This is a genomic window from Sinomonas soli (assembly GCF_054782415.1).
Genome location: NZ_BAAGSN010000020.1, coordinates 111,169 through 221,976, shown reverse-complemented (window position 1 = coordinate 221,976; position 110,808 = coordinate 111,169). Strand labels below are relative to the sequence as shown.

105 protein-coding genes and 1 pseudogene (2 of these 106 cut by a window edge) are annotated in these 110,808 nt (G+C 71.8%); 40 read left to right on the top strand and 66 right to left on the bottom strand.

From position 1 onward, the window contains the following. Positions 1-164 carry the end of a phosphatase PAP2 family protein gene (locus ACYVKZ_RS19335; RefSeq protein WP_460993848.1) on the top strand. It extends 778 nt beyond the left edge of the window, so only the last 164 of its 942 coding nucleotides appear in the window; its start codon lies off the left edge, out of view; its stop codon occupies positions 162-164. Between the two features lie 44 nt (positions 165-208). Here ACYVKZ_RS19335 and ACYVKZ_RS19330 read toward each other — a convergent pair whose 3' ends face one another. The 6 genes from ACYVKZ_RS19330 to pdhA all read right to left on the bottom strand — a co-directional run bounded on the left by ACYVKZ_RS19330 (position 209) and on the right by pdhA (position 7,759). After that, positions 209-1,402 carry an MFS transporter gene (locus ACYVKZ_RS19330; RefSeq protein ID WP_460993846.1) on the bottom strand — a complete coding sequence of 398 codons (1,194 nt, stop codon included), beginning with the start codon at positions 1,400-1,402 and terminating at the stop codon, positions 209-211. Positions 1,403-1,456: 54 nt separating this feature from the next. Further along, positions 1,457-2,566, bottom strand: coding sequence for a MinD/ParA family ATP-binding protein (locus ACYVKZ_RS19325; protein WP_460993844.1), 1,110 nt, complete (start codon positions 2,564-2,566; stop codon positions 1,457-1,459). A gap of 514 nt (positions 2,567-3,080) precedes the next feature. Next, entirely contained in the window at positions 3,081-3,893 is an 813-nt protein-coding gene (locus ACYVKZ_RS19320; protein ID WP_460993842.1) for an MBL fold metallo-hydrolase, read from the bottom strand. A gap of 59 nt (positions 3,894-3,952) precedes the next feature. Beyond that, positions 3,953-5,473 carry a dihydrolipoamide acetyltransferase family protein gene (locus ACYVKZ_RS19315; protein ID WP_460993840.1) on the bottom strand — a complete coding sequence of 507 codons (1,521 nt, stop codon included), beginning with the start codon at positions 5,471-5,473 and terminating at the stop codon, positions 3,953-3,955. Between the two features lies 1 nt (position 5,474). After that, entirely contained in the window at positions 5,475-6,566 is a 1,092-nt protein-coding gene (locus ACYVKZ_RS19310; protein WP_460993838.1) for an alpha-ketoacid dehydrogenase subunit beta, read from the bottom strand. After that, positions 6,563-7,759, bottom strand: coding sequence for a pyruvate dehydrogenase (acetyl-transferring) E1 component subunit alpha (pdhA, locus tag ACYVKZ_RS19305; protein WP_460993836.1), 1,197 nt, complete (start codon positions 7,757-7,759; stop codon positions 6,563-6,565). Before pdhA ends, ACYVKZ_RS19310 begins: the two co-directional genes overlap by 4 nt. A 152-nt stretch (positions 7,760-7,911) precedes the next feature. On the opposite strand from pdhA, the gene ACYVKZ_RS19300 reads away from it, so the two are divergent. Next, positions 7,912-8,367 carry an Lrp/AsnC family transcriptional regulator gene (locus tag ACYVKZ_RS19300; RefSeq protein ID WP_307004834.1) on the top strand — a complete coding sequence of 152 codons (456 nt, stop codon included), beginning with the start codon at positions 7,912-7,914 and terminating at the stop codon, positions 8,365-8,367. A 126-nt stretch (positions 8,368-8,493) separates the two neighbouring features. Here ACYVKZ_RS19300 and ACYVKZ_RS19295 read toward each other — a convergent pair whose 3' ends face one another. Continuing rightward, positions 8,494-9,843: a glutamate decarboxylase gene (locus ACYVKZ_RS19295; protein WP_460993912.1), complete on the bottom strand. Its 1,350-nt coding sequence runs from the start codon at positions 9,841-9,843 to the stop codon at positions 8,494-8,496. Between the two features lie 264 nt (positions 9,844-10,107). Between ACYVKZ_RS19295 and ACYVKZ_RS19290 the strand changes: the two genes are divergently transcribed. Beyond that, the gene (locus ACYVKZ_RS19290) at positions 10,108-10,863 is read left to right on the top strand and encodes a hypothetical protein (RefSeq protein ID WP_460993834.1); all 756 of its coding nucleotides are present in this window, start codon (positions 10,108-10,110) and stop codon (positions 10,861-10,863) included. A gap of 82 nt (positions 10,864-10,945) precedes the next feature. Here the strand turns inward: ACYVKZ_RS19290 and ACYVKZ_RS19285 are convergent, their stop codons facing one another. From ACYVKZ_RS19285 to paaA, 6 genes are read right to left on the bottom strand one after another with little or no spacing between them, the layout of a single operon-like run. Then, complete coding sequence (locus tag ACYVKZ_RS19285) at positions 10,946-11,728, bottom strand: enoyl-CoA hydratase/isomerase family protein (RefSeq protein ID WP_460993832.1); 783 nt, start codon at positions 11,726-11,728, stop codon at positions 10,946-10,948. Between the two features lie 9 nt (positions 11,729-11,737). Next, positions 11,738-12,964, bottom strand: a complete 1,227-nt coding sequence (gene paaE / locus ACYVKZ_RS19280; RefSeq protein ID WP_460993830.1) for a 1,2-phenylacetyl-CoA epoxidase subunit PaaE — start codon at positions 12,962-12,964, stop codon at positions 11,738-11,740. Beyond that, positions 12,965-13,453, bottom strand: coding sequence for a 1,2-phenylacetyl-CoA epoxidase subunit PaaD (gene paaD, locus ACYVKZ_RS19275; RefSeq protein WP_460993828.1), 489 nt, complete (start codon positions 13,451-13,453; stop codon positions 12,965-12,967). A 35-nt stretch (positions 13,454-13,488) separates the two neighbouring features. Then, positions 13,489-14,322, bottom strand: a complete 834-nt coding sequence (gene paaC, locus ACYVKZ_RS19270) for a 1,2-phenylacetyl-CoA epoxidase subunit PaaC (RefSeq protein ID WP_460993910.1) — start codon at positions 14,320-14,322, stop codon at positions 13,489-13,491. Positions 14,323-14,369: 47 nt separating this feature from the next. After that, the gene (paaB, locus tag ACYVKZ_RS19265; protein WP_066499886.1) at positions 14,370-14,663 is read right to left on the bottom strand and encodes a 1,2-phenylacetyl-CoA epoxidase subunit PaaB; all 294 of its coding nucleotides are present in this window, start codon (positions 14,661-14,663) and stop codon (positions 14,370-14,372) included. Next, complete coding sequence (paaA, locus tag ACYVKZ_RS19260) at positions 14,664-15,686, bottom strand: 1,2-phenylacetyl-CoA epoxidase subunit PaaA (protein ID WP_460993825.1); 1,023 nt, start codon at positions 15,684-15,686, stop codon at positions 14,664-14,666. Between the two features lie 182 nt (positions 15,687-15,868). Here paaA and ACYVKZ_RS19255 point away from each other — a divergent pair, with 182 nt between their 5' ends. Further along, positions 15,869-16,951 (top strand): LCP family protein, encoded by a 1,083-nt coding sequence (locus ACYVKZ_RS19255; RefSeq protein WP_460993823.1) that lies wholly within the window; start codon positions 15,869-15,871, stop codon positions 16,949-16,951. Positions 16,952-16,971: 20 nt separating this feature from the next. Then, on the top strand, positions 16,972-17,577 hold the full coding sequence (locus tag ACYVKZ_RS19250; protein ID WP_460993822.1) for an arsenate reductase/protein-tyrosine-phosphatase family protein: 606 nt from the start codon (positions 16,972-16,974) through the stop codon (positions 17,575-17,577). A gap of 51 nt (positions 17,578-17,628) precedes the next feature. On the opposite strand, the gene ACYVKZ_RS19245 is transcribed toward ACYVKZ_RS19250, so the two are convergent. Further along, positions 17,629-19,383 carry a tyrosine-protein kinase domain-containing protein gene (locus tag ACYVKZ_RS19245; RefSeq protein ID WP_460993821.1) on the bottom strand — a complete coding sequence of 585 codons (1,755 nt, stop codon included), beginning with the start codon at positions 19,381-19,383 and terminating at the stop codon, positions 17,629-17,631. A gap of 151 nt (positions 19,384-19,534) precedes the next feature. Between ACYVKZ_RS19245 and ACYVKZ_RS19240 the strand changes: the two genes are divergently transcribed. Beyond that, positions 19,535-21,751 (top strand): S9 family peptidase, encoded by a 2,217-nt coding sequence (locus ACYVKZ_RS19240; protein ID WP_460993820.1) that lies wholly within the window; start codon positions 19,535-19,537, stop codon positions 21,749-21,751. Positions 21,752-21,839: 88 nt separating this feature from the next. Here the strand turns inward: ACYVKZ_RS19240 and ACYVKZ_RS19235 are convergent, their stop codons facing one another. From ACYVKZ_RS19235 to pta, 3 genes are all read right to left on the bottom strand, one after another. Then, positions 21,840-23,312 (bottom strand): amino acid permease, encoded by a 1,473-nt coding sequence (locus tag ACYVKZ_RS19235; RefSeq protein WP_460993819.1) that lies wholly within the window; start codon positions 23,310-23,312, stop codon positions 21,840-21,842. A 115-nt stretch (positions 23,313-23,427) separates the two neighbouring features. Beyond that, positions 23,428-24,594, bottom strand: a complete 1,167-nt coding sequence (locus ACYVKZ_RS19230; RefSeq protein ID WP_460993818.1) for an acetate/propionate family kinase — start codon at positions 24,592-24,594, stop codon at positions 23,428-23,430. A 35-nt stretch (positions 24,595-24,629) separates the two neighbouring features. Next, positions 24,630-26,732, bottom strand: a complete 2,103-nt coding sequence (gene pta / locus ACYVKZ_RS19225) for a phosphate acetyltransferase (protein ID WP_460993817.1) — start codon at positions 26,730-26,732, stop codon at positions 24,630-24,632. A gap of 171 nt (positions 26,733-26,903) precedes the next feature. Here pta and ACYVKZ_RS19220 point away from each other — a divergent pair, with 171 nt between their 5' ends. The 6 genes from ACYVKZ_RS19220 (at position 26,904) to ACYVKZ_RS19195 (ending at position 33,620) form a co-directional block, all read left to right on the top strand. Continuing rightward, a complete protein-coding gene (locus ACYVKZ_RS19220) occupies positions 26,904-27,365 on the top strand; it encodes a hotdog fold thioesterase (protein ID WP_460993815.1) in 462 nt (153 codons plus the stop codon). A 196-nt stretch (positions 27,366-27,561) separates the two neighbouring features. Further along, a complete protein-coding gene (paaK, locus tag ACYVKZ_RS19215) occupies positions 27,562-28,836 on the top strand; it encodes a phenylacetate--CoA ligase PaaK (protein ID WP_460993908.1) in 1,275 nt (424 codons plus the stop codon). 65 nt (positions 28,837-28,901) lie between these two features. Continuing rightward, positions 28,902-29,531 carry a TetR/AcrR family transcriptional regulator gene (locus ACYVKZ_RS19210; RefSeq protein ID WP_460993814.1) on the top strand — a complete coding sequence of 210 codons (630 nt, stop codon included), beginning with the start codon at positions 28,902-28,904 and terminating at the stop codon, positions 29,529-29,531. A 157-nt stretch (positions 29,532-29,688) separates the two neighbouring features. Then, entirely contained in the window at positions 29,689-31,392 is a 1,704-nt protein-coding gene (locus ACYVKZ_RS19205; RefSeq protein WP_460993813.1) for a phospholipase C, read from the top strand. A gap of 93 nt (positions 31,393-31,485) precedes the next feature. Continuing rightward, positions 31,486-32,310, top strand: coding sequence for a DUF427 domain-containing protein (locus ACYVKZ_RS19200; RefSeq protein WP_460993812.1), 825 nt, complete (start codon positions 31,486-31,488; stop codon positions 32,308-32,310). Positions 32,311-32,474: 164 nt separating this feature from the next. Then, entirely contained in the window at positions 32,475-33,620 is a 1,146-nt protein-coding gene (locus tag ACYVKZ_RS19195) for a PQQ-dependent sugar dehydrogenase (RefSeq protein ID WP_460993810.1), read from the top strand. A 196-nt stretch (positions 33,621-33,816) separates the two neighbouring features. Here ACYVKZ_RS19195 and ACYVKZ_RS19190 read toward each other — a convergent pair whose 3' ends face one another. From ACYVKZ_RS19190 to ACYVKZ_RS19180, 3 genes are read right to left on the bottom strand one after another with little or no spacing between them, the layout of a single operon-like run. Continuing rightward, on the bottom strand, positions 33,817-35,007 hold the full coding sequence (locus ACYVKZ_RS19190; protein WP_460993809.1) for a mannitol-1-phosphate 5-dehydrogenase: 1,191 nt from the start codon (positions 35,005-35,007) through the stop codon (positions 33,817-33,819). Continuing rightward, the gene (locus ACYVKZ_RS19185; protein ID WP_460993808.1) at positions 35,004-37,016 is read right to left on the bottom strand and encodes a PTS mannitol transporter subunit IICBA; all 2,013 of its coding nucleotides are present in this window, start codon (positions 37,014-37,016) and stop codon (positions 35,004-35,006) included. The genes ACYVKZ_RS19190 and ACYVKZ_RS19185 overlap by 4 nt, the downstream gene beginning before the upstream one ends. A gap of 51 nt (positions 37,017-37,067) precedes the next feature. Beyond that, positions 37,068-37,952: a TetR/AcrR family transcriptional regulator gene (locus tag ACYVKZ_RS19180; RefSeq protein WP_460993807.1), complete on the bottom strand. Its 885-nt coding sequence runs from the start codon at positions 37,950-37,952 to the stop codon at positions 37,068-37,070. Positions 37,953-38,071: 119 nt separating this feature from the next. Here ACYVKZ_RS19180 and ACYVKZ_RS19175 point away from each other — a divergent pair, with 119 nt between their 5' ends. After that, positions 38,072-39,160 carry a lactonase family protein gene (locus tag ACYVKZ_RS19175; RefSeq protein WP_460993806.1) on the top strand — a complete coding sequence of 363 codons (1,089 nt, stop codon included), beginning with the start codon at positions 38,072-38,074 and terminating at the stop codon, positions 39,158-39,160. Between the two features lie 9 nt (positions 39,161-39,169). Next, the gene (locus ACYVKZ_RS19170; protein ID WP_460993805.1) at positions 39,170-41,602 is read left to right on the top strand and encodes an HAD-IC family P-type ATPase; all 2,433 of its coding nucleotides are present in this window, start codon (positions 39,170-39,172) and stop codon (positions 41,600-41,602) included. A gap of 13 nt (positions 41,603-41,615) precedes the next feature. Here the strand turns inward: ACYVKZ_RS19170 and ACYVKZ_RS19165 are convergent, their stop codons facing one another. The 4 genes from ACYVKZ_RS19165 to paaZ all read right to left on the bottom strand — a co-directional run bounded on the left by ACYVKZ_RS19165 (position 41,616) and on the right by paaZ (position 46,632). After that, complete coding sequence (locus tag ACYVKZ_RS19165; protein ID WP_460993804.1) at positions 41,616-43,070, bottom strand: CoA transferase; 1,455 nt, start codon at positions 43,068-43,070, stop codon at positions 41,616-41,618. Beyond that, positions 43,067-43,936 (bottom strand): class II glutamine amidotransferase, encoded by an 870-nt coding sequence (locus ACYVKZ_RS19160; RefSeq protein WP_460993803.1) that lies wholly within the window; start codon positions 43,934-43,936, stop codon positions 43,067-43,069. The genes ACYVKZ_RS19165 and ACYVKZ_RS19160 overlap by 4 nt, the downstream gene beginning before the upstream one ends. Before the next feature lie 85 nt (positions 43,937-44,021). Next, complete coding sequence (locus tag ACYVKZ_RS19155; protein WP_307004879.1) at positions 44,022-44,426, bottom strand: VOC family protein; 405 nt, start codon at positions 44,424-44,426, stop codon at positions 44,022-44,024. Positions 44,427-44,505: 79 nt separating this feature from the next. Further along, positions 44,506-46,632, bottom strand: coding sequence for a phenylacetic acid degradation bifunctional protein PaaZ (paaZ, locus tag ACYVKZ_RS19150; RefSeq protein ID WP_460993802.1), 2,127 nt, complete (start codon positions 46,630-46,632; stop codon positions 44,506-44,508). Positions 46,633-46,914: 282 nt separating this feature from the next. Here paaZ and ACYVKZ_RS19145 point away from each other — a divergent pair, with 282 nt between their 5' ends. Next, entirely contained in the window at positions 46,915-47,676 is a 762-nt protein-coding gene (locus ACYVKZ_RS19145) for a GDSL-type esterase/lipase family protein (protein ID WP_460993801.1), read from the top strand. Positions 47,677-47,694: 18 nt separating this feature from the next. On the opposite strand, the gene ACYVKZ_RS19140 is transcribed toward ACYVKZ_RS19145, so the two are convergent. The 5 genes from ACYVKZ_RS19140 to ACYVKZ_RS19120 form a co-directional block, all read right to left on the bottom strand. Beyond that, positions 47,695-48,288, bottom strand: coding sequence for a GNAT family N-acetyltransferase (locus ACYVKZ_RS19140; protein WP_460993800.1), 594 nt, complete (start codon positions 48,286-48,288; stop codon positions 47,695-47,697). A 45-nt stretch (positions 48,289-48,333) separates the two neighbouring features. Next, positions 48,334-49,065, bottom strand: coding sequence for a tyrosine-protein phosphatase (locus ACYVKZ_RS19135; RefSeq protein WP_460993799.1), 732 nt, complete (start codon positions 49,063-49,065; stop codon positions 48,334-48,336). A 164-nt stretch (positions 49,066-49,229) separates the two neighbouring features. Continuing rightward, positions 49,230-50,099 carry a 3-hydroxyacyl-CoA dehydrogenase family protein gene (locus tag ACYVKZ_RS19130; protein ID WP_460993798.1) on the bottom strand — a complete coding sequence of 290 codons (870 nt, stop codon included), beginning with the start codon at positions 50,097-50,099 and terminating at the stop codon, positions 49,230-49,232. A 4-nt stretch (positions 50,100-50,103) separates the two neighbouring features. Beyond that, complete coding sequence (locus tag ACYVKZ_RS19125) at positions 50,104-50,985, bottom strand: enoyl-CoA hydratase/isomerase family protein (protein WP_460993797.1); 882 nt, start codon at positions 50,983-50,985, stop codon at positions 50,104-50,106. Then, positions 50,986-52,212: an acetyl-CoA C-acyltransferase gene (locus ACYVKZ_RS19120; RefSeq protein ID WP_460993796.1), complete on the bottom strand. Its 1,227-nt coding sequence runs from the start codon at positions 52,210-52,212 to the stop codon at positions 50,986-50,988. 212 nt (positions 52,213-52,424) lie between these two features. Between ACYVKZ_RS19120 and ACYVKZ_RS19115 the strand changes: the two genes are divergently transcribed. After that, positions 52,425-53,159: a lysostaphin resistance A-like protein gene (locus ACYVKZ_RS19115; protein ID WP_460993795.1), complete on the top strand. Its 735-nt coding sequence runs from the start codon at positions 52,425-52,427 to the stop codon at positions 53,157-53,159. 4 nt (positions 53,160-53,163) lie between these two features. Beyond that, entirely contained in the window at positions 53,164-53,853 is a 690-nt protein-coding gene (locus tag ACYVKZ_RS19110) for a YceI family protein (protein ID WP_460993794.1), read from the top strand. Here the strand turns inward: ACYVKZ_RS19110 and ACYVKZ_RS19105 are convergent. Together ACYVKZ_RS19105 and ACYVKZ_RS19100 are read right to left on the bottom strand one after the other, a co-directional pair. After that, complete coding sequence (locus ACYVKZ_RS19105) at positions 53,795-55,501, bottom strand: ABC-F family ATP-binding cassette domain-containing protein (protein ID WP_460993793.1); 1,707 nt, start codon at positions 55,499-55,501, stop codon at positions 53,795-53,797. The two genes, ACYVKZ_RS19110 and ACYVKZ_RS19105, sit on opposite strands and share 59 nt — an antisense overlap. Before the next feature lie 158 nt (positions 55,502-55,659). Beyond that, positions 55,660-57,114, bottom strand: coding sequence for a hypothetical protein (locus ACYVKZ_RS19100; protein WP_460993792.1), 1,455 nt, complete (start codon positions 57,112-57,114; stop codon positions 55,660-55,662). Between the two features lie 161 nt (positions 57,115-57,275). Between ACYVKZ_RS19100 and ACYVKZ_RS19095 the strand changes: the two genes are divergently transcribed. Next, a complete protein-coding gene (locus tag ACYVKZ_RS19095) occupies positions 57,276-57,713 on the top strand; it encodes a VOC family protein (protein WP_460993791.1) in 438 nt (145 codons plus the stop codon). Between the two features lie 79 nt (positions 57,714-57,792). On the opposite strand, the gene ACYVKZ_RS19090 is transcribed toward ACYVKZ_RS19095, so the two are convergent. The 6 genes and pseudogenes from ACYVKZ_RS19090 to ACYVKZ_RS19065 form a co-directional block, all read right to left on the bottom strand. Next, positions 57,793-58,746, bottom strand: a complete 954-nt coding sequence (locus ACYVKZ_RS19090; RefSeq protein ID WP_460993790.1) for an L-lactate dehydrogenase — start codon at positions 58,744-58,746, stop codon at positions 57,793-57,795. Positions 58,747-58,827: 81 nt separating this feature from the next. Beyond that, positions 58,828-59,961: pseudogene (locus ACYVKZ_RS19085) on the bottom strand (NAD(P)/FAD-dependent oxidoreductase); the annotation flags it as partial. A 16-nt stretch (positions 59,962-59,977) separates the two neighbouring features. Continuing rightward, positions 59,978-61,063 (bottom strand): Gfo/Idh/MocA family protein, encoded by a 1,086-nt coding sequence (locus ACYVKZ_RS19080; RefSeq protein ID WP_460993789.1) that lies wholly within the window; start codon positions 61,061-61,063, stop codon positions 59,978-59,980. Next, the gene (locus ACYVKZ_RS19075) at positions 61,063-61,893 is read right to left on the bottom strand and encodes an amino acid ABC transporter ATP-binding protein (RefSeq protein WP_460993788.1); all 831 of its coding nucleotides are present in this window, start codon (positions 61,891-61,893) and stop codon (positions 61,063-61,065) included. Before ACYVKZ_RS19075 ends, ACYVKZ_RS19080 begins: the two co-directional genes overlap by 1 nt. Continuing rightward, on the bottom strand, positions 61,890-62,678 hold the full coding sequence (locus ACYVKZ_RS19070) for an amino acid ABC transporter permease (RefSeq protein ID WP_460993787.1): 789 nt from the start codon (positions 62,676-62,678) through the stop codon (positions 61,890-61,892). The genes ACYVKZ_RS19075 and ACYVKZ_RS19070 overlap by 4 nt, the downstream gene beginning before the upstream one ends. 19 nt (positions 62,679-62,697) lie before the next feature. Continuing rightward, positions 62,698-63,525, bottom strand: a complete 828-nt coding sequence (locus ACYVKZ_RS19065; RefSeq protein ID WP_460993786.1) for an ABC transporter substrate-binding protein — start codon at positions 63,523-63,525, stop codon at positions 62,698-62,700. A 139-nt stretch (positions 63,526-63,664) separates the two neighbouring features. Between ACYVKZ_RS19065 and ACYVKZ_RS19060 the strand changes: the two genes are divergently transcribed. From ACYVKZ_RS19060 to ACYVKZ_RS19035, 6 genes are all read left to right on the top strand, one after another. After that, on the top strand, positions 63,665-64,744 hold the full coding sequence (locus ACYVKZ_RS19060) for a LacI family DNA-binding transcriptional regulator (RefSeq protein ID WP_460993785.1): 1,080 nt from the start codon (positions 63,665-63,667) through the stop codon (positions 64,742-64,744). 85 nt (positions 64,745-64,829) lie between these two features. Further along, positions 64,830-65,801 carry a 1,4-dihydroxy-2-naphthoyl-CoA synthase gene (locus tag ACYVKZ_RS19055; protein WP_460993784.1) on the top strand — a complete coding sequence of 324 codons (972 nt, stop codon included), beginning with the start codon at positions 64,830-64,832 and terminating at the stop codon, positions 65,799-65,801. A gap of 67 nt (positions 65,802-65,868) precedes the next feature. After that, on the top strand, positions 65,869-67,014 hold the full coding sequence (locus ACYVKZ_RS19050) for an AMP-binding protein (RefSeq protein WP_460993783.1): 1,146 nt from the start codon (positions 65,869-65,871) through the stop codon (positions 67,012-67,014). Positions 67,015-67,068: 54 nt separating this feature from the next. Then, the gene (locus ACYVKZ_RS19045) at positions 67,069-67,950 is read left to right on the top strand and encodes a 1,4-dihydroxy-2-naphthoate polyprenyltransferase (RefSeq protein ID WP_460993782.1); all 882 of its coding nucleotides are present in this window, start codon (positions 67,069-67,071) and stop codon (positions 67,948-67,950) included. 75 nt (positions 67,951-68,025) lie between these two features. Then, positions 68,026-68,271: a hypothetical protein gene (locus tag ACYVKZ_RS19040; protein WP_460993781.1), complete on the top strand. Its 246-nt coding sequence runs from the start codon at positions 68,026-68,028 to the stop codon at positions 68,269-68,271. Between the two features lie 106 nt (positions 68,272-68,377). Beyond that, complete coding sequence (locus ACYVKZ_RS19035; protein ID WP_460993780.1) at positions 68,378-69,730, top strand: HNH endonuclease signature motif containing protein; 1,353 nt, start codon at positions 68,378-68,380, stop codon at positions 69,728-69,730. A gap of 2 nt (positions 69,731-69,732) precedes the next feature. Here the strand turns inward: ACYVKZ_RS19035 and ACYVKZ_RS19030 are convergent, their stop codons facing one another. After that, positions 69,733-70,197 (bottom strand): DUF4229 domain-containing protein, encoded by a 465-nt coding sequence (locus ACYVKZ_RS19030; RefSeq protein ID WP_460993779.1) that lies wholly within the window; start codon positions 70,195-70,197, stop codon positions 69,733-69,735. A 25-nt stretch (positions 70,198-70,222) separates the two neighbouring features. On the opposite strand from ACYVKZ_RS19030, the gene ACYVKZ_RS19025 reads away from it, so the two are divergent. After that, on the top strand, positions 70,223-70,486 hold the full coding sequence (locus ACYVKZ_RS19025; protein ID WP_307004918.1) for a PLD nuclease N-terminal domain-containing protein: 264 nt from the start codon (positions 70,223-70,225) through the stop codon (positions 70,484-70,486). A 44-nt stretch (positions 70,487-70,530) separates the two neighbouring features. On the opposite strand, the gene ccsB is transcribed toward ACYVKZ_RS19025, so the two are convergent. From ccsB to ACYVKZ_RS19000, 5 genes are all read right to left on the bottom strand, one after another. Further along, a complete protein-coding gene (gene ccsB / locus ACYVKZ_RS19020) occupies positions 70,531-71,607 on the bottom strand; it encodes a c-type cytochrome biogenesis protein CcsB (RefSeq protein ID WP_460993777.1) in 1,077 nt (358 codons plus the stop codon). Further along, positions 71,607-73,436 (bottom strand): cytochrome c biogenesis protein ResB, encoded by a 1,830-nt coding sequence (gene resB, locus ACYVKZ_RS19015; protein WP_460993776.1) that lies wholly within the window; start codon positions 73,434-73,436, stop codon positions 71,607-71,609. The genes ccsB and resB overlap by 1 nt, the downstream gene beginning before the upstream one ends. After that, on the bottom strand, positions 73,436-74,185 hold the full coding sequence (locus tag ACYVKZ_RS19010; protein ID WP_307004924.1) for a cytochrome c biogenesis CcdA family protein: 750 nt from the start codon (positions 74,183-74,185) through the stop codon (positions 73,436-73,438). Before ACYVKZ_RS19010 ends, resB begins: the two co-directional genes overlap by 1 nt. Next, positions 74,185-74,763 (bottom strand): TlpA family protein disulfide reductase, encoded by a 579-nt coding sequence (locus ACYVKZ_RS19005; protein ID WP_460993906.1) that lies wholly within the window; start codon positions 74,761-74,763, stop codon positions 74,185-74,187. Before ACYVKZ_RS19005 ends, ACYVKZ_RS19010 begins: the two co-directional genes overlap by 1 nt. Before the next feature lie 87 nt (positions 74,764-74,850). Next, entirely contained in the window at positions 74,851-75,519 is a 669-nt protein-coding gene (locus ACYVKZ_RS19000; protein WP_460993775.1) for a histidine phosphatase family protein, read from the bottom strand. A gap of 222 nt (positions 75,520-75,741) precedes the next feature. On the opposite strand from ACYVKZ_RS19000, the gene ACYVKZ_RS18995 reads away from it, so the two are divergent. After that, positions 75,742-76,290 carry a YceI family protein gene (locus ACYVKZ_RS18995; protein ID WP_460993774.1) on the top strand — a complete coding sequence of 183 codons (549 nt, stop codon included), beginning with the start codon at positions 75,742-75,744 and terminating at the stop codon, positions 76,288-76,290. 39 nt (positions 76,291-76,329) lie between these two features. Here ACYVKZ_RS18995 and ACYVKZ_RS18990 read toward each other — a convergent pair whose 3' ends face one another. From ACYVKZ_RS18990 to ACYVKZ_RS18980, 3 genes are read right to left on the bottom strand one after another with little or no spacing between them, the layout of a single operon-like run. Then, the gene (locus ACYVKZ_RS18990) at positions 76,330-77,190 is read right to left on the bottom strand and encodes an SDR family NAD(P)-dependent oxidoreductase (protein ID WP_460993773.1); all 861 of its coding nucleotides are present in this window, start codon (positions 77,188-77,190) and stop codon (positions 76,330-76,332) included. 56 nt (positions 77,191-77,246) lie between these two features. Beyond that, positions 77,247-77,603, bottom strand: a complete 357-nt coding sequence (locus ACYVKZ_RS18985) for an SPW repeat protein (protein WP_460993772.1) — start codon at positions 77,601-77,603, stop codon at positions 77,247-77,249. Positions 77,604-77,635: 32 nt separating this feature from the next. Next, a complete protein-coding gene (locus tag ACYVKZ_RS18980; RefSeq protein WP_460993771.1) occupies positions 77,636-78,418 on the bottom strand; it encodes an SDR family oxidoreductase in 783 nt (260 codons plus the stop codon). Between the two features lie 207 nt (positions 78,419-78,625). Between ACYVKZ_RS18980 and ACYVKZ_RS18975 the strand changes: the two genes are divergently transcribed. From ACYVKZ_RS18975 to ACYVKZ_RS18960, 4 genes are all read left to right on the top strand, one after another. Then, positions 78,626-79,270 (top strand): NADPH-dependent F420 reductase, encoded by a 645-nt coding sequence (locus tag ACYVKZ_RS18975; protein WP_460993770.1) that lies wholly within the window; start codon positions 78,626-78,628, stop codon positions 79,268-79,270. A gap of 144 nt (positions 79,271-79,414) precedes the next feature. Beyond that, the gene (locus tag ACYVKZ_RS18970) at positions 79,415-79,591 is read left to right on the top strand and encodes a hypothetical protein (protein WP_460993769.1); all 177 of its coding nucleotides are present in this window, start codon (positions 79,415-79,417) and stop codon (positions 79,589-79,591) included. A 169-nt stretch (positions 79,592-79,760) separates the two neighbouring features. Further along, entirely contained in the window at positions 79,761-80,663 is a 903-nt protein-coding gene (locus tag ACYVKZ_RS18965; RefSeq protein ID WP_460993768.1) for a hypothetical protein, read from the top strand. A gap of 4 nt (positions 80,664-80,667) precedes the next feature. After that, positions 80,668-81,375, top strand: coding sequence for a hypothetical protein (locus ACYVKZ_RS18960; protein WP_460993767.1), 708 nt, complete (start codon positions 80,668-80,670; stop codon positions 81,373-81,375). Between the two features lie 46 nt (positions 81,376-81,421). On the opposite strand, the gene ACYVKZ_RS18955 is transcribed toward ACYVKZ_RS18960, so the two are convergent. Both ACYVKZ_RS18955 and ACYVKZ_RS18950 read right to left on the bottom strand, forming a co-directional pair. Continuing rightward, positions 81,422-82,174 (bottom strand): redox-sensing transcriptional repressor Rex, encoded by a 753-nt coding sequence (locus ACYVKZ_RS18955; protein WP_307004943.1) that lies wholly within the window; start codon positions 82,172-82,174, stop codon positions 81,422-81,424. A gap of 137 nt (positions 82,175-82,311) precedes the next feature. Then, positions 82,312-82,566 carry a glutaredoxin family protein gene (locus ACYVKZ_RS18950; protein WP_460993766.1) on the bottom strand — a complete coding sequence of 85 codons (255 nt, stop codon included), beginning with the start codon at positions 82,564-82,566 and terminating at the stop codon, positions 82,312-82,314. A gap of 54 nt (positions 82,567-82,620) precedes the next feature. On the opposite strand from ACYVKZ_RS18950, the gene ACYVKZ_RS18945 reads away from it, so the two are divergent. After that, the gene (locus tag ACYVKZ_RS18945) at positions 82,621-83,430 is read left to right on the top strand and encodes an HAD family hydrolase (protein ID WP_460993765.1); all 810 of its coding nucleotides are present in this window, start codon (positions 82,621-82,623) and stop codon (positions 83,428-83,430) included. A gap of 146 nt (positions 83,431-83,576) precedes the next feature. Here the strand turns inward: ACYVKZ_RS18945 and ACYVKZ_RS18940 are convergent, their stop codons facing one another. The 4 genes from ACYVKZ_RS18940 to gdhA all read right to left on the bottom strand — a co-directional run bounded on the left by ACYVKZ_RS18940 (position 83,577) and on the right by gdhA (position 86,776). Next, positions 83,577-83,675 (bottom strand): 30S ribosomal protein bS22, encoded by a 99-nt coding sequence (locus tag ACYVKZ_RS18940; RefSeq protein ID WP_003792170.1) that lies wholly within the window; start codon positions 83,673-83,675, stop codon positions 83,577-83,579. 119 nt (positions 83,676-83,794) lie between these two features. Further along, entirely contained in the window at positions 83,795-83,998 is a 204-nt protein-coding gene (locus tag ACYVKZ_RS18935) for a helix-turn-helix domain-containing protein (RefSeq protein ID WP_460993764.1), read from the bottom strand. A 10-nt stretch (positions 83,999-84,008) separates the two neighbouring features. Next, positions 84,009-85,154, bottom strand: coding sequence for a 3-deoxy-7-phosphoheptulonate synthase (locus ACYVKZ_RS18930; protein WP_460993763.1), 1,146 nt, complete (start codon positions 85,152-85,154; stop codon positions 84,009-84,011). A gap of 281 nt (positions 85,155-85,435) precedes the next feature. Continuing rightward, a complete protein-coding gene (gene gdhA / locus ACYVKZ_RS18925) occupies positions 85,436-86,776 on the bottom strand; it encodes an NADP-specific glutamate dehydrogenase (RefSeq protein WP_460993762.1) in 1,341 nt (446 codons plus the stop codon). A 229-nt stretch (positions 86,777-87,005) separates the two neighbouring features. Here gdhA and ACYVKZ_RS18920 point away from each other — a divergent pair, with 229 nt between their 5' ends. Continuing rightward, positions 87,006-87,728 carry an ANTAR domain-containing protein gene (locus ACYVKZ_RS18920; RefSeq protein ID WP_460993761.1) on the top strand — a complete coding sequence of 241 codons (723 nt, stop codon included), beginning with the start codon at positions 87,006-87,008 and terminating at the stop codon, positions 87,726-87,728. Positions 87,729-87,796: 68 nt separating this feature from the next. On the opposite strand, the gene ACYVKZ_RS18915 is transcribed toward ACYVKZ_RS18920, so the two are convergent. The 3 genes from ACYVKZ_RS18915 to ACYVKZ_RS18905 form a co-directional block, all read right to left on the bottom strand. Then, a complete protein-coding gene (locus ACYVKZ_RS18915) occupies positions 87,797-88,222 on the bottom strand; it encodes a hypothetical protein (protein WP_460993760.1) in 426 nt (141 codons plus the stop codon). Next, positions 88,219-88,482 carry a hypothetical protein gene (locus ACYVKZ_RS18910; RefSeq protein WP_460993759.1) on the bottom strand — a complete coding sequence of 88 codons (264 nt, stop codon included), beginning with the start codon at positions 88,480-88,482 and terminating at the stop codon, positions 88,219-88,221. Before ACYVKZ_RS18910 ends, ACYVKZ_RS18915 begins: the two co-directional genes overlap by 4 nt. A gap of 87 nt (positions 88,483-88,569) precedes the next feature. Further along, positions 88,570-89,277 (bottom strand): LuxR C-terminal-related transcriptional regulator, encoded by a 708-nt coding sequence (locus ACYVKZ_RS18905; protein ID WP_460993758.1) that lies wholly within the window; start codon positions 89,275-89,277, stop codon positions 88,570-88,572. A 358-nt stretch (positions 89,278-89,635) separates the two neighbouring features. Here ACYVKZ_RS18905 and ACYVKZ_RS18900 point away from each other — a divergent pair, with 358 nt between their 5' ends. The 3 genes from ACYVKZ_RS18900 (at position 89,636) to ACYVKZ_RS18890 (ending at position 91,808) form a co-directional block, all read left to right on the top strand. After that, complete coding sequence (locus ACYVKZ_RS18900; RefSeq protein ID WP_460993757.1) at positions 89,636-90,226, top strand: hypothetical protein; 591 nt, start codon at positions 89,636-89,638, stop codon at positions 90,224-90,226. 102 nt (positions 90,227-90,328) lie between these two features. Continuing rightward, positions 90,329-90,634 carry a hypothetical protein gene (locus ACYVKZ_RS18895; protein WP_460993756.1) on the top strand — a complete coding sequence of 102 codons (306 nt, stop codon included), beginning with the start codon at positions 90,329-90,331 and terminating at the stop codon, positions 90,632-90,634. Between the two features lie 118 nt (positions 90,635-90,752). Then, positions 90,753-91,808, top strand: a complete 1,056-nt coding sequence (locus tag ACYVKZ_RS18890; protein WP_460993755.1) for a zinc-dependent alcohol dehydrogenase family protein — start codon at positions 90,753-90,755, stop codon at positions 91,806-91,808. A 16-nt stretch (positions 91,809-91,824) separates the two neighbouring features. Here the strand turns inward: ACYVKZ_RS18890 and ACYVKZ_RS18885 are convergent, their stop codons facing one another. The 5 genes from ACYVKZ_RS18885 to ACYVKZ_RS18865 form a co-directional block, all read right to left on the bottom strand. Beyond that, positions 91,825-92,643 (bottom strand): hypothetical protein, encoded by an 819-nt coding sequence (locus tag ACYVKZ_RS18885; RefSeq protein ID WP_460993754.1) that lies wholly within the window; start codon positions 92,641-92,643, stop codon positions 91,825-91,827. A 139-nt stretch (positions 92,644-92,782) separates the two neighbouring features. Continuing rightward, complete coding sequence (locus ACYVKZ_RS18880; RefSeq protein WP_460993753.1) at positions 92,783-95,107, bottom strand: hydantoinase B/oxoprolinase family protein; 2,325 nt, start codon at positions 95,105-95,107, stop codon at positions 92,783-92,785. A gap of 24 nt (positions 95,108-95,131) precedes the next feature. After that, complete coding sequence (locus ACYVKZ_RS18875; RefSeq protein WP_460993752.1) at positions 95,132-97,258, bottom strand: hydantoinase/oxoprolinase family protein; 2,127 nt, start codon at positions 97,256-97,258, stop codon at positions 95,132-95,134. A 33-nt stretch (positions 97,259-97,291) separates the two neighbouring features. After that, on the bottom strand, positions 97,292-97,720 hold the full coding sequence (locus ACYVKZ_RS18870) for an acetone carboxylase subunit gamma (protein ID WP_460993751.1): 429 nt from the start codon (positions 97,718-97,720) through the stop codon (positions 97,292-97,294). A gap of 29 nt (positions 97,721-97,749) precedes the next feature. Next, entirely contained in the window at positions 97,750-99,666 is a 1,917-nt protein-coding gene (locus ACYVKZ_RS18865; protein ID WP_460993750.1) for a hydantoinase/oxoprolinase family protein, read from the bottom strand. Between the two features lie 238 nt (positions 99,667-99,904). On the opposite strand from ACYVKZ_RS18865, the gene ACYVKZ_RS18860 reads away from it, so the two are divergent. Continuing rightward, positions 99,905-101,749 carry a sigma-54-dependent Fis family transcriptional regulator gene (locus ACYVKZ_RS18860; RefSeq protein WP_460993749.1) on the top strand — a complete coding sequence of 615 codons (1,845 nt, stop codon included), beginning with the start codon at positions 99,905-99,907 and terminating at the stop codon, positions 101,747-101,749. A 200-nt stretch (positions 101,750-101,949) separates the two neighbouring features. On the opposite strand, the gene ACYVKZ_RS18855 is transcribed toward ACYVKZ_RS18860, so the two are convergent. The 3 genes from ACYVKZ_RS18855 to ACYVKZ_RS18845 are packed head-to-tail and all read right to left on the bottom strand — an operon-like array spanning position 101,950 to position 104,624. Next, positions 101,950-103,140: an acetyl-CoA acetyltransferase gene (locus ACYVKZ_RS18855; protein ID WP_460993748.1), complete on the bottom strand. Its 1,191-nt coding sequence runs from the start codon at positions 103,138-103,140 to the stop codon at positions 101,950-101,952. Next, on the bottom strand, positions 103,140-103,841 hold the full coding sequence (locus ACYVKZ_RS18850; protein WP_460993747.1) for a 3-oxoacid CoA-transferase subunit B: 702 nt from the start codon (positions 103,839-103,841) through the stop codon (positions 103,140-103,142). Before ACYVKZ_RS18850 ends, ACYVKZ_RS18855 begins: the two co-directional genes overlap by 1 nt. A 48-nt stretch (positions 103,842-103,889) precedes the next feature. Next, the gene (locus tag ACYVKZ_RS18845; RefSeq protein ID WP_307004969.1) at positions 103,890-104,624 is read right to left on the bottom strand and encodes a CoA transferase subunit A; all 735 of its coding nucleotides are present in this window, start codon (positions 104,622-104,624) and stop codon (positions 103,890-103,892) included. A gap of 181 nt (positions 104,625-104,805) precedes the next feature. On the opposite strand from ACYVKZ_RS18845, the gene ACYVKZ_RS18840 reads away from it, so the two are divergent. After that, positions 104,806-105,582: an IclR family transcriptional regulator gene (locus tag ACYVKZ_RS18840; protein ID WP_460993746.1), complete on the top strand. Its 777-nt coding sequence runs from the start codon at positions 104,806-104,808 to the stop codon at positions 105,580-105,582. 54 nt (positions 105,583-105,636) lie between these two features. Here the strand turns inward: ACYVKZ_RS18840 and ACYVKZ_RS18835 are convergent, their stop codons facing one another. Then, on the bottom strand, positions 105,637-106,374 hold the full coding sequence (locus ACYVKZ_RS18835) for a dienelactone hydrolase family protein (RefSeq protein WP_460993745.1): 738 nt from the start codon (positions 106,372-106,374) through the stop codon (positions 105,637-105,639). Positions 106,375-106,455: 81 nt separating this feature from the next. Between ACYVKZ_RS18835 and ACYVKZ_RS18830 the strand changes: the two genes are divergently transcribed. Next, entirely contained in the window at positions 106,456-107,436 is a 981-nt protein-coding gene (locus ACYVKZ_RS18830; protein ID WP_460993744.1) for a squalene cyclase, read from the top strand. A gap of 3 nt (positions 107,437-107,439) precedes the next feature. Here ACYVKZ_RS18830 and ACYVKZ_RS18825 read toward each other — a convergent pair whose 3' ends face one another. Both ACYVKZ_RS18825 and ACYVKZ_RS18820 read right to left on the bottom strand, forming a co-directional pair. Beyond that, positions 107,440-107,967 (bottom strand): ArsR/SmtB family transcription factor, encoded by a 528-nt coding sequence (locus tag ACYVKZ_RS18825; RefSeq protein WP_460993743.1) that lies wholly within the window; start codon positions 107,965-107,967, stop codon positions 107,440-107,442. Positions 107,968-108,003: 36 nt separating this feature from the next. Continuing rightward, positions 108,004-109,242: an acetoin utilization protein AcuC gene (locus ACYVKZ_RS18820; protein WP_460993742.1), complete on the bottom strand. Its 1,239-nt coding sequence runs from the start codon at positions 109,240-109,242 to the stop codon at positions 108,004-108,006. A 122-nt stretch (positions 109,243-109,364) separates the two neighbouring features. On the opposite strand from ACYVKZ_RS18820, the gene ACYVKZ_RS18815 reads away from it, so the two are divergent. After that, complete coding sequence (locus tag ACYVKZ_RS18815; RefSeq protein ID WP_460993741.1) at positions 109,365-110,777, top strand: TrkH family potassium uptake protein; 1,413 nt, start codon at positions 109,365-109,367, stop codon at positions 110,775-110,777. Next, positions 110,770-110,808 carry the beginning of a potassium channel family protein gene (locus ACYVKZ_RS18810; RefSeq protein ID WP_307004980.1) on the top strand. It continues 660 nt past the right edge of the window, so 39 of the gene's 699 nt are visible here — the first part of the coding sequence; the start codon lies at positions 110,770-110,772; its stop codon lies beyond the right edge, outside the window. Before ACYVKZ_RS18815 ends, ACYVKZ_RS18810 begins: the two co-directional genes overlap by 8 nt.

Here is a 110,808-nt window from a genome sequence, read left to right as displayed (position 1 = left end):
TGGTGGAGCTCGTGCGGATCGCCCCGGGGCTCGGGCGCGAGGCCAGCACCACCAACTACTTCTGGGCGGGCTGCGCCCTCATCGTCATCAGCGGCTACCTCGTGGCGAGCGCCGCCTCGTGGCTGCTCGCGACCTCCTCACGCGGCCGGCCATCCGGCCGGTGACCCGGGGCCGCTGACCGGCGGCCGCGAACCGGCGCCGACCGGCCCTAGCCGGCGCTGCGCTGGGCTCGCGGGACGCTCCAGGCGAGGACCCCCGCCGCGGCGAGGCCGAGCGCCCCTGCGGCGGCCACGCCGGTCCCCAGGCTCGCTGCGGCCGTCACCGCGGAGAGGATCACCGGGCCGAGGGTGCTGCCCGAGTCCGCCATGAGGCGCCACAGTCCGAGGAACTGGGCCCGGCCGTGCGCGGGCGAGAAGTCCGCCCCGAGGGTCATGATCATGCCCGAGCCGATCCCGTTGCCGAGGCCCATGAGGCAGGAGACCGCCAGGAAGGGCCAGAACGAGGTGCTGAGGGGCATCGCGACGAGCGCGGCGCCCATGATGAGCATGGACGGCAGCGCGACGGCGAGCCGCCCGCGCAGGTCCATGAGCCGGCCGCCCGGGTAGAACAGGAGCAGGTCCACCCCGCCGGCGATGCCGTAGACGAGCGACGCCGTCGGTGCGTCCATGCCCAGGTGCTCGGCCCACAGCGGGATCACGGCCTGGCGAGACTGCCGGACGGCGGAGACGAACAGCACACCCAGTCCCACGGTGGTCAGGACCTTCCAGTGGGCCGCGGCCACGCGTCCGAGGCGGGGCTGCACGGCGCGGCCCGGCCCGGCGGCGTCGTCCTCGAGGTCCGGCATGAACCAGGCCACGGTCGCCGCTCCCGCATACACGGCGGCCCCCACCCAGTACGCCCCGCGCAGTCCCCACACCTGCATGGCCGCCGCGCCGAGGAAGGGCCCAAGGAAGAGCCCCACGCGCAGGGTGCCGCCGAGGGTCGAGAGGGCGCGGGCCCGGAAGCCGGGCGGCACGGCCTCCGTGAGGTACTTCTGCCGCGCGAGGTTGGTCACGCTCGAGGCCATGCCGAGCGCGACGAGGGCGGGCATGAACTGCCACAGCTCGCGCGAGAGCGCGGCGACGACGAGGGCCACCGCCCCGGTGGCCTGGGCGCCGATGATGGCCCAGCGTTCGCCGAAGCGGATCGTCAGGAGGGACGCGGGAAGGTTGAAGACGAGCGAGCCGAGGCCGATCAGCGTGACGGTGAGCGCGGCGACGGCCACGGATCCGCCGAGGTCCCGGGCCGAGAGCGCCACGACCGGGAGCACCGCCCCCTCGCCGAGCGAGAAGAGCACGGAGGGGCCGAACGCCGGGACGGCGATGGACAGCAGGGAGAACTGATCGTTGCCTTCTCGAACCACTCCCCCACTCTAGGTCCCCCCGGAGCGCTTCCGGCGGTGTCCCGGGGCGCGGGGCTACCTCTGGTAGCCGGAGACGATCGCCGCCGCGATCTCGCGGTAGGCCTGCCGGGTCGCCGGGCGGAGCCGGTCGAGGGCCACGAGGTCGCCGTCGGCCATCGAGCGGTCGTGCGGGACGGTGACGAGGGCGCGGCACATGCCCGAGAGCGTGGCCTCGATCGCGGCCTTGTCCACGCGCGCGGAGACCCCGTCCTTGTCCGTGACCACCACGATCGCCCCCTGTGCGAGGCGGTCGTAGCCGTGCGCGGAGAGCCAGTGCAGGGTGTCCCGGGCCCGCTTGGCGCCGCTGACGGCGTAGCCGGCGACCACCACGATGTTGTCCGCGTCCTCGAGGATCCCGCGCATCGCGGGCCGGCTCACGCCCGTCCCGCAGTCGGTGAGCGTGACGGCGAAGTGCTTGGCCACGAGCGCCTGCACGCGCCGGTAGTCCTCGGCCGTGAGGGAGTCGGAGAGCTCGGGGTCCTGCTCGCCGGCCAGCAGGTGCAGGCTGCCGGCCTGGTGGAGGTAGCGCAGCAGGTCGGCGCGCGTCTGCACCGCGTCGAAGTCCCGCAGCAGGGCCGTGATGGAGCGCCGCCGCTCCGATTCGTAGGAGCCCTCCCCCAGGGCGCGCTCCACGAGGTCGCCGGCGTCCGGGTTGGCGTCGATCGCGCAGGGCGGCTCGGAGCGCAGCTCGGCGAGCGTGAGGCCCACGCCGACGGTCGTGGAGGTCTTGCCGATCCCGCCCTTGAGCGAGAGGAACGCGGTGTTCCAGGTCCCTTCGAGCCGGCGGCCGATCTGCTTCTCGAGCAGCTCCGCCTGACGGTCCTGCTCCGACGGCCCGAGGTTGAGCGCGCCGCCGCTGATCCGGTAGAGGAACCCGCGCAGGCCCCCTGTGGGCGGCATGGGCGCGGAGCGGATGAACCCCGCGGGGGCTTCCGCCGGCTCGGCCGGCGAGGCGGCCCGCGCGGGCGCCGGGGGCCTGCGCGGCGGGGCCTGGCGCGAGGCAGGCTGGTTCGCGGCGGGCTGGACGGCCGGAACGGCGGCGGTCGGGGCGTCTTCGGTCGCAGGGTTGCCCCGGTGGGTCGGCTGCTGGGGGGCGGTGTGCTGGTGGGCGCCGTGCGGGCGCATCGGCGGCGTACGCGGCCTGGGCGGGGAGGGGGCGGCCGAGGCGGGCTGCGCGGCCGCGGCGGTCTCCCCCGGCGGGGGCGCCGGTGCGACGGACGACGGCGTCTCCCGGGCTTCGGTTGTGTTGCGGACCTCTGCTGGGTCGCGGGCCGGCGGCGCGGGCGCCGCAACGTCCGGCACCGGAGGCCCGGCGGGCGCCGACGGTTCGGCCGGCGCTGGAGGCCGACCAGGCGCCGGAGGCTCGAGCACGGGAGGCTGGGGTCGGGCCGGCTCCACCGGAGGCTGGGGTGGGGCCGGCTGCACCGGCGCCGGTGACTCGACCGGCGTCGACGACCGCGCAGCGCGCCGGGCCTCCTCCGCCTCACGGAGCCGCCGCGCCTCGCGCCGGGTCAACGGCGCAGCCGAGGACGGGCTCCCGCCCTCGGGGTGGTTCTCGGTCATGCTGGCCCCTTGCCTCTGACGCGGTCTGGCGCTGGCTCGGTCCGGCGGCGCTGGCCCGGGCTCCCCCTCCGGCCGGTCAGCCCAGGCTTGCGGCCTTGAGGCGCCGGATGAACAGGCGGGACTGCTCGGGCCCGTACGGAAGGATCGGAACGGCCTTGGTGGCGTCGTCCGGGGTCTCCCGCGTGGCCTGCAGCGCCGAGCGCACCGCCGTGGCCATCGTATCCGCCATGGTGCGCACGAACGCGTCGCTGCACAGGCCACCGTGCCCGGGCACGAGGCTCGTGTACCGGTTCCGCAGGGCGGAAATGTGGCGCAGGGCGTCGGCCCACTCCTCCGGGAACGAGTCCCCGAACTCGGGGTAGGCGCCCTCCTCGACGAGGTCCCCCGAGAAGAGGGCGGACTGGGTGCCGACGAGCAGGTCCCCGTCCGTGTGCCCCCGGCCGAGGTAGAACAGCGTCACGGAGGCCCCGCCGAGGTCCACGAGCACGGGCTGGTCGCGCACGATCGCGGTCGGCACCACGATCTGGGTGTTCTCGCCCTCGCCCGCGGCCATCTCCGGTTCCGACTCGGCGACGGCGGCCCGGTGCGCCTCGCCGTTCTCCGCGATCTCGGCCACGGCGTTCTCGTGCGCGTAGAACTCCACCGCGCCGCCGGCCGCGAAGACGGCGTTGCCGAAGTAGTGGTCGTAGTGCGCGTGCGTGTTGACCACGACGAGCGGCAGGTCCGTCTTCTCTCGCACCTTGGCGAGGATCGCGGCACCCTGGCGCGGCCCCTGCCCCGTGTCGACGACGAGCGCCCGGTCCTCGCCCACGACCAGGCCGACGTTGAGCCGCAGTGGCTCGGTGGCGAGGACGTAGGTGTTCGCTCCGAGATCTCGCCAGTCAGCCATGGGGGTGATGCCGTCCTTCCGTAGGGCGTTCGAGGATGTGCTCGATTCTGCCATGGCCGCTACAGGTCTGCGAGGACGCCGCCGGGGTGCTCGACCGCGTCGGCCACGAAGCGCAGGAACCCGCCGGCCGTGCCCCCGTCGCAGACCCGGTGGTCGAAGGTGAGCGTCAGCTGGACGACCTTGCGGACCGCCAGCGCCCCGTCCACCGCCCACGGCCGGTCGATGATCCGGCCGACGCCGAGGATCGCGGCCTCGGGGTGGTTGATGATCGCCGCGCTGCCGTCCACGCCGAAGACGCCGTAGTTGTTCAGCGTGAACGTCCCCCCGGTGAGGTCGGCGCGGGAGGCCTTGCCGTCGCGGGCGAGGGCGGTGAGGCGCCGGAGCTCGCCGTCGAGCTGGCGGGCGCTCATCGTGTGGGCGCCGCGGATGGCGGGGACCACGAGCCCGCGATCGGTCTGGGCAGCGAAGCCGAGGTTGACCCCCTCGAACCGGACGATCTGCTGGCCGCCGTCGCCGGCGTCCTCGAGGCGGGTGTTCAGCTCGGGGTACTTGGCGAGGCCCGCGAGCACGAAGCGCGCGATGAACGCGAGCAGGCTCGGCGCGGCCTCCGGGTCCCGGCGCTTGAGGTCGGCCCGCAGGCGCACGAGCTCGGTCGCGTCCGCGTCGACCCAGACCGTGGCCTCGGGGATCTCGGTGCGGGAGCGGACCATCGCCTGGGCCACCGCCTTGCGAACCCCGGTGACGGGGGTCCGGGCGGCCACGCCCAGTCCCGTGCGCGCGTCCACCTCCCCCGCCGGGGTCGCCCCGTGGACGCCCGAGGTCACCCCGCCGGACGCCGAGGTCACCCCGCCGGACGCCGAGGTCACCCGGTCGGCACGCGAGGTCGCCCCGGCCGACTCGACGTCGCGGCGCACGATGAGCCCGTCGGGCCCCGTCCCGGAGACCATGGCGAGCGAGACGTTGAGGTCGCGGGCCAGCCTGCGCACGATCGGCGAGACGACGCGCACGGCCTGCTCCGGCGCCGTCGTGCGCGCAGGTGTGGCGGCGCCGGGAGCCGAAGCGGAAGCGGACGACGGCGGGGCCCCCTTGCGCCGCCGGGTGCGGCCGCCTGCCGTCCCGGCAGGGGTGCCGTAGCCGATGAGCACGTTCCCGGAACCCGAGGCCTGGCTCGCCTGGCTGGGCTGACTGGCCTGGCTGGGCTGGCGCGCGCCGGCGCGCTCCTCGGTCCGGTACTCCTCGCCTGCCGACGCCCCGACCTCACGAGCCGCCGGGGCGACCTCGCCCGCACCCGGGGCGACCTCGGCGATGGTGATGAGCGGAGTGCCGACGTCGATCGTCGACCCGGCCTCCCCGTGCAGCTGCGCGACGGTCCCGCCGAACGGCGTGGGGACCTCGACGATCGCCTTCGCCGTCTCGACCTCGGCCACGGGCTGGTCCACGGCGACGGTGTCCCCCACGGCCACGAGCCAGCGCACGAGCTCGGCCTCGGTCAGGCCCTCCCCGAGGTCCGGGAGCAGGAACGTCCTCTGGGCCGTCGCGTTCTGGGCCGTGCCGCCCTGGGCGGTCAGTGCGGTCGCCATGTCAGTCCTCCCACTGCAGGTCGTCGAGGGCGTCGAGGATGCGGTCGACGCTGGGCAGGTAGTAGTGCTCGAGCTTGGGCGGCGGGAACGGGATGTCGAACCCCGTCACGCGGCGCACCGGAGCGGCGAGGGAATGGAAGCAGCGCTCCTGGACCCGCGCCACGATCTCCGAGGCCACCGAGGCGAAGCTGGCAGCCTCCGCGACCACCACCGCACGGCCGGTCTTGCGGACCGAGGCGGCCACGGTCTCGTCGTCGAACGGCACCAGGGTGCGCACATCGACGACCTCGACGGACCGGCCCTCGGCGGCCGCGGCCTCCGCGGCCGCGAGCGCGGTCGGCACCGAGGGGCCGTAGGTGATGATCGTCGCGTCCGTGCCGGGCCGGGCCACCACAGCGGCGCCGTCCACGCTGAGCCGCCGCCCGCCGTCGTGCGTCTGCGAGCTGAGCCCGTCCGGGGAGCCGTCGAACTCGGCGCGCAGGGCGGCGAGGTCCACGAGGTCCTTGGACCAGTAGAGCTTCTTGGGCTCCATGAAGACCACGGGGTCGTCGCTCGCGATGGCCTCGCGGAGCATGCGGTACGCGTCCTGGACCGTGGCGGGGGTGAAGACCTTCAGGCCCGGGGTGTGCGCGTAGTACGCCTCCGAGGAGTCGCAGTGGTGCTCCACGCCGCCGATCCCGCCCGCGTACGGGATGCGGATCACGAGCGGGAGGCGGACCGCCCCGCGCGTGCGGTTGTGCATCTTGGCGATGTGGCTCGCGATCTGCTCGAACGCGGGGTAGGCGAACGCGTCGAACTGCATCTCGATCACGGGGCGCAGCCCGTTCATCGCCATGCCGAGGGACATGCCGGCGATGCCGGACTCCGCCAGGGGCGTGTCGAAGCAGCGCTGCTCGCCGAACTCCTTCTGGAGCCCGTCGGTGATGCGGAAGACGCCGCCGAGGGCTCCGACGTCCTCGCCGAACACGACGACGCTCGTATCGGCGCGCATGGCGTCCGCCATGGCGGTGGTCAGGGCCTTGGCGAACGTGAGGGCCTCTGGCGCGAAGGTGCCGGCGGCGCGGGCCGCGGCGGCTTCGGCGACCGTGCTCATGCTCGGCGCTCCTCTCCGGTGGTCTCGTCGGTGGACTGCTCGCGGGCCTGCTCCTCGGCGAGGAACGCGGCCTGCTCGCGCAGCTGCGGGGTGGGCTCGGTGAACACGAAGCGGAAGAGGTCCTGCGGGTCGGGCTGCGCCTCGGCGCCGAGGCCGTCGCGGAGCTGGCGGGCGGTCTCCTCGGCGTCGGCGGCGAAGGCGGCCTCCCTCTCCTCGCCGAGCACGCCCTCGGCGCGCAGGTACTCGCGCATCCGCTTGAGCGGGTCCTTCTCGGCCCAGGCCGCGACTTCGGCGTCCTCGCGGTAGCGCGTGGCGTCGTCGGCGTTGGTGTGGGCCTGCATGCGGTAGGTGTAGGCCTCGACGAGCAGCGGGCCCGAGCCTGCCCGGGCGAGGCGCACGGCGCGGTCGAGGACGGCGAGGAGGGCCACGGCGTCGTTCCCGTCCACCCGCTCGCCCGCCATCCCGTAGCCGACCGCCTTGTGCGCGATCGAGGGCGCCACGGTCTGGTGGGCGAGCGGCACCGAGATGGCGTACTGGTTGTTCTGCACGAAGAAGACGACCGGGAGGTTGAACACGGCCGCGAAGTTGAGCGCCTCGTGGAAGTCGCCCTCGCTCGTGGCGCCGTCGCCGCACATCGCGAGGACCACGGTGTCCTCGCCGCGCAGCTTGGCCGCATGGGCCACGCCGACGGCGTGCAGCAGCTGGGTGGTCAGGGGCGTGGACTGGATGCCGACCTTGTGCTCGTGCGGGTCGTAGCCGCCGTGCCAGTCGCCGCGGAAGAGCGTCATCGTCTCGACGGGGTCGACGCCGCGGGTCATGACGGCGACCGCGTCGCGGTAGGTGGGGAACATCCAGTCGCCGGCGCCGAGGCACAGCGCGGCGGCGACCTGGCAGGCCTCCTGGCCGTGGCTCGAGGGGTAGACGGCCATGCGGCCCTGGCGCACGAGCGCGGAGTTCTGGTCGTTCACGCGCCGGCCGATCACGAGGCGGCGGTAGGCCTCGAGGAGGTCCTCGGCGGCGGGGATCGGGTACTCGTGGCCCGGGGCGGACCCGCGCTCGTCCTCGGGGCGGAGGCTGCCGCCCTCGTCGAGGATCTGGATCTGCGGCACGCGGCCGTGCACCGGGAGCATGTAGTCCTCGATGCTGATCCCGAAGCTGCGGATGGCCTCCTGTGCCTCGGTGGGAAGGGTCACGGCTCCTCCTTGGTACGGCGCTGGACTTTCCTCAAGTATCCGCTTCGGTTGCCATTCGTATGCCGTGAGCGGCGTAACCGTGGAATACTGGTGCCGAATCCGGCTCTATCGAAGACGAATTGCCAACATGAGCTGGGTCACAGGAGGTTCCGATGGACGATCTGCACGAGCCGCGGGCGCTCGACGCCGTGGACCGCGCCATCCTCGACCAGCTCACCGAGGACGCGCGTCGGTCGGTGACCACGATCGCCGAGAACGTGCACATCTCCAGGGCGCACGCCTACAACCGGCTCGCGCGGCTCCAGGCTGACGGGGTGATCACGAAGTACACGGCACTGGTCGACCCGCTCAAGGCGGGCCTCCGCTCGAGCGCCTACGTGACCCTGAAGGTGCGGCAGCAGACCTGGCGCGACCTCCGCGAGCGCCTGCGCGCCATCCCCGAGGTGCACCACATCGCCCTCGTGGGCGGGGACTTCGACGTGATCATCCTCGTCCGCGCCGTGGACAACACGGACCTGCGCCGGGTCGTGTTCGACCAGCTCCAGAGCATGCCCGGAGTCCTCGACACCCAGACCTTCCTCGTCTTCGAGGACCTCGACACCCGCTGACCCGGGCCTCCCTCTCCCCCGGTTCCCGCCATCCCGCTCCCGCTCCACCCTCCGCTCCTGCGTTTCGGGTACGCATCTCGTCGCCCTTCTGGGCTCTCGCGGACCCGAAACGGCGGGGGAAGCGGTTCAGTGGTGGAAGGCGCTCCCGCGCTCCGGGTCGGGGAAGGGCGCGTCCGCGGCGTCGAGGAAGTCCACGGCGGTGCGCAGGTCCTCGAGGAAGCTCGCGGCGAGGTCGCGCGTGAAGCCGTTGCGCACCACGATCCGCTGCACGGTCAGGTCGGCCAGGCCGTCCGGCATCGGGTACGCGGGGACGAGCCAGCCGTTCATCCGCAGCCGGTCCGAGAGATGGTGCAGGTTCCAGTTCCGCGTGTGCCCCGGTGCCAGCTTCCACGCGAAGACCGGGATGTCGGAGCCGTCGTTCCACAGCTCGAACGCATCCATCGCGCCGATCTCGCCGGCCAGGTATCCGGCGACGTCCCGCGACGCCGCGTGCACGGCCCGGTACCCCTCGAAGCCCAGCCGCAGGAACAGGTAGTACTGCAGGAGCACCTGGGCGCCCGGGCGTGAGAAGTTCAGCGCGAACGTCGGCATGTCCCCGCCGAGGTAGCTGACGTGGAAGACGAGGTCGTCCGGCAGGGCCGCGGCGTCCCTCCACACGACCCACCCGAGGCCCGGGTACACGAGCCCGTACTTGTGGCCGGAGGTGTTGACGGAGGCCACCCGGGGCAGCCGGAAGTCCCACTCGAGCTCCGGGGCGAGGAACGGGGCGACCATCGCCCCCGAGGCGCCGTCCACGTGGATCGGCACGTCGAGCCCGGTGGCGGCCTGGATCGCGTCCAGCGCCCGCGAGATCTCGGCGACCGGCTCGTACATGCCCGTGTAGGTGACGCCCATGATGGCCACGACGCCGATCGTGTTCTCGTCGACGTACTCCTCGAGCCCGTGCCCGTCGAGGACCCGGTGCTCCTGCGAGATGGGCACGTAGCGGGCCTCGACGTCCCAGTAGTTGCAGAACTTCTCCCAGCAGACCTGCACCGCCGAGCTCATGACGAGGTTGGGCCGGTCTGCGGGCTTCCCGGCGGCGCGGCGGGCGTGCTGCCAGCGGCGCTTGAGCGCGAGCCCGGCGAGCATGCACGCCTCGGACGAGCCGATGGTCGAGGTCCCGACGGCGTGCTCGGGCTCGGGCGCGTTCCACAGGTCGGCGAGCATGCGCCAGCAGCGGTGCTCGATCTCAGCCGTCTTGGGATACTCGTCCTTGTCGATCATGTTCTTGTCGACGGTCTCGGCGTACAGGCGCGCCGCCTCGGGCTCCATCCAGGTGCCCACGAAGGTCGCGAGGTTCAGGCGCGCGTTGCCGTCCAGCATCGCGTCGTCGTGCACCACCTGGTACGCCGTCCCGGGCAGGCTCTCCCCCTCGGGCAGGGTGAAGCGCGGGAATTCGGTGGACTCCCCTGGCCGGCTGAAGAGCGGGTTCAGCTCGACGTTCGACGCCGGCTCGCGGCGCCCGCGCCGCCCTCGCCCGTCGGAGGAGGGATGGAAGGTGGAGCGGGAGGCAGACACGGTGGCACTCCTGGGGGTCGCATCGAGTGGGCGCCGCGTCGGGGCACAGGATCGGCCGGGCCGACGGACGGCTCCCACGCTACCGGCGCCCCGCCGGGGCGTCGAGGACCGCGCGGCGTGGGATGGTTGGTAGTGGGCGACCGGGATGGGCGACCGGGTGCGCGACCGGAAGGAGGGGCCATGGCGAACGACGACGGCGGTCCGGCCGGCGCCCCCTCGCGCCCTCCGTGGGTGGCGGTGCTCGTCGCGGCCTGCGTCGTGGTCGGGGTGGGGGTCGTGGTGGCCATCGCCGCGCTGTTCATGGGACCGTCCCCCCAGCCGCCCGCACCGGCGCCGACGCCGGGCGCGTCAGGCGGGGCCGCGCCGTCGGCCGCCCCGGGCCAGGGCTACAGCCTCAGCGACCCGCTCCCCTTCGCGGCCCGGCCGGTCTGGCACGCCGCCCCGAGCGCCGAGTACCGGCTCACCGCGGCCCCGGACGAGCTGCGCTACGTCTCCGACGCAGGCTGCCGCCTCTCCTTCCGCGCGGGGCCGCTGCAGGCGGCCGCGTCGGCGTCGAACGCGGCTCCGCGCACGACGCCGGCCCCCTCCTCCGCCTCCGCCTCGCCGTCCCCGGATCCGGAGACGGCGGCGACGCGCGGGGCCCTTGCCGACGCGATCGAGGCCGAGCGCAAGGCCTCTTCCTCCGTGGCGGTCACCGAGCAGGGGCTCGTGGTCGTGACCACCCTGGGGTCGCAGGGCGGCCCGCTGGTGGACATGGCGGGGGCCGCGCTCACGGTCGGGCACGCGGACGGAACGGCCACATACGTGCGCGTGGCCGTGCGTGCGGTGCCGGCGGCTCACGCGGTCGTGGCGATCGAGGCCGAGTGCCCGCAGCCGGAGCAGGCGGCCACGGCGATGAACCACGCGAGCGTGCACGCGTACCTCGCCGACCGGTAGGCGCCCCGCAGTGCTGCGGCGAGCGGCTGCAGCGAGCGGCCCCGGCCGCCCCTCCCAGGAGGTGACTCCCAGAAGGCGCGGGTCAGCGGCCGGCGAAGACGGGCTTCCGCTTCTCCTGGAAGGCCTTGAACCCCTCGGCATAGTCCTCGGACCCGCAGAGCGCGGCCTGGGCCTTGTTCTCGGCGTCCATGGACTCCCAGAGGCCGAGCCTGCGGTCGCGGACCTGCGCGACGAGCTCCTTGGACGCGACGAACGCGCCGGTGGCCCCGGCGGCGACGCGCGCCACGATGCCCCGCGTGCGCTCGAGCAGCTCGCTGGCCGGGAAGGACCGGGAGAACATGCCGGAGCGCACGGCGTCCGCGCCGCTCATGAGCTCGGCGGTGTAGACGAGGTCCAGCGCCCGGTGCATGCCGAGCCGCTCGGTGAAGTACCAGTGGCCGCCCGAGTCCAGCGTGGCGCCGAGGTTGGCGAACGGCGAGCCGATCTTGGCCTCGTCGGCCACGTAGACCACGTCGGTGGCCAGGAGGAGCCCGAGCCCGACGCCGAGGGTGGCCCCCTGCGCGGCGGCGAACGTCGGCGCGGGGAATGCGGCCATCTTCTGCATGAGCGGCGTGACGAGCCCGCCAAGGTAGCCGAGCACGTCGTCGTCCGCGGGGTCCACGCCGGAGATGTCGCGTCCGGCGCAGAAAGCACGGCCCTCGCCGCGCAGGAGCAGCGCCCGGACCTCGCCGCGGGAGGCGGCGGCAGCGGCGTCGTCGTACGCGTCGGAGAGCTCGCGCAGTGCGGCCTCGTCGAGGGCGTTGAGCTTGGCGGGCGCGTCGAGGACGACCTCGGCCACGCCGTCGGCGATGGAGAGCGTGATCATGAGGGCCTCCTACGCGTCGAAGTCGACGGACACGCGGTCCGAGGTCGGCCGGGACTGGCAGGTGAGGACGTAGCCGCGCTCCACCTCGTCGGGCTCGAGCGCGTAGTTCTCGGCCATGTCCACGGTGCCGGAGACGAGCTTGGCCCGGCATGTGCCGCAGACGCCGCCGGCGCAGGCGAAGGGCACGTCGGGGCGCACGCGGAGGGCCGCGTTGAGGACCGTCTCGTTCGCGGAGACGGGCGAGGCCACCACACCCGTGAGGCCGTCGAGCGTGAACTCGATCTCGACGTTCGCGCCCGAGGGGTCCTCCACGACCGGGCGGCCGATGTTGCCCTCGAGGTTGGTGGGGGTGCCCGTGGTGAAGAGCTCGTAGCGGACCTTCTCCGGCTCGACCCCGCGCGCCGAGAGCGTGTCCCGGACCAGCTGGACGAGCTCGAACGGCCCGCACAGGAACCACTCGTCGACGTCGTCGGCGTGGATCACGGTGTTCAGCAGCGTGGTGAGCTTCTCGGAGTCGACCCGGCCCGAGAGCAGCGGGGAGATGCGCTGCTCGCGCGAGAGGACGTGGTGGAGCGCGAACCGGGAGGGGTAGCGGTCCTTGAGGTCCGCCAGCTCCTCGACGAACATGACGTCCATCGCGGCCTTGTTGGCGTAGACGAGGTCGAAGCGGACGTGCTCGTCGGCCGCCAGGACGGTGCGGGCGATCGCCATGATCGGAGTGATCCCCGACCCTGCGGCGACGGCCACGAACGTGTGCTCGCGCTCGGTGTCGATGCTGCTCGGGTCGTTGAGGCCGGTCATCCGGTGCTTGGAGATGAAGGCGCCCGCGGGGCTCATGACGTCCAGCGTCGTGCCGGCCTCGAGGCTCTCGTTCGCCCACGTGGAGAAGACGCCGCCGAGGTCGCGCTTGATGGCGACCTTGATCTCGCTCGAGCCGTCCTCGAAGCGGCGCGGCGCTGCGCAGATCGAGTAGGAGCGGCGCACCTCGCGCGGGGCGCCGGACTCGTCGGGGAACTGCGCGCGCAGGGCCACGTACTGGCCGGGGATGTAGTCGTACTCGTCGGCGAGCGCGGCGGGGACGCCGAACGTCACCTCGATGGAGTCGTTGGTGAGCCTGCGGACGCCGCTCACCTCGAGCGGGTGGAAGGACGCACGACGCCGGGCGGTCCCCTCCGTCTGCTCGCCGGCGGCGGCGTCGGCCGGCTCGGCCGCAGTTTCGTTCAGCTGGTCAGTCATCTAGAGCACCTTGAAGTAGTCGAAGGGTTCGTGGCAGTCCTGGCACACGTAGAGCGCCTTGCAGGACGTGGAGCCGAAGCGGGACATCTCGCGGGTGTTGAGCGAGTGGCACTGGGGGCACTTGACGGTGAGGCCGAGCCGGATGGGGCCGCTGTGGCCGGCCTTGCCGGTGGGCGGGGCGATCCCGTACTCCTCGAGCTTGGCCTTGCCCGCCTCGCTCATCCAGTCAGTGGTCCAGGCCGGGGAGAGCACGAGGTCCACGAGGACCTTCTCGTGCCCGGCCTTGGCGAACACCGTGGCGAGGTCCGCGCGGATCGTGTCCATTGCGGGGCATCCGGAGTAGGTCGGGGTGATCGTGAGGCGGACGGTGCCGTCCGGCTCGAGGTGCCCGTCCCGGAGGATGCCGAGGTCCTCGATGGTGAGCACGGGGATCTCCGGGTCGGTCACGGTGGCGGCGAGCGCGCGGACCTCGTCATCGGTGGTGATCATGGGTGTTCCTTCGTGGGCGTGTGCCGTTCCCGGGCCTACCAGGTGGCGCCGGGATGCTTGCGGGCGAGCACCTGCATCTCGGCGAGGATGTAGCCGAGGTGCTCGGTGTGCTCGCCCCGCCGGCCGCCGCCGCGGGCGCGGGGGACGTCGGGCAGGGCCAGGGTGGCCTCGTCGAGGACCTCGGCGATGTGGGCGTCGAAGGCTCCGCGCAGGCTCGAGGGCCGCACGCCGGCGTCGCCGACGGCGTCGATGAGGGCATCGTCGTCGAAGAGCTCGTCCACGTACGGCCAGACGAGTTCGAGGGCGGCCTGCATGCGGGCGTGCGACTCCTCCGTCCCGTCGCCGAGGCGGACGGTCCACTGGATCGCGTGGTCGCGGTGGTAGTCGACCTCCTTGAGCGCCTTGGCGGCGATCGCGGCGAGGGTCGCGTCGCTGGAGTCCACGAGCCCCGAGTAGAGCAGGTACTGGTAGACGGACATGACGAGCTGGCGGGCGATCGTGACGCCGAAGTCGCCGTTGGGCTGCTCGACCAGCCAGGCGCTGCGGAACTCCTCCTCCTCGCGCCAGTAGGCGAGGTCGTCCTCGGTCTTGCCCCAGGCGTGCCCCGCGTAGGTCAGGAAGGAGCGCGCGTGGCCGAGCGTGTCGAGGGCGATGTTGCCGAGGGCGATGTCCTCCTCGAGCTCGGGGCCGCGGGAGATCCAGTGGCTCAGGCGCTGGGCGAGGATGAGGGCGTCGTCCCCGAGGCGGAGGGCGTACTGCGCGACGTCCTCGCTCGGCTTCTCCGGGGAGAGGGCGATGTCCTCGGGGCGCAGCGCGTTGCCCGGGGTGACGCGGGTGGCCGACGCCGCGGCGTCGCCGAAGCTGTCCAGCGTGTGGTCGGCGTGGGCCGGGGCCGGGTGGGCGGGGGTCGGAGCGTTCACAGGTGCTTCACGCCCTCGCTCTTGGTGTAGTACGTCGCGTGGCGGTAGTCCTTGCCCTGGGGCGACTCGAAGTACGCGCCCTTCGAATCGGGGTCGGACGAGGCGATGGCCTCGGACGGGACCACCCAGATGGACACGCCCTCGTTCCGGCGGGTGTACAGGTCACGCGCGTTGCGCAGCGCCATGGCGGCGTCCGGGGCGTGCAGCGAGCCCGCGTGCACGTGGGAGAGGCCACGGCTGGACCGCACGAAGACCTCCCAGAGGGGCCAGATGTTGCTCTGCTCGCTCACTTAAGCTGCTCCGATCTCTTCTGCGGCACGCTTCGCGGCCTGCTTCTTCGCGTACGCGCGGGCCGCCTCGCGGACCCAGGTGCCGTTCTCGTGGGCCTCGCGGCGGCGCTCCATGCGCTGGGCGTTGCACGGCCCGCGGCCCGCGATGACATCCTTGAATTCCTGCCAGTCGAGGTCCATGTGGATCCACCGGCCGGCTTCCTCGTCGTAGCGGAGCTCCGGGTCCGGGAGGGTCAGGCCGAGGACCTTGGCCTGCTCGGCGATCATGCCGACGAACCGCTGGCGGAGCTCGTCGTTGGAGAAGCGCTTGATGTTCCACGCCATCGACTGCTTCGAGTTGGGCGAGTCGTCGTCCGGCGGACCGAACATCATCAGCGCCGGCGCGTAGAAGCGGTTGACGGCGTCCTGCGCCATCTGCTTCTGGGCGGGGGTGCCGTTGGAGAGCTCGAGGAGGATCTCGAAGCCCTGGCGCTGGTGGAAGGACTCCTCCTTGCAGACGCGCACCATGGCACGCCCGTAGGGGCCGTAGCTTGCCCGGCACAGCGGCACCTGGTTGGCGATCGCCGCCCCGTCCACGAGCCAGCCGATGGCGCCCATGTCGGCCCAGGTGCGGGCCGGGTAGTTGAAGATCGAGGAGTACTTGGCCTTCCCGTCCAGCAGCTGCTGGTTGAGGACGTCGCGCGGGGTGCCGAGGGTCTCGGCCGCCGAGTACAGGTACAGCCCGTGGCCGGCCTCGTCCTGGACCTTGGCCATGAGGATGGCCTTGCGCTTGAGGCTCGGGGCGCGGGTGATCCAGTTCGCCTCCGGCTGCATGCCGATGATCTCGGAGTGCGCGTGCTGGGACACCTGGCGCACGAGCGTCTTGCGGTACGCCGCAGGCATCCAGTCGCGCGGCTCGATGCGCGAGTCTTCGGCGATGACGCGATCGAAGTATGCCTGTCCCGCGATGTCCTCAGCGGACGGGGCGTCGTCGCCCTGTCCAGCCTGGGGCTGGGGCACGGACTGCAGGTTCGCAGCTGCCATGTCTCCTCCTCAAGAAATAATTACCGACCGTTCGTTCAGAATATGGGGCGGCCGATACTGACGTCAAGGTACGCAGGGGCTGCGCCGCGCTTCCCGGGCGGGTACCCGGATCTCCGGGGCTTCGTACTGGCCTTGGCGCAGGCTCCTTTCCGGCGCCGGGGCCAGCCGTCACGCTCGGCAGTATGGTCCAGACGAGCAGCGCTCCGGTACAGCGGGGCGGGAGCGCCAGGCGCAGCGAAGGGCCCGCGCGGACGCGGGCCACGCGTCGTGGGCTCGCCGCGCTGGTCGTCGCGCTCACGGTCCTCGTCGGGGCCGGCACAGCAGCCCTCGCCTATCTGGGCAGCCTCGCCGCTGCCTACGACTCGAAGACGGAGAAGATCCCCAGCGCCTTCCCGCAGGAGTCCACGCGCCCCACCGCGACGCCCGCAGCAGACGGACGGACGCCGGTGAACGTCCTCCTGGTGGGCAGCGACAGCCGGGGAGCCGCCCTCTCGGCGGCCGAGGCAGGCCTGGGGTCGGACCAGCGCTCGGACACGATGCTCCTCGTGCACGTCCCGGCCGACCGGAAGGCTGTGTACCTCATCTCGATCATGCGGGACACCTGGGTCCCCATCCCCGGGCACGGGAGTGCGAAGGTCAACGCGGCGCTCGCGTTCGGCGGCGTTCCGCTCATGGTCCAGACCGTCGAGTCGCTGCTCCACCAGCGCATCGACCACGTGGCCCTCGTCGACTTCGAGGGCTTCAGGGCCCTCACGGACGCCCTCGGCGGCGTCCAGGTCGACGTTCCCGTGGCCTTCAGCGCGAGCCAGACCTCGCGCTACCACTTTGACGCCGGGCCCCAGAGGCTCAGCGGCGACCAGGCCCTCGCGTTCGTCCGCGAGCGCTACGCCTTCCCGGACGGGGACTACCAGCGGGTCCGCGACCAGCAGCTCTTCGTCACGTCGCTCGTAGCGCAGGTGGCCAGACCGCAGACCATCGCCAATCCCGTGACCCTGAGCCAGCTGGTCGGCCAGTTCGCGCCCTACCTCACGGTGGACGGCAGCCTCGATGCGAGGACTGTGGCCGGCCTGGCCCTGGAGCTGCGGGGCATCCGCCCGTCGGACATCGTGGGCTTCACCCTTCCGACGGCCGGGATCGGGACTTCAGCGGACGGCCAGTCCATCGTGCGCTTCGACCAAGGGGCCACCGACGCCCTCGCCTCGGCCATGGCGCACGGCACGGTCGCCGCGTACGTGGCCGGCCGGAACCTCGGGCACGGCAGATGAGGCGGTGCTAGCGTGATCCGGTGACGAGCGCCGACCGCCTGCGAATCCTGACCGTCTGCACCGGCAATGTCTGCCGGTCCCCGCTGGCGGAGCGCCTCCTCCAGGCCGGGTTCGACGAGATCTGCCCGGATGCCGTAGAGGTCCGCAGCGCAGGGACCCACGCCCTCGTCGGGTCCGCGGCCGAGCCGGGATCCCGGGCGATCGCCTCGGCCCTCGGCGCCTCGCTCGCCGGATTCACGGCCCGCCAGCTCACGACGCCGATGCTCACCGGGGCGGACCTGGTCCTGGCCCTGGCCACCGAACACCGCTCGGCGATCCTCCAGCTCGCGCCGTCCGCGTTCAGGAAGACCTTCACCCTGCGCGAATTCGCGCGGGTCCTCGAGGGCACCGCGCTCGAAGACGCCGGAGCCGGGGTCGCCGGCGTCCGCCACGCCTGGCTGACGGCGATCTCCGGCGCCGCGGCCCGGCGCCAGGCTGGAGCCGCTGCCGACGACGACGTCACGGACCCCTTCCGCCAGGGCCCGGAGGTGTACCGGACGATGGCGGAGGAGCTCGTGCCCGCGGTCGATGCGATCCTCACGGCCGGGGACTCCGTGCGCAGACGCAAGCACGCCGGAAGTCCCTGACTTCCGGCGTGCTGGCCGTGCTGCTGCGAGGCGAGGCCCCGGGCGCTGTCCTCAGACCCCGCGGCGGCGCGAGCCGTAGGACTCGCGCACCCGGGCCGGGAGCCACACGCCGTCGTCGGCCGCGGGGTCCTCGACATCGCCGGGACGGAGGTCGGGATCGTCGGCGTAGCCCGACTGCACCCACCCGGAGTGGTCGCGGGGCGATTCCGGCTGCCGGGGCTCGGCGGGCATGTCCCGACGGGGCTCCGACGAGTAGGGCGCAGCGAACCCGTGCGCCCGCTGGCCGCTGCCCTCGCCCGGACGGTCCCACTGCGCCGCCGCGCCGTCGTCCGCCAGCCCGTGTCCGGCACCCAGCCAGTCCTCGGCCGCGGCCGCACGCCGGCTGCCGGCCCCGTGCTGCGGCGCCGCTGCTTCCGGCGCGCGGCCCTCCGTGGGGGGTTCGCCGTAGCCGTAGCGGCCGTAGTACCCGCGGGCGCGGGCGTCGGCGCCCTTCGAGGGGATGCCGTTGAGGATGAGCCCGAGGACGCGGCCCTTGACACGCTGGATGTTGCCCAGGGCGTGGGAGAGCTCGTCCACCTTGGTCCGGCTGGCCCGCACCAGCACCAGGGTGCCGTCGGCGATGCGGGAGAGGACGGCGGCGTCGGTGAAGGGGAGCACCGGCGGCGCGTCCACCAGCACGAGCGCGTCCTGCGAGAGCGTCGCCAGGAGGTTCCGCATGGCCTGGGAGCCGAGGAGCTCGGACGGGTTCGGCGGGATGTGTCCGGCCGCGAGGACGCGGACCAGATCGTTGCCCGGCCACGTCTGCATGACATCGTCGATCCGGGCGCGCCCGGAGAGGATGTCGGTCACCCCGACGTCGCCGACCACATCGAAGACGTTGTGGACATTCGGCCGGCGCAGGTCCGCATCGACCACGATCACGGGCTCGGCGTCGGCCGCCAGGGTGGAGGCGAGGTTCGCGATCACGGTCGACTTGCCCTCCGAGGGCAGCGAGCTCGTGACGAGCACGATCCGCGGCTGGTGGTCCACGTCGATGAAGCGCAGGTTGGTGCGGAGCTCGCGCAGCGCCTCGCTCATGAACTGGTGGCCGCCGGTCCCCTCGAGGACGCTGGAGCCCTTCACCAGGACGTCGTCCAGCGGAAGCGTGCCGATCACGGGGTAGCCGAAGCGCTCGGCCTCCTCGGAGGTGCGGATCCGGCGGTCCACGCGGTCGCGGATGAACGCGTAGGCGAGGCCCAGCAGCAGCCCGCCGACCACGCCGACACCCAGCGCAAGCGTGAGCTTGGGCGAGACCGGCTCTGTGGGGACCATTGCCGTCACGAGCGGCACCACCTTCACGGCGGGGTTCCCCTTCGTGTTGGCGTTCGCGTCCCGCTCAAGGTCGCTGACCTGGGACGCGAGGGCCTTCACCCAGTCGTTGGCCACCTTCTGCGACTGGACCGGGTCCCGGTCGCGGGCGTCGACGCGGATCTCGGTGCCGTCGGTCGGCACGGTGACCGTCACGTTCCCCAGGAGGTCCTGGGCCGTGGTGGGCAGGCTGAGGTCGCTGATCACGCGGTCCGCGACGGACGCGGACTCGGCGACGGCCTTGTACGACTTCGCCTTCGACTTCGCCAGGCTGTCGCCGGCGAGCGACCAGGAGAGGTTGTCCGCGCCGGAGCTGATCACCATGCCGCTCGCCTCGGCAGAATAGATGCGCGGCTGGATGAGGTACCAGCCGAAGGCGGCCACGGTGGACACCAGGACGAGCGCCACGATGCCCTTCCAGAACCGCCGCGCTATCCGCAGATAATCCGTCAGTGACATCCCTTGTTCGGCGCTGAGGCCAGTGCCCTGCTCCACCCGCGTGTACCTCCCCAATGGTCATGGCGCTGGCGTGCGCACAGTCATGGAAATGGTACCGCACGCGCGGGTGGCTTCCGCGAGCGCTGTCGGCGGCGGCCGCTAGGGTGGGGCCATGACTGAAGCTACCGCTCCTGAGGCCCCTGTCGCGAAGAAGGTGCCCACGAGGCGCGAGCGCCACGGCGATACCTTCGTGGACCCGTACGAATGGCTGCGTGAGAAGGACAGCGCGGAGGTCGTCGCGCACCTCACGGCCGAGAACGCCTACACCGATGCGGTCACGGCCGGCCAGCAGCCCCTCCGCGAGGCGATCTTCGAGGAGATCAGGCGCCGCACCCAGGAGACGGACCTGTCCGTCCCGGCCCGCAAGGACGGGTGGTGGTACTACGCCCGCACCGTCGAGGGCCAGCAGTACCCGATCTACTGCCGGGTCACGGCGGATGGCGGCGGCCGCGCGGACGACGGCGGTGACCTCCTCGGCGCGTGGACGCCGCCCGCCGTCGTGCCAGGCACCGCGGTCCCCGGCGAGCAGGTGCTGCTGGACGGGAACGCCGAGGCCGAGGGGCACCCCTTCTTCGCGCTCGGCGGGGCCGCGGCCTCCCGCGACGGGAACCTGTACGCCTACTCGGTGGACACCGCCGGGGACGAGACCTTCACCCTGCGCATCAAGGACCTCCGCACGGGGGATCACCTGCCCGAGGCCATCGAGGGCGTGTTCTACGGCCTCGAGTTCGATCCGGACGGCTCCCGGCTGTTCTACATGGTCGCGGACGACTCCTGGCGCCCCTACCAGGTGCGCGTGCACGTGCTCGGCACCCCGCCGGAGCAGGACACCGTCCTGTACCAGGAGGACGACGTCGCGCAGTGGACCGGGATCGACCTCTCCTCGGACCGCCGCTGGCTGCTCGTGGGGATCGGCAACTCGGAGTACTCCGAGACCCGCGTCCTCGACCTGGCCGACCCCGACGCCCGCCTCCAGCTCGTGCTGGGGCGCGAGGAGCGCATCCTCCACACCGCCGAGCCGTTCGAGCACGGCGGCCGCACGCGGCTGCTGCTCCTGCACGACGGGCGCCCCGAGGGCCCTGAGGGCTCGGCCCCGAACAGCATGCTCTCCGTCGTCGACCTGGCCGAGACGTCCAAGCCGCTGTCCGAACAGCGCTGGTCGACGCTCGTTCCGCACGACGAGCAGGTCAAGGTCGAGGGGGCGGACGTCTCCGCGACGCATCTCATCGTCACGCTGCGCCGGGCCACCGTCACCACCGTCCGCTTCGCACCCCTCGCGGACGCCGTCGAGGCCGCGGACACCGGCCGCACGCCGTCGTTCGTCGAGCCGCAGTTCGGCGAGGAGCTCTACACGGCCGGCGGCGGTGTCACCGAGCACGGCGCCCCGGTGGCGCGGCTGAGCTTCACCTCCTACGTCACTCCCCCGCGCGTCTACGACTACGTGCTGGCCACCGGCGAGCTGCTCCTGCGGAAGGAGACCCCGGTGCTCGGCGGATACGACCCGGACCAGTACGTGGCGGAGCGGGCCTGGGCGACGGCCGACGACGGCACGCGCATCCCGCTGTCGGTGGTGCGGCGGGCGTCGGTCCAGCGGGACGGGACGAACCCGGCCCTCGTCTACGGGTACGGCTCGTACGAGGTGAGCATGGACCCGGCCTTCGCCGTGGCCCGGCTCAGCCTCCTGGACCGGGGCATCGTGTTCGTCGTCGCCCATGTGCGCGGCGGCGGCGAGCTGGGGCGCCACTGGTACGAGGACGGCAAGAAGCTGAACAAGCGGAACACGTTCACCGACTTCGTCGCCGCCACCGACTGGGTCGCCTCCTCGGGGTGGGCGGACCCGGCCCGGATCGCCTGCATGGGCGGCTCGGCCGGCGGCCTGCTCATCGGTGCGGTGCTGAACCTGGCGCCGGAGAAGTACGCGGCCGCCGTCGCCCAGGTCCCGTTCGTGGACGCCCTCACCACGATCCTGGACCCCGAGCTGCCGCTCTCCGCCCTCGAATGGGAGGAGTGGGGCAACCCGATCGAGGACGCCGAGGTCTACGCCTACATGAAGTCCTACACGCCCTACGAGAACGTGCACTCGGCCCCGTATCCGAAGGTGGCCGCCGTGACGAGCTTCAACGACACGCGGGTGCTGTACGTCGAGCCGGCCAAGTGGGTCCAGGCGCTGCGCGGGGCCACCACGTCCGGGCAGCCGATCGTGCTCAAGACCGAGATGGACGCCGGGCACGGCGGCGCGTCGGGACGCTACGAGGCTTGGAGGGAGCGGGCCTGGGACTACGCATTCATCGCGGACGCCCTCGGCGCCACGGAACTCCTCCCCCGCTGATCCTGGGGGTCGCCTCCTGGAGGTCACCTTCTGGGGGTCGACCCCTGGAGGTCACCTCCTGGGGGTCGACCCCCCAGGCGGGAGGGCCTCAGACGTTCGCGTCCACGCTTTCCGCCTCGACGTCGCCGGACGCGGCCGCCGCGGCGGCCTCCCGGCGCCGGACGAGCAGCCAGCCGAGCCAGAGGAGCAGCGCGATCACCGGAACGCTGAGGATGGTGTACAGGCCGATCGGGAAGACCTCGCCAGTGGCCTTGTCCGTCATGGTGTCGAACGCGATGAGCACCGTGATCGCGGCCAGCGCGGCGAGCCCGAGCCAGCTGGTCCACGGCGAGCCGGGCATCGGAAGCGAGGACGCGCCGTCGCCCTTCTTCTTCCGCAGCATGAGCTGGCACGCGAAGATCGAGCCCCACGTGAAGATCACGCCGATCGAGGCGGTGTTGAGCGCGAGGTCGAACGCGTGCGTGCCGCCGGCCCAGATGTTCACGAGGATGCCCACCAGGTACACGGCGGCGATGGCGAGGATCGCAGCGTAGGGCACGTGCCGCTTGGACATGCGGGTGAGCCAATGCGGCGCGTGGCCGTTGGAGGCCATGGTGCGGAAGATGCGGCCGATCGAGTAGAGGCCGGTGTTGGACGAGCTCAGCGCGGCGGTGATGACCACGAGGTTCATGACGTCGCCGATCCACCCGACGCCGAGCTGGTCGAAGACCGTGACGAACGGGCTCACGCCGGCCTTGTACTGGTCCGAGGGCAGCAGCATCGCCAGGAGCAGGACGGAGCCGACGTAGAAGACGACGATGCGCAGCACCACGGCGCGGATGGCGCGGGGAACCTCCCGCTGCGGGTCCTCCATCTCGCCGGCGGTGATGCCGACCAGCTCGATCGCGTTGTAGGCGAAGATCACGGCGTTGAGCACGAGGATCATCACGAAGAAGCCGTGCGGGAACATGCCACCGTCGCCGGAGAGGAGGTTCGACGGGGACGCGTGCGTGGTACCGATCCGGGTGTTGAGGACCACCATGACCGTGCCGGCCGCGAGGAAGAGGGAGATCGCGGTCACCTTGAGCACGGACGCCCAGAACTCGAACTCCCCGAAGGCCCTGACGCTGAGCAGGTTCACGGCCACGAGCAGGGCGAGCGCGCAGAGCGCCGAGACCTCCACCGGCACATTCGGGAAGAAGTACTGGAAGTACAGGCCGATCGCGAGCAGTTCGGCGATGCCGGTCATGGCCCAGTTGACGAAGTACATCCACCCGGAAAGGTAGGCGCCCTTGGCCCCGAACATCTCCCCCGCGTAGCTCACGAATGAGCCCGACGTCTGCCGGTACATGATCAGCTCGCCGAGCGCCCGCATGAGCAGGTACGCGATGGCGCCCGCGATCGCGTAGGAGAACACGAGCGCAGGACCGGTCGAGGCGAGCCGTCCGCCCGCGCCCATGAAGAGGCCGACACCGATGGCGCCGCCCATCGCGATCATCTGCACATGGCGGCGGCTGAGAGCCCTCTCATAGCCCTCGGCGGACACGGCTGGGGGCTGGGAGGCGTGGTGGTTCTGCTGCACAAGGGTCCTTCGTCAGACATGCGCCGCGCTTCGGTGCGCGGGCCGCCGTCAAGTGTAGGACCGGCGAGTGTGCCTCAGGTCTCGCGTGTGGGCCAGCTCTCGTGTGGCGCTCGTCTCATGCGGGCCTGGCCTGCTGGCGGACGACGGCGGCGGTCGCCTCCGCGATCGCCCTCTCCTCGTCGGTGGGGACCACCAGGAGCGGGATGGCGGACTCGGGGGCGGAGACGGCCCGGGGCTCCTTCGAGCGGACGGCGTTCAGCCCGTCGTCGAGCACCACGCCGAGGGCGCCGAGGCGGGCGGCCACGCGGGCCCGGAACGGGGCGGAGTTCTCCCCGATGCCCGCGGTGAAGACGATCGCCTTGGCCCCTCCCACAGCCACGTGGTAGCCGCCGACGTACTTCGCGACGCGGTACGAGGCGACGTCGAGGGCCACCTGCGCGCGCCGGTCGCCGCCCTCGGCGGCCTCCACGACGGTGCGCATGTCGTTCGAGCCCGCGAGGGCCTTGAGCCCGGACTCGCGGTTGAGCAGGTCGTCGATCTCGTCCGCTCCGTGCCCCTGGCGGGCGAGGAACACGAGGATCGAGGGGTCCAGGTCCCCCGAGCGCGTGCCCATGACGAGGCCCTCGAGCGGCGTGAAGCCCATCGACGTGTCGATGCTCTCCCCGCCCTGCACCGCGGTGGCGGACACCCCGTTGCCGAGGTGGAGCACCACGCCGTCGAACTCCTCCGGGGCGATCCCCATCAGCTCGGCGGCGCGGCCGGCCACGTACTGGTGCGAGGTGCCGTGGAAGCCGTACCGGCGGATCCCGTGGTGGGTGTAGAGCCAGTCCGGGACGGCGTACCGCCAGGCGTGCTCGGGGATGGTGCGGTGGTAGGCGGTGTCGAAGACGGCCGCCTGCGGCATGTCCGGCCACTTGGAGGCGATGGCCCGCAGGCCGAGGACGTTCGCGGGGTTGTGGAGCGGCGCGAGCGGGTTGAGCCGCTCGATCGCGCGGATGATCTCGTTGTTCACGAGCACAGGCTCGGAGAACCGCTCGCCCCCGTGGACCACGCGGTGGCCCACGGCGTCGACAGCGCGGCCGCCGAGCACGCGGTGCAGCTCGGCGTCGACCAGGCCGAGCGCCTCGGCGTGGTCCCGGGGGCCGCCGTCGAACCCGATCCGCTCGATCAGCCCCTCGGCGAGGACCGCGGGCTCCGGTTCCTGGCCGCCGTCGGCCTCCCCGACGTCGCGGAGCTGGTACTTGAGGGAGGACGAGCCGGAGTTGATGACGAGGACGAGCACGCGGGACTCCTGGGGCTGGGTCTGGACGGCTGGGACTAGACGGACTGGGCGGCGGGCTGGGCGGCCCGGACGTTCTGGGCCTGGATGGCGGTGATGGCCACGGTGTTGACGATGTCCTCCACGGTGCAGCCGCGCGAGAGGTCGTTGACCGGCTTGCGCAGGCCCTGCAGGACGGGACCGACGGCCACGGCGCCCGAGGACTGCTGGACCGCCTTGTAGGTGTTGTTGCCGGTGTTGAGGTCCGGGAAGATGAACACGGTCGCCTGCCCGGCCACGTCCGATCCGGGCAGCTTCGAGGCGGCGATCGAGGCGTCCACGGCGGCGTCGTACTGGATGGGGCCTTCCACGGCGAGGTCCGGACGGTGGGTGCGGACGAGCTCGGTGGCGCGGCGGACCTTGTCCACGGCCTCCCCGGATCCTGAGAGGCCGGTCGAGTAGGAGAGCATCGCCACCCGGGGCTCGACGCCGAACTGGGCCGCGGTCTCCGCCGAGGCCAGCGCGATGTCCGCGAGCTGCTCCTCGTTCGGCTCCGGGTTCACGGCGCAGTCCCCGTAGACGAGCACGCGGTCGGCCATGAGCATCAGGAACACCGACGAGACGATCTTGACCCCGGGCTTGGTCTTGACGAACTCGAGCGCCGGCCTGATGGTGTGGGCGGTCGTGTGGGCGGCGCCGGAGACCATCCCGTCCACGATCCCGAGCTGGACCATCATGGTGCCGAAGTAGCTCACGTCGAGCATGACCTCGAGGGCCTTGGCGAGGTCCACGCCGCGGTGGGCGCGCAGCCGGGCGTACTCCTCGGCGAAGCGCTCCCGCAGCGGGGAGAGGGCCGGATCGACCACGTCGATGCCCTCGAGCGGGACGCCGTTGGCGGCCGCGATCTCGCGGACCTGGCTCTCGTTGCCCAGCAGCGTCAGGTCGCACACGTCGCGGCGGTGGAGGATGTCCGCGGCCCGCAGGATGCGCACGTCCGTGCCCTCTGGCAGCACGATGCGGGTGCGCTGGGCGCGGGCCCGGCCGATCAGCTCGTGCAGGAACCGCAGCGGCGTCATCGTGTCCGGTCGGGGCAGGTTGAGCCGCTCGACCAGCTCGTCGTCGTCCACGTGCCGGGCCCACGCCCCCAGGGCCGAGGCGACCTTCCGGCGGTGGCCGGTCCAGATCTCGCTGCGGACCTCGGAGACGCTGCGGGCGGCGTGGTAGGTATCGCCCTCGTAGGCGAAGACCGGGAACGGCGCCTGGGCGAGCAGCGGGAGGATGTGCGCGTCCGGGGCGAGGCCACCGGTGAGGACCATCGCGGCCGGGACCGGGAACTCGGGAGAGAACGTCGAGGCGAGGGCTCCGACCATGACGTCGGCCCGGTCGCCCGGCACGATCACGAGGTCGCCGTTCTCGAGCGCGCCGATGAAGTTGGCCACGCTCATCGCGGCGACCTTCACGCCGCTGACCTCGCGCTCCATGTCGGCGCTCCCGGCGATCTGCCGCAGCGCGAGCGCACCGGAGACCTCCCCCGTGGTGGGCCGGGAGATCTCCGCAAGCTCGGGGAGGACGTAGACCGGCCGGTGGGACGCACCGGGCCGGATGGCGGCCCTGATCGCGTCCATCTGCTCGGGGTCGGCGCGGTTGACCATCATCACCAGGAGGCTGCAGCGGGCTGCGTAGAGCTCCTTCCGTGCCACGTCGACGGCGTCGGCGATCTCCTCAGGGGTGCGGTCCCTGCCGCTCACGACGGCGAGCATGGGGCAGCCGAGGTCGTTGGAGAGCCGGGCGTTGAGGGCGAACTCGACGGCGGAGTCCTGGCCGGTCAGGTCCGTGCCCTCCACGACCACGATGTCCACGCGGGCGGCGATCTCGGCGAAGACCTCGACGCACCGGGCGTCGATCTCCTCCCGCTGCCCCTCGGCGAGGAGCCGGCGGACCTCCCGGGCCGTGAGGCCGCCCCGGCACACGGCGGGGGCGAGGTCGAACTGCGAGCGCATGAGCGCCACCATCGGGTCCTCGTCCGGGGTGTCCGCGAGGACCACGGGCTTGAAGAATCCGATGCTCCCGGTGCGGGCGTGGAGCGCCTCGGCCACTCCGAGGGCGATGAGCGACTTCCCCGATCCCGGGGTGGTGGCGCTGACGTAGATGCCTCGTGACATGTGGGCTCCTGTTCGGGTGCCGCCGGGCTGGTCAGGACCAGTCTTGCAGGTCCCCGGCGAGCTCGCTCAGCACCCTCCGGGCGGGTCACCGCGGGGTGTGCTCCTTGACACGTCCGGGCGTTATGGGATTACCTAATGAACATTCGGTAAAGAATTGCGAGAAGGTGCCCCATGAGCGAAGCTGCTCCCGCCCACACGCTGGCCCACCCGATCCTCACGGACGACTACGCGACGGAATGGATGGGCCTGTCGGTCCTCGAGCTCGGCGACGGCACGGCCACCGTGTCCACCACGCTGCGGCGGGAGATGCTCAACGGCTTCGGCATCGCCCATGGCGGGATGCTCTTCGCCATCGCCGACTCGGCGTTCGCCCTGGCGTGCAACCCGCACACGCCCGAGGAGGGCCACAGCACCATGACCGTCGCCTCCGGCGTCGACGTGAACTTCCTCGCCCCCGCCCACGAGGGCGAGCTGATCACCGCCGTCGCCGCCCGGCGGGCCCATGCGGGCCGCAGCGGCCTCTACGACATCCAGGTCTTCGCCTCCCCCGCGGACACCCCCCACACGGCGGAGTCCCCCGGCCGCCTCGTGGTCGAGTTCCGCGGACGCTCCCGGACGATCCCCCAGCGCTAGCCGGGCCGCCCGGCCCTGCGCAAGAGCACGACGGCGTGTGCCCGCCCGCTGTGCGCCACGGACCCGCTCCCCGCATCGACCCCGCCCCTCCCCAGCCGACAACGAAGTGAGCACCGCAGTGACCCAGACCGCATCCGCCCCCGAGACCCCGGCCTCCTCGGCCTTCGGCCCCGCTGTCCTCGACGCCGAGGAGACGATGAGCCGCGACCAGATCGAGGCCCTGCAGCTGACCCGGCTGCAGGAGACCGTCAAGTACGCCTACGAGCGTGTGCCGCACTACACGCGCAAGTTCGACGAGGCCGGGGTCCGCCCCGAGGACCTCAAGGAGCTCGACGACCTCGCGAAGTTCCCGTACACCACCAAGGAGGACCTCCGCGAGGAGTACCCCTTCGGCATGTTCGCGGTGCCCATGAACGAGGTCACCCGCATCCACGCCTCCTCCGGCACGACCGGCCGCCCGACGGTGGTCGGGTACACCCGGCAGGACCTCGACACCTGGGCCACGATCGTGGCGCGCTGCTTCCGCGCCGCGGGCGTGCGCCCCGGCATGAAGGTCCACAACGCCTACGGCTACGGCCTGTTCACCGGCGGCCTCGGCGCGCACTCGGGCATCGAGAAGCTCGGTGCGACCGTCATCCCCATGTCCGGCGGCCAGACCGAGAAGCAGATCCAGCTCATCGGGGACTTCGCCCCGGACGCCATCTGCTGCACGCCGACCTACCTGCTCACCATCGGCGACGCGATGCTGCACAAGGGCCTCGACCCCCGCAAGACCTCGCTCAAGTACGCCGTGCTCGGGGCCGAGCCGTGGACCAATGAGATGCGCGCCGAGCTCGAGGAGATGTTCGGCATCAAGGCCTCGGACATCTACGGCCTCTCGGAGGTCATGGGCCCCGGCGTGGCCGGCGAGTCCGTCGAGACCCAGGACGGCTCGCACATCTGGGAGGACCACTTCCGCCCCGAGATCGTCGACCCGTTCGACCTCACCAAGACCAAGGCCGACGGCGAGACGGGCGAGCTCGTCTTCACCTCGCTGACCAAGCAGGCCCTGCCGATCATCCGGTACCGCACCAAGGACCTCTCGACCCTGCTGCCGGGCACCGCCCGCCCGGGCCACCGGCGCATGGGCCGCATCTCGGGCCGCACGGACGACATGATCATCCTGCGCGGCGTGAACCTGTTCCCCTCGCAGATCGAGGAGATCGCCCTGCGGATCCCGGAGCTGAGCCCGCACTTCCAGCTCGTGCTCACCCGCCCGGAGGGCCGCCGCATGGACGAGCTCACCGTCCGGATCGAGCCGCGCGAGGGCACCACGCCGGACCAGCGCGACGCCGCCGGCGCCTCCCTGCGCCAGCAGATCAAGATCCACATCGGCTCCTCGTGCCGGATCGACGTCGTGGAGCCCGGCTCGCTCGAGCGCTCCAACGGCAAGCTCCGCCGCATCTACGACCTGCGCGAGAAGCAGGCCTGACGCCCCTCACCGACGGGGCCGCCGGTGAATCCGGCGGCCCCGTTCCCTTCCCTAGACTGGATCCCATGCCTACAGCCCCCACCACCGCCTCCGGCGCCCCCTCCTCCACGGGCCGCCGGGGCCGCCCCGGCTACGACCAGCAGACGGTGCTCAACGTCGCCGTCGAGGTCTTCAACCGGCATGGCTACGACGCAACGAGCATGGGCATCCTGGCCGAGAACCTGGGCATCTCGAAGTCCGCGATCTACCACCACGTGCCCTCCAAGGAGGACCTCCTCTCGCTCGCCCTCGAGCAGGCCCTCGGGGGCCTGGAGTCGGTCTGGGAGGCGCCGGAGTCGCAGTCCGGCAGCGCCGAGGAGCGCCTCGAGTTCGTGGTCCGCTCGACCGTCCGTGTGCTCACGGAGCGGCTGCCGTTCGTGACGCTCCTGCTGCGCCTGCGCGGGAACACCGAGACGGAGCGCGCCGCCCTGCAGCGCCGCCGCAGCTTCGACCGCAAGGTCGCCGAGCTCATCGGCGAGGCCCGTGCCGAGGGCACCATCCGCACGGACATCGACCCGCGCACGGCGTCCCGCCTGCTCTTCGGCACGATCAACTCGATCGTCGAGTGGTACCGCCCCGGAGGCTCGCTCACCCCCGCGAAGCTCGCCGACGACGTCGTGGCCGTCCTCTTCGACGGGCTGCACACGCGCAGCTGACGAGGGCCCTCCGCCCCGGGGGTGAACACTTGCTGAACTCATGGGGAAGCCCGGGCCAAACCGGGAACTTCCGGCGGACCGCCGTCTTAGGGTCGGTGCGGGGAACCACTCGCACCGCCATCCGGGGCCACCATCCACCGTGAGAAAGTCACAGCCCATGCCCAAGTTCAGCATCCGCGCCGCGGCCGCGACGAGCGCCGTTGCGTTCGCCGCCGCGGCGGCCGGAGGCGTCGCCGCTGCCGTGCCCGCCCAGGCCGCGTCCACGACCTCCACGCCCATCAAGCACGTCGTCGTCATCTTCGGCGAGAACGTCTCGTTCGACCACTACTTCGCCACGTACCCGAAGGCCGCCAACGCCCCGGGTGAGAAGGTCCAGGGAACCGGCGCCGCGGCGTCGTCCTTCACGGCCGCGCCGAACACGCCGAAGAAGGTCGACACCCTCGCCAGCGCCGGCCTGCTCGCGCCGCACAACCCGAACTCCGTGCAGCCGTTCCGCCTCAGCCCGTCCCAGGCCGGCACCTGCGACCAGGACCACGCCTACAAGCCCGAGCAGCAGGCGTACAACGGCGGCCTCATGGACAAGTTCGTCCAGTACACGAGCACCGACGCCTGCGGCGCGCCGCTGTACGGCCGCGACGGCCTCACCATGGGCTACTACGACGGCAACACCGTCACCGGCATGTGGAACTACGCCCAGCACTTCGCGATGAGCGACAACAGCTACGACGACGAGTTCGGCCCCTCGACCCCGGGCGCCCTGAACCTGGTCTCCGGCCAGACGCACGGCGTGGTGAGCGTGGACCCGTTCACGGGCCAGCAGACCTCAGCCCCCGACGCGTACACGGTCAAGTCCCCGAACACGCAGGGCGTCGGCACCGTCACGGGCGATCCCGACCCGGCCTTCGACGACTGCTCGGACAACAGCCACGCCAAGTCCAACGCCCTCGCCGCCATGCAGGGCACCAACGTGGGCGACCTCCTCAACGCCAAGGGCGTCTCGTGGGGCTGGTTCCAGGGCGGCTTCCGCCCGCAGGGCACGGCGACGATCAAGGGCACGGACTACGCCCAGTGCACCACGAAGCACACGTCCGTCGCCGGGGTCTCCTCGATCGACTACAGCCCGCACCACGAGCCGTTCCAGTACTACGCCTCCACGGCGAACCCCCACCACGTCGCGCCGGCGAGCGACGCCGAGATCGGCCACAGCGGCCCGGCCAACCACCAGTACGACATGACCGACTTCGACAAGGTCGTGAACACGGACAGCATGCCCGCGGTCTCCTTCCTCAAGGCGCCGATGTACCAGGACGGGCACGCCGGCTACTCGGACCCGATCGACGAGCAGCAGTTCGTGGTGAACGAGATCAACGCGATCCAGAAGTCGAAGAACTGGGACTCCACGGCCGTGGTCCTCGCCTACGACGACTCCGACGGCTGGTACGACCACGTCGCGGCCCAGGTGAAGAACGCCTCCAACGACCCGGCGAATGACGCCGCCTGGTGCCAGAACGCCGCCGCGGCCGGGACGCCGATCCTGGGCGGCTACCAGGACCGCTGCGGCCCCGGCCAGCGCCTGCCGCTGCTGGTGGTCTCGCCCTACGCGAAGAGCAACTTCGTGGACCACACGCAGACCCAGCAGTCCTCCGTCCTGCGCTTCATCGAGGACAACTGGGGCCTCGGCCGGCTCGGCGACGGCTCCTTCGACGCCACCGCGGGCTCGCTGGGCGCGATGTTCAACTTCGACGCCCAGCCGCGCCGGGACGGCCTGATCCTCGATCCCTCGAGCGGCTCGGTGGTCCCGGGGACGTACTGCGACGGCAACGAGGGCCAGCACCTCGGCCAGGGCGGCTCCTGCCGCTGACCCCGGACGCTGCCCGACCTGGACGGGGCCCCCGGCGCGCAACGCGCCGGGGGCCCCGTTGCCATCCCCGGCGCCACGGGCCACGCTTGCCCTATGGCCATCAGGATCTCCCGCGAGCTCAAGCGGCTCCTCCCCCAGCTCCGGTACGAGCCCACCCCCAAGCGGCTCCGGGCCCGCCTCGGCGACGTCCTCGTGCTCGACTCGCGGCGCGCCGTCGTGCTGTGGGAGCCGAACCGGTACCTGCCCCTCCATGCCGTGCCGGAGGACGACGTCGTGGCGCGCCTCGAGCCGCTCGGCGCGGCCCCCGCGGGGGCCGCGGAGGCACCGGAGGCGTCGGGGCCGCCGAGCTCGCCGGACCCGTTCTCGTCCCACACGGCCGACGGCGAGCCGCTCGCCGTCGTCGTCGGCGGGATCAGGCTGCCGGGCGCGGCGTTCCGGCTCGCCGACCCCGACCTCGCCGGCTACGTGGCCTTCGACACCGACGCGTTCGCGTGGTTCGAGGAGGACGAGCCGGTGATCGGCCATGCGAGGGACCCCTTCAGCCGGATCGACATGCGGGCCAGCCGCGCGCACGTGCGCGTCCTGCTCGAGGGCCTGGTCCTCGCCGAGTCCAGCGAGACGGTGCGCCTTTTCGAGGGCCGGCTCCCGCCGCGGACCTACTTCCGCCGCGAGGACGTCCGCTGGGACCGGCTCGCCGAGGACCCGCTGCGCACGGTCTGCCCGTACAAGGGCGTCGCGGAGTACTGGACCGCGCCGGGCCTGGGCGAGGCGCGGCCCGTGGCGTGGAGCTACGGGGCCGCGACGCCCAGCTTCCCGGAGATGGCCCAGATCCGCGGCCTGGTGGCGTTCTTCGACGAACGGGTGGAGGTCGAGGCGGACGGCGAGCGGATCGGGCGGCCCCGGACGGCCTGGTCCTGATAATCGGCAGCAGGCATGCATCTTTTTCCCGGAAGAACTTGTCTGCGCCGTCCGTGCCTGCCTACACTCGAAAGCGTGACCTGCATCTCAATGGCGCGATGCAGGTTTTTCTCTGCCCCGGCTCAGGCACGCCCCGCCCGGCCGCCGCGGGAGGGCGTGCGGGGATGGGCCTGACCTCCCGCCGGGCGTTCCTCGGGCTCGCGCTGGCGGGCACGGCGTCCGGCGCGGCCGCGGCGCTCGGCGCGTGCACGCCGTCGTCCACCGCCCCGTCCTCATCAGTTGCCACCACCTCCTCCGCGGCCGGCAGCCCAGCGCCCGGCACGGCCTCGAGCGCTGCACCCTCCCCGCGGGTGACCGGGACTGTTGCCGGCGGGCTGGACACGCCGTGGTCGATCGTCTTCCTTCCCGGCGGCTCGGCGCTCGTGTCCGAACGCGGCACCGGCCGCATCCTCGAGGTTCCCGCGGGCGGCGGCGCGGCCCGCGAGGCCGGCCGGGTCGACGTCCGGACCGACACGAGCGAGGGCGGCCTCCTCGGCCTCGAGCTCTCGCCGAAGTTCGCCGCGGATGCCACGGTCTTCGCCTACTGCACCGCCGGCCCCGGCAACCGGGTCGTGGCCCTGCGCTGGGACGGGCACTCGGTGGGCGGAGAGCGGGTGCTGGTGGACGGGATCCCCGCCGGGACGTTCCACAATGGCGGCCGGATCAAGGTGGGCCCGGACGGCATGCTGTACATCGGCACCGGCGACGCGACGCGCCAGTCCAACTCCCAGGACCTCGGCAGCCTCGGCGGGAAGGTCCTGCGCGTCGCACTCGACGGTTCGCCCGCGGCGGGGAACCCCTTCGGGACCCGGGTCTACACGTACGGCCACCGGAACGTGCAGGGCCTCGCCTGGGACTCAGGCGGGCGCCTCTGGGCGAGCGAGCTCGGGCCCGACCGCGATGACGAGCTCAACCTGCTCGCCCCGGGCGCCCAGTACGGGTGGCCCGCCGTGACCGGCGCCCGCAGTGCCAACGGCAGCGTCCCGGCCGTCCACGTCTGGCCGAACACGGCGGACGCATCGCCGAGCGCCCTCGCCATTGTGGACGACATCGCCTATGTGGCCTGCCTGCGGGGCCAGCGGCTGTGGCGGCTCCCGCTCCCGGCCCCGGGCTCGCCGGTGCCCGGCGGCGGGACCCTTCCGGGCGCGGCCGAGTACTTCAGGGGCCAGTACGGGCGGCTCCGCGACGTGGTCCGGGTCCCGGGGCAGCGGGAGCTGTGGATGGCGACGAACGAGGGCACAAGCTCGCGCATCCTCGCCGTCGCCATCTAGCGAGCGGGCCCCCTCCCCCCACCCGACCCACCGCCTTGAGGGGTCATGTCCCTGCGATGAGGGGTCATGTCCCAAGCGTGAGGAATCACCTCCCAAGGTTGAGGGGTCATGTCCCTGCGAGCGCCGTCTGCGGCGTCCTAGGGACATGACCCCTCACGGCAGGGACATGACCCCTCACGGGGCTCGGGGGCGGTGCTCAGCCGGGCTGTGAGGCCCTCGCCTCCTTGACCCGGGCCGCGACCGCGTTGTGGAGCGGGTGGCCGGCGGCGAGGCCGGTGATCTCCTCGACGAGGGCCTCGTCGGTGGACTCGCCGGCCAACATGGCCTGAAGGCGCTGGGCCTCCTCGTCGTCGGCGGCATCGAAGGCGAGAGCCGCGCCCATCGCCGCCACGAGCGCGTCGGCCGGCATGCCACGTTCGGCGAGTTCGGCGGCGGGGCCGATGAACCGCTCGTGCCGGGACAGCTTGCGCAGCGGCGCCCTGCCCACGCGCTCCACCGTGTCCGGCAGCTCCGGGTTGGCGAACCGGCCGAGGATCTTCTCCACATACGCCTGCTGCTGCTCGGGCGCGAAGCCGTACTTGGCCACGAGCAGCGACTTGGTCTCGGCGAGGACGGCCTCGACCTTCGCCCGGACCTCGGGCATGGCCAGGGCGTCCGAGATCTTCTCGGCCCCGGCGCGCCGCCCGAAGTACGCCGCCGAGGCGTGCCCGGTGTTGACGGTGAAGAGCTTGCGCTCGATGTACGGCCCGAGCGAGTCCACCCACGTGACGCCGGGGATCTCGGGCACGTCGTCGCCGAAGGGCTCCTGCTCGATCGCCCACTCGAAGTACGGCTCGACGCGCACGTCGAGGCCGGCGGGGTCCTGGGTCGGCACGATCCGGTCCACGGCGGTGTTGGCGAACACGGCGCGCGCGTCCACGGCCGCGTCGTCGAGCCCCTCCCCCGCCGCCGCGGAGCGGATCTCCGCTTCGAGGATGTCCGTGGCGTTGATCGCGTTCTCGCACGCCATCACGGCGAGCGGGCCAGCGCCGGCGGGCCGCGCGGCGATGCCGCGCGCGATCGCCGGGGCGACGAACTTGAGGATGCTCGGGCCCACCGCCGTGGTGACGATCTCCGCCTCCGCGATCCGGTCGACGAGCTCGGCCTCGTTCGTGGCCGAGTTCACCGCCGTGTAGCCGTCCACCACGTGGTCGACGCCGCCCTCGCCCACCTCGTGCACGGTGTACGAGGGGGTGGCGTTGATCGCGTCGATGAGGGGCGCCGCGACGTCGGCGAACACGAGCCGGTATCCGGCGTTGTGGAGCAGGAGCCCCACGAAGCCGCGGCCGATGTTCCCTGCGCCGAAGTGGACCGCGGTACCCCGGGACCCTGTCGCTGCGTCGCTCACGCGTTCACCTTTCCGAAGATGTCCAGGACCTCGTCGGCCGTCGTTGCGGACTCGAGGCGGGCCACCTGCTCCTTGTCGCCGAAGACCTTGGCGATCTTTGCGAGGATGCCGAGGTGCTCCTTGCCCTTGCCGGCGATGCCGACGACGAACTTCACCGGCTTGCCCTTCCAGTCGACCGGCTCGTCGTAGCGGACGAACGTCACGGCCGAGGCCTGGATGTGGTCCTTGGCCTCGTTGGTCCCGTGCGGGATGGCGAGGAAGTTGCCCATGTACGTGGAGACCGAGCCCTCGCGCTCGTGCATCGAGGCCACGTAGGCGTCGTCGACCGCGCCCGCCTCCTTGAGCAGGCGGCCGGCCTCGTCGATCGCAGCGGCCATGTCCGCCGCCGTGCCGGTGAGGACGATCGACTGGCGGCGCAGCACGTCCGGCGTCTCCGCGTGACGATGCGGCACCGGGACGTGGGAGGCCGCGGCCTCCGACTCCGAGGCGGGCTCGGACTTGGCTGCGACGCCCTCGAACGGAACGTCCTCGGTGGCCTCCTGCTCGTCCAGGAGCGCGACGATCTCGTCGTACTTGGGGCTGCCCATGAAGTTGTCGACCGTGACGATCTGGGCGCTCGGGGTCTTCTGCTCCGCGCGGAGGGCGAGGTCCTGGTGGACCACGACCATGTCGTAGGTGTCGGTGAGGTTCGCGATCGCTTGGTTGACCACCGTGACGTCCTTGTGGCCCGCGGCGCGGATCTTGTTGCGCAGCACCGAGGCGCCCATGGCGGAGGAGCCCATGCCGGCGTCGCACGCGAAGACGATCTTCTTGATCTCGGTCGCCGTCGCAACGCCGCCCGCGCCGCCCCCGAGCACGCTCGAGGCCATGGACTTCCTGCCCTTCATGCTCTCCATCTGGGACGTGGCGGCCGCGAGGTCGCCCTCGCCCTTGTCCTTCGACGCGCGCAGGATCACCGAGGCGATGATGAACGAGACGGCGCACGCGAGGATCACGGACAGGATCACGCCGAAGTAGCTGTCCCGCGCGGTCTGCGCGAGCACGGCGATGATCGAGCCCGGAGCCGCCGGGGCCACGAGGCCGGAGTGGGTGATCGCGAGCGTGGCGATGCCGGTCATGCCGCCGCCGATGGTGGCGAGGATGAGGATCGGCTTCATGAGCACGTACGGGAAGTAGATCTCGTGGATGCCGCCGATGAAGTGGATGAGCGCCGCACCGGGGGCCGAGGCCTTGGCCGCGCCGCGGCCGAAGAACATGTAGGCGAGCAGGACGCCGAGGCCGGGGCCGGGGTTCGCCTCGAGGAGGAACAGGATCGACTTGCCCTGTTCGAGGGACTGCTGGGTGCCGAGCGGGGTGAGGACGCCGTGGTTGATGGCGTTGTTGAGGAAGAGGACCTTCGCCGGCTCGATGAGCAGCGACGTCAGCGGGAGGAGGCCGTTGTTGACGAGGAACTCCACAGCCTTACCGGCTCGTTCGCTGCCGGCCGCGACCACGGGCGCGATGCCGTAGAAACCGACGAGGGCCAGGATGGCGCCCCAGATGCCGGCCGAGAAGTTGTTGACGAGCATTTCGAAGCCGGGCCTGATCTTGTGAGTCCAGATCGCGTCGAGCTTCTTCATGGTCCAGCCGCCGAGCGGTCCCATGATCATGGCGCCGATGAACATCGGGATGCCGGCACCGAGTATGACGCCCATCGTGCCGATGGCGCCGACCACGCCGCCGCGGATGTCGTAGACCATCTTGCCGCCGGTGTAGGCGATGAGGAGCGGCAGGAGGTAGGTGATCATCGGGCCGACGAGGCCCGTGTAGGGCTTCCCGTCCGGGCCGTTGCCGAAGCCGCCGAGCTCGGGGACGGGGATGAAGCCCTTCTCGATGAAGAGGGCGGTGATGAGGCCCCAGGCGATGAAGGCGCCGATGTTCGGCATGATCATGCCCGAGAGGAACGTGCCGAACTTCTGCACCCCGGCCCGGGCCGTGTGCAGTCGCGACGGCGCTGCTGTGGTCGACATGGTGATCCTGCTTTCTGTTCAGGACGCAGCGCGCGGCTGCTGGGATCGGGGTCAGCTCGTCCGGTCGGTCCGGCGCCCGGGCGGCGCGGCGGGCGCGCTCGAGAGCCGGTGGAGCCATTCGAGGAAGAGCTTCATCTCGGTGCCGGACAGCTGGTCCGGGTGCGAGGACTGGAGCGTGGCGTTGAGGGCGATGGCGGCAGCCACGTAGCTGGGCTGCCCGTCCTTGCCGGCCGGCGCTCCCGCGCGGGGAGTGTCAACGAGGGCGGGGTCCGTGAGCACCGAGCGCAGCACTGCGTCCCGGGTCTGCACGGACAGGGCGGAGGTGGACAGCGGCTCTGCAGCCGCCAGGGACGTGTCCCCGGCAGCCGCGTCTCGGGCAGCCGCGTCTCCGTCCGCGTCCGCGATGAGCATGAGGGTCACCCCGATGTTCGAGGCGAGGACGGCACGGGCCGCCTCGACGGGACGGACGGCGAGGTGCCCGGCGACGGCGAGCCTTGTGAGCTCGGCCTCGAGCAGCCGTTCGGCTTCCACGACCACCCCTGGGCGGCGGCTCGGGCCGGCATTGCCGAACATCAGCAGGTACAGCTGGGCGTGGGTCACGCCGAACTGCACGTGCACGTCCCAGAGCCGCTTGACGTCCTCGATGGGCGCATCCGTGTGCTCGATGCTGCCCTCGCTGCGGATGAACTCCTCGAAGCCCCGGGCCACCACCGCCTCCATGAGGCCGTCCTTGTCCCCGAAGTGGTGGTAGAGCGTGGGCGCGGTGACGCCCGCCCTCTCGGTGATCTGGCGCGTGGAGACGGTGTTCCCGTCCGAGGCGGCCACGAGTTCCATGGCCGCCTGGAGGATCCGCTCCCTGGGTGAGGGTGCGGCGGCGCGCTGCTGTGGCCCGTCCGCCGCAGCACCTCCGGCCACCTCGACCGCCCCCTTGCGCATGGCCGCTACGGTAGTCGATATAGCAGCGCTATACAAGACCTGTCTGTGATCCATGCCATGCCGGCCTTGCTACCGTGGTCGCCAACGCGCGCCCCACCACGTCGGACTCAGGAGGAGCCATGGCCCCCACCTTCGTCTTCGTCGCCTGCGCCGGGGGCGGCGCCGTCGACACGCTCTTCCTCGACCCGCTGTCCGGCCAACTTGAGCACGTCTCCCGCGCCGAGGGGCTGCCGAAGGTCACGGCCCTCACCCTCGACTCGGCGGGAACTCTGTACGCCGGGGTCAACGGGGAGCCTCGGCGCACCGTGGCCCTCGCGCTCGACCCCATGAGCGGCACCGCCTCGGCGGCGGCCGCCCGCGAGGTCCCCGCCACGACCTGCTTCCTGTCGCTGCGGCCGGACCGCGGCGTGCTCTTCAGCGCCTCGTACCACGAGGGGCTCATGGCGGCCTACGCCGTCCCGCAGGATTCCGCGGGCCCCGACGGTTCCGCCGGTCCGGTCACCGAGTACCGCTCGGGCCCCAACACCCACTCGGCCGTCCCGAGCCCAGACGGCCGCTTCGTCTACGCGGCCTCGCTCGGGGCGGACCGCATCTCGTGGTTCCCCCTCTACGCCGGGGCAGGGGATGCCGCGGCGTCCGGAGGGTCGGTGGTCCGGGCCGCCGGCCACGTGGACGCCTCCCCGGGCTCGGGGCCGCGCTTCCTGCGCCACAGCGGCGACGGCCGGCGCGTGTACGTGAGCCACGAGCGCACCGGCACCGTGGACGTCTACTCCCGCGACCCCGGCACGGGCGCGCTCGAGCTCCTCCAGCGGACCTCAGCGGTGGAGGGCCTGGGCCTGGAGCCTGGCCCGATCCGCTCGCCGAGCACCCCGGATCCGGGGCCCGGCGTGGCGTGGTGCGCGGACATCCGCCTGACCCCGGACGAGCGCTTCGTCTACGTGACTGAGCGCTCCACGAGCACCATCGCCGCGTTCGCCGTGGGCCATGGCGGCCGCCTCTCCTTCCTGCGGCGGACCGAGACGGAGGCGCAGCCCCGCGGCATCGGGATCGATCCCTCCGGCGGGTGGCTCCTCGCGTGCGGGGAGCGGTCAGGCCACGTCACGTCCTACGCCATCGGCCACGACGGCCAGCTCGACCCCGTGGGCCGCGCCCAGACCGCGGCCGGCCCCCTCTGGATCGAATGCTGGAGGCCTTCGCACGCCGACTAGTGTTGGACCATGGGTGAGGGGACCGCTGCCGGGCCGTCCGCGGGACGCGCCCCCGGACCGGCCCACGGGCTGACCGCCGAGGAGGTCGCCGAGCGGGTCGCATCCGGCGCCACGAATGACGTCCCCGCGCGCCCGGGCCGCAGCACCTGGGAGATCGTCCGGGCGAACGTCTTCACGCGCATCAACGCGATCTTCGCGGTGCTCGCGGCGATCATCTTCGCCACGGGCCCCCTGCTGGACGGACTCTTCGCGGGCCTCATCGTGGCCAACTCGATGGTGGGCATCGTCCAGGAGCTCCGCGCCAAGCGCACCCTGGACCGGCTCGCGATCGTCGGCCAGGCACACCCCCACGTGCGCCGGGACGGGGGCACCGTGCAGCTGCCGCCGCATCGGATCGTGCTCGACGACGTGATCGAGCTCGGGCCCGGCGACCAGGCCGTCGTGGACGGCGAGGTGCTGTGGGCGGACGGCCTCGAGCTCGACGAGTCCCTGCTCACCGGGGAGGCCGACCCGATCCCCAAGGCGCCGGGCAGCCCGGTCCTCTCGGGCTCCTACGTCTCCTCCGGCACGGGGCTCTACCGGGCCACGAAGGTAGGCCGGGAAGCCTACGCGGCCCAGCTCGAGGCCGAGGCGAGCAAGTTCACCCTCGTCGACTCCGAGCTGCGCAGCGGCATCAACACGATCCTCAAGGTCATCACGTGGCTGCTCGTGCCCGCGGGCCTCCTCTCGGTCTACAACCAGCTCACGGGCCGGCAGGAGCTCCCGGACGCCCTCCGCGGCATGGTCGCGGCCCTCGTGCCCATGGTTCCCGAGGGGCTCATCCTCATGACCACGATCGCGTTCGCCGTGGGCGTGGTGCGGCTCGGGCGGCGCAACTGCCTCGTCAACGAGCTGCCGGCGATCGAGGGGCTGGCCCGCGTGGACGTGGTCTGCGCCGACAAGACCGGCACCCTGACCGAGAACGCGATGGAGCTCGCCGAGGTGCGCGGGCTCCCGGGGGCCTTGGCGGAGACGCACGACGCCGGCCTGCACCTTCCGGAGCACCGGCTCGCCCTCGCGGCGCTCGCCGCCGCAGACCCGCGCCCGAACGCCAGCATGCAGGCGATCCGGGACGCGTTCCCTGAGTCCCCCGGCTGGGCGGCGGCCCAGACCCTGCCGTTCTCGTCGGCCCGGAAGTACGGCGGCGTCGCGTTCGAGGGCCACGGCGCGTGGCTGCTCGGGGCCCCGGACGTCCTCCTCCCGGACTCCTCGCCGGCACGGGCCGAGGCCGAGGAGATCGGTGCCCGCGGCCTGCGGGTGCTCCTCCTGGCGCGCGCCGCAGATCTGCCGGCCGCCGTCGTGCCTCCCGCCCAGCCTGAGATCGAACCCGCGGCGCTCGTGGTGCTCGAGCAGAAGGTGCGCGGGGACGTCCGGCCCACCCTCGACTACTTCGGGGCCCAGCACGTCACGGTGAAGGTCATCTCCGGGGACAACGCGGCCTCGGTCGGGGCGGTCGCCGGCCAGCTCTCGCTGCCCGGCGCGGAGGTGCCCGTGGATGCGCGCACCCTCCCCGAGCACGGCGAGGGCCTCGCGGACGTGCTGGAGGAGCGCACCGTGTTCGGCCGGGTGAGCCCCGCGCAGAAGCGGGGCATGGTGCGGGCCCTGCAGGCGCGCGGGCACACGGTGGCCATGACGGGCGACGGCGTCAACGACGTGCTCGCGCTCAAGGACGCGGACATCGGCGTCGCGATGGGGGCGGGCAGCCCTGCGGCGCGGGCCGTCGCGCAGATCGTGCTGCTGGACAACAGGTTCGCGACGCTTCCCCATGTGGTCGGCGAGGGCCGGCGCGTGATCGGGAACATCGAGCGGGTCGCGAACCTGTTCCTGACCAAGACCGTCTACTCGGTGCTGCTCGCGCTCCTGGTGGGCGTGCCGGGGCTGATCGGCCTCGAGGCCCTGCCGTACCCGTTCCTGCCCCGGCACGTGACGATCACCGGCTGGTTCACGATCGGCCTGCCCGCGTTCGTCCTCTCGCTCGCGCCGAACCACGACCGGGCGCGGCCGGGGTTCGTGGGGAGGGTCATGCGGATGGCGATCCCCGCGGGCACGGTCATCGCAGCCGCCTCGTTCACGTGCTACCTGCTGGTCCGCCCCGCGGTGGCCGGCGGCGGGACCACGCAGGTGCAGGCGAGCACGTCCGCCCTCATCACCCTCATCGCGATCGCGCTCTGGGTCCTCGCGATCGTCGCCCGGCCGTACGCGTGGTGGAAGGTGCTGCTCGTGGCGGTCATGATGGCCGGCTCGTTCGCGATGTTCGCCCTGCCGCTCACGCGCGGGCTGTTCGAGCTCGATCCGGGCAACGCCGGGCACACGTGGACCGCGCTGGCCTGCGCCGGGGTCGGGATCGTGCTTGTCGAGCTCGCGTGGTGGGTCGACGGCTGGCTGCGCAGCCGCAAGGGCTAGACCCTCCTGGTGCTCAGCGCGCCCACTCGAGATGCGAGGTGCCGTAGCGCACCGGCGGGTGGGGGTACTCGAGCGGGCGACCGTCGACGGCGAGTGGCGGGCCCACGTAGTCGAGCTCGCCGTAGGGGGACGCCGCCCTGCGGATCTCGACGGGCAGGTCCTCGGGTGCCGATGCGCGCGGCGGACCGGCGCGCAGGAGCTCGTGCGCCGTGGCGGCCAGGCTGAGCCGCGCACTCCCTGCGATCCCCCGCGTCCGTGCCGCGAGCAGCGCGACGGCCGCGGCGGCCATGCCCATCCCCGTCGCATGGTCGAGCGCCTGGACGGGCAGGGCGCCCGGCCGCCACGCGCCGTCGTGCGGCGTCAACTCCGACGTGCCGGCAGGCGTGCCGTACAGGTCGGCGATCCCGCACGCCGCCTGCACAATGCTGTCGAACCCGCGCGCGTCCACCCAGGGCCCGGCCCAGCCCCACGCGTCGAGGGCCACGACGGCCAGCTGTGGGCAGTCAGCGCGCAGCGACTCCACGTCCAGCCCGAACCGCGCGAGCGAGGCCTGCCGGTAGCCCAGCAGCACGGCGTCGGCCGCGCGGGCGAGCGCCCGGACCTGGCCGAGCTGCTCGGCCACGCGCAGGTCGGCAACGGCGCTGCGCTTGGCGAACCCGGTGTCCAGATGCGCGTCGAGCAGCTCTGGGTGGTGCGGCGGGTCCACGCGCAGCACGTCTGCGCCGAGCGCCCCGAGGAGCCGGGACGCGCTCGGTCCGGCGATCACCCGGGTGAGGTCCAGCACCCGGACGCCGTCAAGCGGGAGGCCCGGCGCGGCATCGTGCGTCACAGGCACAGCGGGGGCGTCCGCGACCGACCACCGGATCCACGGCTCCCCGGCCGCGGCGGCTCCCGCCTCCGACGCCGTCCACTCTGCCGGGGTGCGCACGGCGGCCGCCACTCCCCCGGCACCGCGGACGGCGGCCTCGACGTCCAGGGCGTCGCGCTCGAGGACGGCGGCGTCGAGCCGCTCAGGACCGGCGATGCCGAGGCCGGCCAGGAGCGCCTCCGCGTGGTGCGGGTAGTTGGCGTGGAGCCGCACCCAGCCGTCACGCGCGCGCCGGAAGCCGGACATGGGCGCCCAGATGTCCGGTGCCTTCCCGTCGACACGGAGCCGGCGGATCGAGTCGAACGAGGCGGCGGCGAGCGCGGACGACGTCGCGAGGCGGCTGCCGCCGTGAGCCTCGCCCCTGGCCTCGGCCAGGGAGGCGAGCGCCGCAATGAGCGCGCCGAGGGAGCCGAGGGCGAGGCCCTCGACGTCGAGCGCTCCGGCCCACCACGTGCGCGGGCCCGACCACCAGCCGGCGGGCTCGGGAACACTGCCGGAGACACCGCCCAGGGCGGGCGCGAGGAAGCGCCGGAGCCCGAGGAGCCCAGCGTCAGGTGACGCGCCGGTACCAGGCGACGCGGCGCCGTCGTGCCTGCTCATGTTTTCCCCTCCCTCTGCGACGCGGCGGCGACCGGGTCGAGGTCGTCGAGCGTGAGGCGGCGCGTGGGCGCGTCCGGGAACGGGAAGGTGCGGGTGACCGTGAGGTCGCGGTCCACGTGGAGGAGGACACCGGGGTCCATGAGGCGCCAGCGGAGGTCGTTGGCCATGGGCTCGGTCGCGACGAGGACGAAGTCGCCGATGTCTTCTCCGTGGGCCGAGATCCGCGGGCTGCGCGCGCGGAGGTGGCGGCCGGGCGCCGGAGCGCCGGTGCGGTCGTCCAGGAGGTGGAGCTCGTGGGTGTCCGGGTAGCGCACGGCCCAGAGGTCCGTGGACGTGGTCAGGATGAAGTTCAGGCTGAGGACGGGCACGTTCTGCGCGATCCACGTCACGGCGGCGGCGATGCCGGCCGCGACGTCGCCGTCCGCCCTGCGGGTCTCTGCGGTGATGAGCGCGAACATGCGCTCGCTGTCGGTCTGGCCCCGCACGAGGTCCGCGGCCCCGAGCTCGTCGAGCCGCCGGTCGAGGGCTGCGACCTCGGTGAACGCGCCGTTGTGGGCGAACAGCCGCCCGTCCTGCTCGAACGGGTGCGTGTTGGCCCAGGTGTGCTCGCCGATGCTCGCGTAGCGCACATGGGCCAGGAACGTGGAGCTCACCAGGTCCCGGGCCTCGCGGGCGAAGGCCCGGTCCTCCCACGCGGCGATCGGCTGCTTGTCCACTCTGGGCACGCCGTCCGCGGTGAAGGTGCCGACGCCCGTGCCGTCGGGCTCGCGGCGGCTCTGCACCTCGAGGCTGTCCGGAGCCGTGAGCAGCCAGAACGTCGCGTGCACGGACCTGCGGCCCGCGTGCATTCCGAACAGCCGGCACATGGGCCCATCATTGCAGGTCGGGCCCAGACAGCGGCGGGCCGGGTGCGAAACCCGGCCCGCCGCCGTCGTGCGCTGCAGCAGCGCGCTACATGTTGTACTCGACCGTGCCGCCCTCGTGCAGGCAGAGGATGTTCCCATCAGGATCCGCGAACCAGCAGGCGCGCTCGCCCGCCGTGGAGAAGATGTGGTGCTCGTCCGTGGTGAGGTTGGGCAGGTCGTAGTCCTCGAAGTGCACGCCGTGCCCCTCGAGTTCCGCCATGGAGCCCTCGAGGTCGTCGACCTCGAACGTCAGGGCGGTGTGGCCGGTGTGGACGGCATTGGCGTCCACCATCAGGCCCAGTGATGCGGATCCGTCCAGACCCAGGATCATCATCCCGGTCGGGTCCTTGCCGCGGACAGGGAGCCCCAGCGCTCCCTCGTAGAAGTCCTTCGCGCGGGCCTCGTCGGCCACGGTCAGGATCGTGGTTGCCGGTCTTGTTGCCAGCGTCATGGCACACCTCCACGAGGGGAACTGACGCGGCCAGTTTAAGCCCGGAGGGCGGGGTACGGACCCCGCCCTCCGCGACGAATCACGCCTTCCTCGGCCACTCCTTCTCGACCAGGGTGAGGACGTCGTAGTTGGCGATCAGCGTATCGTCCTGGTTGGTCAGGACGGCGTCCCACCGGACCTCGCCGTACTCGTCGGTGACGCGCGGGGTGATCTGCTTCGCCGTCAGGGTCACGCGGATCGAGTCGCCGGCCGGGACGGGCTGGAGGAAGCGCAGGTTGTCCAGGCCGTAGTTCAGCAGCACCGGGCCGGGCTCGGGCGAGACGAACAGGCCGGCGGCCCAGCTCACGAGCAGGTAGCCGTGCGCCACGATGCCGGGGAACACGCCGGCGGCGCGGGCGGCCTCGTCGTCCATGTGGGCGTAGAACGTGTCCCCGGTCTCGGCCGCGAACTTCGCGATGTCCTCGCGGGTGATCTGCCGCAGCTCGGAGCGCATGGCGTCGCCCACGCGCAGCTCGGCGAGGGACTTGCGGAACGGGTGCGTCGAGGGGTCTGCGGGGTCGGCGAGGTTGCGGTCCGCCCCGGTGTGCCACACGCCGGTGACGGCGGTGAGCATGTTGGGCGAGCCCTGGATCGCGGTGCGCTGCATGTGGTGCTTGACGGAGCGGATGCCGCCGAGCTCCTCGCCGCCTCCCGCGCGGCCGGGGCCGCCGTGGACCAGGTGCGGGACCGGGGAACCGTGGCCGGTCGAAGTCCTCGCGTCCTCGCGGTTGAGCATGAGCACGCGGCCGTGGTGCGCGGCGATGCCGGTCACGAGCGTGCGGGCGGTTTCGGGGTCGTTGGTGCAGACGGAGGCGACGAGCGAGCCGGCGCCCAGCGCCGCGAGCCTGACGGCCTCGTCGAGCGAGGAGTAGCCGACCACCGAGGAGACGGGGCCGAACGCCTCGGTGCCGTGCAGGGCCGGCGCCTGGACGTCCTCCCAGGTCAGGACGACCGGGGACATGAAGGCGCCGTCCTCGACGACCGCCTTCTCGCCGCTCGCGGTGACGACCTCGGGGGCGTCGAGGGAGCCGAACGCGATCTTGCCGCCGGCGGCGACGAGGGACTCGACCGCGCCCCGGACGTCCTTGAGCTGCTCGACCGAGGCGAGGGCGCCCATCGTGACGCCCTCGGCGCGGGGGTCGCCGACCACGACGCGCTCCGTCACCCGCGCGCCGATGGCGGCGACGACGTCGTCCACCAGCTCGCCCGGGACGATGCTGCGGCGCACCGCGGTGCACTTCTGGCCGGCCTTGACGGTCATCTCGGTGACCACGGACTTCACGAACGCGTCGAACTCGGGGGTCCCGGGGACGGCGTCGGGGCCGAGGATCGCGGCGTTGAGCGAGTCCGTCTCGGACGTGAAGCGGACGCCGCCGTGGACCACGTTCGGGTGGGACTTGAGGAGGTTCGCCGTGGCCGCCGACCCGGTGAAGGAGACCATGTCGCGGTAGTCGAGCTCGTCCAGGAGCGTGCGCGCCGAGCCGGAGATGAGCTGGATCGAGCCGGCCGGGAGGATCCCCGAGTCGACCATGAGCCGGACCATCGCCTCGGTCACGTAGCCGGTCGGGGTGGCGGGCTTGACGATCGTGGGCACGCCGGCCACGAACGCGGGGGCGAACTTCTCGAGCATGCCCCAGACGGGGAAGTTGAACGCGTTGATCTGCGCGGCCACGCCCGGGATGCGGGTGTAGATGTGCTCGCCGGCGAACGAGCCATCCTTCGAGAGGACCTCCATCGGGCCGTCCACGATCACGTTGCTGTTGGGCAGCTCGCGCCGGCCCTTCGAGCCGAACGTGAAGAGCACGCCGATGCCGCCGTCGATGTCCACCATCGAGTCGATCTTGGTGGCGCCGGTCTTGTAGGAGAGCTCGTAGAGCTCGTCCCGGTGGCCGTTGAGGAACTGCGCGAGCTCCTTGAGCTTGAGGGCGCGCTCGTGGATGGTGAGCCGGCCGAGCTCGGCCTGGCCCACGGTCCGGCCGTGCTCCACCATCGCGGCCAGGTCGAGTCCGTTCGAGCTCACGACGGCGAGCAGCTCGCCCGTGCTGGCATCGCGCACCTCGGCGGCCTTGCCGGCCTCGTCCGGGGTCCACCAGCCGTCACGGATGTAGCTGGGGACGACGGCGACGCGTGTCGAATCTGGGGCTGCGGTCTCGGTGGCAGTGGTCATCGTCGACGGGTCCTTCCGATGGGGGCCTGCGCGCCGGCAGAAATTACTGACCGGCCGTTCGGTAATGGGACCAGAATACACGGAAGGCGGCGGAGCGCGTCACTGTCTTCTGTGCCTCCTGTGGCCCGTGGGCATGAAGTGCCGGAAGACTCTAGGCGGAGGGCCTGCCGGTTGGCCATTGTGGGGGCGCGAGAACCCGAACATCGCCGCCCATGCCGCACGTGGGGCCGCCTCCCGGCGGCAGCGCGGTGGCCTTCAAGCCGCGACCTTCAAGGAGCCCCGATGAACCTCACCCGGTTGCGCGGCCTCGGCGCCAGCGCCCTGACCGCCCTCAGCCTCGTTGCGGGCGCCACCGCCCCAGCCGTCGCCGCACCACCGCAGCCGGGCTGGTACTACGCGCTCGGCGACTCGATCGCGGCCGGCGTCGGCGGAACGCAGTACGTCCTCGACGGCACCGACTGCGGCCGCACCCTCGACTCCTACGCCAGCGACCTCAGCGCGAAGAAGAACATCGGCTGCGACGGTGCCACGACCGCCGATGTCCTCAAGCAGGCCAAGACCATTCCGCCGACCACCGGCCGCATCAGCGTGACGGTCGGAGCCAACGACCTCGGCGTCGACGCGCTCGCCGCCGCGTGCCTGGCGGGTGCGCCCTCGTGCAGCACCCTCGTCGACGCCGCCCAGGCGGCGATCCCCACCCTCGGGCCCAAGATCGCCGCCGTGATCGACGCGATCCGGGCCAAGTCGCCCGACGCCAAGATCGTGCTCACGGGCTACCCGCTGCTGCTCGACCCCACCTCGAGCGCGCTCGCGGCCACCATCGACGGCGGAATCACGAGCCTGAACGGCGTCATCCGGGCCACGGCCGCCGCGAAGGGCGCCGGCTACGCCGACGTTGTGCCGGTGTTCTACGGGCGCTGGATCGGATCGGCGGATCCCTGGATCAATGCGCCGGGCACCCCCGGCGCGTTCCACCCGACCGCCGCCGGCTACAGCGGCGGCTACGCACCGGCGGTGGCCGCCGCCTTCGCTGCCTTGCCCTGACCCCGCCGAAGCACCCGGTCATCCCCGCCGGGCCAGCCGCAGCTCGAGCCCGTTGCGGACCATAGGCCACTCGGAGGCGATCACCGAGTAGACCACGGTGTCCCGCAGCGACCCGTCGGGCATGAGCTGGTGGCTGCGGAGCACGCCGTCGTGCTTGGCGCCGAGCCGCTCGATCGCCGCGCGGGACTGCCGGTTCATCCAGTGCGTGCGGAACTCGACGGCGATGCAGCCGAGCGTCTCGAACGCGTGGCGCAGGAGGAGCAGCTTGGACTCCGCGTTGGTGCCCGAGCCCTGGGCGCTCGCCGCGTTCCATGTCGAGCCGATCTCCACGCGGCGGTTCGCCGCATCGGCGTTCATGTACGTGGTCATGCCGATGACGCGGCCGTCCGAGGCGCGGCGGGCGGCGAAGGGGAGCATCGAGCCGGCCTCCTGCAGCGCGAGGCGCCGGGCGATCTCGGCGCCCATGGCCTCGGGCCGCGGCACGGCCGTGTACCAGAGGCGCCACAGCTCGCCGTCCCGGACCGCGTCCTCGAGCTCTTCGCGGTGGTCCTGGGAGAGCGGTTCGAGGGCCACGAGGCGGCCACGCAGCGTCACGGGGTCGAGGAAGGGCATGCGGCGAGGATACCCGCGGCCGGGCGGTGCGTGCCGGAGCCTGCCTCAGCCGTCCGTCGGGGCGAGCTTGGCCCTGATGGCGGCGATGTCCGCGGGAGCGAGGCCGTGGTCGAGGAGGAAGCGCTCCACGTCGAGTCCGGCCGCGAAGGCCGCGAGGGCCTCCTGCCGTTCGGCGATCATCGGTGCCAGCTCGGCGTCGTCGTGCCAGCGTTCGTAGGGATGCCTGACCGGGCTGATCCGATGCCACGCGTTGATGCCCCGGACGCTGGCCTCGTACTGCGCGGCGACGGCCTCCCGGGCTGCGGCCGGGTCCGCGAGCTGCAGGAGCATGGTGACGACCAGGCCCGTGCGGTCCCGGCCCGCCGAGCAGTGCAGCACGACGCCGGCCGGCGCCTCCGCGATCGCGCGGAACACGGCGGCGATCAGCTCGGGGAAGAGGCGCACCGTGCCCGGGTAGCCCTTGGGGTGGTTCAGGTACGGGACGAGCTCGGCCGCGAAACGCGCCGCGTGCTCGGGGTGGGCGGGATCCTCGGTGGGCGTGTTCACGATCGTGATCCCGTCCATGGCCTCGGGCCGGACGTCGGGGTCGGTGGGGCGGCGGCGCTGCTCGTCCGGGTTCCGCAGGTCGATCACGGTGCGGATGCCGTCGTCGTGCATCTGCCGCCACCCGCGCTCGGTGAGCCATTCACGCCGCCCCATCCGGTAGACCGAGCCGAGGACGCGCCGGGCGTTGACGGAGCCCTCCCAGGCCACCGCGTCACTCAGTGCGTCCTTCATGGCACCATCTTCCCCCCTTCCTTGCGGCTTGCGGGGTCCCTGGCGGGTCATTGCGGGGTCCCTAGGGCGTCGTTGCGGGGTCCCTGGTGCGCCGGGGCCCCGCAACGGCATGCCAGAGACCCCTCAATGGAGCGCCAGAGACCCCTCAACGGGTCGCGAGGCGGTCAGGACCAGTCGTAGAAGCCCTTGCCGGTCTTGCGGCCGAGCTCGCCGGCGGCGACCTTGTCGCGCAGGATCTGGGGAGGGGCGAAGCGGTCGCCGAGGGTGGAGGCCAGGTACTCGGCGATGCCGAGCCGGACGTCCAGGCCCACGATGTCGGTGGTCTTCAGCGGGCCCGTGGGGTGCTTGTAGCCCAGGACCATGGCGTTGTCGATGTCCTCCGCGGACGCCACGCCCTCCTCGACCATGCGCATCGCCTCGAGCGCGATCGCCACGCCGAGGCGCGAGGACGCGAACCCGGGGGCGTCCTTGACCACCACGGCCGTCTTGGCGAGCCCGGCGACCCAGCCGCGGGCCGCGGCCTCGGTCTCCGCGGACGTCTTCTCGGCGATGACGACCTCGATCAAAGTCGAGGCGGGGACCGGGTTGAAGAAGTGCAGGCCCAGGAACCGCTCGGGCCGGGCCAGGGATGCGGCGAGCTTGGACACCGACAGCGAGGAGGTGTTCGTGGCCAGGAACGCGCCCGGGGCGAGCTCGGCCTCGACCGCGGTGAGGGCCTGGGTCTTCAGGGCCGGGTCCTCGGGCACGGCCTCGACCACGAGGTCCCGGCCGCGGAAGTCGGCGTAGTCCACGCTCGTGGAGAAGGACTCGAGGATCTCGTCCAGGTTCCCCTCGGCCGCGCCGCGCTCGATCGACTTCGCCACCGAGGCCTCGACGCGCTCCCGGGCCCCCTGGGCGGCCTGCTCGTCGCGCTCGACGACGACCACGTCCGCCCCGCCCATGAGGAACGCGTGCGCGATCCCGGCGCCCATCCGCCCGCCGCCGAGCACGCCCACGCGTGCGGGCAGGCCCTCGGCCAGAGTGATCTTTCCCATGTGTCTACTTCTTCTTTCGGTCGAGGAATGCCTGCATGCGGTCGAACTTGGCCTGGGACTCGAACAGCATGCCCTGGGCCAGGGTGTCGATGAGGGGGTGGACCTCCCGCGGGCTGTGGAAGACGGCCTTGGAGATCCGCACGGCCAGCGGGTCCTGGGCGCCGATCCGGTCCGCGAGCCGGTGCGCGGCCGGGATCAGGTCCTCCGGCTCCACGAGCTCGGTGACCAGGCCCGCGGCGAGGCACTCGGCGCCCTTGAGCACGCGCCCGGCTAGGAGGACCTCCTTGGCCAGCGGCTCGCCGACGAGCTCGCGCAGCCGCCACGTCGCCCCGGCCGCGGCCATGATGCCCAGCCCGGTCTCGGGGTTGCCGACCCGCAGGGATTCGGTGCCGATCCGGAAGTCGGCCGCGTAGGCCAGCTCGGCCCCGCCGCCCAGCGCATAGCCCTCCAGCGCGGCGATGACGGGCATGGGGAGCTTGGCGATCCGGTCGAACACGGTCGAGTTGATGCCGGCGAGCGCGTCGTCCCGGCGCCGCTCGCGCAGCTGGGCGATGTCCGCGCCCGAGGCGAAGATCCCCTTCGCGCCGGATTCGGGATCGGCCGGGGTGCCGGAGAGGATCAGGACCTTCGGGTGGGCCTCGAGGTGCGCGCAGACGGCGTGGAGCTCCTCGACCATCGTCGCATCGATCGCGTTGCGCACCGCCGGGCGGTGCAGCCGCGCATGCAGCCGGTCCCCGTCCTCCTCGACCACGAGCGCGGTGAAGCCGGACGCGTCGAGGCGGGGGGCGCCGTCGTGCGCGCCCTCAGCGGACGACGCCGGCACCTCCCCCGCCGCGGCCGACCCGCCGCCCGCCGTGGTCGCGGCAGTGTCGGTGCCCTCCGCCATCTAGACCCCCTCGATCAGGAGGGCGGTGCCCTGGCCGACGCCGACGCACATGGTGGCCAGGCCGAGCTTCCGGCCCTCGCCGGCGAGCTCGCGGTCCATCCGGCCGAGCAGGGTCACGACGAGGCGGGAGCCGGAGGAGCCGAGCGGGTGGCCGAGGGCGATCGCGCCGCCGTCGGCGTTGACGATGTCCTGATCCAGCTTGAGCTCGCGCATCACGGCCAGGGACTGCGAGGCGAAGGCCTCGTTCAGCTCCACCGCGCCCAGGTCCGCCAGGGAGACGCCCTGGCGCTCGAGGACCTTCCGCGTGGCCGGGACCGGGCCGATGCCCATGATCTCCGGTGCCACCCCGGCGGAGGCGCCGTCGAGGATGCGGGCGCGAGGGGTGAGGCCGAACCGCTCGATGGCGGCCTCGGAGGCCACCACGATCGCGGAGGCGCCGTCGTTGAGCGAGGAGGCGTTGCCCGCGGTGACCACGGAGCCGCCCTTCACGACCGGGCGCAGCTTCGCGAGCACGTCCATCGAGGTGCCCGGGCGCGGGCCCTCGTCGGTGTCCACCACGGTCTGGGCGCCCTTGCGGCCCGTGACGGTCACGGGGACGATCTCGTCGGCGAACCGGCCGGCCTCGATCGCGGCGAGGGCGCGCTCGTGGGAGCGGACCGCGAACGCGTCGCAGTCCTCGCGCGAGGTGTCGAAGACCCGGGCGACCTCCTCGGCCGTCTCCGGCATCGAGTAGGTGGCCTTCCCGTCCCGGGAGAGCTCGCCGGAGAGGAAGGCAGGATTGGTGAAGCGCCACCCGATCGAGGTGTCGAACACGGCCCCGGGCTTGGCGAACGCCGCGGTGGGCTTCTCCATGACCCACGGGGCCCGGGACATCGACTCGACGCCGCCGGCCACGACGAGGTCCGCGGCCCCGGCCTTGACCATGTGCGAGGCCATGATGATCGCGGACAGGCCCGAGGCGCACAGCCGGTTCACGGTGATGCCCGGCACGCTGTCCGGGTACCCGGCCAGCAGCCACGCCATCCGCGCCACATTCCGGTTCTCCTCGCCCGCGCCGTTGGCGTTGCCGAAGATGACCTCGTCCACAAGGGAGGGATCGATCCCGGCCCGCTCCACCGCGGCCCGCACCGTCAGCGCCGCAAGGTCATCGGGACGCACCGCGGACAGCGCGCCCCCGTACCGCCCCACCGGGGTCCGCGCCCCGCCGACCAGAAAAGCCTCAGCCATGTGCACTCCCTCATGCCTCGTTACGCGCAGGATCCGGCCGGGATCCTTCCCGTCCACGAAATAGTTACCGACCGTTCGTTCTATAAAGGTTCTCACCCGGCCCCCCTCGGGTCAACCTCCCGGCCGCTTCCTGCCGTCCGCCCGCCGCCGCCCGGCCGCCGACGGCAGGGGCGCGCGGAACCGTGCCGGGGCCGCGTTCGTTCTGACCGTTGATGCTCCGATCGCCCTCCACGTCGCCCAGCACGCCGCGGCGCTTCACCCGGTACACGCCCGCGGACGCGCTCGCCGTCGTGCTCTATCTCGGCCTGCCCTTCGCGCTCGTGTTCCTGCCGTTCGACCGCGTCGGCTGGCTCACCCAGGACCCGCTGGTGGGCACCTACCTGCTGAACCTCGCGCTCTACACGGCCGTCTTCGTCGCCGCCATGGTGGCTGCCGGGCACTACGTGGTCCGTGACGCGCGCATCCTCGCGACGAGGCCGTGGTTCACCCTCGGGATCCTGCCCCTGCTGCTCGTGGCCATGCTCATCGTGACGGTGATCGTGGTCTCGCTCGCCGGGGGGGTCGAGGTCTCGGTGAACCAGACCGGGCTCCAGGACATGACGGCCCACGTCCCCTGGTACCTCACGGCGCCCCTGCTCGTGCTGATCGGCCCCTTCGTCGAGGAGTACATCTTCCGGCACCTGCTGATCGGCAAGCTGAGCCAGTACATCAACCGATGGATCTGCTACGTGGCATCGGTGGTACTGTTCGCAGCGCTGCACATCGCGGGCCGCGAGGCGATCACCTTCCAGGCCCTCGCGCCGTACCTCGGGCTGGGCCTCGTGCTCGTGTTCGCATACGCGTGGACGGCCAACAACCTCATGTTCAGCTACTCCCTGCACGCCCTCAAGAACCTCCTGTCCGTGGTGCTCATGTACACCGTGGACCTCAGTTCACTCACCCGCTAGGACTATGGACAGACGCCGACTCCTGATCCCCCTCGTCATCGTCGTGGCACTGATCGCCGCCGTGGTGATCGGCGGCCCGCTCGTCTATGCGGCCGTCACGCCGAAGGCGCAGGACCCGTTCAGCGTCACCGCGGCGACCGGTGCCGCTGCGAGCACGACGCCGCGCCCCGCCTCCGCCGAGAACGGCACCTGGGGCGTGGCCTCGGGCTCGCAGGCCGGGTACACGGTCAATGAGGTGCTCAACGGCAAGGCGCTGGCCGTGGTGGGGCGCACCGACAAGGTGACCGGGTCGGCGTCGGTGGCCGGCGGGAAGCTCACCGGTGCGACCGTCACCGTCGATGCCGGCAGCATCGCCACCGACAGCACGGGCCGCGACAACTACTTCCGCTTCACCGTGATCTCGGCGGGCAAGTACCCGCAGGCCACGTTCACGCTCGGGGCGCCGGTGGCCCTCCCGGACCTCGGCGGCCAGCCCGTGGACGTGACCGTGCCCGGCACCCTCTCCCTCGCGGGTGAGACCCGCAGCGTGAGCGCGGACGTGAAGGTGGTGCGCGACGGCGACCGCATCGCCGCCGCCGGCTCCATCCCGATCGCGGTGAAGGACTTCGGGATCGACCCGCCGAACCTGGGCTTCGTCAAGGTCGAGGACCACGCGCGGGTCGAGTTCCGGGTGAACCTGGCCCAGGCCGGCTGAGCGCGAGCCGCCGCCCCGCTCCCCCGGGGCCGTCCAATGCCGCGAACCAGCGCGACAGCGCCCGGTCGTGGCTGGCGATCACGAGGGTCCCACGGTATCTGGCCAGGGCGTCCTCGAGCTCGTCCACGAGCAGGGGCGCGAGGTGGTTGGTGGGCTCGTCGAGCAGCAGCAGCCCCGGGCGGCCGGCGAGGATCCGGGCGAGGGCCAGGCGGCGGCACTGCCCTGCCGAGAGCGATCCGACCGGCACGAAGAAGTCCTGCACCCGGAACAGCCCCGTGTGCATGAGGGCCTCGGCATGGTCGTCCAGATCGCCCGGGAGGCCCGCCGCGTAGGCCGCGAGGAGCCGGACGTGGGGGTCGGCGGGCGGCGGGATCTCCTGGGGAAGCAGGGCCACGGCGCCATCCTGGGCCCCCGGGGCCGCGACGACCTCGGCCACCCCCGCGCACGGCAGGGCCCCCGCGAGCACGCCGAGCAGGGTCGTCTTCCCGGCGCCGTTGGGCCCCGTGACGAGCAGCCGCTCGCCGGCCGCGAGGTCCAGGTCCACCGGCGCGAGCCTGCCCGGCACCGAGGCGCCGGCCAGCGTGAGGGAAGCGCCGGCGTCGGCCTCGAAGGCGGCCGCGAGGTGCAGCGGCCGGGGCGGCGGCAGCACCGGCTCGGCCTCCAGCCGGCGCAGCCGCTGGCGGGCGGACCGCACCTGGCTCTCCACCGCGGCGGAGACCCGCTGGCCGAAGTAGTTGTACCCCGACTTGTCGTTGTCGGTGCGGCGGCCGTACGCGACCCGGTCCGCCACGAGGGCGGCCTTCTCGCGCTCGCGCTCCTTCGCCGCCACCCAGGCGGCGTACGAGCGCTCCCACTCGCGCCGCTCGCGGGCCTTCTCCGCCCGGTATCCCGCGTAGCCGGCCCCGTAGCGGCGCACGGCGCGGGTGTCGGCGTCGACCTCGAGGACCACGCGGGCAAACCGCTGCAGGAAGTCGCGGTCGTGGGAGACCGCGACGACGATCCCGGGGCGGGCGGCGATCTCCGCCTCGAGCCACGCGAGCGCCTCGGCGTCGAGGTGGTTGGTGGGCTCGTCGAGGAGCAGGATCGGGGCCGGATCGGCGAGCGCGAGCGCGAGGGAGATGCGCTCGGCCTCCCCGCCGGAGAGGCTCCCGAGGGTCCGGTGGGCGCCGGTGCGGGCGAGGTGCCCGACGCCGAGGCGCTCGAGCGCGATCGCCACCGCGACCTCCGCGCGGACGACGGCGCTCGCCGCCTCATCCGGGTCGTCCTCCTCGCCGCTGGGGCTGGCTCTCAGCTCGGCCTCGGCGGCCCGGGCCGCGGCCGCGGCCATGAGGGCGCCCACGCTCGCCTCGGGGTCCTGGGTCTGGCCGAGGCGGGACGAGCGGCCGTGGACGGCGACGGTCCCGGCTTCGGGCCGCTCCTGGCCGGCCAGCAGGCGGAGGAGCGTGGACTTGCCCGCGCCGTTCTCGCCCACCACCGCGATGCGTTCGCCGTCCGTGATGGTGAGGTCCACGCGGTCGAGGAGGAGCCGGTCCCCGTAGCCGTGGCTCACGCCGCTGAGGGCGATGTGCACCGCGGGGCGCCGGGCAGCGCCGGTGTGGGCACGCAGCTCGGGGCGGCTGTTCTGGAATCGGCTGAGGGGGGCATGCATCGGCTGTCTCACTTCGCGGCTCGCGGGCGCAGGGAAGGGCCCGGGCGGACGGGGGTCGGGGCGAGGATCAGCGGAGCATGCCTCCAAGCGTCCCGGGCGCCGGGCGGGGTGTCAAGGGCGGCCCGGCCTCCCTCGGGAGCCCGAGGGGCGGGCGCCCGCTACAGGCCGGCCTTGCTGAACATCTGGTCGAGGAGCGCCACCAGCGCCTCGGCTGCCGGCTGGACTTCCGCCTCCGTCCTGCGGACGTCGTTGGCCTCGAGGGACAGCGTTCCCCGCCGCGCGCCGACGGCCACATGCCGCTCACCGGTGCCGTCCGGGAGCTCGTAGGCCACCGCGTAGGCGGCATCCCCCCGGGGGGCGGCCGCCAGCGGCCTGAGGGAGGACCAGGCCCGGGTCTGCGACAGCCCCATGACGTCCTCCGTGACGGACGTGCAGGTCCGCAGCGCCTCGGCACGGGCATCGAAGGGGTAGGGCTGCGGGATGGAGTCGGCCATGCTGACGGCGAGCACGGTGATGAACGACTTGCCCGCTTGGCTTCCCGAATACTGTGCCTGGGCCATGGAGGAACCGGCGAGGGCGCCGAGGTACGCGGCGTCGTCGTAGGTGCAGGCCGCCTCGCTGGGGCGCGCGGTGGACGTGGCGCCGGCCGGGATGAGCTGGGCGTTGACCAGCGGGGCGCTGCCGCCCGGACCGGGCACTCCCCTGACCAGGGCGGCCAGCTGCTCGGGCGTCCGGGAGTTCGGCGTCGGCGTGCTCACGGTGGGCGGGTGGCTGGCGGCCTGGTCGATGATCTTCCGGGCGATTCCGGCCAGGGCGTCCAGGGCGGGCTGGGCATCGGCGTCCTGCGCCACGCTGAGCGAGAGGGAGATCGAGAGGGTGCCGGCCAGCACGCGCAGCGTGGTCCCGCCCAGATCGCCCGGTCCACCCGGCGTGGTCTTCTGGAGCATCGCGAAGGCCCGCTCCCCCACCTTCGGGGCGGGGAGCATCCGGAGGCTGTACGCCGAGGCACTCGTCCCCTGGTCGATCTTCAGTGTGAACTGGCTGCAGCGGGAGGCGGTGCTGTCGGTGTAGTTGAAGTCGGACGCGGCCAGCGCGTCCGCGGCGGCGCTCCTGACGATGACGATCGCGGTCGTCGTCGGCCCCCCCGAGCCGGGGCCGGCCGAGGGCGCCGCCTGGGAGCCGCCGAATGCGGGCAGGGCGCCCTGGGCGAAGGCGACGTTCGCGTCCCGGGCGATGTCGAACGGGTTCTTGGCCGCGAAGGGCTGGCATTCGGCGGGCATCGCCGTGGACGTGATCGCCGGCCACGAATTGGCCGTGGCACCGATCCGGAAGCTGCGCGAGTCAGAGGCGCCGTAGGGGCGCACCGTCACCGCGTTGACGATCGCCATGAGCTCGTCGTCCGTGAAGACCCTGGCGGGCTGGCCCGCGGGGGCGCCGGCCGACGGGCTCGTGGCGGATGCCGTGGGTGGTGCCGGAGCGCCCCCGGGCGAGCACGCGGCGAGGGCCAGGGCGGCCAGCAGGACCACCGAGGTGAGGCGCAGGCGCCCCGGGCCGCGGCGAGAGCGCCTGACTCGGCGCTGCACGCCCGGGCCTTCGTCCGCTCGTTCTGGCATCCCCGCTCCCCTCCCCGTCAGGCTCCCAGCCTCACCGGCCGCGCCGCGGACGGCCAGAGGAGTTCGTCCTACGATGCCGCAGGGATGGCAGCGGACAGCGCCTGTCCTCTTCGGGCCACCGGGCTCTTCCGGGGCCGGGGTGGGCCGCCTAGCGTGGGCCCATGGCGTACACCTTCCAAGTGGTCATCGACAGCCATGACCCCCACGCGCAGGCCGACTGGTGGGCCGAGACCCTCGGCTGGACCGTCGAGCCGAGCGACGAGGACTTCATCCGGCGCATGGTCGCCGAGGGCTACGCCGGCGAGGACGAGACGACGAGGCACCGCGGCGTCCTCGTGTGGGCGTCCGCGCAGGCCATCTGCCCGGCAGACCAGGTCGGGGACAGGGGCCGCCAGCGGTTCCTGTTCCAGTCGGTGCCCGAGGGCAAGTCGGTGAAGAACCGGGTGCACTGGGACGTGCGGATCGGCGGCGACGACAAGGACGAGGTGCGGGCGCGGCTCGAGGCCCGCGGCGCGACGTTCCTATGGGAGGGCCACGAGGGGCCGCACGGGTGGTACACGATGGCCGATCCCGAGGGGAACGAGTTCTGCATCTCGTGAGGGGCCCGGGGCTCAGCAGCGGCTGCTGGCGCCCGGGCGGCTGCCGGTCCCCCAGCGGCTGCCGGCACCCGAGCGGCTGCTAGTACCCGAGCGACTGCGCCGAGGCGCGCAGAGCCTCGGCCGAGCGCCCGAGCCGCGCCAGCTCGCCGTCGTCCATCGGGACTTCGAGGACGCGCCGGACCCCGCCCGCGCCCACCACGGAGGGCAGGCTGAGGGCCACGCCGTGGATGCCGCACTGGCCCGAGAGCACCGAGGAGACCGGCAGCACGGCGTCCTCCCGGCCCAGGACCGCCTCGACGATCCGGGCGGCGGAGAGCCCGATCGCGTAGTTCGTGGCGCCCTTGCCCTCGATCACGCGGTAGGCCGCCGTGCGGACGTTGTGCGCGAGGGCCTCGAGGGACTCCGGCGTGAACGCCCGGGAGCCGTCGTCGGCCCTCCAGTCCCGCAGCGGCACGCCGCCGATGGTCGCGCAGGCCCAGAGCGGGAACTCAGTGTCGCCGTGCTCGCCCACGATGTAGGCGTGGACGGAGGAGCGGGACACCCCCACCCGCTCGCCCAGCAGCCACCGCAGGCGGGAGGTGTCCAGCACCGTGCCCGAGGCGAACACCCGGCCGGCCGGAAGGCCGGAGATGTGCCGCGCGATGACGGTCAGCACGTCACACGGGTTGGTGACGAGCACGTAGACCGCGTTCGGCGCCTGCTCGACCAGCCGTGGCATGAGGGCCTCGAGGATGCGCGCGTTGGTCCCGGCCAGCTCGAGCCGGGTCTGCCCCGGCCGCTGCTTTGCCCCGGCGGTGATCACCACGGCGTCCGCACCCGCAGCGAACGCCAGGTCAGTCCCGCCGGTGATGCTCGAGGCCCCGGTGAACTGGGTCCCATGCGCGAGGTCGAGGACCTCGGCCTCGACCTTCGCCTGGTCGATGTCGTAGAGGACCACCTCGCGCGCCGAACCGCGGATGAGGCAGGCGTAGGCGACCGAGCTCCCCACCGCGCCGGCGCCGACCACCACGAGCTTGCCTGCCTGAGCCGCCATGGGTTCTTCCTATGCCACCCCGGCGCGCGAGTGCAAGCCTCTCCGCCTATTTGGACCGGGCGGAGAGGCCAGCGGGCCGCGTCAGCCCTCGAACCGCTCGGGCCTGAACGTCGCCAGCATCGGATGCGGGCGGCCGGTGATGAGCTCATCCGCGACCAGTTCGCCGGCGATGAGCGCCAGTGTGGCCCCAGAGTGGGTGAATGCCGTGTAGCACCCCGGGACCCTCCGAAGTTCTCCGAAGACGGGCTCGCCATCGCCCGGGATCGGCTTGAGCCCGAGCTTCCACGATCCTGCCTTGAGCTTCGGAGTCCCTGCGAGGAGCCGCGAGGCCTCCTCAAGCAGTTCGTCGACCACGGGCTCGGGAATGGAGTAATCCCCGGCGGCGTCGCGCACAATGTGCTCCTCGTACCAATCGTGGTCGATCGCGATGGTATTGCCCGGGTTGGGCCGGATCGCGGCCCGGGGCGTGTTGAGGACCGCCCGGACGCCGTGGTCGAGGGGTTCGGTGACGACGAGCATCGAGACGGGCGAGCCGTTGTTGATCTGCACTCCGAACGGTGCAACGACGTCCGGGGTCTGCGCACCGCAGGCGACGACTACGGCGTCGGCTCGGACGGCGCCGAGGGCCGGCGCCGCCACGCCGGCGGCGCGACCGTCCTCGACAATGAGCTCGGCTGGACCGGCGTGGGCCTGGAGGACGCCGCCGCGGCGGGTGAATTCGACCATGAGGTGCTCGATGAGGTGCGGAAGGCTCACCCAGCCCTCCCCGGGGTTGTAGACGGAGGTTGCGGCGAGCGCCTCGGTATTGAGACCCGGGGTGACATCGCCGATGGTGTCCGGACCAATGAGGTGGGAGTCGTAGGCATGGGCACGCTCGCACCGGTGCCGGGCGGCAGCTGAGGCCCCGTCGCCGTCGCTGTCCCAGTAGACCCCGCCGCCGAACTGGAGCCACTCCCGGGAGGTGTCCTGGGCGAAGAGGGTGCGGTAGCGGTCGATACCCGCCATGCGCAGCGCGTGGTACTCGTCGCTCCTGGTCCCGGCTGAGTTGAGCCAGGAGAGTGAGCGGCCCGAGGCGCCGGAGGCGAGTTCTCCCTCGGTGATGAGAGTGACTTCTGCGCCGGAGCGGAGCAGGTGGACGGCTGTGGAGACGCCGATGACGCCGCCGCCGATGACCGCGACGTGGCGGGGGCTCTGGTTTTCAGGCATGTCGTTCTTCCTCTGGTGTCGTGTCTCAACTACGTGCGAGCGAGCGGATGGGGGCGCGAGCGTGGAGCTCCCTGATGATCCGCAGGGTCTCGAGGGCTTCGGTCGGTTCGACCGGAAGGGGCGCGCCGCGGTGCAGCGAGTCGGCGAGCAGCCGGTAGAACGCCGGGTAGTCGCCGGGGACGAGGCCTACGTCGACGGTCGTGCTGCCGTCCGAAAACCGGGCGGGTTCCCTTGAGGGGACAGCGCCGTAGCCGGGTCTGGCGGGGTCCGCTCCGGCGGCGAGCGCGGCTTCCTGGCCGTCCAGGCCCCATGACGTGAACCCGGCCAGGCTACCGAGGACGTGATACCGCGGCCCCTGCGCCGGGGCGACGCCGTTCATCCAGAGTCGGCTCACGACGCCGGAGGCGTGCTGCAGTTCCGCGAAGCTGTCCTCGTCGCCCCGTGCTCCGGAGGAGTGCCGTCTGAGGTCGGCCCTTGCCGTGTCGACGGGGCCGAAGAGCCGGACCGCCTGGTCGATGAGATGGCTGCCGAGGTCGGTGAGCAGACCGCCGCCGTCATCGACCCCGGCGGCGTCGCGCCAGTTGCCGAAGCCTTCGGGACGCCACCATTCGAAGCGGGACTCGAACGTATGGACCTCGCCGAGACGGCCCGAGCGAACGAGGTCGGCGACGGTCAGGAAGTCGCCGTCCCAGCGCCGGTTCTGGAACACCGTCAGGACAACGCCGGCGGCGGCCGCGGCGTCGATCATCGCCTGGGCGTCCTCGACCGACGGCGCGAAGGGCTTGTCGACCACGACGTGGAGGCCGCGGCCGACGGCGGCGATCGCCTGATCCCGGTGGAGCGCAGGCGGCGTCCCGAGGACTACGAGATCGAGCTCCAGGCTGCCGTCGTCGATGCACCCGAGGAGCCCGGCGTAATCCGGCACGACGAGGGTCGTCGGGAAGTGCCTGCGGGCGGACGCCCTCCGTGTGGGGTTCCCGGTCACGACGGCGTCCACGCTGAAGGCCGGATTGGCCGCGAGGAGGGGGCCGTGGAACACCCCGCCCGAGACGCCGAAGCCGACGATGGCCGTTCTGATCGGGCTCGTAGGGTCGACCTGTCCCTGTCCCATCACAGCACCTCCGAGAGGAAACGCTGCAGACGGGCCGAGCGGGGGCTGTCGAAGATGTCCTCCGGAGTGCCGGTCTCGACGACCTGCCCCTCATCCATGAAGACCACCTGATTCGCGGCCCTGCGCGCGAACCCCATCTCGTGCGTCACGACGACCATCGTCATGCCGCGCCTGCTGAGGCTTGCCATGAGATTCAGCACCCCGTTGACGAGTTCGGGGTCGAGGGCGGAAGTAGCCTCGTCGAAGAGCATGACCTGGGGTTCCATGGCGAGCGCACGAGCGATCGCCACCCGCTGCTGCTGTCCGCCGGAAAGGTCTTTGGGCCTGTGGTCTGCACGGTCCCGCAGCCCCACCTCGTCCAGACGTGCCCTGGCGAGATCAACCGCGTCCTTCTTCGAAAGACGCTTGACCTTCCACGGCGAGAGTGCGACATTCTCGAGCGCGGTGTGGTCCGGAAAGAGGTTGAAGTGCTGGAAGACCATGCCGATCTTCCGGCGCAGCTGGTCGGGGTGCTGGCCGACGGTCGAGACCCCGTCGAGGAGCACGTCCCCCGACTTCGGTTCGTGCAACCGGTTGATGCCGCGGAGGAGCGTCGACTTGCCCGAGCCCGAGGGCCCGATCACGCAGGTCGTCGTTCCGGGCTCGACGCGGAGGCTGATGCTGCGGACCACGTCCACCTCCCCATAGGCGAGGGTGAGGTCCCGGATGTCGAGCCCGGCGCCGCTGTAGGCGGGGGCCAGGTCAGCTGGGGGTGCTTCGGGCGATCGTGATGCTTCGGTGTTCATGGTGATGTCCCTGGTCCTTGGGCGGGCTGCCGCGGGGATGGTCATGGGCGTGCCTCCTCTGCTGGGGCGCCGACCGTCTCGAGCTCGGCGACTTCTCGGAGTCCGGAGACGGGCGCGACCGCTCTGCGCCGCCCGGTGCGGAAACGCTGGTCGATGAAGTTCACCAGGTGCGTCAGCGGGACGGTGACGATGAGGTAGAACAGGCCGGCGAGGACCAGCGGGGACAGGTTCCCGCTCAGGACCGCGGCGTCCTGGCCGACGCGGAAGAGCTCGCGCTCGGAGACAAGCAGCCCCAGGAAGTACACGAGGCTGGAGTCCTTGACGATCGAGATGAACTGGTTGACGAGCGCGGGGAGCACGCGTCGGATGCCTTGGGGCACGACCACCAGGCGCATGGCCGGCCCGTAACCCATCCCGAGTGCCCGGCAGGCTTCGAGCTGGCCCTTGTCGACAGCCTGGATGCCGGCCCGGAAGATCTCCCCGATGTAGGCGCCCGAGATCAGGCTCAGCGCGATGATGCCGAGCGGGTAGGGGCTGGGCCCGAAGATCTGCTGGCTCAGACGTGCGAAGCCCTGGCCAATGAGGAGGATGGTCAAGATGGCGGGAAGTCCGCGGAACAGATCGGTGTAGACGCGGGCGGGCCATCGCAGCCAGGCCGAGGGCGAGATGCCCATGAGAGCCACGAGCATCCCGACGATGCAGCCGATGACGGTGGCCGCGATCGATATGACGAGGGTGTTGACGAGGCCGACCTGCAACAGCTGAGGCAGGACATCGGCCATCGCCTGGAAGTCGAAGAAGGTCTTGGTGAGGGTATCGAACAGATCCATCGTGGTGCTTTCTGCTCGGTTACTGGTCGGAGGCGGGCAGGTACTGCTTCGGCATGGGCGAGCCCGGGAACCACTTCTGGTAAAGGCGCTTCCACGTGCCGTCGGCCATGGCGGCCTTGAGCGCCTTGTTCAGCGCGTCCTTGAGGGCAGGCTTGTTCTTGGCAATGGCGAAGCCGGCAGGGGCGTCGAAGGACGGAATGTCGGCCGCGTCGACGAGACCGAACTTCGCGACGTAGTCCTTGGCGGCCTCGTAGTCGAGGAAGTGGGCGTCGATCGTGCCCGAGTTGAGGGCCGAGACCGCCGCGTTGTTGTCCGGGAAGCGGACGAGGTTCGAGTCGGGGAAGTTCTTCATGGCGTAGGTCTCCTGCAGGGTGCCCTGCACGACGCCGAGCCGCTTCCCCTTGACGGCATCAGCGCTCGTGACTCCCGACGCCTTCGTCGTGAGGACGGTGAGGTAGCCGGCGAGATAGCCATCGGAGAAGTCGACCGTCTGCTTGCGCTTGTCCGTGATGCCGATCGCGGCGACGCCGACGTCGAATTGCCCGTTCGCGACGGCGGGGAGGATCGCGGAGAAGTCCTGGCCGGTGAAGACGACGTTGGCGATGCCGGCCCGGTGGGCGACGTCAGTGAAGAGCTCGACGTCGAAGCCGGTGAACTTCCCGGCGGAGTCGGTGAACGTATAGGGCTTGGAGTCGCCGACGCTCGCGACGCGGAACTGCCCGGGGTCGATGAGGCCGTAGGGGTTCGACGCCGCAGTCGACGAGGCGCTGCTCGAGCCGCCGCAGGCCGCCAGCGAGAGGGCGAGTGCGGCCGCTGCCGCCAGTGCCGCTGCTTTGATGCTCCGCATGAGAGGACTTCCGTTCTGTTGGTGAGACCGGTCTCAATGGTGGACGGTGAGGTTGAGACCGGTCTCAACTTCGGGGATGATGTGACTGTACTTACGCCACAGTGTGGCGTCAATCTCTTTTTCCCGATGGGATGGGCATGTGACGAAACGAGAGCAAGGAGTCCGCGAGGCGACGGTGGCGGATGTGGCGCGGGCCGCGGGAGTGTCGAAGGCGCAGGCCGCGAGGGCGCTCGGCGGCTACGGGGCGGTCAGCGAGCAGGTGCTCTCCGTCGTGGTCTCGGCCGCCGAGGAGCTCGGCTACAGGCCCAACCAGCTTGCACGGAGCATGACCACGGGGCGGTCCAACTCGATTGGGGTTGTGGTCGGGGACATCGAGAACGCCCACTTCGGGCTGGCGCTCCGCGGAATTTCTGACGAGGTGCGCGAGGCCGGGTACACGGTGGTCCTCGTGAACACGGACGAAGACCTGGGTGCCGAGGTCGGCGCCGTCCAGGAACTGCTGCAGCAGCGAGTGGCCGGCCTCATCGTCGCCCCCTGCTCGAGCACCGAGGCCGCTCACTTGGATTCTGCACACGCCCACGATCGCGCCGTCGTCCTGTTCGACCGCGGCGTCCGCGGCTGGAGCCTCGACACCGTCCGCGTCGACTTCGCAGACGCAGCCCTCCACGTGGGGCGGCTCCTCCTCGACGCTGGCCATCGTCGCGTCGGCTACGTCTCGAGCCTTCGCGTCGAGGAACCGTACGAACAGGGCACGGACCTCGGCCTCTCCCCCGTCGCCGACCGCGTGGGCGGAATTGAGCGGGCGTTCAAAGAGGCCGGGGCGGAGTGGGACCGGAGTCTGGTGAAGCTCAATGCTGCATCCGATCACGCGCTCGCCGGCGCGTGCGCAGACCTCCTCGACCGCCCTGAGCCGGCGACCGCCATCGTCTGCTCGGATAGCCGCATTGCTCTGGGCGTGCTCAGCCAGATCAAGCGCCGGGGGCTTCGCGTGCCCGAGGACATCTCGGTGGTCGCCTACGACGACTTTCCCTGGACCGAGCTGGTGGATCCGCCTCTCACCGTCGTGTCACAGCCGGTCTACGATATGGGACGCGAAGCCGCCCGGGCGTTGCTGCGTCGGCTCGGCCACCGGGTTCCTGCGGAACAGCTGCCGCTGAGGGCTCACCTCGTCGAGCGGGCCTCGGTGGGCCCAGCCGCCGCAGGAACGCCCGCGGCATAGGCCTTTGGGACCCCAATGCACCTCGGCGCAGCCCTGTGCGCCCCTAGGGCTCTCCCGCGTGCGCCGCCGACTAGACTCTTTCCACATGACCACCACTTCCGCGAATGAGCAGCCCGCCCTGCCCGAGAAGGTCTCCGACATCTTCGACCCCACGCGGTGGCGCGCGGTCGAAGGCTTCGACTTCGAGGACCTCACCTACCACCGGCAGGTCGAGCGGGACGGGAGCGGCGCCGTCGTCCGTGACCTGCCCACGGTGCGGATCGCGTTCAACCGGCCGGAGGTGCGCAACGCGTTCCGGCCGGGCACGGTCGACGAGCTCTACCGCGCGATGGACCACGCCCGGATGACGCCGGACGTCGCGACCGTCCTCCTCACCGGCAACGGGCCGTCCCCTAGGGACGGCGGCCACGCGTTCTGCTCCGGCGGCGACCAGCGCATCCGCGGACGCGCGGGCTACCAGTACGCCTCCGGCGAGACCGCCGAGACGATCGACCCGGCCCGCGCGGGGCGCCTCCACATCCTGGAGGTGCAGCGCCTCATGCGCACCATGCCGAAGGTGGTCATCGCGGTGGTCAACGGATGGGCTGCCGGCGGCGGCCACTCCCTCCATGTGGTCTCCGACCTCACCATCGCCTCCCGCGAGCACGGGAAGTTCAAGCAGACCGACGCGACGGTGGGCTCGTTCGACGCCGGCTACGGCTCGGCGCTGCTGGCGCGCCAGATCGGGCAGAAGCGTGCTCGGGAGATCTTCTTCCTGGCCCGCGAGTACTCGGCCGAGGACATGGTGGCCATGGGCGCGGTCAACGAGGCGGTGGAGCATGCGCGGCTCGAGGAGGTCGCGCTCGAGTACGCAGCGGACATCGCGCGGCAGTCCCCCCAGGCCGTCCGCATGCTCAAGTTCGCGTTCAACCTGGCCGACGACGGCCTCGCGGGCCAGCAGGTGTTCGCGGGCGAGGCCACGCGGCTGGCGTACATGACGGACGAGGCAGTGGAGGGCCGCGACGCGTTCCTGCAGAAGCGCGACCCGGACTGGTCCGCGTTCCCGTACTACTTCTGAGCGCACGGCTGCCAGAGACCCCGCACCACCCCGCCAGAGACCCCCCAACGAGAGGCGCCCCCACACCGTGAACCTGGACCCCGTGCTCTCAGCCCTCGCCGCCGCGCTCGCAGGCGAGGGCCCGGCGGTCGAGTTCGGACCGGGCGGCCCCGGATTGGCGGGGCACAGCAACGGGTCCGCGCTGCCGGAGGGCACGGCGGTCGTGGTCCGCACATCCGGCTCGACGGGAGAACCCAAGGCGACCGCCCTCACCGTCGAGGCCCTCGCGGCGTCCTCGGCGGCCACGGCGATGCGCCTCAGGGGCGAGGGCCAGTGGCTGCTCGCGCTGCCCCTCGACTACGTCGCTGGCGTGCAGGTCCTGGTCCGCTCCCTGTTCGCCGGAACGCGGCCCTGGGCCATGGACCTCTCGGGCGGCTTCACGCCCGAGGCCTTCGCCGACGCCGCGGAGGCCCTCACCGACCCGATCCGGCTCACCTCCCTCGTGCCAACCCAGCTGCGCCGCCTGCTCGACGACGGCTCGCCCCGGGTGCTCGCGGCCCTCACCCGCTTCGACGCCGTGCTCCTGGGCGGCGCGGCGATGCCTCGGGACCTTCTCGACCGGGCCCGCGGGGCCGGGGTGCGGGTGGTGACGACGTACGGCTCCGCGGAGACCTGCGGCGGCTGTGTGTACGACGGGGTGCCGCTGGACGGGGTCGACGTCGAGCTCGTGGACGGCCGGGTATGGCTCGGCGGAGACGTGGTGGCCGCCGGGTACGTCGGAGACCCGGAGCGCACCGAGGCGCACTTCCGCACCGACCCGGACGGCCGCCGGTGGTACCTCAGCTCCGACGTGGGCGAGTTCGCGCCCGACGGTCGCCTCCGGATTCTGGGGAGGGCAGACGACGTCGTCATCACCGGCGGCGTCAAGGCCTCCGCCGCTCGGGTGGCGGCGGCTGTCGAGGCCCTGCCGGGAGTGCGTGAGGCGTTCGTGGCCGGCGTCGACGATCCGGAGTGGGGGCAGGCGCTCGCCGCTGCCGTGGTCCTCGCGGCGCCGGAAGGGCCGGCCGGGCAGGAAACGGTGCCGGAGGACATCCGTGCGGCGGCCGCGGAGCTGCTCGGCCGGCTCGCGCCGAAGTCATGGCTGGCCCTCGAGTCGCTCCCGCTCCTGCCGAACGGGAAGCCGGACCGCCGGGCCCTCACCGAACTCCTGGCCGCCAGGCACCGCAGGCCCTAGCGCACCGCCGCCCCTCAGCCTTCACCCACCCACCACCGTCAGAGGAATCAGCCCGTGGCAACACCCGCCCAATGGATCTCCGGCTCCCGGCCGCGAACCCTACCCATGGCCGTCGCGCCCGTGGTGATCGGCACCGCGGCTGCGTACGGCCTGGGGGCGTTCAGGCCGGCCAACGCCGTGCTGGCCGCGCTCGTCGCGGTCCTGCTCCAGATCGGCGTGAACTACGCGAACGACTACTCCGACGGGATCCGCGGCACCGACGACGACCGCGTGGGGCCCTTCCGGCTCACTGGCTCCAAGGCTGCGGCGCCCGCCCAGGTCAAGCGCGCCGCCTTCCTCGCGTTCGGGGCCGCCATGGTGTTCGGCCTCATCCTCGTGGTGATCTCGCAGGCCTGGTGGCTGCTGCTCGTCGGTGCAGGATGCGTCGCGGCGGCCTGGGGCTATACCGGCGGCAAGAACCCGTACGGCTATCTGGGACTCGGCGACGTGTTCGTGTTCGTGTTCTTCGGCCTCGTGGCCACGCTCGGCACCACGTACACGCAGGCGGGGACCCTCAGTGCGGCGTCCTGGATCGGGGCCGTCGGCACGGGCCTCATCGCGGATGGGCTCCTCATGGCCAACAACGTCCGCGACATCCCGACGGACGAGACGGCGGGCAAGCGGACCCTCGCCGTGCGTCTGGGCGACTACCGTGCGCGGCGGGCCTACGTCTGGATGCTCGGAGTGGCGGTGCTCGGGCCCCTCCTGCTGGCGCCGTGGAACCCGTGGATGCTGATCATGCTGCTGCTCGTCCCGGCGTGCCTCACCCCATCGTGGCTCATGCTCGGCGGGAAGAAGGGTCCGCGCCTCATCCCGGTCCTCCAGCAGACCGGCTTCATCAACCTCGGCTACGCCGGGCTCTTCACGGTCGCCGTGGTGCTGAAGACCCTCTTCTAGACTGTCTGGGGTGGCCGCGGCCGGCGGCCATTTGGAGCCTCCAAAAATGTCGTAGCTACGTTCTAGTATCTGTCTATGGGAGTCGGACAGGGGTTCGGGGATCGCCCTGGGGCCATCGGCCCCGCCGGGGAGGGCGGGCCGTGGTGGGCCGCCCTCGAACTCGAGGCGATCCGCGAGGCCGAAGAGGAGCGTGCCGCCGCCGGCGGCCCCGTCGAGCCTGAGCCCTGGCTGCTCAGCGCGTGGGAGCGCCGCGACGACCCGTCGACGAGGCGTCCTTCCTCCGTGCCCCGACCCCGACCTGCTGGCCCTCATCGCAGATGACCTCGCAGCGGGAGCAGCAGCGGACGGAGAAACGGCCGGGCCAGCCCACGGCAAGCTCTCCGAGGGCACCGATCTTGGCGGCGCTCTCCCGTCCCCTGCCGCAATCGTGGCCGATATCGAGGCCGAGGCCGCCCAGCTCCTGATCGCCCGCCTGGAGCGGATCGACCGCGACGACGCCGCCCGCGCCGCCGAACGCATCGTCACTCTGGCCTCCCTGGCGCGAGCGGTGGGCGGCTCGTCAGATGATCCCTTCCGGCGTCTCGGGGCGCCGTCGATCGCAGCGTCCGAGGTCTCGGCAGCACTGAAGCTCTCAGCCCGCACGGCGAAGGGAATGGTCGCCGAAGCGCTCGAGCTCTCCCGGCCAGCGTGGCGCCCCCTGCTCGAGGCCATGCACGCCGGGCTCGTCCCCCAGCGCCGGGCGCGGACGATCCTCGACGCTGCGACGCCGGTCCCGCAGGAAAGGCTGGCCGCCTTTGTCGCCGAGGCCGTCGCCGTCGCAGCCCCCACCGGCCCTGATGGCAGCCCGGACGCGGACGGGATCCCCAGCCCCGGCGCCCTCGGCCGGAAGCTCCGGCGGCTGGCCGAGAGGCACGCCGCCGACCCTCTCGCCGTCCGCAAGGCGAAGGCCCGCGAGCACCGCCGGGTGGACATCGAGCCCGCAGGAGACGCCATGTGCTGGCTCACGGCCTATCTGCCGCTCGAGGACGCCGCCGCGATCGACACCCGCCTCGAAAGCATGGCGCGGTCCCTGCAGGGCCCCTCCGAGAGCCGTACGCTCCCCCAGCTGCGGGCCGATGTGTTCGCGGACCTCGTCAGTGGCGTGTCTGCGGCAGACCTCCGGCCCGCCGCAGGCCCGGGGGCCCAGATCGTCGTCACGGTCCCGCTGGCCACACTTGAGGGTTCGGGGGATGCTCCCGGGGAGATCCTCGGCTACGGCCCCCTCGATCCCGACGCGGCGCGCCTCCTGGCCGCACGTGCTGCCACGTGGACCCGGCTGTGGGTCGATCCGGGGACCGGCGCGCCGCTCGCGCTCGGGCGCACGCGGTACCAGCCGAGCGCCGCCATGCGCCACCAGCTCGGGGCCCGGGACATGGTGTGCCGGTTCCCCGGTTGCGACAGGCCCTCCACAGCCACCGACGCCGACCACACCATGCCGTGGGCAAGCGGCGGCGAGACCGACACCGACAACCTTGGCCTCCTGTGCAGGGAGCACCATCGGCTCAAGAGCGAGGGCCACTGGAGGGCACGGCAGATCGGGCGCCCGAAGGCTGGGGCGGACGGTCCCGGGCGCCCAAAGGCTGGGGCGGACCGTCCGGACCGTCCGGACCGCCCGGGCCGCCCGGAGGCACTGGCCGCAGTGCGCCGGCATCTCGCACCGCCGGGGACGATCGAATGGACCTCTCCCGCCGGCCGGCGCTACATCACCTATCCCGAGGGCGACCCGCCGCCCCCGTTCTAGGGCTAGGAGGCCGTTCCCTCCCCACCGGGGTTCTGGGAGTCCTGGGGGTTCTTGGGGCTCTGGGGGCTCTGGGCCTTCCGGTCCTGCAGCGTCCGGTCTCGGTTCTCATCCGCTGCCCTCTCAGCGGGAACCCCGGTACCCTCGGCGTCGTTGCGCTCGGTGGCGGTGCCCTCGGCGTCGTCGTACTCGGCGTCCTCGTCGGCGCGCTGTGCGTCGTCAAGCGCGTCTTCCACCTCGGCGTCCGCGAGCTCGCGCTTGGTGCGCACCTGCTTGCGGCCGCCGAAGACATCGCGGACCTCGCTGGCGGCGGCGTTGCGCTGGCGCGTCAGGAACAGGAAGTTGATCGCGAAGGCGATGAGCACGGCGTATACAGCAGAGAGGACCACTCCGATGCGCAGCACCATGAACACCGCGAACGGCACCACGAACAGGACGGCACGGAGCAGGAAGTACTTGAGGGAGGCCACTGGACGAGTTTACTAAAATGGTCCTATGATCCGCGTCCTGCCCTGGCTCATCGTCCTGGTCGCATGGCTGTATGGCATGGTCGACTGCGCACTCAGTGATCGCCGCGCCGTCCGGGGTGGCATCTCGAAGACGCTCTGGTTCCTCATCTCGGTGCTCCCCGCCGTGGGCACCATCCTGTGGTTCGCCTTCGGCCGGCCGCGGGGCACCACCCCGCCGCGCGGCAGGGACGGAAAGGGCCGCCGCCCGATGGCACCGGACGACGACCCTGACTTCCTCCGCGGACTCTGAGCGCCGCGTCCGCTCCCCCGACGGTCAGCCGGCTCTCCCGGCCGTCAGCCGGCGCTGACGCCCGCGTAGGAGTGCAGGCCGGAGAAGTAGATGTTCACCACCGTGAAGTTGAAGATGACGCACAGGTAGCCGACGATCGAGAGCCATGCGGCGCGGACGCCCGTCCAGCCGCGGGTCGCGCGGGCGTGGAGGTAGGCCGCGTAGACGACCCAGATCACGAAGCTCCAGACTTCCTTGGTGTCCCAGCCCCAGAACCGGCCCCAGGCCTTCTCGGCCCAGATCGAGCCGAACATCACGGTCAGCGTCCAGCCCACGAAGGCGATGGTGTTGATGCGGTAGGACAGCGCCTCGAGGGTCAGCGAGCTCGGCACGAGGCGCATGAACGACCCGGTGTCGAGGCCCCCCGCGGCAATCTTCGCCTCGCGGCGGCTCTGCATGAGCTGGAGGACAGCCATCGAGAACGTCAGCGTGAACAGCGCCGAGGAGAGCACGGCGATCGAGACGTGGATGACGAGCCAGTAGCTCTGCAGCGCGGGGACGAGGTGGCCCACCGGGATGTAGAACGCGACCGCCGCGGCCACCATCATGACCACCGCGAGGCCGAGCACGAACGTGCCGAGGAAGCGCAGGTCCCGGCGGATGAGCACCACGAGGAACACCGCGACGACGAGGAAGGCGCCCGTGGTGCAGAACTCGTACATGTTGCCCCACGGCACCCTGCCGGCCGCGATGCCGCGGCTGAGCACGCCGGCCGCGTGGATCAGGAGGCCGAGGATGCTGAGGGCGACACCGACGCGCGCGCCCTTGCGGCGCGAGCGGTACTTGAGGTCGGCATCGGCCACCTCCACGACCCCGGAGCCCGAGGCCTTCGACGGCGCGGGGCCGGAGCTGTCCACCGTCGTGGTGCCTCTGCCGGCGCCGGCGAGCACGGCCTGCTTGGCCTCCGCCTTCGCGGCGGACTGGGCCTTCTCTCCGGCCAGCAGGGCGGCGTCGCGCTGGGCGACCTTCCCGCTGGTGGCCATGTCCCACGCGAAGGCGAGGAACGCGACGACGTATGTTCCGGCGGCAAGCAGCATGAACAGCTCGCTGTACGCACCGAGAGTGAAATTGATCTGCGGCATCAGGCGTCCTTCTGAGTACTGGCCGAGGTGGTTGTACTGGCCGACGTAGTTGTACTTGCCGACGTGGTGTTGCTGGCCGACGTGGTCTTCGCGTTCCCAGTCTGCGCCCCCGGGTCCTCGCCGGGAACGTCCCAGGCCTTGGCGAGCGCGGCGCGCACGGCCCGGCCCTCGGCGGCCAGGCCGCCGTGGTCCTCGCCGCGGGTGAGGAGGCCGTACTCGATCATGGTGCGCCCGTCCTCGTGCTGGCCCACCCGCACCCACAGGCGCCGCCGGGTCAGGAAGAGGGAGCAGATGAGTCCGGCCAGGGAGAACAGGGCGAAGCCTAGGGCCCATTCCTGTCCCGGGTTGTGGTGGATGTCGAGGGCAACGTAGCGCTTGAGGCCGTCGAAGCTGATCGACCCCTGCCCATTCGGCAGGCTGTAGGACTGGCCCGCACCCAGCACGATGCCCCCGGCGGGCTTGTCGCGGCCGTTGACCTGGGTCAGCTTGGCGACGTCGAGCGCGTAGACGTTCTGGGGCTTGCCCTTGTCGAGCCCGAGGTCGCCCACGTACGAGTTCAGGTTGAGCTGGACGTTGAGCGGATCGGGGTCGGCGCTGAAGGCGACGTTGTTCGCGCCCTTCTCGGCGGTCGGGAGGAAGAATCCCACGAAGCCGAGCTGGGTGGGCTTGGCGTCGGGGACCTTGATGACGACCGTCGAGGTGTAGACGGCGTCGGTCGGGATGGCCGGGACGGGGCCCTGGAAGGCCACCTTCCCGTCGCCGCCGCGGACGGTCACCACCGGCGCGTAGCCGTTGCCGACGAGGTAGACGTCCGTGGCCCCGATCGAGATCGGGTCGTTGACCTTGAGGTCCTGCTGCCGTTCGGGATCGCCCGGCGAGTCCCGCGTGGTCACGTGCGCGGTGAAGTCGAGCGGCTGGCCGAACTGCTTGACCGACTCGCGGTCGTAGCGGACGTCGAACTTGTCCAGACGGAGCGAGTACGGGGCAAGCCAGCTGGACTGGAAGTCGGTGCCCGGGTTGAACGTGTCGTACCCGACGAGGGTGTTGACGAACGACTCGCCCTCAATCAGGGTGCGCTGGCCGCTGTAGCCGAACAGGCCGCCGATCGCCACCGAGACGAGCACGCCCACGAGCCCGGAGTGGAAGCAGAGGTTGCCGAACTCCTTGAGGTAGCCCTTCTCGGCCCCCACGGAGTGGAACGCGGACGCCCGACGGCGAGCACCGCCGTCGGGCGCGTCCGTCACCTCGGTCTCGGGCGCGGCAGGGCGGAGGTCGACGCGGTAGCCGCGCTTCTTCAGGAGGGCCGCGGCCTGCTCGGCGGCATCGGCGGCCGCGAGGCCGCGCGCGGCCGGGACCACGAGCGTGCCGTAGACCGGCAGGCGGGACAGCCGCGCGGGGGTGCGCGGCGGCTTGGAGCGCCAGGACTTCCAGTGGGCGATCGCCCGCGGGACGACGCAGCCGATCAGCGAGATGAATAGCAGCAGGTAGATGGCCGAGAACCAGACGGAGGAGTAGACGTCGAACATCTGGAGCTTGTCCAGGAGGGGTCCGTAGTCGGCGTGGTCCTTGAGGTACTGGGTCACGACGGCCGGGTTCGTGGGCCGCTGGGGGAACAGCGATCCGGGAACGGCGGCGACGGCGAGGAGCAGGAGGAGGAAGAGCGCCGTGCGCATGCTCGTCAGCTGGGTCCAGGCCCAGCGGAGCATGCCCACCACCCCCAAGGCGGGCAGGGCGACGTCGGTGCGCGCGGCCTGCCTGCCCTTGCGGCCCTTGGCGGGCTTCGGGTTCTTCTTGTCCTGGGTCTCAGGCTTTGACTTCGTCTCACTCATCAGACGGGCAGCTCCACGGTTCCGATCCAGATCTGCAGCTGGCTGATCCAGTAGGTCCACACCCCGGAGACCATGAGGACTCCGACGAGGATCAGCAGGCCGCCGCCGGCCCCCTGGAGGGCGCGGCGGTGCTTCTTGAAGAACGCCATGGCCCCGAGGCCGCGGCGCAGGCCCAGGGCAATGAGCAGGAACGGCACACCCAGCCCGAGGCAGTAGAAGAACGTCAGCAGGGCGCCCTTGTACGCGCTCGGGCCGTCCGAGAAGGCGAGGACCTGCACGGCCGCGAGGGTCGGCCCGATGCAGGGGACCCAGCCGAGGCCGAACGTGATGCCCAGGAGCGGTGCGCCCCAGAGGCCGGCGGGCGGTCGGGCGTGGACGCGCGCCTCCCGCTGGAAGATGCCGAGGCCGCCCATGAAGACGATCCCCATGAGCACCACGACGATCCCGAGCACGCGCGTGAGCCATCCGGAGGAGATGGCGAGCCACGAGCCGAGCTGGCCGAACACCGCGCCGGTCGCGACGAAGACCACGGTGAAGCCGAGCACGAACAGGCCGATGCCGGCGACCATGCGGCCGCGGCGCTGCTTGGCCAGGTCGACGCCCGTCAGCCCGGTGACGTACCCGAGGTAGCCGGGCACGAGCGGCAGGACGCACGGCGAGAGGAACGAGACGACGCCCGCGAGCAGGGCCACGGGCAGCGCGAGCAGGAGGGAGCCGTTGAGGACGGTGTCGCTGAAGATCCCGCCCACTACTCGGCCGCCGCGGAGGTGATGAGGGCCTTGAGCGTGCTCTTGTCGAGCTGGCCGAGCACGCGCGAGGCCACCCGCCCCTGCTTGTCCAGCACGATCGTGGTGGGCACGGCCCCGGGCGGGACGGCGCCGGACATGGCCAGCAGCACCTGGCCGTCCTTGTCGTTGAAACTCGGATAGGTGAGCTTGAAGCTCTGCTCGAAGGCCTGCGCCGTGCCCTTCTCGTCGCGCAGGTTGACGCCGTAGAAGGCCACACCCTGCGGCTTGAACTCGGTGTGCAGCGCCTCGAGCTCGGGCGCCTCGAGGCGGCACGGGGCACACGCGGCGAACCAGAAGTTCAGCACCGTCACGTGCCCGGCGAGGTCCTTGGAGCTGACCTTCGTGCCGTCGTAGAGCGTGCCGTCGAAGTCGACCGGGGGCTTGCGCGTGTCCTTCGCGTACTCCGTCACCGAGCCGTCGCCGGCCACGTAGTTCTTGTTGTCCCCCGCGCGCGCCTGCTGGGCGAGCGGGTCGGACGCCGCGCAGCCCGAGAGCGCGGCGACGAGCAGGGCCGCCGCGGCGGCCGCCGCGGCGAGCATCCGGCGGCGCGTCGGACGGATCGAGGTGGCGGGGGCGGCGGCCCCGAGGGGCAGCTCGGCACGGGACATCTGGTGCTCCTGGGGCATTCAGGCCCCCGGGGTCGTGGCCGCGCCCGGCAGCAGCCGGGCGGCGGGCTCGGTGTAGCGGACGGAGGTCACGGCACCCGTGAGGGTGTCGATCGTGAGGGAGGTCAGCGAGGCGAGCGTGCACTCGCGCTTGCGCGGATCGTGGGGCAGGGGCCTGCCCTCGGCCTTCAGGCGGGCCAGCCAGATGGGCAGCTGGTGCGCCACGAGGATGGCCTCGGCACCCTCGCCGCCCAGCTCGGCGGCCCCGCGGGCTGCGTCACGTGCGGCCTCGAGGACCCGGGCCGCCTGGGCCTCGTAGGGCTCGCCCCAGGAGGGCCGGAGGGGGTTCACGAGGTAGGGCCAGTGCTTGGGCTTGAGGAGCTCGCGCGGGGTGACCCTGAGCCCCTCGAAGTGGTTCTCCGCCTCTATGATGCGCGGCTCGGTCCGGACGGCGAGGTTGAGCACCTTGGCGCTCGGCTCCGCGGTCTCCTGGGCCCGGGTCAGGGGCGAGGCCGCGAGCAGGACCACCCGCGCGCCGTCGAGCGCACGCTGGGCGAAGTGGGAGGCGACCGTGTTGGCCATCTGGCGGCCGCGCTCGGACAGGTGGAAGTCCGGCAGCCGGCCGTAGAGCACGCCGGCAGGGTTGTACACCTCGCCGTGGCGCAGCAGATGGACGGTCGAAGAGGGCATGGCTCCAGTTTCTCAAACGTGGTGGGCGGCCGTGAAATCGCAGGAGACGGCCCTGCCCGAGATTCTACAAAGGGTAGAACTATCACGCCCACCCTAGAGTTCCCTGTGTAACGTGGGCCACAGGCGCTTGCGGTCCATGCATCTGCATGTTTTCATGGAATCAGCGGTTAGTTGACGCTTCAATCAAATGTGCTCCGGCACACCTACTCAGGAGGAACCACAGTGACTCTGCCCCACGGCCTCACCACCGGAACCTGGACCCTCGACGGCTCGCACAGCGAGATCGGCTTCACCGTCCGCCACGCCGGCATCTCCAAGGTGCGCGGCCGCTTCAACGAGGCCACCGCCACGGTGTCGGTCGGCTCAACCGCCGCGGACACCACAGCCACCGCCGTCGTCAAGACCGCGTCCTTCGACTCCGGCGACGCCAACCGCGACGGCCACGTCAAGGGCCCCGACTTCTTCGACGTGGAGAACTTCCCGGAGATGACCTTCGAGGCCACCTCCATCGAGGCGAAGGGTGACGAGTTCGACGTCACCGGCAGCCTCACGATCAAGGGCGTCACCCGGCCCGTCACCATCGAGACCGAGTTCAACGGCGTGGCCGTCGACCCCTTCGGCGCCACCCGCGCTGGCCTCTCCGGTGAGACGACGATCTCCCGCAAGGACTTCGGCCTGACCTGGAACGCGGTCCTCGAGGCCGGCGGCGTCCTCGTCTCCGACAAGGTCGTGATCTCCCTGGACCTCGCGTTCATCGCGCCCCAGGCCTGATCCTCCGGAGTCCGGAATGACTGCCCGGGCCTGAGGGGATCAGGCCCGCGGCGATCGGGCCTGCGGGCCCCCGTCCACGACGGTGACCGCGAGCGGCATACGGCTGGCCCTGCGGAGGCGCCCTGTCATGAGGCTGCGCAGTCCGCGGGCCACCAGCGTCGGCCCGCGGAGGTCCCGGAACTCGGGGGCCTCCGTGGTGACGAGGCGGAGCAGGGGGCGCGCGGCGTCGTCGGGAGCCTGTCCCCACAGGCCCACGACGACCTGCAGCGCCCCCAGACGCTGCTCATAGCCGCGCTGGGCGGTGACGCGGCCCAGCAGGTCCGTCATGACGAGGCCGGGGTTGAACCCGTGGACCCGCACCCCGGTGCCCGTGGTCTCCCGCTGCAGCGTCTCCGTGAACTGCCGGACCCAGCCCTTGGACGAGGCGTAGGCGTTCTGCAGCGCCACCGGCCCGCGGTCGCCCTGACCGTAGAGGTTGACGAGGTCGCCGTGGCCCTGGGCGAGGAACACGGGCAGGGCAGTCCGGGCGCCGTGGAAGGTCCCGAGGATGTTCGTGCGGACCACTCTCTCGAAGTCCTCCGGCGGCGTGGAGGCGGTGGGACCGTAGACGCCTGAGGTGCCGGCGTTGTTCACCCAGATGTCGAGCGTGCCGTGGGCGAGGGCCTCATCCCGCAGTGCCTCGACGTCCACCATGGCGCCCGTGTCGCAGCGGCGCCCGTGCACCGTGAGGCCCTCCGCCCGCAGGATGTCCACGGCGCCCCGGACGTCGTCGTCCGATCTGGACGCGAGCACCACCGTGGCACCGTGGCGGCCCAGCAGCCGCGCCATCGCGAGCCCCAGGCCCCGCGTCGATCCGGTGACCACGGCCACCCGTCCCTGCAGCGGGGCCCGTCCGCCCATGCTCCCTCCATCTCCCCCGGCCCGGCCCGCGGCAGAGCCCTATGGTTCGGTGCGCCTCAGTGGGAGGGCATCGTCCGGTGGTGGGCTTCCATGGCTGGCCGGACGGCGGCCGCCGTCACCCCGGCTGCGACGATCCCGGTGATCCAGGACGTCCAGGCCGCGCCGGTGTGGTCGGAGTAGGCGCCCATCCAGGGCGAGGCGAAGAGCAGCACGCCCAGGGCGCACTGCGCGTACTCGAGCCACGGTGTGCCGGGCATCGACAGGTTCAGCGCCGCTGCGACGACCAGCAGGATGCCGAAGACCAGCATGAGGGTCCTCGAGCCGGCCGTCTGCGCAGTCCACAGGACCGCCACCGCGGCGTAGAGGCCGCAGACGCCCGCGACGTAGTCCTCCCACCGGCTCCATGTCTTCATTGCTCTTCCTTCCCTTTCTTCCTTCCCGGGGCTCACCAGACGGCGTCGCCGCGGATGACGGCGTCGCTTCCGCCGTCGACGTAGACGATCTGGCCGCAGAGGTGGGTGTTCTCCTCGCCTCCGAGCCACGCCAGGGCACGGGCCACGACGACCGGCTCGGCGATGCCATTCAGGGGCATCGGGACCGTCTCGAGCAGCGCCTGCCGCTGCTCGTCCGTGGAGATCATCGCGGCCGTCATGGGCGTGGCGATGATCCCCGGGGCGACGGCGTTGAGGGGGATCCCGGCGCCGGCCCACTCCGGCGATGCCGCCTGCCGGCGGACCCAGCGCGAGAGCGCGAGCTTGGTCGAGGAGTAGATCAGGCCGCCGGTTGTCTCGGGGGCCTTGGCGAGGACCTCTGCACGCGCGAGCGCCGCCGGTTCGTCCTCGGCGGTGAGCAGCGAGACCAGTTCGGCGTCGCTCGGCAGCAGCGCAGCCATCGAGGACACCAGCACAGCCCTCGGCGATGGCGATCCGGCCAGCAGTGGTCGGAGTCCTGCGAGCGTGGCGAGGGTCCCGAAGTAGTTGACGGCGACGGTGGCGGGGGCCGGGACCGCCAGCCCCGCGACGGCGTACACGGAGTCGATCCGGCCGCCGCTGAGCCGGCGCACGCCCTCGGCCAGGGCAGCCCGGCCTTGGGGTCCCGAGAGGTCGGCGACCACCTCGGCGTCGTGGATGTCGACGCCGACGACGGTCTCGCCCCGCTGGGCGAGCAGATCCCGGGTTGCCCTGCCGATGCCCGACGCCGACCCGGTCACCACTGCTGTCCGAGGCATGATCCGCTCCTCCTGGCGCCGGGATCCCCGTCTCCCACTCTCTGACGCGGCCCCCGAGCGGGCCAGAGTCGAAGGGCCTGACGGCCCGTTGCCCCAGCGGCGGCGTAGGTCCGCGGGCGCTCTTGTGCGGGTGGCCTAAGGCCCTATCAGGCGGATCGGCACGGATCTACCCTCGGTGGCATCAGGCCAGCGATCGAGGAGGCAGACGTGAGCGCTGAGGTCACGATCATCGGCAGCGGAAGGATGGCCCGAGGACTCGCGCAGACGGCTCTGCGCGCGGGGCGTGCCGTCCAGATCCTGGGCCGCGACGGGAGCCAGACCCGCGACCTCGTCGAGTCGCTCGGCGCCGGCGCCAGCGGCGGGGTCATCGGCGCCCCCGTCGAAGGCGGCCTGGTCATCCTGGCCGTCCCCTACAGGGAGGCTGCCAATGTGGTGCGCGAGCTCGGCGACGCGGTGGACGGGCGTGTGGTCGTGGACATCGCGAACCCCGTGGACGTCGCGACCTTCGACGGCCTCCTCACGCCAGCGGGGACGTCGGCGGCGGAAGAGGTCGCCGCGATGGTCCGGGGCCGCGCCGAGGTGGTCAAGGCCTTCAACACCGTCTTCGCCGCGACCCTGGAGGCCGGTTCGGCGGGTGGCCAGCATCTGGACGTCTTCATCGCGGGAGACTCGGAGACGGCCAAGGAGAAGGTGAGCGCGCTGGTCGCCAAGGCTGGGATGCGGCCGATCGATGCAGGACCGCTGCGCCGCTCGCGCGAGCTGGAGGCGTTCATGCTCCTGGTCTTCGGCCTCCAGGTCAGCCCCGCCCACGAGAACTTCAACTGGGACACCTCACTGCGGATCTTCCCCTAGGCCATCACGTACCGGGCCGCCGGCCCGCGGGCTTGGCCGTCCGCCTGCAGAAGGGTTGAGACTCCGGCCCGCGGGTAGGTCACGTGGGTATCCCCGGGCGAGGGGCCCGGGGGGTTCGCCGACGCGGATGAAGGGAACCCGACCATGGCACATGAGCCGCTCGAACTGGCCTTCGCCTTCTTCGAAGCGTCCCAGAAGGAGGGCACCAGCTCCGCTGAGATTGCGGGACGCCTCGAGCAGGCGCGCACCACGGCGCTGCTGAGCATCGCCGAAAGCCTTGCCGTCATCGCGGCGGCAACGGTGGAGGAAACGACCAGCTGACCGCAGCCCTGCGTGGGCTGACCGTGCAGCAGGGCCGCCGCGCGCGGCACGCCCTCACTGACATCAGGGAGGGGTGCCGGGCCGGTGCCCTCTGGCGTTACAGTGGGGTCAACGCGGCGGGGGCGCGTAGCCGTTACCCCGTCGGGCCACCTTCAACGATTGGACCCGCATGAGCACGCCCCCTGTCCCCCCGAACGGCGCCGAGCAGCACCACGGGGATCAGCAGCCCGGGCCCGAGCAGGCTGGCCAGGGCCAGGCGGGGCAGGGCCAGGCGGGGCAGGGCCAGGCGGGGCAGGGCCAGGCGCAGCCCGGGCCCGGACGGCCCGCCCCGAAGTACGGACAGTACGCTCCCGGATATGGGGAGGCGCAGCAGCAGCCGCCAACGTACGGCCAGCAGCAGCCGCCGGCCTACGGACAGCAGCAGCCCCCAACGTACGGCCAGCAGCAGCCGCCGGCCTACGGACAGGCGTGGCAGCAGCCCGGTGCCCCGGGCTACGGCGCCCAGGGCTATGGGCCTCAGGGGTACGGTGCCCCTGGCTACGGGCCCCAGGGCTATGGCACTCCCGCTCCCGGCCCTGACGCGCAGCGCACGGCGGTGCGCCGGGCTTCGCTGCTGGTCTTCATCACGGCGGCCGCCGAGGTCGTCATCGGCCTCTTCGCCACGCTTGTCACCCTGAACACGCCGACGTCCGCCCTCCGGACCCTCTTCAACGACGCGGGCGGCGCCTCGTCGGGCATCACCTTCGAGCAGTTCCGCCAGATCATCAGCACGTTCGTGTGGCTCGCCATGGCAGGAGTCGTGGTCAACGCCGTCGTGCTCGTGCTGTGCGGGGTCTTCCTGATGCGGGGACGCAAGTGGGCCCGGACCCTCGGCACCGTCTTCCTCTGCCTCACCCTCGGCGCCTTCCTCGCGGGCGGCGTGTTCTCCCTCATCACGATCGGCCTCGCAGTCGCATCGATCGTGCTCCTGTTCAGGCCCGCGGTGACGGCCTTCCTCACCGCCCAGAACCAGTTCGCCAATCCCTACACGCCCCCGAAGGGACCGACCTTCGGCAATCCCTACGGACAGTGACGCCATGAGCCAGCAGCCCACGCCGCCCCCGTACCAGCCCGGTCCGCCGGCCTACCAGCCGGGCCCCCCGGCCTACCAGGGCACGCCGCAGCCCGGCGGAGCGCCCGCCTACGGTCCTCCCCCGCCCCAAGGCTCATACCAGGGGCCGTGGCCGAGCCAGCTGCCCAGCGGCTCCTTCCCTGGAATGCCGGCCGTCGGGATCGCGCGGCCGCTCACCATCACCCTCGCCGCCTGGTTCCTCGTCGCGAGCTCCATCGCGCCGCTGGCCGGCATCCCGGCGATCCTGGACTGGATGGGCACCTACATGCACACCAGCCTGATGCAGGCCACCACCCGGGCCAACCGGGCCAACGCGGCCGCCTTCGCCAGCCAGTTCACGGCCATCATGACCCCCGCCCTGTGGGTCTCCGCCCTCGTCGGAGTGGCCGTCACCGTGCTGATCGCGCTCGGGATCCGGGCCGGGATGAACTGGGTGCGGATCCTGCTCACGGTGTTCGCGGGCCTCTCGGTGCTCGGCTATGTCAGCAACCTTGCGCTCTCCGCGGTCCTGCCCACCGCGGGCGCATTCCCGATGCCGGCCTTCGTCTACGTCCTCTCGTTCCTCTCGGGAGCGCTGTACATCGCCGCGGCGGTGCTCACGTGGCTGCGGCCCTCGAGCCAGTACATCGCCGCCCGCCGGGCAGCGAAGCTCGGCGGCGGCTACCTCCGCTGACCCTCCGGGCCCAGCGGGCGCTGGCGCACGACGGCGGCCCCCCGCCTCAGGCGGGCTGCCCGCCCGGGTGCGGAACGTCGTCGTACGACGGATCGGGGTCTGAAGGCGTGCCCGTCTCCCCGCCGGCCTCTCCGCGCTGTGCGTGGTAGGCGAGGATCTGGAGTTCGGTGGCCATGTCCACCTTCCGCAGCGTCACCCCGGGCGGGACCTGCAGGATGGTGGGCGCAAAGCTGAGGATGCTGCGGACGCCCACGGCGACGACGCGGTCGCACACCTCCTGGGCCACGGACGCCGGGAGGGCGAGGACAGCCATGTTCGCGCGGGTGCGCTGGAAGACGGCCTCCAGGTTGGCGGCGTCGGAGATGCGGAGCCAGCCGATCTCGTTGCCGATGATCTGCGGGTCGGTGTCGAGCAGCGCGACGACATCGAAGCCGCGCGTGCCGAAGCCGCCGTACCGGGCCAGGGCGCGGCCGAGGTTGCCGGCGCCCACGATCGCGACGCGCCAGTCGCGCGTCAGGCCAAGGGCCACGGAGAGGTGCTGGCGCAGGTTCTCGACCTCGTACCCCACGCCGCGGGTGCCGTAGGAGCCGAGCTGCGAGAGGTCCTTGCGCAGGGTCGCGGAGCTGACCCCGGACGCCTCGGCCAGCGCGTCCGAGGAGACCCGGTCCACGCCGTCCGCGAGGAACGAGTTGAGGGCACGCAGGTAGACGGTCAGGCGGGAGACGACTGCGGGCGGCAGCTGCTTCCCGTCGGTCGCGGGCGCGGCGCCTCGGCTTCCCGACTGGGACCGTCCTGCCACTGCCACCTCATTCCCTCGCGGGCCACGCGCGTGCGGGCTCTACGCTCGGACGCCGCCGTCGCGGCGGCCCCATTCACTCTAGGACCGGGGCGGCCCGGGCACCAAAAGGGCCGCAGGCCTCGGCCGCGCGCCGGCGGTCAGCCCTGACGGGCCGCGTCGACGGTGCGCCGCAGCCGGGCCTCGTTGATCCGCCAGAAGTCCCGTTGGACGCCGTCCACGAGCACTACCGGCACCTCCTCGGCGAACCGGTCGCGCAGGGCGGGGTCGTGGTCGATGCTGCGCTCCTCCCAGCCGAGGCCGGCGTCCGACGCCACCCGTCCGACCACATCCCTGGCGGCTTCGCACAGGTGGCACTGGCTCTTCGTCACGAGGACGATCTCGGGGATGCGCATGCCTCCACGGTAGCGCGCGGCTGTGGCCGAGCTGTGAATCGCTAGACTCGGACCATGCCCGCAGAGAAGAAGGCGCTGGATCCAGCGCGCCCGGCGCCCGTGGGGCGCCCGGGCGAGGCGGCCTTCTTCGACGTGGACAACACCCTCATGAAGGGCGCCAGCCTCTTCCACGTGGCCCGGAAGATGTACGAGCGCGGCGCCTTCACCCTGCGCGACGCGGCCGGCTTCGCCTGGAAGCACCTCGCGTTCCTGTTCCGCGGCGAGAGCCTCGAGGACGTCCGCTCCATCGAGGCCTCCGCGCTGGCGCTCGGCGCCGGGATCCTCGCGGTCGACGTCGAGACGATCGGCCACGAGGTCTACGACGAGTTCATCGAGTCGCGCATCTGGCCGGGCACCAAGGCCCTCGCCGAGCAGCACCTGCGCGTGGGCCGGCGCGTGTGGCTTGTGACGGCGACGCCCATCGAGGTTGCCTCCGTGATCGCCGACAGGCTGGGGCTCACCGGGGCGCTGGGAACGGTGGGCGAGATCGAGGACGGCGCCTACACCGGCCGCCTCGTGGGCGAGATCCTGCATGGGAAGGCCAAGGCCGCGGCGGCCTCAGAGCTCGCCGAGCGGGAGGGCCTCGACCTCGAGCGCTGCTGGGCCTACTCGGACTCGCACAACGACATCCCGCTGCTGACGCTCGTGGGCCACCCTGTGGCCATCAACCCCGACGCGCGGCTGCGTTCGCACGCGAATGCGCACAATTGGCCCATCTACGACTTCCGCGCCGGGCGCCGGGCCGCCACGCTCGGGCTCAAGGCGGCCACCGTCGGCGGCGCGCTGTACGGGCTCTGGCGCGGCTACGCCCGCTTCCGCCGCTAGCGCGAGGTCAGCCCGCAGCCGCCCGGCGTCACCCCGCAGACGCCCAAGGTCACCCCGCGGGAAGAATGTGGCCCGGACGCATGTGAGGCCCGCTCCCACACAGGGAACGGGCCTCACCCACCATCGCCCCTGAAGGGGCGGCGCGCCTACTTCTTGTTGCGGCGCTGGTGACGAGTCTTGCGAAGCAGCTTGCGGTGCTTCTTCTTGGCCATGCGCTTGCGGCGCTTCTTGATAACCGAACCCATGAAAAGTTCCTTACCGTAGTTGGTGCCCCGGGCTGCTGGCCGGGTCGCGCACAAGGGCGCCGTTCAACCAACTGCTGGTGACGTGACGTGAAACGTTCCTGAACAGGATACCGTACCCGTCAGGCCGACTCGGTCCTGCCGTCCACGACCGAGTTCTCCAGGTACTGCTCGACCGCCGCCTCGGGAACCCGGTAGGAGCGGCCGAAGCGCACGGCAGGCATCTCCCCCGAGTGCACCAGACGGTAGACCGTCATCTTCGACACCCGCATCATCTCCGCGACCTCAGCGACTGTGAGGAACCGCGACGAGGAGAAATCAGACATACAAACAACTCTAGTTGCTGGAGTGGCCCTTGGGAACGCGCCGGGCCCGAACCGCTCCCGCAAGGTGGTCGAGGACCTGCTCGGTGACCTCCCACTCCATGCACTTGTCCGTGACGCTCTGCCCGTAGGCGAGCTGCGCACGGCCGGCAGCGAACTCGGCGACGTCGAGCGGCTGGGCCCCGCCCACGAGGAAGCTCTCGAGCATGACGCCGGCCACGGCCCCGGCCGCGTCCCCGCCCGCGGCGAGCTCCGCGCCGATCTCGAGGGCCACCTCGGCCTGGCGGTGGTGGTCCTTGCCGCTGTTGGCGTGGCTCGCGTCCACGATGAGACGCGGGTTGAGGCCCTTGCCGGCCATCCGCGCCGAGGCCGCGGCGACGTGCTCGGCGCCGTAGTTCGGTCCGGCGGTTCCCCCACGGAGGATGAGGTGGGTGTCCGGGTTGCCGGCGGTCTCCACGAGGGCGGCGCGGCCTCCGTCGTCGATCCCGAGGAAGGCCTGCGCGGCAGCAGCGGCCCCGCAGGCGTCGACGGCGACCCCGAGCCCGCCGTCCGTGCCGTTCTTGAAGCCGACCGGCATCGAGAGGCCGGAGACGAGCTGGCGGTGGATCTGGCTCTCGGTGGTGCGGGCCCCGATCGCGCCCCAGACGATCGCGTCGGCGGTGTACTGCGGGCTGATGGGCTCGAGGAACTCGGTGGCCGTGGGCAGGCCGAGCGCGAGGACGTCGAGGAGGAAGCGCCGCGCGGTCCGGAGCCCGGCGGGGATGTCGTGGCTGCCGTCCAGATGCGGGTCGTTGATCAGGCCCTTCCAGCCCACCGTGGTGCGGGGCTTCTCGAAGTACGTGCGCATCACCACGAGCAGGTCCTCGCGGTGCTCGCGGGCGACGCCGGCCAGTCGCCGCGCGTAGTCGAGGCCGGCCTCGGGATCGTGGATGGAGCAGGGTCCCACGATCACGAGGAGGCGGTCGTCGAGCCCGTCCATGATGGCGCGCACCTCGTCCCGGGCGCGGGCCACGGTCCGGGCGGCGCTGTCGGAGAGGGGCAGCTCGTCCAGGACCTCGCCGGGGGACGGGAGCGCGGTGAACTCGGCGACGCGGAGGTTGCCGGTGGCCGAGCTGGCCGAGGCGGAGCTGGCGGTCGGAGCGGCGGGCTGGGGATTCATGGGGTCCTGTCCTTCATCTGCAGGCCCCGCGGGGTCCAGAGCCTGCCGTTGGTATGGCAAAGGGCAAGGACCGTGAGGTCCCTGCCCTGTTGGCTCTGGAAGTCGGTACGCGAAACTCTACGCTTGGCCCTCCAGAGCCAACGCAAAATACGCATACCAACGCTTGAACATGCGCTCAGGCTAGCCGGTACGGTCCGCCGTCGCCAAACGCCGCATCAGGACAGGCCGTAATACTCCGATGTTTCCGGCAGGTCCTGATGCGGCGTTGAGGGGACGGGAGATCAGACGAGGCCCAGGGCGAGCATGGCCTCGGCGACCTTGACGAATCCGGCGATGTTCGCACCGAGCACGTAGTTGCCCGGCTCGCCGTACTCCTCGGCCGTCTCGGCGCAGCGGTCGTGGATGCCCACCATGATCTCGGCGAGGCGCTGCTCCGTGTACTCGAAGGACCACGAGTCGCGGCTCGCGTTCTGCTGCATCTCGAGCGCGGACGTGGCCACGCCGCCGGCGTTGGCCGCCTTGCCGGGGGCGAAGAGCACACCGGCCTTCTGGAACACCGCGACGGCCTCCGGGGTGCAGGGCATGTTGGCGCCCTCGGCGACCACCTTCACGCCGGCCCGGACGAGGCGCACCGCGGCGGCCTCATCCAGCTCGTTCTGGGTTGCGCACGGCAGGGCGATCTCCGCGTCGACGTCCCACACGCTCCCTCCGTCGACATAGTGGACGCCCGGCCCGCACCGCTCGGCGTACTCCTTGAGCCGGCCGCGCTCGACCTCCTTGATCTGCCGGACGAGCCCGACATCGATCCCCGCCTCGTCCACGACGTAGCCGTTCGAGTCCGAACAGGCCACCACCTTGCCGCCGAGCTGCTGCGCCTTGGCGATGGCGTAGATCGCCACGTTGCCGGAGCCGGAGACCACCACGCGGCGTCCCTCGAAGCCGCCGCCGCGCGAGGCGGCCATCTCGTTGGCGAACAGGACGGTGCCGAAGCCGGTGGCTTCGGGGCGCACGAGGGAGCCGCCCCAGCCGAGGCCCTTGCCAGTGAGCACCCCGGACTCGTAGCGGTTGGTGATGCGCTTGTACTGGCCGAAGAGGTAGCCGATCTCGCGGCCTCCCACGCCGATGTCGCCCGCGGGCACGTCGGTGTACTCACCGATGTGGCGGTAGAGCTCCGTCATGAAGGACTGGCAGAAGCGCATGACCTCGGCGTCGGAGCGGCCGCGCGGGTCGAAGTCGGCGCCTCCCTTGCCGCCGCCGATCGGCATGCCCGTCAGGGCGTTCTTGAAGATCTGCTCGAAGCCGAGGAACTTCACGATGCCCAGATAGACCGAGGGGTGGAACCGCAGGCCGCCCTTGTAGGGGCCGAGGGCGGAGTTGTACTCCACCCGGAAGCCGCGGTTGATCTGGACCCGCCCGGCGTCGTCCGTCCACGGCACGCGGAAGATGATCTGCCGTTCGGGCTCGCAGAGCCGCTCGAGGACCGCCGCCTCGACGTACTCGGGGTGGCGTTCCATCACGGGCCCGAGGCTCTCGAAGACCTCGTCGACGGCCTGGTGGAACTCGACCTCGCCGGGATTGCGGGCATGGACCTGGTCGCGGACGGCAAGCAGCTTTGAATGCATCAGGGCATTTCCTCACAGGGGTTGGGGCTCGCGGCCGGCCTTTCCCCACCGACCGCGCTGCCATTGTCGCACCGGCCCCGGGCCCGCCAAGATTTGACCGTTTCGCGGGCTTTCGTCAAGATGATCGACGGGGCAGCGCCGCGCGCTGCCCTGTGCTCAGGAAAAGGGCCGACTTCAGTCCACGCGGCCGACGCTCCTGCGACGGCCGTGCCCCCGAAGGAGCACACCGATGGCCGCCCGGTCCGAGCCACGTCCCGCCACGCACGACCTTCTCCACCTGCTGCTGGCGTACTCCGGGCTCGACGCCTTCCTCTCCGCTCTCGCGGAGCGCACGGGCCGCCGGCTCGCCCCGCTGGGCCGCCCCGACGCCGCACTGGCCCTCTACCGCCGCAACCGTCCCGTCCTCACGGCCGGGGGCGCCTGCTCGCTCGTCCGGCTCACCCGGGAGCGCATCGCGGACGACGACGCGTACCTCGCCTCCGCGCTCGAGCACTCCCGGTCTGCGTCCGAGGAGCGGCTGCCCGAGGCCTGGGCGTCGGGCATCGCGTGGGGAGTCGACGCCGGCCTGTTCGTGGCGCCCGTCGCCGCCGGGCCCACGGCCACGGCGGCGCTCGTCCTCGTGGGCACGCCGCCGGCGGACGCGCCCGCCCGGCGGGCCGCGCTCGCCCTGCTCGGCCGAGCCCGCAACGAGGCCTCGTGGGCGCTCCGGATGGCCGTGCGGCTCGCGGACGAGGCCGACCTCGCGGAGCACCGGGCACACGCGATGCAGAACCGGACCGTCATCGACGTCGCCATCGGAGCGATCATGGCCCAGAGCCGCTGCTCCGCCGACGAGGCCTTCGACGTGCTGCGGCGGGCGTCGAACAACCGCAACGTCAAGCTGCACACCGTCGCGGCCGAGCTCGTCCAGCGCATCCATCCGGTGCTGCCGCAGACGGCCTTCGTGGACTGAGCTGGCCCCGGCCAGCCCAGCGTCGCGCCGGCCTGGCCGGGCCGGCCCAGCCCGTCCCCGGGCTGGCCTCAGCCCGCCCTGCGCATCCCGGAGGCGAGCAGGGCATCGAGCGAGCTGAACGCCTCGTAGGCAACACGGGCCCCCGGAGCATGCGCGAGCGAGCCGAGCCTGGCGTCCTGCTCGAAGCGGCGCTGCGCGGCACGCACCGTAGAACGGGCCGCGTCCGTGTCCCCCGGGTGGCGCAGGAGGCTGACCACCACGCTCTGCAGCGGCCGCAGCGCCGCCTCGAGCGCCTTGGCCTCGCGCCCGTTGCCGCGGTCCCGTTCGTGCCGGCGCCGCAGGTTGATCAGGTCCCAGGCCTCGAGCGCGCCCAGGCACGCGGCCTCGGTGCGGGCGCGGTCATCCGGGGCACCCTCGAGGACCAGCAGGGTGCGGACGCTCTCCCAGCGGGCCAGGAGGCCGCGGCGGCGGGGAGTCATGGGCGAGACGCTCATGAGAGCTGCCCTTCCCCGGCCCCCGGAAGGGTCTGTCCACCGGCTTCCGCCTCCCAGACGCCGTCCCTCCACCGGAGCGATTCAGGTGGGGTGGTTCCCGCCGTCGAGAGCACAGCTTCCGCGACCCCGCCTCCCCGGAGCTGGTTGTCGATCAGCTGCGAGGCAAGGATGCGGGCTGATTCGGGCGACGCTGCCCGGAACTGGACGGGGTGCGACCAGCGGGACGCAGGATTGATGAACGTGAGCTCGTAGTGCGGCATCGTCGGGTCTCCTCTGCACGTGCGGGCTTTTACCCAGCATCTCTGCCCCGCGCGGAGGGCCCACAGGGGAAAAGGTCCCTGCCCGGCTCAGCGCCTGCGAGGGGCGCGCCCGGCCTGGCTGTCCCCGTTCCGGGCGGCCACGTGGAGCGCAGCCTGGGTCCGGTGCTTGAGTCCGAGCTTGGTGAGGACCGAGGAGACGTAGTTCTTCGCGGTCTTCTCCGCGAGGTCGAGCTCGCGGGCGATCTGCCGGTTGGTCAGGCCCTCGGCGATGAGGTCCAGCACCCGGTGCTCCTGCGGGGTCAGCGAGTCGACGAGGGGGTCCCTGGGCTCGGCCGACGAGAGCCGGGCCTTCGCGCGCGCCTCGGCGCCGGCTTCGAAGAGCGGCTCCCCTGCCGCGGCGCGGCCGATGGCCTCCACGAGGGCAGCTGCCGGGGTGTCCTTCGGGAAGTACCCGGCCGCACCTGCGAGCACCGCCTCGAGGACGGCCTGGTCGTCGTGGGCGTCGTTGAGGATGATGCACTGCACGCTCGGCGCCGCGGACCTGAGCCTGCGGCACACTTCGATCCCGATCCCGTCCGTCAGCAGCGCCCCGAGGACCGCCACATGGGGCTCGAGCCGCGGGACCTGGGCGAGGCCGTCGCGTACTGAGCCGGATTCCCCGACGACCGTCATCCCTGCGCTCTCGAGGAGTCCCCGCAGACCGAGACGGACCACCTCGTGGCGGTCGAGGATGAACACGCGGACGGACGCACCTGCTGGACTTCCGGTCCCGGTGTCGGAATCACGGCGCTCCATGCCGACCCCCGTATCGCCGCGGCCGCAGCCCCTTCGCTGCAGCCCACGTCATCGTAGGTCCGGGCCCTCGGAGGGGGTCAGGGCACAAGGTCACTGGCGCCGGAGAGCGGCTGCGCGGCAGGGCCCTGCACGGCACGGCGGGGAGGCCAGGACCTTTTGGCAAAACGGAGGACTTTTAGCAGGACCCGGGACTTTTGGCCCTCCAAGGACGGGGCGACGGTCGGGGACTCTGGAAGGGAGCCGCAGCGATCCGGGTCCCCACGGCATCGGGGCCGACGAGCCGCGGCCGCTGCACCACGTCCTGATCAGCCCCTGCCCCAGCGCTGCTGGCGCGGGCTGGCGAATTGAGCGGAAACCCATGAAGAGAGCCCCAGCACTCGCACACTACCGCACCCGCACCGTAGAAGCGGCGCTGCACGCCCACCCCTCGAGCCACGTTCCCCCGGTTCCGCCGCGCCCGGCCACCGAGGAAGAGCTGGCCGGCCGGTGGAACCGCCTGCACGCCACCTTGGTCCGCGCCGGGCTCGACGAGGAGCAGGCCTGGACCGAGGTGGCACGCATTGCGGCAGGAGAGCTGTGGTCCGAGGCCGCGGACCAGCTGCGCGGGCACCGCGCCGCCGCCCAGCGGGAGGACGCCCGAGCGTTCGCGCTCGCCCTGCAGTCCGTCCGCGGCGTCCTCCAGCCCCTGACTTTGCGGCCGGGCGACCTGCCCGCCGCCCGCACGGCCGTGACGAAGGCGCGCCTCCGGCTCCAGCACAACGGCGAGCTCCTGCAGCGGCTGCAGCGGCCCCACCCCGCCTTCGAGCGGACCGGGCAGGCGTTCGCGGCCCTTGAGGCCTTCCTCGCTCCCGGGGCGAGGCCCTCCAGCGCCGGCGCCGGCTCCCCCGACGCTGATCTCCGCCCGCGGCCGCGGCGCGGGCACGTCTCCAGGTCGGGGTCGCGCGGCTGAAGCGGCGCGGGGTCCCCAAGGGCTCGGCTGCCCGATCTGGACGGCACCCGGCTCGTATGTCCGCCTGACTCGGATGTCGGAGGCGGGAGGGATGATCCAGCCATGAGTGAGCTGAACAAGATCGGCGAGCCCGAGGCGGACCCGATCGTAGCGCCTGTGGGGGAGGCCTGCCGGAAGGGAGCCGTCCGCGCGCACCGGCCCCTTCCGGTGTGGGTGCGGCTGACGTTCGACGACGGCCGCCCGGACCGCACCGAGAAGGGCTTCGCGCTGGGCTGGAGCGCGCAGCACGTGCTCGTGCAGGTGCTCTGGGGCATGTCCTACTACCGCGGTGCGCGCGAGTTCTGGGTCGAGGCCGACCAGGTACGGCGACGGCACCTCGAACCCCAATGGCTCGGACGCTCCGCCTGAGCGCCAGGGGCCCTTGGCCCGTACCGCGGTCCGGGCACCACCGCTAGCGTCGAAGCCGTAGGGGCTCCCTGCCCTCTGCGCGGACACCCGCTGCACCATCCACTGAGGAGGTTCCACCATGAAGGCGCTCGTCTACCACGGCCCGGGCCAGAAGGCCTGGGAAGAGGTGCCCGACCCCGTCATCCAGGATCCGACGGACGCGATCGTGAAGGTGGAGACCACCACGATCTGCGGCACGGACCTGCACATCCTCAAGGGGGACGTCCCGGCGGTCACGGACGGTCGGATCCTCGGCCACGAGGGGGTCGGCGTCGTTACCGAGACGGGCCCCGACTGCACCCGCGTCAAGGTCGGCGACCGGGTGATCATCTCCTGCATCAGCAAGTGCATGGAATGCGACTTCTGCACCGCCGGCCTCACCTCCCACTGCCGCACCCTCGGCGGCATCGGCTGGATCTTCGGCCACCTCATCGACGGCACCCAGGCCGAGTACGTACGGGTCCCCTTCGCCGACAACGGGCTCATCCCGCTGCCCGACGGCGTCACCGCGGAACAGGGCGCGATGCTCAGCGACATCCTGCCCACCGGCTACGAGATCGGCGTCCTCTACGGCAAGGTCGGCCCCGGTGACGAGGTCGCGGTCATCGGCTCCGGTCCGGTGGGCCTCGCGTCGATCATGACGGCGGGCCCGGCCGGCGCCGCGAAGGTCATCGCCGTGGACGGCAACGAGTACCGGCTCGAGCAGGCCAGGGCGTTCGGCGCGACCGACACGCTCCGGGCCGGAGAGGGCGTGGACGTCGCGGCCGAGATCAAGCGGCTCAGCCGCGACGGCCTGGGCGTGGACGTCGCGATCGAGGCCGTGGGGATCCCCGCGACCTTCAGCGCGGCGCTCGGCGCGATCCGCCCGGGGGGCCGCGTAGCCAACGTCGGCGTGCACGGCAAGCCCGTCGAGTTCCCGATCGACCGCGACTGGATCAACAACATCACGATCACCACCGGCCTGGTCAATGCGACGACCGCGCCGGAGCTCCTCGACAAGATCAGCTCCGGCGCGATCGACCCCGCCAAGTTCGTCACCCACCGGTTCGCGTTCGGCGAGATCATGGCGGCCTATGACACCTTCGCCAACGCCGCGACGGAGAAGGCGCTCAAGGTCATCATCACCGCGGGGTAGCCGGCGGGGCTCGTCCTCAGCGCAGGGATGCGAGCCGTGCCAGGACGGTGTCGGGGTCGGCAGCGGCAGGGACCGAGGTGAGGAGGAGCTCTGCCTCGGGCGCCGGCGCCACGTCGGTCCAGAACCCGTCGGGCAGCCACGCGGCCGTGCGGGCCTCCCCGGCCACGCCGACACGCTCCTCGGTCATGTGGAGCACCCCCCATCGGTAGTGCTCCGCGGCGTTGAGCACCGGGCTGTAGGCTGCGAGGTCCTCGGCGGGCAGCGTGCGCAAGCCGCCTTGGCCTTCCAGTCCCCCGTGGCGGCCATCGAGGACCAGGCAGGTGATCGGTCTGTCCGCGTACCGGCGCAGCCAGTCCGAGACGTACATCGCTGCGGATTCCGCGTGGTCGGGGGTGACCGTGGAGAGGTCCGGGTTCCCGGCGGCTCTCTGGGCCATCGCGAGCCACGCGAGCGGCGAGGGGGCCAGCAGTGCCAGCGGGGCGTGGCTCATGTGCGGAATCGCGGTGAGAGCCCGGCTCATCGCCTCGCCGACCGGGTCCGAGGCGAGGAGCGTGCGCAGGGCGTAGCCGGTCCGCGAGCGCGCGCCGAGGTCCTCGACGAGCGAGGGGTGCTCCACGAGGACGGCCTCGACCAGCGGCGCGACTGGAACGACGGTCGCGTCCGAGCCGAGCAGGGCCTGGGCCTTGCCGTAGTAGGCCGCGAGCTCGGGGGCGTCGGTCCAGGGCAGGGGGGCCCCGTGGATCCGGCGTGCGCCGAACGCCGTGTGGTCGATGAAGAGCGCGGGTGGGGAGACGGCGCAGCGGGGCGCCAGCAGGTCGTCGAGGGCGGTGGACATGGCTCTCCTTGGGATGGACGACGCCGGGCGCGCACCGAGGCTTCGAGGCTCGCCCTGGGGTTTCGGGGGGGGCGGATGTGCCTGCGGGGCCGGCCGCGGACGGCGCGGCCCCGCAGGCGGGTGGAGTGCGGCGTCCCGGCTAGGACTTGACCGGCTGGCGGTCGTTGTACTTCGTCTCGAGCTCGAGGATCCGCTGCTCGAGCTTGGAGATCTTCACTTCCCGGCGGTCCGGGATCATGATGATCGGCATCTCGGCGATCGTCTTCGTCACACGCTCCGGGCCGTTCACGGTGAAGACGGTCGCGGTCAGCTCCTCCGTGTCGTCCCCCCAGGACCCGTAGTAGAGGAGGTCCGCGGGCGGCTCCTCGGTGACGAACTCCTTGATGAAGTCGGCGTACGGCTTGCCCTGCGCCCGCCGGCGCTCGCGCTGTGCCGCGCGGAGGCGCTCGGTGCCCTCGGTGTCGAGGCGGAAGTGCTCCTCGTCGTACGCCACGCAGAAGATGTCATGAGCGACCTTCGCCGAAACGCGGCCGAGTTCGGCGTCGCGCACCACGGACTCCGGGTCGCGTTCGAGTGGATCGCCGTAGCCGCCGCCGGCGCCCTGGCTGATCATGTAGAGCTCGCCGTCCTTGGCGACGTCGAACTGGAGGCCCATGTGCGCCGTCGTGTACTTCGCGCCCTCGAAGGGCTGCTCGTTCATGACCTTCTCGATCGAGAGGTCGAACGTCTTCGGGTCGCGGCGGAAGTGCTCGTAGGCGTTGACGCCCTTGACCATCGCCAAAGGGTACGTCCCGCAGCCGTATCCGCCGAACATGCCGTAGACCGAGCTGAACTTCGCGCCCGAGGTCACCGTCATGAAGCCCCAGTGCGGGGTGCCCTCGGAGGCCACGATCATCTCGTAGCCCATGCCGCCCGTGAACTTGCCGAAGCCCATGTTGTCCTTGACGAGGCGCTTCGACACGAGCTGCATGAACGGCACCTCTTCCTCCATGACCTCTTGCTCCGCCGTGTCCGCCATGGCACAGAAGAGCGGGGACACTGAGTCCTCCCCGTCCTTGAACGGCTTGGCGCCGCCCGGCATGCCGTTGAGGTCGGCGCACAGGTTGCCTACCTGGTCCCCATGCTGCGTCTCGCCGCCCCAGAGGAACGTGTTGATCTGGTTGAACCAGTTGGCCACCACGTTGGAGTACTTGATGTGGTTGGAGAACTGCAGCTTCCCGAAGGACGCCTGGAGCGCCGAGAACCCGCGGAAGCTCGCCTGCAGCGACTGGCCCATCGGAGCGTCATAGCCGGCGTCGGCCCAGGTCCCCTCGTCGGAGATGATCTCGATGCAGCTCATGGCCGAGGTGCATCGCGGGAGGTCGGGCCACCAGAAGGCGAGGATGGCCTGCATCATCATCGACTTGACGGAACACAGCGGCGAGTTGATGGCACGGTTGAAGATCTCCGGACCGGTGCCGCGCAGGTCGATCGTCATGTGTTCGCCCTTGACGGTGATCTTGCACGCCAGCTTGATGAGGATGTTCTCCTTCAGCGTGCTGTCCATGAACTGGTTGAAGCTCACGGTCCCGTCGGGGAGCTCGGAAATGCGGCGCCGCACCTCCACGTCGACATCCTCAACCGTCATGCGAAGGGCCGCCACGAACGTCTCGACCCCCACCTCGTCGATGAGCGTGTTGATGCGGTCCATGATGCGGTTGACGGCGCCCATCTTGACCTTGAGGTCGGCGAGCTGGAGCTTGGGGTCGCGCACCGAGTGCTGGAGGAACGTGAGGAGATCGCGGCGGAGGTGTCCCCCTTCGACGATCTTGAAGGGGCTCATCCGGAGTCCGTCGTCGAAGGCGGTCTCGGAGCCGGAGGGCATACCGCCTGGCTCGCAGGCACCGTTCTCGCCCTCGTGGATCGTCGCGGCCACCCAGGCGATGATCTGGTCATCCCGGATGATCGGCATGATCATCGACTGGTCGGTGTTGTGGACGTTCCCGTAGCGGGCGTCGTTGTGGATGAACCCGTCGCCAGGGTTGACGCCCACGGTCGGCTCGTCCTTCCAGTACTTCATGATGTAGCGGATCGGGTGGTGGAGGATCGCGCTGAAGGCGATGACGCCGTGGCACGAGAGGTAGGAAACGTCTCCGGCGGCGGTGTAGATCGCCGTCGTGAGGTCGCCCCATTTCGCGCCGGGGGCCGCGCCCTGGGCCTCGCACATCTCGTAGCCCTCGTCGAGGGCACCGGCGACCCGCTTGCGGATGCGCTCGGCCTCGAGCCGGTCCACGCCCTGGGCGATGCACGCGTCCTCGTAGGGCGAGCGCTCCGCGATGCTGTGCGACCTCATGATCTCGGGGTCGGGGCCGAGGAAGAGGGTGGTGTCGTCCATGAACTTCTCGACCCACTCCTGCTCCTGCGGCGTGAGGGCGGCCTTGATGGTGCTGACCGCGTCGATGCGGTCGTCGTTGACGATGGTCATGATTGCTCTCCTGGTCGTACTCAGTCAGTCCTGCAGGAACCAGACGGCGCCCTGCGCGGTGGGTTCGAGCCGCCAGCCCGGCTCGACGAGGAAGGTGGTGGTCTCCGTGGTGACGATCGCGGGGCCCGGAATGACGGCTTCGCCGGTCAGTGCGGTCTGGTCGTAGACCGGGGTCTCGAGCGGCTGCGGCTCGTCGACGAAGTGGACGCGCCGGCTGCCCACCGCTGCGGGCACGGAGCGCTCGCCGCCGTGCTCGAGCGAGCCGAAGGCGACCTTGTCGCCCTCGACGTACGCGGCCACCCGGACGGTGCCGACCCGGATTCCCGCCTCGGGGGCGGCGCACGAGGCTCCGAAGCGATGGCTGTAGACGTCGCCGAACGTCTTGATCATGTGCAGGACGTCGCCGACGCCGGTCATCCTCGTGATGTCGAGCGGGACCGCCTGCGTGAGGAGCTGGTTGCCGTAGCGCATGTCGAGCTCAAGCCGGTACCGGACGTCCTGGGGGGCGAAGCCCTGGCGCACGAGGTCCTCACGCCCGCGCGCCTCGAGTTCCTCGACGATGGCATTGAACTCGTCATACTCGTCGAACAGCGCCCGGGTCGTCGCGTTGTACATGATGATGTGCGCGCCGCGCTCATGGAAGTGGAGCTGCTCGACGTTCCCGGCTCCGCATGCCGAGAACACCGAGCTGAAGGGCGGGGCGAGGACCTTCCTGATGCCCGCGTGCTTGGCGATGCCGCACGCATGCAGCGGGCCGTTGCCGCCGTAGGCGAGCATGGTGAAGTCCTCCGGCAGGTAGCCGCGGACGCGGAGCTCCTTGCCGATCCCGATTGCCATCTGCTCGTCGACGCTGCGCTTGATGATCTTGGCGATCTCGAGGACATTGAGGTCGAGTTCGTCGCTGAGCGACTCCTCGATCGCAAAGTACGAGCGCTTCGGGTTGAGCTTGATATAGCCGTTGGCGTAGTTCTCGGGGTCCAGGTAGCCCAGGAGGAGATCGGCGTCCGTCACCGTGGGGCGGAGGCCGCCGCGGTCGTAGCAGGCCGGGCCCGGGTTGGAGCCGGCGGACTCGGGCCCGATGCGGACGCTGTGGTGGATGCGGTCGTAGCTCGCGATCGAGCCGCCGCCGGCACCGAGGGTGTCGAGGTGGACCATGGGCACCGAGACGAGCCAGCGGTCGATGGTCGGCTGGAAGTCGTAGTGCTTGACGCCCCCCGCTGGGACGAGGCCGATGTCGAAGGACGTGCCGCCCATGTCGGTGGAGATCACGTTGCCGAGGCCGGTCGCGTCGGAGAGGTGCTGGGCCGCCCCTACTCCTGCAATCGGGCCGGAGTGGATGGTCTGCAGTGCATCCGTCGAGTTCATCTGGGCCATGCCGCCCGAGTTGTGGTTGACCAGCATGGGCTTGGTGTAGCCGGCGTCGCGCAGGTTGTTGGAGAGCTGGGAGAGTGCGTGGAACATCGTCGCGTGCAGGAACGCGTCGACGATCGTCGAGGTCGCCCGGACGTACTCGCCCTTGCGGCCGGACACCTGGTGTCCCAGGAGCACAGGGATCGCGCCGAGCTCGTGGGCGGGGTACTCGTCGAGGATGATCTCCTGGATCTGCAGCTCGTGCTCGGGATTCTCGGTCGCATTGGTCAACGAGACGACGATTGCCTCGGCGCCGGCGTCCGCGAGCTCGCGGACGATGCTGCGGACGTCGTCCTCCTGGAGCGCGGCCACGACCTTCCCCGCGGAGTTGACCCTCTCCTTGACGGACCGGATGAGGGCCCGCGGGACGAGCGGCACGGGGCGTTCCGCGGCAGGCAGGTTCTGCTGCATCTCGTAGCCGAGGCCCTCCCCATAGCCGCGGCCGCGGGACAGCGGGATCGTGTCCTCGAATCCGTGCGTGACGATGGCCGCGACCTTCGGGCCCTTGCGCTCGATGAGGGCATTCGTTCCGAGCGTGGTCGCGTACCGGACCGAGTCGACCTCGGAGAGCACGGTGGTCCTGTCGAGCCCAGCGCGGGAACAGGCCAGGTCCAGGGCCTCATTGAAGCCGAGGGCAAGGTTGTGGTGGGTGGTCAGTGCCTTCGCCTCGACGTAGTTGTCTTCCCAGACGAAGAAGCAGTCGGTGAATGTGCCGCCGATATCGACGGAAATGCGCTTCATGGTTCGGTGTCTCCTTTGACGTGTCGGGGGCTCTCAGCGGCCCTGGCGTGCGGCCTTGAGCTGTGCCGCGTACTTCTGGGCGTCCTCGCCCGGGCCGTAGGTGAAGGCCTCCTCGGGGTCGACGCCGCGCGCGGCCCACTGCTGGCGCAGGGCAGGGAGGTCCCACACCATGTCCGCCGTCGGCGGGTGGCCCGGCGGCACGTACTCGGTCTCGAGCTGGGTCGCGCACCCGGGGCAGTAGAACTCGAGGATGCGGCAGTACGACGGATCTGGGCTGAAGGTGTACTCGTACCGCTCTGGGTCGATGATCGGCTGGTGGATCTCCCGCGGGTCGCGGTCGTAGACGAGGCAGCCCGGCTTGTAGTTTCCGTTGGCGTCGCCGAGGTCGTGGCCGCACACGCGGCAGGTCCAGCGCTCGCTGTCGAGGTCGATCAGCAGGTACTCGGTCATGGGGACTCGCATCGTCGGAGGTCCTTTCGTCAGTGCTGGGGTCAGCGGGGGTCTGTGAGGATGAGGTCGCCGTTGGACGTGACGTCCAGCTCCCATCCGGCGGAGACCCGCGCAGTGAAGAAGGGGCCCTCGACGATGGCCGGGCCCACGGCGTGCGCGCCGTGCGGCTGGTCGTCGAGGAGGTAGACAGGAAGGTCCGCACGTTGGGTGGCGGACATCCGCACCAAGCGGCTGCCCGCGCTGGTAGCGGTCTGGCGCACGGCGGCCGAGCCTCCTGCCAGCGGGGAATGCGGCAGGTTCGCGCTCACCGCGAGGCGCAGTGAGAGCTGCTCCCCGGAGACGGCCGGGGCCCCGCCCCGGGCGTAGGGTGCATCGTCGATGGCCTCGCCGCGGGCGTCCTCGCCTACGAGCGTCCACTGCAGCGTGCACCCCTCCAGCGCGTAGCCCTCCTGGAACATGTCCCGCCCGGCGCGTGACGCGAGCTGGTCGGCCAGGGACGCGAGCGCCGGGGCGCTACGATCCTCGACAGCTGCCTCGTACGTCTTGCCGATGTCCGAGAAGCTGATTCCGAAGGCCGAGAAGACGGCTGCCATGCGGGGGACCAGGACGGTCTTCACGCCGGCAAGCTCCGCTGCCCCGCACGCGCTCATCGGACCGGCTCCCCCGAAGGCCGCGAGCGTCGTGCGGTCCTCGACGAGGTGCCCGACGGCACCGGCCATGGTCGCGTAGTAGGCCTGTTCCATCTGGACGAGGGCCTCCTCGAGGGAGATCCCGAGGGGCTCGGCGATCGTCGAGCGGATCACGGCCTCCGAGCGTGCGGCGTCGAGGCTCATCTGGCCGCCGAGATAGCTGGCGGGGTCGAGGACTCCGAGCAGGAGGTTGACGTCGGTGATCGTGGCCTCCTTGCCGCCGAGGCCGAAGCACGCCGGCCCCGGGGCAGCCCCGACGGAGCGGGGGCCGACGGTGATCGCGCCGTCGCGCACGGCGATGATCGAGCTCCCCCCGACGCCCGAGGAATGGACGTCGCTCATGGGGAAGGAGGTCGGGGCGCCCTCGACGACCCCCCGGCGCGTGGTGCGGATGACGCCGTCTTCGACGACGCCGACGTCGGTCGTCGTCCCCCCGACATCCATCATGAGCACGTGCTCGAGGCCATAGCCCTCCGCGAGTGCCCGCGTCCCTTCGAGGCCGCCGCGGGGACCGGACGAGTACGTCTTGAGTGCCACGGACTTCGCGACCCGCGACGACGCACCGTCATTGCGGTACACGAGGAGCGGGTTGCTGACCTTGTGCTCGCGCAGCCGCGCCTGGGCCTGGAAGAGGAAGCCCTCCATGACCGGGTGGAGGAACGTGTTGATCACGGAGGACCAACCGCGGCGCGTGCGAAGCCGATCCGGCACAAACTCCCAGCTGTACAGGAACGGCACGGATCCCAGCAGGTGGCGCGGGAATGCGCGCAGGAGAACGGTCCTGATGGCGGCCTCGGCCTCGGGGGTGTCGGCGATCACCACGATCCGCGCCGCCCCGCTCGTCGTGAGGGCGTTGACCTTCTGCACGAGCGACCTCTCGAGCGCGTCGGCCTCCAGAGAGGTGTCGATGCTCTCCACGCGGGTGCCCACGAGGTCATCGAAGAGGGCCCTCGCACTGTCCGGACCGGAGCGCATCTCGTCGACCACGCCCGGCTCCTCGACGATGAGGCCGACCGCGGGGCCCTTCCGTTCCACGAGGGCGTTCGTGCCCTGGGTGGTGGAGTAGCGGATGTGGGCCGTGTGGTGGAGGAGGCGCGCGAGGTCTGTCTCGCCGTAGAGCGCCTTGGAAGCCTTGGAGATCCCGTCGAAGAGGCACTCCGACAGGTCGTAGGGCGTAGTCAGGGTCTTGGTGAACGAGAACGACGAGCCATCCCAGACACAGATGTCGGTCAGTGTCCCGCCATTGTCGATGTTGATGAGGTGCTCCATTGCTTTCCTTGCATCGAAGGGTGTGGGGGCGGCAGCTCTGCCCGCCTGGATCCATCATTCGAGTGATCCAGATCACGACGCTGTCCCACCGTGGGACACCCGCCCGGCCCCCGCTCGCGTGGGAAACGGAGCCAGGGTGTCCCAGATTGGGACATTCATTGGATCCTCGTCCTGAGACGGGGATCACGGATGCGAAAATGGATGGACGCAGCAGGCATGGATCACAAGGAGGTGGTGCATGGACCGTTTGGAGCGTCAGGTCCAGATTGCCGTAGCCCGCGAACAGCTGCTCCAGAACGCCCGTGCGGACACGAGCGCGGTCTCGGAGGTGGTCGCCGCGTCCTGGCGGCGCAGCGTCTCAGCCGGTGTCGACACCGGGGCGCTGTCCGTGAGCTTCCATGCGGACATCGACACCGCATCGCGCCTCGCCCGCTGCGCCCAGCCCGTCATCGACCGGCTGCACGGGGAGACGTCGGACCTCGCGCTCGTGATCGCACTGACCGACAACCGGGCCCGGATCCTCGCCCGTGTGGACACCTCGTCCCAGGCCGGGACCCTGTTCGACGGCGTCCATCTGGCTCCCGGCTTCGAGTATGCGGAAGGGGTGCTCGGCACCAACGGGGTCGGCTCGACCCTTGAGTCGGGGCAGCCCGTGAGCATCGTGGGAACCGAGCACTTCCACGAGCAGCTCCAACCCTTCGCCTGCACGGGGGCGCCGATCCTGGACCCCGTCTCGGGGCGTGTCGAGGGGGTCCTGGACCTGAGCCTGCTCAGCCGTCACTGGAATCCGGTGCTGCACTCCCTCGTGCGGGCCGCGGCGCACGACATCTCCCGGAACCTGCTGATCGACCGGAGCCAGAGCCAGCAGGCGCTCTTCGAGACCTACGTCAGGGCGGACGCGCGCACGCGCCACGCAGTGCTCGCGTTCGGCGCGTCCATCGAGATGGCCAACGCTGCCGCCCAGCTCGCCTTCACGCCGCAGGAGCGCAGCGTCATCGGCGACCACGCGCGCTTCGTCTTCTCCAACCGGCACAAGGCCAGCGAGAACCTCGTCCTCGAGTCGGGCAAGGTCGTCCGGCTGCACGGCACCCGGATCGTCGTCGGGGCGGACATCGCCGGCATCGTCGTCGTGGCCGAGGTCAAGGCCGCAACGGGCCTGGCGCGCACGCCGGAGATCGCCGCCGACCGGGTCCTGCCCTACCCCTCGGCGCCCCTGGACTCCTCCGGGCCGCACCTCCCGGGGCTCGCGGCCCCGCCGTTCCGCGCGGGTCGCGCCCGCACGGCCGCCTGGTGCCGGGCGGCCGACGACGTCCGGTCGAGCGTGCGCGAACGCCGCCCGGTGCTCGTCCAAGGTGAGACGGGCACGGGCAAGTTCACGCTCGTCCTGGAGCAGTTCCATGGGATCCGCTGCATGGGACGGAGCCTGTCCTTCGACGCCGGCTCCTTCGACACGAAGGCCTATGGGGACACCGACCTCGACGTCCTCCTCGCCGCCGATGAGACGCTCTGCGTCTTCCGCAACATCGACGAGCTGAGCACCCAGGGAGCCCAGCGTCTCGACGAGCTCCTGACGCGCCTGCGGGGGTCGGGCCGGAATGTGCAGATCGCCGCCACGCTCTCGGACGCCGGCGTGGACAGCGGGCTCCCGTTCCAGCAGGTGCTGGCGCACTTCAAGGCCGCTGTGACGGTGCCGCCGATCCGCTTCCGTGCGGAAGACATTCCCGAGCTCGTGTCCGAGATCCTCCATGCCCTGGCCCCCGACCGCGAGCTCCGGATGGATGCGGCGGCCATGGCGGTCATCAGACGCTACTCGTGGCCGCGCAACCTCGTCCAGCTGCGGGAGGCCCTCGCCCACGCCGTCGGCCGACGGCCGGCCGGCACGATCACGCGGGAGGACCTCCCCGCCTACTGCTACAGCCATCCCCGGCGCCAGCTCACCACCGTGGAGCAGTCCGAACGCGACACGATCGTGTCCGCGCTCCAGACCACCGAGGGGAACAGGGTCAAGGCCGCCGAATTCCTCGGTATGTCGAGGTCCTCGCTCTACCGGAAGATCGAGCGGTTCGCCATCACGACCCTCTAGCCTCCGCTGGCCCCTCTGTCCCCCACCGGCCCCTCCGTTCTACCCCGGCCTTCGCCGCCCTTCGGTTCTCCCCCGGCCGGGGGATTCCGTTCTCCCCGGCCTTCCGTTCTCCACGGGCCGTCTGTCCTCCCCGGCAGAGACGAGCCCTCCCGACTCCGCGGACGGGACCGGGAGGGCCCTCCCGGTCCAGGCGCGGAGACTCAGACGGCCTCGAGTACGCTGACGTAGTTCGCGATCGCCAGGCCGCCCATATTGTGCACCGCGGCCCGCCGGGCGCCGGGCAGCTGCATCTCGCCCGCAGTCCCCGCCAGCTGCATGGCCGTGATGACGTGCTGGGAGACGCCGGTCGCGCCGACGGGGTGGCCCTTGGCCTTCAGGCCGCCGGAGAGGTTCACCGGCAGCCGGCCGCCGCGGAACACCGAGCCGTCCTCGATGGCCACGCTGCCCTTGCCGCGCTCGGCCAGGCCCATGACCTCGTACATCACCAGCTCGGCGATCGTGAAGCAGTCGTGCACCTCGGCGAGGTCGAGGTCCGCGAACCCCACGCCGGCCATCCCGAGCGCCCGGGACCAGGCGGCGCGGCTGCCGGCGAACTCGAGCGGGTCCCGCTTGGCGGCCGGCAGGAAGTCGTTGGCGTGGCCGAAGCCGGCCAGGCGCACCGGAGCGGTGGCGGCGCCCGACGGCGCGTGGTCGGCCGAGAGCACGACTGCTGCGGCGCCGTCGGACACCGGGGAGCAGTCGGTGCGGCGCAGCGGGGCGTCGACCATCGGGTTCTTCTCGGACACGGTCCGGCAGAACTCCACGCCGAAGTCGCGGTGCATCTGGGCGTACGGGTTGGCCATGCCGTTGTGGTGGTTCTTGGCCGCGATCGAGCCGAGCACGTCCGACACGGCGCCGTAGCGCTCCTCGTAGGCGCGGGCGACCTCGGCGAACAGGCCCGTGAAGCCGGTGCTCGAGGGGTGGCCCGCGGACTCGTAGCCGGCGGCGAGGAGCGCGGCGCCGACCGTGTCCGCCCCGGCGGCGGTCATCTTCTCGGCCCCGATGACGAGGACGTTCCGGGCGGTCCCGGCCAGCAGCGCCTTGACGCCCTGCTGGAACGCGCCGGAGCCGGAGGCGCACGCGTTCTCGACACGGGTTGCGGGGACGTTCGCGAGCTCGTCGGAGACCTGGAGGGCGAGCGAGGACGTGAACGCGAGCGGCACCATGCCGGCGTTGTAGTTGCCCACGTAGATCTCGTCGATCTGGCCCGGCTCGAGGCCGGAGTTGGCGATGGCCTCGGCGGCGGCGGCCACGATGAGCGACTCTAGCGTCTGGTCCTCGAGCTTGCCGAAGCGCGTGTGGCCCCAGCCGGTCAGCAGGACGTCGGTGCCGAACTGGTCCTTGAGCGCCATCAGAGTGCCACCTCCACGCGCGCCTCGTCGACCGAGGCCGCATCGTCGGCCTCGGGCGCGACGTCGAACTCCGCGCCCGTCTTCTCCCGTAGCTCCTCGAGCCCGACGCCGGGGGCGCGGCGCACGAGCGTGAGCCGCCGCCCGCCGTCGGCCGCCGCTGCCACGTCGAAGACGGCGAGGTCCGTGACGATCCGGTCCACGACGCCGACCCCGGTGAGCGGAAGGGTGCACTCGGCGACGATCTTGGGCGTGCCGTCCTTGGCGACGTGCTCCGTGAGGACGACGACGCGCGGGGTCCCCGCGACGAGGTCCATGGCCCCGCCCATGCCCTTGACCATCTTCCCGGGGATCTGCCAGTTCGCGAGGTCGCCGTTGCCCGCGACCTGCATTGCCCCGAGGATCGCGACCTTGACGTGGCCGCCGCGGATCATGCCGAAGCTCGTCGCCGAGTCGAAGATCGAGCCGCCCGGCAGGACGGTGACGGTCTGCTTGCCGGCGTTGATGAGGTCGGCGTCCTCGTCGCCCTCATACGGGAACGGGCCCATGCCGAGCAGGCCGTTCTCGCTCTGCAGGTGCACGGTCACGCCGTCGGGCAGGTGGTTGGCCACGAGTGTCGGGATGCCGATCCCGAGGTTCACGTAGTCGCCGTCGGAAAGCTCGGTGGCGGCAATGGCCGCCATCTCGTCGCGGGTCCAGGCCATGGGTTGGCCCTCCTTCTGGGAGTCAGGTTCTGGGAGTCAGGGGGCGGGTCAGCCGGCGACGGCCGCGGCCGCCTTCTCGGGCTCGGGGCGGGGGCGGGTGGTGACCTGTTCGATGTGCTTCGCCCGGTCGCTCGCCTGGAGGAGCCGCTGGACGTACACGCCCGGGGTGACGATGTGGTTGGGGTCGAGCGCCCCGGCGGGGACGATGTGCTCGGCTTCCGCGACCGTGAGCCGGCCGGCCGTCGCGACGACCGGGTTGAAGTTCCGCGCCGTATACCGGTACACGAGGTTGCCGGCGGTGTCCGCCGTGTGGGCGTGCACGAGCGCGACGTCGGCCACGATCCCGCGCTCCTGGACGTACAGCTCGCCGTCGAACGTCTCGTGCGGCTTGCCCTCGGCGACGAGGGTACCCACGCCGGTCTTCGTGTAGAAGGCCGGGATGCCGGCCCCGCCCGCGCGCAGGCGCTCGGCGAGCGTGCCCTGCGGGGTGAACTCGACCTCGAGCCGGCCCGCCAGGTACTGCTCGGCGAACAGCCGGTTCTCGCCGACGTAGCTCGCGATGACCTTGGCGACCTGCCCGGCCTCGATGAGCACGCCGAGGCCCTTGCCGTCCACGCCCATGTTGTTCGAGACGACCGTCAGGCCCGTCACGCCGGAGTCCCGTACGGCGTCGATGAGGTCGGCGGGGATGCCGCTCAGGCCGAAGCCCCCCACGGCCAGGGTCATACCGTCGGCGAGCGCCCCGGCGAGGGACTCGGCGGCGTCGGTGTACAGGGTGGGCATGGGCTCCTCCTCGAGCTGGCGGTGTCCCGTGGCCCGCACTGGCCACGTTGTGGACTGTTCTGGTCAGCGAGCCTAGGCAGGTGTTGCCCGCGTCACAAGGGAGGTGCGGCGCTGCTGTTCACGTCGTGGCAGCAGCCCCGTAGAATGTCCACATTGTGGCAGATTTTTTCTGAGGGAGGCCATGTCCGGGATCCAGGGCACGCAGGTGGTGGGGCGGGTGGCCCTCGTCCTGCGGGTCATCGCGCGCACCGGCGGCGCGGGCCTGTCGCTCGCCGGGATCGTGCGCGCCTCCGGTCTCACGCGTCCAACCGTCCATCGGCTGCTCAAGGCCCTCGCCGCGGACGGGCTGCTGGACTTCGACGAGGCCTCCGGGCGCTGGCACCTTGGCCCTGAGCTGTACGTCATGGGCGCGGTCGCCGCGGGCCGCTTTGCCGTCGAGCACCTCGCCCGCCCCGCCCTCCGCCGGCTCGCCGAGGCCACCGGCGAGTCTGCGTTCCTCTCGATCCGCCGGGGCGAGGAGACCGTGTGCCTCGCGCGCGAGGAGGGCAGCTTCCCGGTGCGCTCGTTCGTGCTGTACGAGGGCAAGCGGTTCCCGCTCGGCGTCGCCTCTGCCGGGATCGCGATCCTCGCCTTCCTCCCCGCCGGAGAGGCCGAGCCGATCATCGAGGACGACCGCGAGCGCACCGCTGAGTACGGCCCCACCCACGCCGCGGGCCCCGTGCGGGAGCGGCTGGCGGAGACCCGCGAACTCGGTTACTCGGTGAACCCTGGGCTCGTGGTCGAGGGGTCCTACGGGCTGGGAGCCGCGGTGTTCGACCCCTCCGGGCGGCCGGCGTGGGCCCTCTCGCTCACGGGCATCGAGCCGCGCTTCCGGCCGGGCCGGCGCGAGGGGCTCGGCCAGGAGCTCCTCGCCGAGGCCCACCGGCTCTCGACGGCGATCGCCTCGCCGCGGCCCTGACTGCTGCCCGTCCCGGCCGAGCAGCCAGCACGGTGACGGTGCTCCCCGATCGGCTCAGGCCGCCGCGCCGCCGAGGTGCCGGGCGAAGAACGCGAGCGAGCTCGCGTCCTCGTGGTCCGGGACGTCGCCGTGGACCCCGGGATTGGCGTGCAGCGTCTTGTCCTTCGAGCCGACCAGATCGAACAGGCGCAGGGCGCTGACGCGGGAGACGAGCGGATCGTCCCACTGCATGACGAACTGGAGCGGCACCCGGATCGCCCGGGCGCTCTCCGCCACGGTCTCGCCGATCAGGCCCAGCACGGCGGCCTGGATGCGCCCTTCCGCGGCGACGAGCGGGAAGCCGATCGCGGCGCCGAGGGAGTAGCCCCAGTACCCGGCGTGGGCAGCGCCGGCCACACCTTCCGCCTCGAGGGCGTCGAGCAGCAGGCTCCACTCGGGGACCGCATCGTGGGCCACAGCCGCGTTGAGGTCGGCCACGGCGGCGCCGAAGTCCGGGCTGCCCTGCGCGTCCCGCATGCGCTCGATCCGCTGCTCGAGGTCCGCCGTCCTGGGCCGGCCGCCGTGGCCGGGCGCGTCGAGTGCGGCCACGGCGTAGCCGCTGTCCACGAGGGCCTCGGCACGGGCACGCATCCCCGGCGCCTGGGTGCTCTGCCCTCCCCCGTGGCCCAGGAGCACGAGGGGCCGCGCGGCGGCGTCCTCCGTGCCCCAGAGCACCCCGGTGGCGTTGTCCCCGATCCGGAACGCACGTCTGGCGGCCGCGCCTGCCGGCGCCGAATCCATGTACTGCAGCATGTCGGTCTCCTCCTCGAACCCCCGCCGTGAAAGGTCCCGTGGGGGCTTGCCGCCCCACATGGTGCGAGTAGCCTAGCCCCCATGGGGGACGATCTCACCGGATGGCTCCTCGACGCCGACCCCTCCCTGCGGTGGCAGGTCGAGCGCGACCTGGCCGGTGCCGCGCCCGAGGTCTGGCGGCCCACCCGGGCCAGGGTGGCGACCGAGGGCCACGGAGCCCGGCTGCTCGCGCTCCAGGACCCCGACGGGCAGTGGGCCGGGGGCGCGTTCTTCCCCGCGGACTTCGACTTCCACGGCCCCGAGGCGGCCCCGGAGGCCGGCCAGCCCTGGACGGCGACGACGTGGACGCTCACGACCCTGCGCGAGTGGGGCCTCGACGCCGCGGCCCTGGCAGGGACGGCGGAGAAGCTCGCCGCCAGCTGCCGCTGGGAGTACGACGGCCTGCCCTACTGGGGCGGCGAGGTCGATGCCTGCATCAATGCCGCCACGCTCGCCAACGGCGCCTGGCTGGGGGCGGACGTCGGGGCGCTCGCGCAGTGGTTCGTGGACCACCAGACGCCCGAGGGCGGGTGGAACTGCGAATGGGTCAACGGCTCGGTCCGCTCGTCGTTCGACTCGACCCTGAGCTGCCTGCGCGGCATCCTCGCCTTCGAACAGTCCGGCCAGGGGCGCACGGCGCCCGCCGAGGGGCTCCGCGAGGCCCGCAGGGCCGGCGAGGAGTACCTCCTGGCCCGGCGCCTGCTGTACCGGGCCACCACGGGCGAGCTGGTCCGCCCGCGGTTCCGGGTGCTCGCCTACCCCTTCCGCTGGCACTACACCGCACTCCGCGCGCTGGACTACTTCCGCGCGGCGGCCCTCCACGACGGCACGGCCCCTGATCCGCGCCTCGAGGACGCCGTGGCCCTGGTCCGCGGCAGGCGGCGTCCCGACGGCGCGTGGGTGCAGGAGCACCGGTACCCGGGGCGGACGTGGTTCGACGTCGACGTCCCTCCCGGCGAGCCCTCGAAGTGGCTCACGTTCCACGCCGCCCGGGTCCTGGACTGGTGGGACGGGCGCGCCTGAGGGCTACTTGCGGCGCCCGAACTTCGGCAGGTTCGCCATGAGTTCCGTGGCCCGTGCGGCAGCCCGCTCGACCGTGCGCTGGATCTGTGCCGGGCGGCTCCCCTCCGGCCTCGCCTCGAGCCGCTCGGCCGGCGCGGGCACGACGGCGGCCGGCACCAGTGCGGCCTCCTCGCCGCGGCGCGGGCTGGGAGCGGCGGGCTCGGCGGGAGGCGCCTCGTCCTGCACCGGCCCGGCCGCAGCGGCGGGCGCGACGGCGGCGGCCGGGGACGGCGCCGTCGTGCGCAGGCCTGCGAGCCAGCCGCCGACCTCGTCGAGCGGCTCCAGCCGGAGCGCGTAGAAGCGCTTCTGCCCCTGGGCGCGGGTGGTCACGAGGCCCGCGTCGCGGAGGACCTTGAGGTGCTTGGACACCGTCGGCTGGCTCGCGGCGAGGGCCTCGACGAGTTCGCCCACTGCCTTGTCACCGGTCCGCAGCGTGTCGAGGATGTCCCTCCGCGTGCGGTCAGCGATGACGGCGAAGATGTCAGTCACCATGCTTCCAGCCTACCCATCCCGGCGAGGGCCGCGGGCTCAGTCGAACCACGGATCGAGGCCGTGCAGCGGGAAGATCTCCTTGCGGGTGGCCATGACGGCGCGGTCCACCGGGTCGTTCGGGTTGAAGCCGATCTCCCACGAGCGCCACCACGTGTCGGCGTCCTCCCCCATGAGCGCCGGGGCGTTCCTGCCGTACTTCTCGTGCACGTAGTCGCGCCACGGCTGGGGCGTCGGCGTGCGGAGGTTCACGGGATGTCCCGCCGCGATCCCGACCAGGTGCGCCCACGCGCGCGGGACGACCTGGACGACCTCGTAGCCGCCGCCGCCCGTGGCGATCCAGCGGCCGCCGCAGAACCGGCGGGCGAGCGCCGAGAGGGACAGCGCAGCCTCGCGCTGGGCGTCCACCGTGACCTTGAGGTTGGTCAGGGGGTCGAGGTGGTGGGAGTCGCAGCCGTGCTGGCTCACGATCACCTCGGGCTGGAACGCCTCGACGAGCTGGGGGACGACGGCATGGAAGGCCCGGAGCCAGCCTGCGTCCCGCGTGCCGGCGGGCAGGGCGACGTTGACCGCGGTGCCCTCCGCGTGCGGGCCGCCCACCTCGTTCGGGAAGCCGGAGCCGGGGAAGAGCGTCAGGCCGCTTTCGTGGAGCGAGATGGTCAGGACGCGCGGCTCGTCCCAGAAGATGCGCTCCGTGCCGTCACCGTGGTGGGCATCCGTGTCGATGTACGCCACCCGCTCCACGCCCCGGTCCAGGAGCCGGCGGATTGCCGCGGCGGCGTCGTTGTAGATGCAGAAGCCGCTGCCGCGGTCGGCGGCGGCGTGGTGCATGCCCCCGGCGAAGTTGACGGCGTGCACCGCGGAGCCGTCGAGGACGGCGTCGGCCGCGGCCAGCGTTCCCCCGACGATCCGGGCGCTCGCCTCGTGCATGCCGGCGAAGGCGGGGTCGTCCTCGGTCCCGAGTCCGCGGCCCGGCTCGGGCTCGGACGGGTTCTCGCTCACGCGGCGGACGGCGGCGATGTACTCGCGCGTGTGGACCGTGGCGAGCTCGTCGTCGGTGGCCACGGGCGGCGCGACGACGCGCACCACCGGCAGGCCGAACAGCCCGAGCTCCTCGCACAGCCGCGCGGTCAGGTCCAGGCGCGCCGGGCTCATGGGGTGGTGCGGGCCGAAGTCATAGGCGAGGACGTCCTCGCTCCAGGCGACGAGGGTGGGGTACTCGACCCTGCGGACTGCGCTGACGGGGCCGCTGGCCTGCTGCGCTGCGCCGTCGGACATGCGCCTAGGCTACCGGAGACCCCCTCGCGTGCGGTCCTCGGGGGCCGTTGGTGGTTTACTGTGACACGAAGCCGCCGCCCGGGCCCTCCGGGCGGCCAGGACGCACACAGGACACGCTCTCCATGGCCCAGACGAAGCCGACATGGCAGCCCATGCCGCAGCGCGAGGGCCTCGGTCCCCTCACGGGCCTGCGGGACTTCGTGGACCGCCTCGCGGCGTCGTCTCCCGCACGGCTCGCGATGCTCGCGTTCGCCGCCGTCATCATCGTCTTCACGCTCCTGCTCTCCCTGCCCGCCTCCTCCGCGGACGGCCACGTCACGCCCCTGCACGAGGCCCTCTTCACCGCCGCGTCCGCGGTGTGCGTGACCGGCCTGACCGTGGTCTCCACGGCCGCGCACTGGACGTTCTTCGGCCAGCTCGTGATCCTGGTCGCCATCTTCGTGGGAGGCCTCGGAACGCTCACGATCGCCTCGCTCCTGACCCTCATGGTGAGCCGGCGGCTCGGGCTGCGCAGCAAGCTGATCGCCCAGGAGGCTCTGAACAACTCGAGCCGGCTCGGGGAGGTCGGCGAGCTGCTGCGGATCGTCATCATGACCTCGATCGTGATCGAGGGCACCCTTGCGGTGGTGCTCACCGGGCGGTTCCTTGCCCTCGGCGAGGGCTGGTGGACGGCGCTGTGGCACGGCGTCTTCTACTCGATCTCGGCCTTCAACAACGCAGGATTCACGCCCCACTCGGACGGGATCGTGCCGTACGAGGAGGACCTGTGGATCCTCGTCCCGCTGGCCCTGGGCGCGTTCGTCGGCTCGCTCGGCTTCCCGGTGATCCTCGGGCTGCGCCAGGCCGGCTTCCGCTGGCGGCGGTGGAGCCTGCACGTCAAGCTGACCATCCAGGTCTCCGCGATCCTCGTGGCGGTCGGCAGCGTCCTGTGGGGCTGGATGGAGTGGGACAATCCCCGCACGATCGGCAGCATGGGCGTGGGAGAGAAGATCATCCACGCGGTCTTCGCCTCCATCATGACCCGCTCGTGCGGCTTCAACCTCGTGGACCAGAACCATCTGGAGGGCACCACCCGGCTGCTCACGGACGCCCTCATGTTCGCCGGCGGCGGCTCCGCGTCCACGGCGGGCGGCATCAAGGTCACGACGATCGCCGTGCTGTTCCTCGCCATCGTGGCGGAGGGCCGCGGCGACAGCGACGTGAAGGTGTACGGACGGACCATCCCACAGAGCGCGCTGCGGGTGGCCATCTCCGTGATCGTCGCCGGGGCCACGCTCGTCCTCGTCGGCTCGTTCCTGATGTCCGCCATCACCCAGCAGTCGCTGGACCGGGTCCTGTTCGAGGTGATCTCCGCCTTCGCGACGTGCGGGCTGAGTTCGGGCCTGAGCGCGGAGTCCCCCCCGGCCGGCATGTACGTCCTGACCGCCCTCATGATCGCCGGCCGCCTCGGCACGATCACGCTCGCCTCCGCCCTCGCGGTCCGCCAGCGCATCCAGCTGTACCACTACCCGGAAGAGAGGCCGATCATTGGCTAATCCCACGCCCAGCGCCACGGGCGCCAGCCGG

Coding starts and splice junctions, on each gene's coding strand:
- ACYVKZ_RS19325 (WP_460993844.1), bottom strand. CDS start 2,566: ATGCGCCCGCACGGCGCCCACCAGCACACCGCCCCCCAGCAGCCGACC.
- ACYVKZ_RS19320 (WP_460993842.1), bottom strand. CDS start 3,893: ATGGCTGACTGGCGAGATCTCGGAGCGAACACCTACGTCCTCGCCACC.
- ACYVKZ_RS19315 (WP_460993840.1), bottom strand. CDS start 5,473: ATGGCGACCGCACTGACCGCCCAGGGCGGCACGGCCCAGAACGCGACG.
- ACYVKZ_RS19310 (WP_460993838.1), bottom strand. CDS start 6,566: ATGAGCACGGTCGCCGAAGCCGCCGCGGCCCGCGCCGCCGGCACCTTC.
- ACYVKZ_RS19300 (WP_307004834.1), top strand. CDS start 7,912: ATGGACGATCTGCACGAGCCGCGGGCGCTCGACGCCGTGGACCGCGCC.
- ACYVKZ_RS19290 (WP_460993834.1), top strand. CDS start 10,108: ATGGCGAACGACGACGGCGGTCCGGCCGGCGCCCCCTCGCGCCCTCCG.
- ACYVKZ_RS19285 (WP_460993832.1), bottom strand. CDS start 11,728: ATGATCACGCTCTCCATCGCCGACGGCGTGGCCGAGGTCGTCCTCGAC.
- paaE (WP_460993830.1), bottom strand. CDS start 12,964: ATGACTGACCAGCTGAACGAAACTGCGGCCGAGCCGGCCGACGCCGCC.
- paaD (WP_460993828.1), bottom strand. CDS start 13,453: ATGATCACCACCGATGACGAGGTCCGCGCGCTCGCCGCCACCGTGACC.
- paaA (WP_460993825.1), bottom strand. CDS start 15,686: ATGGCAGCTGCGAACCTGCAGTCCGTGCCCCAGCCCCAGGCTGGACAG.
- ACYVKZ_RS19255 (WP_460993823.1), top strand. CDS start 15,869: ATGGTCCAGACGAGCAGCGCTCCGGTACAGCGGGGCGGGAGCGCCAGG.
- ACYVKZ_RS19245 (WP_460993821.1), bottom strand. CDS start 19,383: ATGTCACTGACGGATTATCTGCGGATAGCGCGGCGGTTCTGGAAGGGC.
- ACYVKZ_RS19240 (WP_460993820.1), top strand. CDS start 19,535: ATGACTGAAGCTACCGCTCCTGAGGCCCCTGTCGCGAAGAAGGTGCCC.
- pta (WP_460993817.1), bottom strand. CDS start 26,732: ATGTCACGAGGCATCTACGTCAGCGCCACCACCCCGGGATCGGGGAAG.
- ACYVKZ_RS19220 (WP_460993815.1), top strand. CDS start 26,904: ATGAGCGAAGCTGCTCCCGCCCACACGCTGGCCCACCCGATCCTCACG.
- paaK (WP_460993908.1), top strand. CDS start 27,562: ATGAGCCGCGACCAGATCGAGGCCCTGCAGCTGACCCGGCTGCAGGAG.
- ACYVKZ_RS19210 (WP_460993814.1), top strand. CDS start 28,902: ATGCCTACAGCCCCCACCACCGCCTCCGGCGCCCCCTCCTCCACGGGC.
- ACYVKZ_RS19205 (WP_460993813.1), top strand. CDS start 29,689: ATGCCCAAGTTCAGCATCCGCGCCGCGGCCGCGACGAGCGCCGTTGCG.
- ACYVKZ_RS19200 (WP_460993812.1), top strand. CDS start 31,486: ATGGCCATCAGGATCTCCCGCGAGCTCAAGCGGCTCCTCCCCCAGCTC.
- ACYVKZ_RS19195 (WP_460993810.1), top strand. CDS start 32,475: ATGGGCCTGACCTCCCGCCGGGCGTTCCTCGGGCTCGCGCTGGCGGGC.
- ACYVKZ_RS19185 (WP_460993808.1), bottom strand. CDS start 37,016: ATGTCGACCACAGCAGCGCCGTCGCGACTGCACACGGCCCGGGCCGGG.
- ACYVKZ_RS19180 (WP_460993807.1), bottom strand. CDS start 37,952: ATGCGCAAGGGGGCGGTCGAGGTGGCCGGAGGTGCTGCGGCGGACGGG.
- ACYVKZ_RS19175 (WP_460993806.1), top strand. CDS start 38,072: ATGGCCCCCACCTTCGTCTTCGTCGCCTGCGCCGGGGGCGGCGCCGTC.
- ACYVKZ_RS19170 (WP_460993805.1), top strand. CDS start 39,170: ATGGGTGAGGGGACCGCTGCCGGGCCGTCCGCGGGACGCGCCCCCGGA.
- ACYVKZ_RS19165 (WP_460993804.1), bottom strand. CDS start 43,070: ATGAGCAGGCACGACGGCGCCGCGTCGCCTGGTACCGGCGCGTCACCT.
- ACYVKZ_RS19160 (WP_460993803.1), bottom strand. CDS start 43,936: ATGTGCCGGCTGTTCGGAATGCACGCGGGCCGCAGGTCCGTGCACGCG.
- ACYVKZ_RS19155 (WP_307004879.1), bottom strand. CDS start 44,426: ATGACGCTGGCAACAAGACCGGCAACCACGATCCTGACCGTGGCCGAC.
- paaZ (WP_460993802.1), bottom strand. CDS start 46,632: ATGACCACTGCCACCGAGACCGCAGCCCCAGATTCGACACGCGTCGCC.
- ACYVKZ_RS19145 (WP_460993801.1), top strand. CDS start 46,915: ATGAACCTCACCCGGTTGCGCGGCCTCGGCGCCAGCGCCCTGACCGCC.
- ACYVKZ_RS19140 (WP_460993800.1), bottom strand. CDS start 48,288: ATGCCCTTCCTCGACCCCGTGACGCTGCGTGGCCGCCTCGTGGCCCTC.
- ACYVKZ_RS19135 (WP_460993799.1), bottom strand. CDS start 49,065: ATGAAGGACGCACTGAGTGACGCGGTGGCCTGGGAGGGCTCCGTCAAC.
- ACYVKZ_RS19130 (WP_460993798.1), bottom strand. CDS start 50,099: ATGGGAAAGATCACTCTGGCCGAGGGCCTGCCCGCACGCGTGGGCGTG.
- ACYVKZ_RS19125 (WP_460993797.1), bottom strand. CDS start 50,985: ATGGCGGAGGGCACCGACACTGCCGCGACCACGGCGGGCGGCGGGTCG.
- ACYVKZ_RS19120 (WP_460993796.1), bottom strand. CDS start 52,212: ATGGCTGAGGCTTTTCTGGTCGGCGGGGCGCGGACCCCGGTGGGGCGG.
- ACYVKZ_RS19115 (WP_460993795.1), top strand. CDS start 52,425: ATGCTCCGATCGCCCTCCACGTCGCCCAGCACGCCGCGGCGCTTCACC.
- ACYVKZ_RS19110 (WP_460993794.1), top strand. CDS start 53,164: ATGGACAGACGCCGACTCCTGATCCCCCTCGTCATCGTCGTGGCACTG.
- ACYVKZ_RS19105 (WP_460993793.1), bottom strand. CDS start 55,501: ATGCATGCCCCCCTCAGCCGATTCCAGAACAGCCGCCCCGAGCTGCGT.
- ACYVKZ_RS19100 (WP_460993792.1), bottom strand. CDS start 57,114: ATGCCAGAACGAGCGGACGAAGGCCCGGGCGTGCAGCGCCGAGTCAGG.
- ACYVKZ_RS19095 (WP_460993791.1), top strand. CDS start 57,276: ATGGCGTACACCTTCCAAGTGGTCATCGACAGCCATGACCCCCACGCG.
- ACYVKZ_RS19090 (WP_460993790.1), bottom strand. CDS start 58,746: ATGGCGGCTCAGGCAGGCAAGCTCGTGGTGGTCGGCGCCGGCGCGGTG.
- ACYVKZ_RS19080 (WP_460993789.1), bottom strand. CDS start 61,063: ATGGGACAGGGACAGGTCGACCCTACGAGCCCGATCAGAACGGCCATC.
- ACYVKZ_RS19075 (WP_460993788.1), bottom strand. CDS start 61,893: ATGACCATCCCCGCGGCAGCCCGCCCAAGGACCAGGGACATCACCATG.
- ACYVKZ_RS19070 (WP_460993787.1), bottom strand. CDS start 62,678: ATGGATCTGTTCGATACCCTCACCAAGACCTTCTTCGACTTCCAGGCG.
- ACYVKZ_RS19065 (WP_460993786.1), bottom strand. CDS start 63,525: ATGCGGAGCATCAAAGCAGCGGCACTGGCGGCAGCGGCCGCACTCGCC.
- ACYVKZ_RS19055 (WP_460993784.1), top strand. CDS start 64,830: ATGACCACCACTTCCGCGAATGAGCAGCCCGCCCTGCCCGAGAAGGTC.
- ACYVKZ_RS19040 (WP_460993781.1), top strand. CDS start 68,026: ATGGGAGTCGGACAGGGGTTCGGGGATCGCCCTGGGGCCATCGGCCCC.
- ACYVKZ_RS19025 (WP_307004918.1), top strand. CDS start 70,223: ATGATCCGCGTCCTGCCCTGGCTCATCGTCCTGGTCGCATGGCTGTAT.
- ccsB (WP_460993777.1), bottom strand. CDS start 71,607: ATGCCGCAGATCAATTTCACTCTCGGTGCGTACAGCGAGCTGTTCATG.
- resB (WP_460993776.1), bottom strand. CDS start 73,436: ATGAGTGAGACGAAGTCAAAGCCTGAGACCCAGGACAAGAAGAACCCG.
- ACYVKZ_RS19005 (WP_460993906.1), bottom strand. CDS start 74,763: ATGCTCGCCGCGGCGGCCGCCGCGGCGGCCCTGCTCGTCGCCGCGCTC.
- ACYVKZ_RS19000 (WP_460993775.1), bottom strand. CDS start 75,519: ATGCCCTCTTCGACCGTCCATCTGCTGCGCCACGGCGAGGTGTACAAC.
- ACYVKZ_RS18990 (WP_460993773.1), bottom strand. CDS start 77,190: ATGGGCGGACGGGCCCCGCTGCAGGGACGGGTGGCCGTGGTCACCGGA.
- ACYVKZ_RS18985 (WP_460993772.1), bottom strand. CDS start 77,603: ATGAAGACATGGAGCCGGTGGGAGGACTACGTCGCGGGCGTCTGCGGC.
- ACYVKZ_RS18980 (WP_460993771.1), bottom strand. CDS start 78,418: ATGCCTCGGACAGCAGTGGTGACCGGGTCGGCGTCGGGCATCGGCAGG.
- ACYVKZ_RS18970 (WP_460993769.1), top strand. CDS start 79,415: ATGGCACATGAGCCGCTCGAACTGGCCTTCGCCTTCTTCGAAGCGTCC.
- ACYVKZ_RS18965 (WP_460993768.1), top strand. CDS start 79,761: ATGAGCACGCCCCCTGTCCCCCCGAACGGCGCCGAGCAGCACCACGGG.
- ACYVKZ_RS18960 (WP_460993767.1), top strand. CDS start 80,668: ATGAGCCAGCAGCCCACGCCGCCCCCGTACCAGCCCGGTCCGCCGGCC.
- ACYVKZ_RS18950 (WP_460993766.1), bottom strand. CDS start 82,566: ATGCGCATCCCCGAGATCGTCCTCGTGACGAAGAGCCAGTGCCACCTG.
- ACYVKZ_RS18945 (WP_460993765.1), top strand. CDS start 82,621: ATGCCCGCAGAGAAGAAGGCGCTGGATCCAGCGCGCCCGGCGCCCGTG.
- ACYVKZ_RS18940 (WP_003792170.1), bottom strand. CDS start 83,675: ATGGGTTCGGTTATCAAGAAGCGCCGCAAGCGCATGGCCAAGAAGAAG.
- ACYVKZ_RS18935 (WP_460993764.1), bottom strand. CDS start 83,998: ATGTCTGATTTCTCCTCGTCGCGGTTCCTCACAGTCGCTGAGGTCGCG.
- ACYVKZ_RS18930 (WP_460993763.1), bottom strand. CDS start 85,154: ATGAATCCCCAGCCCGCCGCTCCGACCGCCAGCTCCGCCTCGGCCAGC.
- gdhA (WP_460993762.1), bottom strand. CDS start 86,776: ATGCATTCAAAGCTGCTTGCCGTCCGCGACCAGGTCCATGCCCGCAAT.
- ACYVKZ_RS18920 (WP_460993761.1), top strand. CDS start 87,006: ATGGCCGCCCGGTCCGAGCCACGTCCCGCCACGCACGACCTTCTCCAC.
- ACYVKZ_RS18915 (WP_460993760.1), bottom strand. CDS start 88,222: ATGAGCGTCTCGCCCATGACTCCCCGCCGCCGCGGCCTCCTGGCCCGC.
- ACYVKZ_RS18910 (WP_460993759.1), bottom strand. CDS start 88,482: ATGCCGCACTACGAGCTCACGTTCATCAATCCTGCGTCCCGCTGGTCG.
- ACYVKZ_RS18905 (WP_460993758.1), bottom strand. CDS start 89,277: ATGGAGCGCCGTGATTCCGACACCGGGACCGGAAGTCCAGCAGGTGCG.
- ACYVKZ_RS18900 (WP_460993757.1), top strand. CDS start 89,636: ATGAAGAGAGCCCCAGCACTCGCACACTACCGCACCCGCACCGTAGAA.
- ACYVKZ_RS18895 (WP_460993756.1), top strand. CDS start 90,329: ATGAGTGAGCTGAACAAGATCGGCGAGCCCGAGGCGGACCCGATCGTA.
- ACYVKZ_RS18890 (WP_460993755.1), top strand. CDS start 90,753: ATGAAGGCGCTCGTCTACCACGGCCCGGGCCAGAAGGCCTGGGAAGAG.
- ACYVKZ_RS18885 (WP_460993754.1), bottom strand. CDS start 92,643: ATGTCCACCGCCCTCGACGACCTGCTGGCGCCCCGCTGCGCCGTCTCC.
- ACYVKZ_RS18880 (WP_460993753.1), bottom strand. CDS start 95,107: ATGACCATCGTCAACGACGACCGCATCGACGCGGTCAGCACCATCAAG.
- ACYVKZ_RS18875 (WP_460993752.1), bottom strand. CDS start 97,258: ATGAAGCGCATTTCCGTCGATATCGGCGGCACATTCACCGACTGCTTC.
- ACYVKZ_RS18870 (WP_460993751.1), bottom strand. CDS start 97,720: ATGCGAGTCCCCATGACCGAGTACCTGCTGATCGACCTCGACAGCGAG.
- ACYVKZ_RS18865 (WP_460993750.1), bottom strand. CDS start 99,666: ATGGAGCACCTCATCAACATCGACAATGGCGGGACACTGACCGACATC.
- ACYVKZ_RS18860 (WP_460993749.1), top strand. CDS start 99,905: ATGGACCGTTTGGAGCGTCAGGTCCAGATTGCCGTAGCCCGCGAACAG.
- ACYVKZ_RS18855 (WP_460993748.1), bottom strand. CDS start 103,140: ATGGCGCTCAAGGACCAGTTCGGCACCGACGTCCTGCTGACCGGCTGG.
- ACYVKZ_RS18850 (WP_460993747.1), bottom strand. CDS start 103,841: ATGGCCTGGACCCGCGACGAGATGGCGGCCATTGCCGCCACCGAGCTT.
- ACYVKZ_RS18845 (WP_307004969.1), bottom strand. CDS start 104,624: ATGCCCACCCTGTACACCGACGCCGCCGAGTCCCTCGCCGGGGCGCTC.
- ACYVKZ_RS18840 (WP_460993746.1), top strand. CDS start 104,806: ATGTCCGGGATCCAGGGCACGCAGGTGGTGGGGCGGGTGGCCCTCGTC.
- ACYVKZ_RS18835 (WP_460993745.1), bottom strand. CDS start 106,374: ATGCTGCAGTACATGGATTCGGCGCCGGCAGGCGCGGCCGCCAGACGT.
- ACYVKZ_RS18830 (WP_460993744.1), top strand. CDS start 106,456: ATGGGGGACGATCTCACCGGATGGCTCCTCGACGCCGACCCCTCCCTG.
- ACYVKZ_RS18825 (WP_460993743.1), bottom strand. CDS start 107,967: ATGGTGACTGACATCTTCGCCGTCATCGCTGACCGCACGCGGAGGGAC.
- ACYVKZ_RS18820 (WP_460993742.1), bottom strand. CDS start 109,242: ATGTCCGACGGCGCAGCGCAGCAGGCCAGCGGCCCCGTCAGCGCAGTC.
- ACYVKZ_RS18815 (WP_460993741.1), top strand. CDS start 109,365: ATGGCCCAGACGAAGCCGACATGGCAGCCCATGCCGCAGCGCGAGGGC.